We start from the raw sequence: 98,747 nt of genomic DNA on the forward strand, positions 1-98,747 counted from the left end.
AAAAGAAATTTTTAGTAAGAATTTAATTCCAATAAGACCGAATCGTAATTTTAATCGGCATAAAGATAAATACAGAAATAGAGTCAAACCAAAGGTTACTAAAAATCAGCGTGATGCTTTGTGAAATAACCTTAACTTAATGACATTGCGCTCGCGCCAGTAGTCGTTGCAAACTGGGACAATCGGGGACAATACACCTTTATTTCTTACTTCCTAACTTATGGGGGCAAGCAAATTATCATACTATAGTTAAAAGTTTGAGCCATTCTAAGCGAAAACCACTGATGACTAAAACAATTTAAAAGGATGCTAAATTTATTTCAAGTATTAAAGCCCGGCAAATAAAAATTGGGAATAGTCAATCATTCCGATATATTCACCATTTTCTTCTACTGGCGCAATTTTCACATCGTAATTATACATATACCTTGGTACATATTTAACGTTTAGGTGTGCCGGAATTGCAAATACGGGTTTGGTCATAATCTCGTATACACTCACTTCATCAAGTGTCTTTTTGGGTATGATTACACCTCTTATGATGTCATTTACCGTGATAATTCCATTGGCATCTGCACTATTTCTTTTTTTGATAATTAGTATCTGCACATCCTTTTCTTTCATGATCTCAATGGCCTTTCTCACACTTGAAAGACCATCAATGTAGAAAAGTTTATCGGATGCAATATCCTTTGCTTTTTTAAAAGTTTCCATGGTATAATATTATAGTTGTTCAGTATTCAAATTTTCTCTAATTTTTTTAATCTGCTGTGATAGTCCGGCCACCCTGTCAATTTTTAAAACCATTAATATTCCATTGCCTGGTTCCTCTAAATTACATTCTTCAGTAACAGCATTCATAATTTTTTGGGTATGATGTTCTTCTACGATAAAAATTACGATATCTGTTTTTTCTTGAATAGACATTCCTAAGAAGCTGGCTTGATCCAATCCACTGCCTTTGCCTTGTATGATTAGGTCGCCGGTGGCTCCTGATTTTTTAGCTGTCTTTACTACTTTTTCTGTATCCTTAGGGTTTATAAACCCTGCAATTAAGTCAAATCTCATTTTTTCACTTTTTTAAATTTACTGAAATACATTATTAAGTCGATAACCTGAGCGTAAGCTAATACCGTTATTATGGGAAAAACACTGGCAAAAGCAATTAATCCGAAGCCATCTAAGGCTGGTTTTCGCCCAGGAACCACAGATGCCAGCCCTAAGCCAAGTGCAGCAACAATGGGCACGGTTACAGTGGAGGTTGTAACTCCACCAGAATCGTAAGCCAGGGCTACAATATCTTTTTTTACAAATATGGTTTGAATAATTACTATTGAATAACTGATTGCAATATAAATTGTTAAGGAATGCCCTACAACAATTCGATAGGTTCCTACAGCAAGTGCAATAGCGACACCAATAGCTACTACTATTCGTAATAATAAGGTGCTAATTGTTCCCCCGGAAACATCGTTGGCTTTAATAGCTACTGCATATAATGAAGGTTCTGCAATGGTTGTTGCAAAGCCAATTAGGGCAGCAAGAATATACACCCAATAATAGGCTTGCCAATCTGTTATATCGCCCTTATATCGAGCGTTTATAAAATCTGAATTAGACAGCTGAGCTGCCATTAATTCCCCCAATGGGAATAATGCTTTTTCTAAGCCCATTAAAAAAAAAGTAAGTCCTAAAATTACCAATATTGCACCAAAGACAATGTTTTTTAATTTTGGTATCGATTTTTTTATAATGAAAACCTGAAAAACAGCAATCAATGTAACGATTGGAGCTACATCTCTGATTGTGTATAAAAAAGTTATTCCAAGTTCTTTTAGCATTTCTTATGTATTAAAACATTAACATCCCATAACACATCACAAAAATCATTGGAAAAAGAGAAGCAAAAGCAATTAATCCAAAGCCATCGGTTAGCGGGCTTCGTCCTTCAATTGCCGATGCCAAACCTACTCCGAGGGCAGTTACCAAGGGAACTGTTATGGTAGATGTGGTAACACCTCCTGCATCATAAGCGATACCAATTATTTCTTCAGGTGCGAAATAAGTGATGATGATTACCAGCACATAACCACCAATTATTAAATAATAAACAGGCCACCCTTTTATAATTCGCCATATGCCAACTAGTATGGCTAGTCCTACCGCAATGGCTACAGATAAACGCAAGCCAAAAGCATAGCTCGATTCAATATCGGCATGAATTAAATTGGATTGAACTGCAATTTCAGCAGCTTCTTTTGCCACTGCAATTAATGCAGGTTCGGCAATTGTAGTAGCAAATCCAAGTAAAAAGGAGAATAGCAAGAGCCAAAATAAACTGCCTTTTTTTACCAGGTCGAAGGATAAATTTTCACCAATTGGAAATAAACTAATTTCAAGTCCCTCAATAAATAGCATTAGTCCGAATACCACAAAAACCAAGCCGATAAGTACTTCCGTTAAATTGGGAAATGGTTTTTGTAAAATAACGATTTGAAAAAAAGATACAACAAGAATAATAGGTGTTAAATCTAAAATAGAATACTTTAGTTTTCTAACAACATGTCGTATTATTTTTAACATAGGCGAGCTGGTTTTATTGAACTAAAAGATAGTATTTTTTATAAAAATGAACTTGCTTTATTTGATTTAAATAAAAAAAATATGAGACCTTGGTGTTGGCACATTTCCAAAGCCTGATGGCGCGGCAGCGGAGGCAATGGGGCAAACAGGAACCTCTATAAATCCACTCCAAAACTTAAGCTTAGCTTTACCAACACGCACAAAAAGTATTTCCTGCAACGATTAAGCCTATTATTCGATGCATAATATGCAACGATTATTTTTGAAATGCGACGAATAAATCGTATTTTCGTTGCAAATAGTGCATCGAATGAAAGCTTTTATACATCAAAACGACCAATGGCCAGAGTTTACATGGAATAATAATGATTTCATAAACCTCTTGAGTGAAGTTAGAAACTTGCAAGGCAGACTTGTAGGAAAAATGGAAACACTCGGTTTTGAATTAAGAAATGAAGCATTACTTGATACTTTAACTCTTGATGTACTAAAATCTTCAGAAATAGAAGGTGAGATCTTAAATCCAGACCAGGTTCGATCTTCAATTGCGCGTAAATTGGGAATGGAAATAGCTGGTGCTGTTGATTCAGACAGGAATGTTGAAGGCGTAGTTGAAATGATGCTTGATGCAACTCAAAACTGCTTTAAACCATTAACAGCTGAACGATTATTTGATTGGCATGCAGCTTTGTTTCCAACAGGGAGAAGTGGAATGTACAAAATTACAGTTGCAGATTGGAGAAAAGATACCACGGGACCAATGCAGGTTGTTTCTGGTGCTATGGGAAAAGAGAAAGTGCATTTTCAGGCTCCTGATTCGGAATTGCTGGAAAAGGAAATGAACCAATTTTTAAATTGGTTCAATAATGATAAAAAAAACGATTTGGTTCTTAAGGCCGCAATTGCTCATCTGTGGTTTGTCACGATCCATCCATTTGACGATGGGAATGGTAGAATTACCAGGGCAATAACTGATATGCTTCTTGCTCAATCAGACATGAGTAATCAACGATTTTATAGTATGTCAGCACAAATTAGAGTAGAGAGAAAACAATATTATGAAATGCTCGAAAAAACACAAAAAGGCGATGTAAACATTACGGGTTGGATTGTGTGGTTTTTAACTTGCCTGTCAAATGCACTGAAATCTACAGAAACTGTATTGGAACGAGTACTTTTTAAGGCTGAATTTTGGAGAAAACATTCAGAAACAACTATGAATGAGAGACAAAAGAAAATATTAAATATGCTATTGGACGGATTTGATGGTAAATTAACATCTTCAAAATGGGCAAAAATTGCAAAGTGTTCAAAAGATTCTGCAGTTAGAGATATTAACGACCTGATATCAAAAGGCATTTTGCAGAAAGAAACAGCTGGAGGAAGAAGCACAAATTACGAATTAATAGGTTTACCAGCTGATAACTAAGCTTAATAGGATATAGTATCATTCGAGGTGCTTCATGCTGAAAGCATAAACAAAAGAGAGTAAAAGTTACACTTAAGACCTATACGAGAGTAATGTTTGCCATTTTTACTCTTGTAATAAATTACATTTTGGCCATCTGTTTTTTATTGCAGGATGATTTCGATTCTACAAAACAAGCAAAATCGACCAACGCAAATTGAGCTTCGACTTAAGTTTTTCAATATGAAAAATTGATCTTGAAATCGTATTTGGGAATTTTTTTGAAGCTTGATATAATCACAAACTCAGACATCCAACTTTAGGATAAAAACATTGGATGAATTCAATTCGATAAGAATCAAAGAATTGTGGCTTGGTACTTCCTTCTTTTTCATGTGTAAAGAAAAAGCTCTTTTCTTATCCTTAAAAAAGGAACATGTAAAGAAAAATGCATTTTCTTTACATGAGGCTTCAGAGCATTCAAGATTATTCCCCGCTACCGCACGAATCCTTTCGTGTGGTGAGACTACCAAATGTATCCAAAAGACTTGATGTTTTTTCAGAATTATAACTATAGAAATTAACTAAATATTTAATATTTTAGAATGATATTATTTGGTTAATCCAATTGTTTAGAAGCCACACCAAAGGATTCGTGCGGCAGCGGAGGGCTACAACGCCATTTGGCAACTGTTCGGATGCTTATAAGCTGATACACCAAAATAAAAAAACAATGATAAAAAGATTTACATTTTTACTGATTGTACTAGTTGGAGTATTGTTGTTCATTTTTGGATTTGTGCCTAGGGTGAAGAGGTTTTTTGAAATTGATAAATGCCTGGACAGAGGGGGAAGATGGAATTATGAGAAAAACATATGTGAATATTCCGACACCCTAACATTCGCAGAAGAATTAAAGCCCGACGGTGGAAAAAACAATGCAAAAATAGATTCTAATCATGTGAGAATTGAAAAGGCAAGACTTATTGACTTGAACACCGGCTACGAAGAAAGAATTCTTACCAATGAAGAATTTATGGATAATATGACAGATGGTGGAGGTGAGCTGATCGGATATTATTCGAATGGTCAAATAGAAAAAGTTTCCTTGTGGGTTGGTTTATCATATGGAATATCAACATATGATTATTATTTTGAGAATGAAACGTTGATATACGTGCATGAGACATTTAAACAATTTGAATATGTTGACAGCACCGGAAGTTTTAATTACTCTAAAACGGAACAAACTTATAGAGGAAAGTACTATTTCATGAACAAAGTGCTATACGACTACGAAACAACAGGACATAATAGGTTTGAGAGTGATGAGATTGATCCTGAAAAAGTCATCCTGGAAGAAGTGGATAGTTATATTGAAAAATTAATGAAAAGGTTGCCCTAACAAAGGCTGTACCCTATAAGGAAGTGACACGCTCCGAAAGTTTTCAATAGTTCTCAAACTGCGGTAAAACCTATATCAGTACGCACTAAAAGTATTTCCTGCAACGATTATTTTTGAAATACCCCAAAAAACAAAAAAAGCAAGCTCAAAATGAACTTGCTTTTCTTTTTAGGGTGAAAGACCGGAATCGAACCGGCGACCTCTGGAACCACAATCCAGCGCTCTAACCAACTGAGCTACATCCACCATGTAATAAAAAAAGTGGGGTGAAAGACCGGAATCGAACCGGCGACCTCTGGAACCACAATCCAGCGCTCTAACCAACTGAGCTACATCCACCATTTTCGCGTTAGCGGTGCAAATATAGAGAAAACCTGACAAATGATCCAAATAAAAATGAAAAAAATATTTCAGTAGGATTATAAAGTCTACCTTTGCAGGGAGTTAACAATTTTAAGGAAATGGAATTTTTTATCGACAACACAGAAACTGAAGCAATTTTTCAGGATATTTTTAAAAAAGTGCAGGTTTTGCGCAATGGTGAAACCCACCACGAGATGAAGAAATTTGGTTTGCACTACGAGAAAGCTTTGGGTGCAACCATAGTGAATTTGCGTGAGTTGGCCAGCGAATATTCAAAAAATCATTTGTTGGCTCACAAACTTTGGACAAAGGAGTTTCGTGAAACCAGGATTTTGGCGAGTTTGCTGGATGAGGCCGACCAGGTAAAGGAGGAACAGATCGATCGTTGGTTCGATGAAATGGATTCGAACGAATTGATTGAGCAGGTGAGTATGAATCTGTTTATGAACCTACCAAAAGTTTATGAGCTGATTCCTGAATGGCTGCAATCGGGAAATTACAGGAGAGTGGTGTGTGCCATTATTATTGCCGGCAGGTTGGCCATGAAAAAGGATGAGGTGAAAGCAGATGAACTGCCACAATTCATTGAAATGATCCCAACGAATATTGATGAATTCTACCTGAGAAATCAGTTGAAAAGAAGTTTGGGGAAAATGGTGAGATTGAACAAAGAGATTGCCGATATGATTTGTGAGAAGGTTCACCAGCTGCGAGCCAAAGATGAAAACTGGCAGGAAGTGTGGGACGACCTGCAATATGAACTTGAGCTCTAGAATTATTTTAAGAATATTTAAACCTGAGTTTGATAAAAAATATCCTTCACAGAAAGTCAGATTTATTTAAGATTTGCATTAAAAAATTTGAAAGAATATCGGGATATTTTAATGTAAAGATTGAATGAAGATGACTTTGTCATAGAATTTGATTGCTTTTTGAATCAATCCCCTTGAAATATCATGATATCCCTTTAAAAGTTTGAAGAAGTTTCTACTCAAAATCGATTCAAACTGTGACAATATTTTTTATCAAACTCAGGTTTTAAGATGCTTCTGCCTTAAATATCTAGGAAATCAGAATTAAACAAAGTAAATTTGAGGCTCAAAATAATATCATAACAAATACATTATTGTAGATTAACAACTTAGATATATGGCATTAACAAAAAGTTCCAATCCAGTATTAAGTGAAAGAATATTTCAGAAAGCGAGAACCGAGGCATATGGTGAAACAATGACCATTAACGGTACGGTAAATAAAATAGCAATGCTACTGCTTTTCGTGGTTGCAGCTGCAAGTTTTACCTGGGGAATGGTATCGGTTACCAGTACAGGCGAAATTACTTCATCGGTATATCCTTGGATGATTGGTGGAGCAATAGGCGGTTTTATTCTTGCCCTGATAACTGTATTCAAACCCAAAGCAGCTCCTTATACAGCACCTTTTTATGCTTTGTTCGAAGGTTTGTTTTTAGGAGGGATTTCAGCCTTAATGAATGCATCCTATCCAGGAATTGTAATGCAGGCGGTAGGATTAACATTCGGAACTTTGTTTGCATTGCTATTTGCCTACAAAGCAGGATGGATTAAGGTGACCCAAAAGTTCAGATCAGGAATGATTGCTGCTACCGGTGGTGTAATGTTATTCTATCTGGTAACCTGGATCATGAACCTGTTTGGAATCGGAAACGGATTTTATTACGGTTCAAGCTTAATGAGCATCGGAATCAGTTTGGTGATTGTAGTGATTGCCGCTTTAAACCTGGTTTTGGATTTTGATTTTATTGAAAGAGGAGCTCAATCGGGAGCACCAAAACATATGGAATGGTATGGAGCATTCGGATTAATGGTGACACTAATCTGGCTTTATATAGAACTACTTAGATTATTGGCAAAAATTGCCAGTCGCGATTAATTAATTTTCGGTATCCATTATTTAATAAGTTTCTTGTGAATATTATTGAAGTTACAAATCAGAAGCATCGAGCAGAATTTACAGATCTGGCTGGAAAGTTGTATCAAAACGATTCCAATTATGCTCGTCCCTTAGATGCCGAAATTGAAGGAATTTTTAATCCCAATGAAAACTCTTTCTTTACGCATGGGAAAGCCATTCGCTGGATTTTACAGGACGATAAAGGGGTTACCATTGGTCGGATTGCAGCTTTTATCAACGAAAAAAAAGCAAATAGTTTCGACCAACCAACCGGGGGATGTGGATTCTTTGAATGCATCAATGACAAAAAGGCAGCCTTCCTGCTTTTCGATACAGCTAAAAACTGGTTGAGCGAAAATGGCATGGAAGCCATGGATGGACCAATTAACTTTGGTGAAAACGACAATCATTGGGGATTATTGGTAGATGGTTATATGCCACAAGCCTATGGAATGCCTTATCACCAAAAATATTACAAAGCCTTTTTCGAGGAGTATGGTTTCCAGGTGTTCTTCGAACAGTACAGCTACCACCTCGACTTAAGAAAGAAATTTCCGGAGCGATTCTGGAAAATTGCAGAATGGGTAGCCAAAAAGCCTGGCTTCTCTTTCGAGCACTTTAGCTATAAAAACAGCGAGAAGTACATTCAGGATATCATTTCGGTGTACAACGAAGCCTGGAAATTTCATGATAATTTTTCTCCTATCGATCCTGAAGATTTGAGAAAAATTGCACGCGAAGGAAAAGGAGTGATCGAAGAGGAGTTCATTTGGTTCGCATACCATGAAGGCAAACCAATCGCATTTTTTGTGGCCATGCCCGATATCAACCAGATTCTGACCAAATTGAATGGGAAGTTCAACTTGTGGAACAAACTGAAGTTCTTGTACTACCTAAAGAAAAAGACAATTACCCGCGCTCGTATTTCGATTATGGGAGTTGTACCAAAATATCAGAGGTTTGGAGTAGAATCGGCCATTTTCTGGCATATGGATAGGGTGATGAAAGGCAAACCTCATTACAATGAAATGGAATTATCGTGGGTGGGAGATTTTAACCCCAAAATGGTTTCCATTTACGAATCGGTTGGTGGCGTAAGAATGAAGACACATTTTACTTACAGATACCTTTTCGATAGAAATAAACCCTTTAAAAGAACACCAATTATCCCTCTGGAAAACAGAGGAGATAAGGCAAAGGGGAAAAAAGCAAAGGAAAGTGCAGAATAATTAAATAATTCTTTGCAAAATAAATTACAATATCTACCTTTGCACTCCATTGGAAGAAGATTATAAGAAATTTAAAGGATATTTAAAATGAAAAAGGGAATACATCCGGAAAACTACCGTTTGGTAGCTTTTAAAGACATGTCTAACGAAACTGTTTTTTTAGCGAAGTCTACTGCTAACACTAAAGAAACGATCGAAGTTGAAGGCGTTGAGTACCCATTGGTAAAATTAGAGATTTCTAACACATCTCACCCATTCTATACTGGTAAGATGACTTTGGTAGATACTGCTGGACGTGTAGACAAGTTCATGAACCGTTACAAGAAGTTCAAGAAGTAAGATCAAAAAATTACTATAGAAGAAAAGCTCCGAAATTCGGGGCTTTTTTTTATTTTTGATCATACATAAAATCTGAAACACACGAATCCAATCAGATTGTAATACTACTGCAATGAATTATATTCTATTTGATGACGGAGCATGGAACGAATTGCTTCCTCTTACATTTACTCGTCCGGTTTCCGAAGTTCGCGTAGGTATTTTGACCATACGTGAGAAATGGGAGCAACTTTTAAAAGTCGATTTTAGCTTTCTAACGCAAGATTATTTAAGCGAAAAATATTCGCTTAAGAAGGAGGAGCTGAACATTTTAATCAATGGATCTGTTATCCCTAATGGAGAATTGATTGAAGCAATTCAAAAATTGAAGGATGGAGAATTGTTAATGGCAGACAAAACTGTTTTAGCTGCCCGTTTGCAAGCCGACGAGATTACTTTGGTACAAAAAGAGAAAATCGAGAGTGAGAAAATTGTAGCATTTAGCGGCGAATTTGACAGGGTATTGAAAAGCTACGACATCTTTTCTTTAAACGATAAAATTCTTCGCGAAGATTTTAAGCTATTAACCGAAGGGAAAGAGTCTCAGGCCATACCGGAATCAGTAAATGTTCAGGGCAAAGAGAATATCTTTATAGAAGAAGGAGCCAAAGTAGAATTTGCAAGTTTGAATGCAGAAAAAGGACCCATCTATATTGGCAAAGGTGCAGAAATTATGGAAGGCGTTTTGGTGCGCGGACCATTGGCCATGTGCGAGCATGCAGTTTTGAATATGGGCGCCAAAGTATATGGAGCAACAACACTTGGACCTTATTGTAAGGCTGGTGGCGAGCTGAACAATGTTGTCATGTTTGGTTATTCGAACAAAGCTCACGACGGATTCCTGGGCAATGCCGTATTGGGAGAATGGTGTAATATTGGTGCAGATACCAACAATTCGAACCTGAAGAACAATTATTCGCAGGTGAAATTGTGGAATTACGTAACACAGAATTTTGCCAGGACAGGACTTCAGTTTTGTGGAACCATTATGGGCGATCATTCCAAATTGGGCATTAATACCATGCTAAACACCGGAACAGTGATTGGTGTTAGCGCAAATGTGTTTGGCGCCGGATTTCCACGTAACTTTATTCCATCATTCTCGATGGGAGGAAATCATGGATTTAAAGAGTATCGCCTAAATGCAACATTCGAGGTTGCAGATTTGGTGATGCAACGACGAGGAAAGGCATTTGATGATACAGAAAAAAGGATTCTGACTCACATTTTTGAAATGACGAAAGAGTACAGAAAATCATTCTAAAAAAGAATAAAGCAAGAGTCCTTACAAAAAAATGTGAGGACTTTTTTGTTTGGCACAGGGATTGCCAAATACATATCGACTAAAATTTTTTAAGAGGAAGCGACATTTTGTCACATTAGTTTCATAAAAACTTACTTCCTTTATACATACAATGTAAGAAAGACTGAAGAGATAATGAGCAGTAAGATAGAATTCAATATTAGTGATATAGTTTTGTCGAATATGATGGATGAAGATTCGGATTTTATTCCAATTATAACCGATGAGGATGAAAGTACATTGGACGAGTTGCAGGTACCTGACACTTTGCCAATTCTCCCTCTTCGAAATACAGTATTATTCCCGGGAGTTGTAATTCCAATTTCGGTTGGTAGAGAAAAGTCGTTGAAGTTGGTTCGCGATGTGTACAACAACAAGGGAATGTTGGGAGCCGCCTCTCAAATTGATTTGAATGTGGAAGAACCACATTTCGAGGATATCAATAAAATTGGTACGGTGGCCCAAATTATTAAGATACTTGAAATGCCCGATGGAACCACAACAGTGATTCTTCAGGGGAAAAAGCGTTTCGAGTTAGAGGCAATTATTAACGAGGAGCCTTTCCATGTAGGTCGTATCAAAACCATCAAGGACAACCGTCCGGAGGTGGAAGATAACGAATACAAGGCATTGGTTTCATCGGTGAAAGATATTGCCATTAAGGTGATTAAATTATCGCCGCATATTCCAAATGAAGCTTCTTTTGCAATCAAAAACATCGAAGGATCTTCTTTTTTGATCAACTTTATTTCGAGTAATTCGGAAATTAAACATGACCAGAAACAAAGATTGTTGGAGTTTGATCACATTCGCGATCGTGCCTTAAAACTTTTGGAATACCTGGTGCGCGAAGTTCAGGTTTTAGAGTTGAAAGACGATATCCAGTCGAAGGTGAAGACTGATATGGATCAGCAGCAAAGAGAATACTTGTTGCACCAGCAGATGAAAACCATTCAGGATGAATTGGGCGGAAGTCCGAACGACCAGGATGTAAGCGAACTGGAAGAGAAAGCCAAGGAGAAGAAGTGGACAGAAGAGGTTGCCAATACTTTTGAGAAAGAGTTGAAGAAATTGCAGAGGTTGAACCCGGCTGCTGCAGAATATTCGGTACAACTGAATTATTTGCAGGAATTGTTGGATTTGCCTTGGAACGAATATACCGAAGACAATTTTGATTTGAAACACGCACAGAAGGTATTGGATAAAGATCATTTTGGCCTGGAAAAGGTGAAGGATCGTATCATCGAGCACCTTGCTGTTTTGAAACTAAAGGGTGACTTAAAATCTCCAATTCTTTGTTTGTACGGACCTCCGGGAGTTGGTAAAACCTCGTTGGGAAAATCAATTGCCGAGTCTCTGAACCGAAAGTATGTCAGAATGTCTTTGGGGGGATTGCATGATGAGTCGGAAATTCGCGGGCACAGAAAAACATATATTGGCGCCATGCCAGGTCGTATCATCCAGGGAATGAAAAAGGCTGGATCATCCAACCCGGTTTTTATTTTAGATGAGATCGATAAAGTAGGTAGCGATTTTAGGGGAGATCCTTCTTCGGCATTGCTTGAAGTATTGGATCCAGAGCAAAACAATGCTTTCCACGATAATTTCCTTGAGGTAGATTACGATCTGTCGAAAGTGATGTTTGTGGCAACAGCCAATAATGTTGGATCTATTTCGGCACCACTTCGCGACCGTATGGAGATGATTGATGTGAGCGGATACATCCAGGAAGAGAAAGTGGAAATTGCAAAACGCCACCTGATCCCAAAACAGATGGAGAATCACGGAATTACTTCAGATCACATTAAAGTTTCGAAAGAGGTAATTGCAGCGGTAATCGATAAATATACACGCGAGTCGGGTGTTCGTGCATTGGATCAGCGTATCGCTAAAATCATGCGTAGAGTAGCTCGTAAAGTGGCTATGGACGAAAAATACGATATCAATCTTAAAGTAGAAGATTTGAAGGAGTATTTGGGAGCCGAAATGTTCAATCGCGAGAAATACCAGGGCAACGATTATGCCGGTGTGGTAACAGGTTTGGCCTGGACATCGGTAGGTGGTGAGATTCTTTTTATTGAATCGAGTCTTTCTGCGGGCAGAGGCAAGCTTACTTTAACTGGTAATTTGGGTGATGTGATGAAAGAATCTGCTTTGTTGGCCCAGGAATACCTGCGTGCGCATTGTAAAGATTTAGACATTAAGAAAGAAGCATTCGATGAGTGGAACCTACACGTTCACGTTCCAGAAGGAGCCATTCCAAAAGATGGTCCTTCGGCAGGTGTAACCATGGTAACAGCAATGGCTTCGGTATTTACACAGCGTAAGGTGAAGAAGAATATTGCCATGACTGGTGAGATTACATTGAGAGGAAAAGTACTTCCTGTAGGTGGAATCAAAGAAAAAATTCTTGCCGCGAAACGTGCCGGTATCAAGGAAATTATTCTTTGTAACCAGAATAAGAAAGACATCGAAGAGATTAAAGATATCTATCTGAAAGGTTTAAAATTCCATTTTGTTGATGAAATTATGGAAGTTCTTGACATTGCTCTGATGAAGCAAAAAGTAAAGAACCCTCTAAAAATATAATGATAGAGATAAAACAGGCAGGAAAGGCTCTCAAATTGAGAGCCTTTTTTGGATTCTGGATATAGATCTCATAAAAATTCTTACATTTAACAAGACTTATCTTACACTGTTAATACACATTAAATTGCGTTTCAAAAATGAACGGAAAAGGAAAATATATTTTGGTAGCCATTGGTCTAATCATTTTAGGATTAATGGTTTGGTATTTTAGCAACATTGTTGCTTACATCTTAATTTCGGTGGTCCTTTCTTTTATTGGTCGACCTGTAGTCGATTTTCTGAACAAGGTAAAAATCAAGAGATGGACCTGCCCACCTGCTTTATCGGCAGGGATTACCTTAATATTACTTTGGTTTGTGATGGTAATGTTTTTCCGAACCTTTATACCAATGATTGCAGCTCAGGCCGAAGAATTATCTACCATCGATGTAAATGCAGCAGCTCAAAGTTTGGAAGAACCCATTAAAAATCTGGAAACATTAATCGCAAAATATTCGGCAGAAGGAGATGATTTTAACCTCAAAGCCGTTGTCATCGATAATCTCACCTCATTTGTAAAGATATCTGATGTATCATCCATATTTGGTTCTCTTGCAGGTACATTGGGCAATATATTTATTGCACTTTTCTCCATTTCCTTCATCACCTTTTTCTTTTTAAAGGATAGCAGTTTGTTTACCAGTGGTGTGGTGGTAATGGTGCCTTCGAAACACGAAGAGGGAGTTCGCCATGTATTGGATTCGATCAAGAATTTGCTAATGCGTTATTTCGTCGGACTGTTTTTCGAAGTGATTTTGGTTGGCTTCCTGGTAACGGTCGGTTTAAGCATTGTTGGTTTGCCATTTGGTACCGCCGTGGTAATTGGCTTGTTTGCAGGAATGATGAATGTAATTCCTTACATCGGCCCTATTATTGGTGCAACTTTCGGAATGATCATTGGAATTGCTACAAACATACATGCAGATTTTTATACGGAAATATTGCCACTATTGGGCTATATGGCATTGGTTTTTGCTTGTGTTCAAATTATCGATAACATCTTGTTCCAGCCACTAATTTACTCGAACAGTGTAAATGCACATCCGCTTGAAATTTTTATTGTAATTATTATGGCAGGAAGTTTAGCAGGAATCATTGGCATGATGTTGGCCATCCCATTCTACACCATACTGCGTGTTATCGCAAAAGAGTTTTTCAATCAGTATCGATTTGTGAAAAAGCTGACGCAGAATATTTGACAGAGATAAGATTGTGCAGTTAGCACATGCAAACAAATTTAAAAAGAACGCAAAGAATGAAATATCTCTTTGCGTTTTTTCTTTTAGATACTCGAAGTCTCAAAATGATTCTTCAGTTCAATCATCTCGTCCTCAAAACTCATTGGCCTGCCGTCGTAGAACTTCATAATGCGATCGTCTATCTTCACCATTTGCTTTGGCAATTCAAGGTGCTGATTGGTAAAAATCATTTCAATATCAGGATGATGCTTCTGAATACTCTCCACCAAATCCATAATCGATTTGTTATAGTCAACCAGGTTATACACACCTGAATCCAATTTGCCACCAATCATATTGGAAAGGATATTTGTGGTTTTTTCGAGCGAAATAAAAGGGTGTTTTTGCATTCCGGTTCCATGTATGGATATCTTACCTACAAAATGTGAATCGAAGAGCAGGTTATTCAATATGCCTTTCATTTTCATGCTAACACCATATCCAAAAACATTTCCCAAACGAATAATTTGGGTGTTGATTTTTGACATGATGCGCTCCACATGCTGTTCGCCACGCAATTTTGAGTTCCCAAGCGATGAGCTCGGTTCCAACATCGAATACACATCAAATTCCTCTTCGGAATATCCATATACCTCGGTCGAACTGAGATAAACAAATTGTTTCACATTGCTGTCTTCCACGGCATAAATCAGTTCGGCAGTTCCCCAGTTGTTTACCTGTTCGTGCAGGTGATGAAGTTTTTCATCATCGGTATTTTCGGCTGCCAAATGATAGACCACATCTACATTTTTTACAATGCTGTCGAGGGTTCGTGAATCCAGCAGCTCACCTTTTATAAATTTTACCTTACCCGGTTTTATTTGCGAATGCAGGAACAAGTTGTAGTTGTCCTGGCTGAGGTTATCCAATACGGTAATGTGGCTTACTTCAGGATTCTGATTGAGTTTTCTGCATAGTTCTGTGCCGATATATCCAGCTCCTCCGGTGATTAATACTTTCATGACAGTCTTTTTTATTTTTCAAGGGTCTAATAAAGTTACAGATTATCTTGCGATTCAAGCAAAAACCTGATTCTAAACTGCACATGGATATCGAAAATGTTGTGTTAAGCTTGAAATAATCTTTTACCTTTAAAAGAAAAATCAATATGAGATCACACGAAATTGACTATAAAATTAAAGGACACGATATTCAATTGGTAGAAATTGAGTTGGATCCGAACGAGACAGTAATAGCCGAAGCTGGTGCCATGCTATACATGAAAGAGGGTATCGATTTTGAAGCGAAAATGGGCGATGGCTCAGAACCCGATAAAGGTTTGTTCGGAAAATTAATAAGTGCAGCATCACGAAAAATCACTGGCGAATCCATTTTTATTACGCACTTTACCCATCATGGAGTGGGGAAAAGTCATGTTGCTTTTGCAGCACCATACCCGGGAACCATTGTTCCTTTGGATTTGCAGGAATTGGGTGGTTCGGTAATCGTTCAGCGCGATGCATTCCTGTGTGCTGCTTTGGGAACAAAAATCAGCATGCACTTTAATCGCAAACTGGGTTCAGGATTTTTTGGAGGAGAAGGTTTCATTCTTCAAAAGCTTCAAGGAGATGGAAAAGCCTTTATCCACGCAGGTGGAACCTTAATTGAACATGAGTTGAATGGGGAAACCCTGCGAGTTGATACCGGCTGCGTTGTTGGTTACCAGGAAGGTGTAAATTTCGACATACAACAATCGGGAGGATTAAAATCCATGCTCTTCGGTGGTGAAGGATTATTCCTTGCAACACTTAGCGGAAGAGGAAAAGTGTGGCTGCAATCAATGCCAATCCGTAAGTTGGTGAGTCAATTGAGCCCTGGTGGCCCAAATGCATCCAAAGAAAGCAGTGGTGGAATATTAGATTCATTACTGGAGTAGAACTTCAATTAAAGAATAAGATTAAAAAGGTGTTTCAAGGATTTGAGACACCTTTTCTTTTTTACACCCTGTAAGGCAGCAAAATTATTTAGAAAACCATTTTTTCATTTTTTTTTGAATTCCACGAATGAACAGGAAACACTAATAAAAGACAAGAAAGTCTTTTATTAGTATGCTAATTATTGCATTTTGTTATGTGAAAAGGCTGTGATTTAATAGTTTAAATTGTTATATTTGATAGAGAGCGAGTCATTTAGAAGAAAAGATTCGCTTCGATTGTTTCTTGAAATGCTGATGAATTGTAGGGAGAGAGAAGAGTAGAAACAATCATTTTTGACATTGCACGATTGCGAATTGCTATTATATAACCTTATCTGTATTAAATGCCTGACCTATGAGTAAACCCTACAGATTAACATGTGCCTTGTTCATATTTATTTTGCTGCTTGCCCCATTTCAAATTCTTGCTATTGAGGCAGATTCTACAGCAAAAGATGATCATTCTGGTCATTTCGATTACTTTTTAAACAGTAAAAAACGAGGAGAAAGATTGTTTAAAGGATTAACCAGGACTCCCGTGGAGTGGCAGTCTTGTGTTTCATGCCACAATATCGATTATATCGACACCTTAAACTGGAATCCTTCTGCCCAGGACATTGCTGGAACATTTGCCAATAAATCCATTGCCGAATTTCGTTCGGTTTTAATGTCACCATTGGGCAAAAAAATGGAAGAGTCGCATCAGAACTATGCCTTTTCGGATGAAGAGTTGGGATACATCAAAACCTACCTTCAGGAATTGAACAGTTCTGTACTCTACGAAACAAAACCAAAGGTGAACAACCTGATTGTCTTTTTCTTTTTGGGTGCATTAATCACCCTGGCTTTGGTAGATCTGGTCTTCACCAAGAAAATCAAGTATAAAATTATTCCGGTGCTAATATTTGTCTTTGCATTTGGCTATCAAATTCAGATGCTGGCCGAAGGTGCAATGGCTTTGGGCCGCAAGCAGAATTATGCGCCAATACAGCCTATCAAGTTCTCGCATAAAATACATGCCACCGATAACAAAATTGATTGTAGATATTGTCACACTACCGTGGATGACAGCAAATCGGCAGGAATTCCTCATGTAAACCTATGTCTGAACTGTCATGTGATTGTGCGAGAGGGAACGAACTCGGGCAAATTCGAAATCAATAAAATTCATGCGTCCATCGATAACAACACCCCGGTGGAGTGGATTCGTATTCACAAGCTTCCAGATCATGTTTTCTTTAGCCATGCGCAACATGCCAATGTTGGAAAAAGAGATTGCCAGGAATGTCATGGTTTGGTAGAAGAAATGCATGTGGTGAAACAGGTCGAAGATCTTTCGATGGGCTGGTGTTTGGATTGTCATGATAAAACAGCAGTAGATTTTCGCGAAAACGGATATTATTCTGAATCATTTAAAAAGCTACACGAGAAACTTACTTCGGGTGCAATAGATAGTGTGAGAGTAACGGATGTCGGAGGAAGGGAGTGTGCTCGTTGTCATTACTAGACTTCGGGTAGAACTCAACCATCTAATTAATATCACTTGATAATCGTTTACCTATGAAGAAATATTGGAAAAGCCTTACCGAACTTAAAAATGGAGAGAACTCTGTTCCTGATCAACCTATGCCTAAAGGGAACCTGGAACAGATCTTAGATATTTTCGACAAGAATGAAAATGATTCCAAAAGCAACCGACGGGATTTTTTGAAGCTCTGTGGTTTCAGTCTTGCCATTAGTACTGTTGTTGCCAGTTGCGAGAACTCTGTACAGAAAGCCATTCCCTACCTTATCAAACCCGAAGAGATAACTCCGGGCAAAGCAAACTACTATGCATCGAGTTTTGCAAAGGGGAGCGACTATTGCAGTGTCCTGATCAAAACCCGTGAGGGAAGACCAATTAAAATTGAAGGCAACGATTTATCGAGCGTAACCAATGGTGGAACCAGCTCGAGAGTACAGGCATCTGTTTTGGATTTGTACGATACAAGTCGATATAAGCACGCTAAGAAAGGAAATCAGAAGCTAAGCTGGGAAGAATTGGACAAGACCATTAAAGAGGAATTAACGCGTCTTAAAAATGCTAATGAGCCAGTGGTTTTACTTACTTCCAGTATTTACAGTCCGAGTACCGAAAGAATTATTCAAAAATTTATTGTCCAATATCCAAATGTAAAATGGGTGCAGTACGATAGCCAATCGGCTACAGCACTTATTGAAGCCAACCAAATGTGTTTTGGCAAAGCGGGTATTGCCGATTATCGATTCGACTATGCCGATAAGATCGTAAGTTTCGATGCCGATTTTCTGGGCACTTGGTTGATGCCTGTCGAACATATCAGGCAATATACCAAAAAGAGAAAACTGAGCGATGGCAATACTAGCATGTCGCATCATACGCAGGTAGAATCGAGATTATCGCTTACGGGAAGTAATGCCGATAAAAGAATTCCTGTAAAGCCATCGGAGCAGAAGTTTCTGATTGCACAGCTTTACAATGAAATTTTAAAACTGGCAGGAAAGGAGACTTATTCACTTCCTGCTAGCAATACAGATATTCAGGAAATTGCCAAAGATTTGTGGGCGCATAAAGGCAAATCATTGGTGATTTCAGGATCGAATGATGCCTATGTACAGGTTGTTGTAAACGCTATCAATTTCGAATTGGAGAATTATGGATCTACTTTAAGAGTAGACAAACAATTGCATACTTCCAAAGCCATTGCTTCTGAAATGGATCAAGTGCTGGCAGATATGAAATCCGGTAAGTTGAAAGGAATCATTAGCTATGGCGTGAACCCGGTTTTTGATTATCCGAAAGGAAAAGAATTTGCGGATGCCGTGAAAAAAGTTGCCTTTAGTGTTGCTATGGATGAGGTGCCAAACGAGACCACTGCATTGATGAGTTTTGTGGCTCCTGATAATCATTTCCTGGAAAGTTGGAACGATTTTGAACCCAAAACCAATCGTTACAGTCTGATGCAACCGGGTATTCGTCCACTTTTTGATACAAGGCAATTCCAGTCGAGTCTTTTGAGCTGGATGGGAGAAGATGTCAACTATCTTACTTTCATAAAGAATCATTGGGAGAAAAACATGTACCCAATGCAGACTGCATATCCAAACTTTACCACATTTTGGAAGCATACACTGCAGCAAGGTGTATTTGAACCGAGCATAAAATCAGTATTCGACACAAGATTTAATTTTGCCGGAATTAGCAATGTGGTAAATCAATTTTCAAAACCAAACGATAGCAAAGGTGTTGAATTACAATTGTATGAAAGCATAGCCATTGGCGATGGAAGAATGGCCAATAATCCATGGTTGCAGGAGATGCCAGATCCGGTAACGAAAATATGCTGGGACAATTATTTATGTGTTTCGCCGAAGCAAGCAGAAGAGATGATGCTGGAAACCGGTGATGTGGTCGACTTGAATTCAAAACTGAAACTTCCGGTTTATATTCTTCCTGGTCAGGCCTACAATACAGTTTCGATAGCTAAGGGTTACGGACGCCAGCTTTGCGGTGTTGTTGGTAAAAATGTTGGGGTAAACGTAAATGCCTTGCTAGCATCTAATGACGACTTTTTGGGCGATGTAAAACTGTCAAAAACGGGTGAAAAATACGATTTGGCGATGACACAAACCCATCATTCGATGGAGGGAAGAGCCATTGTTCGAGAAGCCGGACTGGAAGAGTACAAAAAGAATCCATCGGCAGGGAATGAGTCGCATCATGCTTACGAGAATGCTAACATATACGAAAAGCCAAAGTTCCCAAATCATCACTGGGGATTGGTGGTCGATCTGAATTCCTGTGTGGGCTGCGGGGCTTGTTCTATTGCCTGTCAGTCGGAAAATAATGTACCGGTAGTTGGAAAGAAAGAGGTGATTCGCGCACACGAAATGTCGTGGATCCGAATCGACAGGTATTTCTCGGGTGATGAAATCAATCCGGATGTATCATTCCAACCTGTGATGTGTCAGCATTGCGATAATGCACCATGCGAAAATGTTTGCCCGGTAGCTGCAACCAACCACAGTAGCGAAGGTTTAAACCAGATGGCATACAATCGATGTATCGGAACCAGGTATTGTGGAAACAACTGTCCGTATAAAGTGCGTCGTTTCAATTGGTTCGATTACACCAAAGCCGATTCCATACCAAACAACCTGCACGATGTGGCAGAAATGACCATCGATCTGAAACGTATGGTGTTAAATCCTGATGTAACTGTTCGAGCCAAAGGTGTGATTGAGAAATGTTCCCTATGTGTTCAAAGAATTCAGGAAGGGAAACTAAATGCCAAAATTGAAGGCCGAAAAGTGAAGGATGGCGAAATCAAAACAGCTTGTGAGCAAGCTTGTCCATCGGGAGCCATCATTTTCGGAGATTTAAACGACAAGGAAAGCAAGTTGGTAAAAGAGACTTCGAGCAAGCGAAATTACCACCTGCTTGAAGAGATTCACACCTTACCATCGGTAAGTTACCTGACGAAGATTAGAAATAAAAAAATGAACCACTCATAAATCCACGCTTATGTATGTGTCGCCTATTAGAGAACCCCTTGTAACGGGGAAGAAGACCTACAAGAAAATCACGGATGAAATATCCGCTCCTATCGAAGGCAAGCCTGGTAAAGCCTGGTATGCAGGGATCACCTTAACGGTTTCTGCTTTGCTGCTCGGACTGGCCATGATGGGATATACCATTTGGGAAGGAATCGGAACCTGGGGATTAAACAAAACCATTGGTTGGGGATGGGGAATCACCAACTTTGTGTGGTGGGTTGGTATCGGGCATGCCGGAACCTTTATTTCTGCCATCCTTTTGCTGTTTCGCCAAAAATGGAGAACCAGTATCAACCGTTCGGCCGAGGCAATGACCTTGTTCGCTGTATTGTGTGCAGGTTTGTTCCCTTTAATTCATATGGGCCGACCATTGCTGGGATTTTTCGTTTTCCCATACCCAAATACGCGTGAACTTTGGGTTAACTTTAACTCCCCATTGTTATGGGATGTTTTTGCCATTAGTACCTATTTCACGGTGTCTCTATTGTTCTGGTATGTTGGTTTAATTCCTGATATTGGAACCATAAGAGATCGAATGAAATCCAAATTTAAGAAGTGGATTTACGGATTGTTAAGCTTTGGATGGACCGGATCGGCAAAACACTGGCAGCGCCATGAATCCATCAGTTTGATTTTGGCCGGACTGGCAGCTCCCCTTGTACTATCGGTTCACAGTATTGTAAGTACCGACTTTGCCACTTCCGTGATTCCTGGTTGGCATACCACCATTTTCCCGCCCTATTTTGTTGCGGGGGCCATTTTCTCTGGTTTTGCCATGGTACTTACCTTGCTCATCATTACCAGGAAAGTATTACATCTTGAGAACTATATCACCATCGGTCATATCGAATCGATGAATAAAATTATTATAGCCACAGGTTCCATAGTTGGTATTGCCTACATTACCGAGCTGTTTATTGCCTGGTATTCGGGCGTAGAATACGAACAATATGCATTTTTGAATCGTGCCACAGGTCCATATTGGTGGGCTTACTGGATCATGATGACCTGTAATGTAATTTCACCTCAGTTGCTTTGGTTCAAGAAATTACGTCGAAACCTGGTATTTACTTTCATCCTGTCCATATTCATTAATATTGGAATGTGGTTCGAACGATTTGTAATTATCGTAACCTCTCTTCACCGCGATTATTTACCATCTAGCTGGTCGATGTATGAACCAACAATGGTAGAAGTTGGAATTTTTATAGGAACACTTGGCTTGTTCTTTACCTGTTTTCTTCTGTTTATTCGAGTATTCCCGGTAATTGCCATTGCCGAAGTAAAGAGTGTACTAAAGAGTTCGGGCGATCAAAAAAAGGATAAATCTGAAAAACACTAGAGACATGAGGAGATATATTTCGGCATATTTCGAGGATGAGGAGAATCTTTTAAGAGCAACAAAAGATTTACGAGACAAGCAATTTTCCATTCAGGATGTTCTGACTCCTTTCCCAATTCACGGTTTGGATCCAATTCTGGGATTTAAACGATCGAGGATTCCTACGGTTGGTTTTATTGCAGGAGCCATTGGTTGTATTCTTGCCTTCGGTTTTCAGACCTGGGTATTTACCATTGATTATCCTTTATTTATTGGCGGGAAACCACATTTTGCAATTCCTTCTTTTATTCCCATCACCTTTGAGCTAACAGTATTGTTTGCAGCCTTCGGAATGGTATTCGCTTTCCTGATTCGTTCGAAATTAGGACCTGGAGCCAATAACCCAATTCACGATGAAAGAATTACCGATGACCGCTTCATGATCATTGTTGATTTGGATGAGGCAGGAAATCAGGATGAATTGGTAAAAGAGATCCTTTTAAAGGAAGAGGCGCAGGAAATTAAAGTGAAAGAGATTGATAAATAAACTTCAAAATCACACAGAGATGGATCATAAATATACTTTAAAACGAAAAACACAATATGGAATTTTATCCATAGCGGGCTTTGGAATTCTCTTGCTGATTTTGGGCTATTTTATCGAATCGCCAAACAGGCAGGAATTGTGGGCCAATGTGCTGATCAATAACCTTTATTTCTTATTTATTGCCTTATTTGGAGGTGTTTTCCTGGCGCTTCATAAGATTTCTTACGCAGGATGGTATACAGCCTTAAAACGCATTCCAGAGGCATTAACTAATTTTTTGCCAATTGGGGCAGCTTTAATGTTCCTGATTTATTTTGGAATGCACGATTTGTATCATTGGTCGCACGAAGGACTGAATGATCCTATACTGGAAGGTAAGGCAGCTTACCTAAATGTGCCATTCTTTTTTGCTCGCATGGCGGTGTATTTCATAGGGTGGATTGGCCTGACTTATTTGCTGAAAAAGAACACACTCAACCAGGATGCCAATCCGGATTTGAAGTACCACAACCGGGGAAAAATTCTGGCTGCATTATTCATGGTATTTTTTGCAATTTCCAGTTCAACCATGAGTTGGGATTGGATCATGTCAATAGATGCCCATTGGTTTAGCACCTTGTTTGGCTGGTTTATTTTTATTGGAATGTTTGTTTGTGGCATCGCAACAATTATTTTAATCATTGCTTTCCTGAAATCACAGGGCTATCTCGAATACATCAACAAAGAACACATTCATGATATGGGCAAATACCTATTTGCTTTCAGTATTTTCTGGATGTATTTATGGTTCTCGCAATACCTATTGATTTGGTACAGCCATATCCCTGAGGAAACAGCATATTTTGCCCCACGCCTAAACGATCATACGGTACTGTTTTTTACGGTTCTTGTAATCAATTTCCTGTTCCCATTTCTTGCTCTTATGACAAGGGATTCGAAACGAAATTTAAAATGGTTAAGTTTTGTGGCCATCATCGTACTCATTGGTCACTGGCTGAATGTTTATATGCTGGTAATTCCGGGAACCATTGGAAAAACAGCACAAATTGGTTTAATAGAAATTGGTTTTATAGCACTGTACCTGGGAGGATTCCTGTATGTGGTATTTAGCTCGCTTACCAAAACACCATTGTTGGTGAAAAACGATCCTTTACTCGAAGAAAGTTTCCATTACGAAACCTGATTCATCACCTAAAAAGATTGAATATGAGAACAAACAGATACATATCGATTTTGGCACTCTTGCTGATAGGAGTAATGACTTCATGCGATAAGGATAACAATCATCCTGGCTATTCGTATTTTCCGGATATGCAGGATTCAAGGGCTTATGAAACTTATTCTTCCAATCCGAACTTTGCTGATGGAAAAACGCTTAGATTGCCTGTAGAAGGGACCATCCCACGGGAGATGATTCCTTATGATTTTGAGAAAACACCGGAAAACAGGACTTGGGCAGGACAAAATATCGTGAACATGACTGAAATGAGCATGAAAGATGTAGAGAGGGGAAAAGAGTTGTTTGCCATCTTTTGCATCAATTGTCATGGAGAAAAGGGCGATGGACAAGGGTTTTTATACACAAGTGGGAAATATCCTTATGAGCCCAAAAGTTTGGTTACTGATATCTTGAAAACGACACCAAGAGGTGAGTTTTTCCATGTAATTACTGCCGGATACGGTGTTATGGGTGCCCATGGAGCCCAAATAAAACCAGACGACAGATGGAAGATCATTGAGTACATCAAAGTGGAATTACAAGGAAAAAAAATAGGGCAGTAGAAGCCTAATGGCATAAAAAAAAGAGACATTTCTGGTGAGATGTCTCTTTTTTATATGGGATTACATCCTGTATCATTCATTTACAGTATAGCCTACTGTTTCAATTTTTTGCGCAATCTCCTCACGATTTACCTTGTCTTTTTCCACCATAATGGTAACACGATTATTTTTATGAGAAGCCTTTACTTCTTTTACACCTTTAATCTGTTTTAAACCATTCACCACCGTGTTTTCGCAGCCTGTACAAGTCATGCCAGTAACATTAAATTCCATTTCCTGGTAATCTACCACCTGCGATGATGTTGCTTTTTCAGACTCTCCTGATTTTTTCGTGCTCGATTGACAGGCTGCAAATAATCCAACAGCCAATATCAGAATTAATATTTTTTTCATCTTATTTTTGGTTTAGTTGATTTATAAATTTAGCTAGTATCGTTTTAAATGTCTAGTAAATAATCACTAATAACATTTTGGTAACAGATTCTAAAAGTATAATCGGTCGATACTGATCATGATCATCACCAATAAAAAGTACAGGTTTAGCCTTAGGAACAGCTTTCGAATGTTCATTCGTTCATCCTTTTTAAGCAGGATAAAACTGTTGGGAATGATCCATATGGAAAAAATTAACAAGGCCCAAATTAATATTTCGGATGATATTACTCTAAAAGTTGGTAGCAGCAAGGCTACTACGATGGTTGCCAGCATCCAAATCAAAGTTATTTTTCGAATCTGACTGCGTGTAAATACATCGGTCAAGACTTTGAATCCAGCCTGCTTGTAATCTTCTCCGTACAACATGAGTAAGAGCCAGAAATGGGGAATCTGACCAATAAAAAAGAAAAAGGAAAGGGCCAGTATTGGAGGAGCCAATATATCGCCTCCTGCAGCCACCCAACCAATCCAGGGAGGGAATGCACCGCTTAATGCACCCGGAACCACAGCAAAAGCTGTAAACTGCTTTAAAGGAGTATATACCAGGTTGTACCAGAAAATGGAGAGAATCGCAATCCATAAGCTGCTAATGTTTCCACCCCAGGCCAGGAATCCACAACCGGCTAGCAGAAATAAGGCACTCCACCTCACTGCTTCGGAAATACTAATTTTTCCCGATGGAATAGGCCTGAACTTAGTCCGGTTCATCAAAGCATCTTTTTTGTATTCCTGTACATGATTCAAAGCCGAAGCGCCCATTACAATCAAAAATATACCAAATACTACATGGAACATTTGCCAGGAAATTTCGGGCGTATGCAATATAAATCCAGTAAAACACGATATGGCGATTGGGACAGCAATTTTCACTTTCCCTAATTCTAATAAAACTGATATTTTATCTTGTATATTCATCTATTCCTGATCCTCACTTAAAGTTTTCATGAATTCAATAATTTCTCCAATGTCTTCCTCGGTAAGTTCGTTTTTATAGGAGAGCATTAATCCCTTCTGATATCCATCTACAATATCATCGTTAGGATTGTAAATTGAATTCAATACATATGCACTGTCAACAACAACTTCTCTTTTTTCTTTTCCTGTTTTTACCAGTTCTTTCGATCCGAAAAGGCCTTTCCATGTAGGACCTACCAGTTTCGATCCATCAATGGAGTGGCAAGCCAAACAACCATTCTTCTTTACGATTGCTAGGCCCAAAGCACCTGGTTTGTCCGATATCAGTTGAACGGTCTGGGTTGTATCAATATACCAGGAATCAAATTTTTCCTGCGGCATTACAATCACGGATGTTTGCATGTAGGAATGCCTCAACCCGCAATACTCGGTACAGAACAGGTCGAATTCTCCCTCTCTTCCTGGGATAAACCACATCATGTGTTCCTGTCCGGGAACCACATCCTGTTTCAGTCGAAAAGCAGGAATGTAAACACTATGCAAAACATCCAAAGCCACCAGGTCAAGCTTAATGGCTCTATCGATTGGTACGTATAATGTATCGGTAGTTTTACCGTTTTCGTACTCGAACTGCCAGTTCCACATTCTACCAATTGTTTTGATTTCAAATGCATCATCAGGAGCTTCTTTCATGGGTTTGTAGCCCATCCATCCATAGTAGAACATTACCATTACAAGGGCTGTAGGTATTACAGTCCACAATATTTCGAGGCTAACACTTCCGTGGATTTGTTCTGCTTTTGGGTGTTTCGATTTGCGATATCGAAACACAAAATAGATCATAACAACTGTGATGGCAACAAGGAAGAACATGATAATTCCTAAAATCACCACAAAAGAGGTGTCAACACCTTTTACAAAATTTGAAGCATCGGCTAATCCTTTCGAAAACATAAGCTATCGGTATAAGTAGTCCATGAATGTAATAACTATAACGCAGGCCAGTAGCAAGAACACGCTTGCCACCATGATACCATAAAATTTCTTGTCGAATTTTAAGTGCATGAATATCAGCAATACCAAAAGCGATTTGATACTTGCCAATAGCAATGCCATGGTAACTGTATATGGGCCCAAATCGATCTCAGTAACTATTACCGAAACAAATGTCATAAACAGCAATGCGATCAGGACATATACATATGTTTTGTATTTTACGATGTGTGTATGTTGGTCTTTTTCCATAGTGTTTTATTTAGGTAATGAGATAAAATAATGGGAAAAGGAAAATCCAGATTAAATCGACAAGATGCCAGTATAATCCACTGTTCTCGAGAATGACAAAATTATCGTGCTGCACTTCATTCTTAACAACAAGGTGCATCACATAACCAATAAAGGCCATACCTATCAGGATGTGAAGAGCATGTAATCCGGTCATAGCATAATACAGACCAAAAAACAGCAGTTCGCCACGACTAGCCTCCTGCAATGTCATACTGCCCGGATAAATACCATGTGATATTTTGCCGCTCCATTCAAAGTACTTGTTCACCATAAAGGCAAGTGCCAGGAGCATGGTAACCGCCATTAATATCAGCGTTAGCTTTTTGTTTTTATATTGAATAGCGCTAATCGACATGGCAATGGTCATACTACTTACCAGCAGAATAACGGTATTGATTGTACCCAGGGTTGTGTCTAGCTCTTCGGCAGCCAAATGAAAGGCCAAAGGGTTTAAATATCGATAAACCGAATAGGCAATGAAGAGTCCACCAAATAGGAGTAGTTCGGTGAAAATGAATATCCACATACCGGTTTTTGCACCTTCATCGTCTCTGTGTTCGTCTATGTGTACCTGATGATCATTCATATCCGTAAGGGTGTTTGGTTACAGTTGGAATTTCTTCAAAATTTTCAAGGCTTGGAGGACTTGCAACGGTCCATTCCAGGGTTTTGCCTTTCCAAGGATCAGCTTCGGCTGGTTCTCCATGCTTGGCCGATCGAACAAGGTTGGTGATGATGATAATTAAACCAGATATCATCAGTAAAGCACCCAGTGATGAGACAATGTTCGGACCATGGAATTCGTCAACATAGTCGTAATACCTGCGAGGCATACCTGTCATTCCCAAATAGAACATGGGCAGGTAAAGGATGTTGAATCCTGTAAAGAAAATAGCCAGGCCGATATTTGCCCATGATTTATCGTACATTCTTCCGAACATTTTAGGATACCAGTAATGAATGGCACCGAAGAATGCGTATCCGGTTCCACCAAATACAATAAAGTGGAAGTGAGCCACAACAAAGGCGGTATCATGTAAATGAACATTGGTTGATAATGCGCCGAGCACCATACCCGATAAACCACCTACCATAAAGACAAAGAGGAAAGAGAGTGCCCATAAAAATGGGGTTTGAATATCGATGGATGCTTTGTGCAGTGTTGCTACCCAGTTAAAGATTTTGATGGCACTAGGTATGGCAACAAAGAAGGTTAAAATGGAGAAGGTGTAGAGCGCCGTACCACTCATTCCCGAGGTAAACATGTGATGTCCCCAAACAAAATAGCCAACAAATGCAATGGCCAGGGTCGAAACTACAATGGCTTTGTATCCAAATATGGTTTTTCGGGCAAATGTTGGAATGATTTCAGAAATTACACCCATGGCAGGGAGAATCATGATGTATACTGCTGGATGAGAATAGATCCAGAACAGATGTTGATACAGGATTGGATCGCCCCCTAATGCAGGATCGAAGAATCCGATTTGCATGGTTCTTTCCAATACAATCATTAGTAAAGTAACACCTACAATTGGAGTAGCCAGTACTTGTATCCAGGACGTGCCGTAAAGTGCCCATGGGAACAATGGCATTTTCATCCATGTCATTCCGGGAGCACGCATTCTGTGCACGGTTACAATAAAATTAATACCTGTTGCAATGGATGAAAATCCTAATACAAATGCACCTGTTACAGCTGGAAGCATGTTGGTTCCCGTTCTAAAACTGTATGGCGCGTAAAATGTCCAACCTGTATCTGGTGGTCCGTCGCCTAAAAACTGGGCCGATAATGCAATGAAAGCCCCAATAATATAGATCCACCAGGATAGGAGGTTCAGTTTTGGAAAGGCCACATCTTTTGCACCAATCATGATGGGCAGAAAGAAATTCCCAAAAACCGCAGGCAAGCCTGGTACAACAATCAGGAATATCATGGTTATGCCATGTAAGGTGAAGAAACTGTTATAGGTTTGAGCATCCATTATGGTTTTGCCTGGAGCGATTAGCTCAATCTTCATGGCAAGTCCGAGCAAGGCTGCTACACTAAACAATACTAACATGCTGTACAAATAAAGCAGACCAATTCTTTTGTGGTCTGTCGAGAAAATCCAGGCAAACAGACCTTTGAATCGTCCTTTGTATTCAAGGTAACTCACCTCGGTGTGCTGATTTACGGTTTCTGACATATGTGTAGGTATTAATTTATTTCTGAACACAAAATACACGCATTACTTCCTGTTTGATGTAGTTGTGATCTGTGTGATTTCGTGCTTACGCTTTCTTTTTCTTAGGTCTTCTAATCACCAGTAAGAGGAATACAATAATTCCCATTGCAAGTATGATTGTACCCGTTATTTTTGTAATGTTTAAAACATAGGCCTGTCCGACAGGATCGTATGAATAACAGTACTGCAAAATTTTATTGATGGTTGGCCCGGTTTGCCCTTTGGAAGCCTCTATCATCGCCAACTTGAATTCGAATGGCAGAAAGTAGGTTCCATTTAAGTAGCGGGTAATTTTACCCTCAGGACTTAAAACAATTACAGTTGCTGCATGAGTGTAATCGTTTCCGGTCTTTTTGTAACGAAAACCCATGCTTTGCGTTGCTTTCGCGATATTAATACTATCGGCAGTAAAGAATTTCCAACCTTCTTCGGTGTTTTTGCCTTTCACCAACGACTTGTAATTGTTCTTCTTTTTAATGGCCAGATCTATGGTTTCGCTGGGATCGAAGCTTATGGTCAGCACCTGGTAATCTTCCGATAGGTTTAAATCGCTTTTTTCCACGACCTCGGCCAGTCCATCCATAAGCGGACTGCAAATCCCAGGACAACGGTAGTATACAAATATTAAAGCGGTTGGCTTATCAATCTGTTCTTTCAGATTTACAAGCTTTCCAGCTTCATTTGTTATCATTATGTCATCTGGAATGTATTCGTCAAGATGCTCAATTACACCAACTTCGAAATCGTAATATAATTCTTTGGCATCTTGGCTGAGCGAAATAAAAGATTGAAGAAGAAAGGCCAGGCAGAATGCAAGTTTTAACTTCATAGTTATTCCTCCAATTTTAGGGTTTAGGAGAGAAAAATGGGCAATGATACAATCAAATTATTCTCGTCCGGTTAAGTGGTTCTATATAAATATATAAAATAATTTTGTAGTTTTTTATGCTTAACTTTCTTTTTTTGCGACACTTAGCTATTTAGATTATAGTTTTATTTTGATATTATCACTTGTGTTAATTATTTTTATTGGGTCTAAACAAGAATTTAAAGCATGAAATTAATAAACCTAATATTTGTCTTTCTCGCTATCATTTCACTATCCTCGTGTGGAGGTTCCGATTCGAAAAAGAAATTGAAAACCGACACTGCCGTGACTCTTTCGGCAGAGGATTTGGAAAAAGGTGCGAGCCTGTATCGGGCCAAATGTATGAACTGCCATATGAAATCGGGAAAAGGGATTGAAAAGTTTTATCCTCCTCTGGCCGATTCCGATTACTTGAGGGAGAACCTGGAGGAGTCTATCTATATGGTGAAATTCGGAAGCAATAAGCCCATTAAAGTAAATGGTATAAAATACAATAGCTTAATGCCCGCATCGGGTTTAACCGATAAGGAACTGGTGCTGGTTTTCAACTACATTTTAAACTCCTGGGGGAACGATTATGGAAGCATTAGTCTCGAGCAGGTAGAGGCAGTTAAACGCAAATAAAAAAGAGATCATTCAATTTGAATGATCTCTTTTGCTATTGGTATATTGTGTTTAGCTTACACTTGATTTAACGCGGAAGTGTTCTTTTCTCAACTTTTTAATTGACATTATCTTGATTTCATGTTCTCCGGTTTTATCATCTACTTTTCGAACCGCAAGTTTACTTCTCTTTTGATGATCGGGATAGTGGCATGTTTTGTATTTTTTTCCACTATCGCAATAGCATTTTTCATTGCGTTCCATTTTAACGTAGTAAAATTCTTCCTCTTCAGTTGAATTGAAGAAGCTCAGAATATTGTCAAGTAAATTCTTCATTGTATAAGAGTTTTAGGGTTACACTTTGGGTTCCTTTAAGTTAGGATTTATCTTATTTGGAAGCAAATGAAATTTTCAATTTCCAGTGAAGTATGCTAGCTTTAGAACTTTAAATAAGCTTATGGTACTTAAACAAATGAAAAGTAGTTTCCTGGTTTCGCTCATAATACTGATGCTTGTTTGTTCTTGCAAACAGAAGAATTTGCATGTAGTAAAGTTTGAAATTGAGGTGAGTAATTTGCCCGAAAATAAAAGTGTATACATTACAGGAAATCATGAAAAATTAGGCAGTTGGAATCCTAAAGCTGTAAAGTTGGATCAAAGCGGACAAGATCGGTTCGAAAAAGAATTTGTTTTTGAAAAAGGCGATGAGCTGGAATTTAAATTCACTTTGGGTACATGGTCAGAAGAGGCATTGGATGATCAAGCTAAACCAAGAGAAAATCAGCTTCTCAATGTACAAAAGGATACTAGCATTCAAATCTCAATTCTTCAGTGGAAATCGGACACAATTCAATATACAGAAGGACAAGTTACCGGAAAAGTGGTATATCACAAACAGTTAGAATGGAAAGGTTTAGCCAGTAGAGATATTGTAGTTTGGTTGCCTCCCAATTACGAGAAAGAGAAAAACAGAAAATATTCGGTTTTGTATATGCAGGATGGACAAAATTGCTTCGATCCTAAAACAAGTTCTTTTGGTGTGGATTGGCAAATTGATGAAAGCTGTACCGATTTAATAGGCAGGAATACAATTGAACCGCTAATTGTGGTTGGAATTTACAATACTCCCAATCGATCGAAAGAATATGTTCCGGGATTGGATGGAGATCGATATATGGAACTGCTCACAAAAAAAATAAAACCTTTTATCGATAGTAATTATAGAACTTACGGTGATAGAGAGCACACTGCGGTGGGAGGATCATCGGCCGGAGGAACCATTTCTTTTATGCTGCTTTGGGAGTATCCCGAAATTTTTTCGAAAGCCATATGCATGTCACCAGCATTTAAAATTGAGGATATCGACTATGTAAAAGTAGTTCGGGGCGATGAGGATTGCAAACGAGACATTCGAATTTATATCGATAATGGAGGAATAGGTTTGGAAAAAAGACTACAAACAGGAATTGATGAGATGTTGGTTGAATTGCAGAAGAAAGGCTATGTTCTTGATCGTGATTTGTTTTGGCAATTAGATACCACTGCACAGCATAATGAAAAAGCCTGGGCAAAGAGAATGCCTCAGGCTTTAAAAATCTTATTTGCTGCGCCCTAAATTTTATCCGTGTACTCCTAAAATCTGACCACCATCAACACTAATGGTCTGACCCGAGATGTATCCCGAAGCAGGAGAGAGTAACCAAACTGCCAGCTGTCCTAAATCATCGGGATTTCCCATTTTTTTCATGCGAATGCCTGAAGCGATTTTGTCTTTGGCTTCCTGTGCCGTAATATTTTCCTGTTCTGCTTTTTTATCCAGCAATCGGTTAATGGCTGGTGTTTCATGATATCCCGGTCCAACAATATTTAGGGTAACACCCGAATCGGCAATTTCTTGCGACAGGGTTTTTACAAAACCAACCACCGATAGTCTCAAGGATGTACTCAACACCAAATTATCAATGGGTTGTTTAACCGATGAACTTTCCAGAAATACCATTCTTCCATACGATTCTTTCATCATTAGCGGAACCAATGCTTGAGTCAATTCAACTTTCCATCTCAGCAATTGCTGATAAGCATTATCCCAATCTTCAATTTTGGTTTCCAGTGTTTTCATGGCCGGAGGACCACCAGCATTAATAAATGCACCCGCAAGTTTTCTGCTCCCAATTTGATCGAGCAAGCGCTTAATGCTGGCAGGTTCAGTAATATCAGCACAAAGCGTTTCAACTAATGTTGGATATTGCTTTTGCAGTGCGTTTAGCTGTTCTTTGCCACGAGCAATGGCAATTACTTTGGCTTTATCTTCTACCAAGTACTTTAATACAGCAGCACCAAAGCCCGATGTTGCTCCACAAACAATAAACAGTTGATCTTTAATATGTAAATCCATAAAGAAATTATTTTTTTAGAATGAATAACTACTAAAAATAACTTTTTCTTTTCGGATTTTAGGGATGAGGCTGAATATTTAATACCAATAGGTATTTTATTTCTAAAATGGTACGGGAGTTTATTAACGGAAGAATTGGTTGATTACTTGTAGCAATACAAATATCATTGGCGAAACCAAAAGCAGGGCATCAAAGCGGTCCAGTAAACCACCATGTCCTGGAATAATAGTGCCCGAATCTTTAATGTTGATGCTTCGTTTTAACAGGGATTCCACCAAATCGCCCATCGATCCAAATACCACAACAATAACACCGGTGGCGATCCATTCAATGGTGTTTAAATCTTTTGTATATAAGGAAATTAGGTAGGCAATAACTAGCGTGATTACAGCACCTCCAATACTTCCTTCCCACGATTTTTTTGGCGAAATTCTTTCGAAAAGTCGATGTTTCCCAAAGTTTACTCCTACCAAATAAGCACCCGTATCATTTGCCCAGATCAAGACAAACACACCCATTAAAATCTCCCAGTGAAACTGATTATCACCAAAAGGGAATACCAGGAAATTTAATAGCGAAAAGGGCAGAGCAACATAAAGCAAACCCATAAAAGTGTAGGCTATGTTGCCAAAAGGATTTTCCTTCTTGCGGTACATTTCAATAATTGGAATGAGTACCAAAAGTGGCACAAATAGCGCAAATAAGGAGGCGTTATTATAGTAGGTATATGCAAAGCAGGAAGTAAACAGCAAACCTGCACCAATTAATCCTGTGGCAATTTGAGGAACACAATTGTTTTTTTGAATCAGTTTGTAGAATTCGTAACTCGCCAGAAGGGTAATGCCCAAAAATACAGCAAAAAATGCAATGGGATGAAAAATGATTCCTGCTACCAGTACAATTACGAAAATGGCTCCAAATAATGCCCTTGTTAAAAAGTTCCCCACGTGAAATGAATTAATAGTTCCTCTGATGCATGGCATCAAACTGCTGACTTAGTGCTTCAGCTTTCAAAAGTAGTGTTTTTTCACGACTTATTTTAGTAAGATCTTTTCAGATGTGAATTTTACATCATAGGCTTTGCTGTTTATCAGCAGATCACTTGAGTGTGTCAAAAACAAAAAGCTGAATCACCATAGGCAATTCAGCTTTTCAATATGCTAGATCTGCAGTTTATACTGCTTTACTTTCGTTGTCGTCTTTTGGCGTTTCTTCTGTTGTTGGAGGAACAATTTTCTTTTCCTCTTCAGTTGATTTTCCAAAATCTCTTTTCCCGAAAATCTCTTCCAAATCTTCGCTAAAGATCACCTCACGCTCCAAAAGAAGTTCAGCCAGTTTGTTGTGACCTTCCTCGTTATCGCGAAGTACTTGTTTCGCTCTTTCGTAGCTGTCCTCAATCAAAGTTTTCACTTCCTGATCGATCAATTCAGCCGTTTTTTCGCTATAAGGTTTTGAGAACGAATAATCAGACTGACCTGAAGAATCGTAATAGCTCACATTACCAACCTTATCGCTCATACCAAAGATGGAAACCATGGCAATTGCCTGTTTGGTTACCTTTTCCAGATCGTTCTGTGCACCAGTCGATACCTTACCAAAGGTAATCTCTTCGGCAGCTCTACCACCCAGGGTCGAACACATCTCATCCAGCATCTGTTCTTTGGTTGTAATGCTTCTCTCTTCTGGAAGATACCAGGCAGCACCAAGCGCTTTACCACGCGGTACAATGGTTACTTTCACCAAAGGATGGGCATGTTCGAGCAACCAAGAAATTGTTGCGTGACCCGCTTCATGAAAAGCAATTGTCTTTTTCTCTTCCAATGAGATGATTTTATTTTTCTTTTCTAAACCTCCAATAATACGGTCGATGGCATCAAGGAAGTCTTGTTTTTCGATAATGTCCTTTTTCTTTCTTGCAGCGATAAGAGCCGATTCGTTACAAACATTGGCAATATCGGCACCCGAGAATCCCGGAGTTTGTTTTGCTAAAAATTCCTGATCAATTTTCGGATCAAGTTTCAATGGTTTCAAGTGAACATTGAAAATTTCTCTACGTTCGTTCAAATCCGGCAATTCAACATGAATTTGTCGATCGAAACGTCCTGCACGCATTAAGGCGCGGTCAAGAATATCGGCACGGTTGGTTGCAGCAAGAATAATTACACCCGAGTTGGTATCGAAACCATCCATTTCTGTTAACAGCTGGTTCAAGGTATTCTCACGCTCATCGTTCGATCCCATATTCGGATTCTTACCACGGGCACGACCAATTGCATCAATCTCATCGATAAATACAATACAAGGTGCTTTCTCTTTGGCTTGCTTGAACAAATCGCGAACTCGGCTTGCTCCAACACCTACAAACATCTCAACAAAATCGGAACCCGACATGCTGAAGAATGGCACGTTTGCTTCTCCTGCAACAGCTTTTGCCAACAAGGTTTTACCTGTTCCCGGAGGTCCTACAAGTAATGCTCCTTTCGGAATTTTACCACCTAATTTTGTATAGCGTTGTGGATGTTTCAGGAATTCTACAATCTCTTCAACTTCCTGTTTAGCTTCGGCCAAACCGGCAACATCGTTAAAATTTACATTGATATTTGATTCCTTATCGAATACCTTGGCCTTCGATTTACCAACATTAAAGATGTTACCACCTCCGCCACCGCCACCGGCGCCACGGCTCATTCTACGGAATACATAGAACCAAATTCCGATAATCAGTGCAAAGGGAAGAATCCAACCAATGAAATCACCAAAGTAATTTTCATGCGTTGTATATTCAGGTTCAACCCTATCGTATTCAGATATTCTCTCCTGTGCTTTATCTAATTGTTCGGCAAACTGCTCAATAGAACCAATTGGGAATGTGTAATGAGGTCCCGCTTTAGAAGGGGAGTCAAAACTCGATTCGAAAAGATCAGGATACTTGTCTAAACTCTCTTCTCTCAGGTAAACATTTACCTCTAAAAGGTTTCTGATTACAACAATTCGATCAACATCCTGGTTGCGAATCATTTCATTTTTCACCTTCTGCCAACTGGTTTCTTTCGGACTTTGTCCTAAATCCAACAAATTAAGGGCAATAAAGGCTACAGCAATTAAACCATAAATCCAATAAGCATTGAATTTTGGAGGCTTAATCATATTGTTCCCATTTTTCCCTTTCGAAAATGGAGATTTATTTTGATTATTATTCTCTGTCATTCTTTTTAGTTAAAGGTTATTGATTTGGCTGAGGATCCTCAATTCGGGTTACCGGAGCATCGGCCCATAAACTTTCTAATTTATAAAAGTCTCTATATTCTTTTTGGAAAACATGAACAACTACATCTGCGTAATCCAACAAGATCCATTGTGCATTTTGCAATCCTTCTTTTTTCCACACTTTTTCGTTTACTTCTTCTCTTACGTAATCTTCAACAGAATCGGCCAAACCTGTTACGTGAGTAGTCGATGTTCCGTTGCAGACAACAAAATACTTACATACCGAGTTGTCAATATTTCTTAGGTCTATTTTTACGATATCTTCTGCCTTCTTCTCTTGCAACCCTTCAATAATAGCCTCAACAAGCTCTTCTGAGTTATACTCCTGCTTTTTTGTCATATTTTAATTTTACTTACAAAGATAATTTTTTTTTATTCTCAATAACTTCCTTTTGCACATTGCTTACAGAAAGGGTGATATTTTACATTTTGTCATTTTTTCAGTCCATAAAATTGAACTTTTACCCACTAGTAAAACAATTTAATCTTTCTTTTTATTTTTGTACCTGTAGATTCTACTATTAATAAAGATAGTAATTCCGTAATTTATAAACCAACAGGTAATTACATGCATCAAAAATTATTTTCTCCCCAATTAATTGTACGCAAAAACGAGATAAATTCCACAAATAATTTTGCTTTGGAATTGATAAAATCCGAAAATCCTGCAGCCGGAACTGTCGTTTTGACATTAAATCAGACAAAAGGCCGCGGACAGCAGACAAATTCATGGGAAAGTGAAAGTGGCAAAAACCTTACCATTAGTGTCATATTGCGACCAGAATTTCTACCCATACCTCAACAATTTCAAATTTCGATAGTGATTTCTCTTGGTGTATACGATTATTTAAGGCAGTATGTAAGCGGGGTGGCCATAAAATGGCCCAACGATATTTATGTGGGTACCAAAAAAATTGCGGGTATATTGATTGAACACTCCATAATGGGATCGGTCTTGAGTACATCGGTGTGTGGCATTGGTTTAAACATCAATCAAAGCAAGTTTGTTTCGGATGCGCCCAATCCAATCTCATTATCGAATTGTACGGGTAATGTTTACGATTTGGAGGATGAGTTGCAAAACTTACTTTCGTGCATTGAGAGAAGATACTTTCAGCTGGAAAATGGTTTTTCGCATCAATTGGAAAAGGATTACCTGGATACCATGTATTGGATAAATGAGGAACATTCTTTCGAAGATGAGAATGGGCGTTTTACAGGTAAGATTGTTGGCATTAGTGAAATGGGGCAGTTGCGAATCGAAGCCGAGGGTGAGGAGAGAATCTATAATTTTAAAGAGGTGAGTTTTATTTAACGTGAGTTCAATGTAAAATTCGACCACAGTTTGATCTGATTTTGAGTAGAAATTTTCACGAATTTGTGAAGAAATATCGGGATATTTTAAACGGATTTGGGGGAATTTATGCCAAAAGCAGGCAAACTAATATGGGAAAGCTCTCTTTATGACATCTGCACATTAAAAATTCCTTAAAATAGTCCATTATATTTTTAAAGTAAATATAACTTTCTGTGGATAGAATTTTACATTGAACTTACGTTATTTAGTAAGCATATCCACAATAAGATCAGCAAAAAATAAGGGCATAAAAAAACCGATGCATGATACATCGGTTTGCCTATATCTTACAGAGATCTATTCGATATTTTGAAGCATGTTGTAAGGGATCTGAGTCAATCCATCTGCCAATTGATCAACTCCTTTTTCCAATTTCTTTTTCAACATCATCTTCATCATGGCATTTAATTCGGCATGAACGGTTAGTCTGATTCTGGTATCGTAAGCATCCTTTTCAATCAACTGAATCCAAATGTAGAATTCGAAAGGACTTCTTCCATAACCTGTAAGCTTCAGTGTTTTGTTTTCTTCCTTTTCAACGAACTGCAATCCAGCTTCACCAAATCCTTTAATCACGAAAGTGCAATTGTCTTCGGTAGCTTCCCAATGTTCGATGTGCTCGCTAAAGTTTACCTTCTTTTTGGCCTGGGCTTCGATCTGCTCCTGAACCTGAGGGTTATTGGCAGCCAATTCAAATACTTTGGCAATTTTTCTAAAATCCGAAAAGAAGCCATACACATCGCCTACCATGTGTGGAATCTTTTTTACTTCACTAACAATTTTTGTTGTCGACATTATTCCGTTCTCCTTTAGAATACAAAAGAGGGTATCCACGAGTGAATACTCTCTTTTCAATTATTTTTTATTCGGTAAACCAGTGATTAAACACCCCAGCTTGCCGGATCTTTTCTCCATTCTTTCAATTGATCAACATCTTCAGCCTGCACGTAACCAATTTCCTGTGCACGATCAATCATTACATTGTAATCACTCAAGGTATCAAGCTTACAGTTTGCTTCGGTGAAGTTATCAACAGCTTTTTGGAAACCATAGGTAAAAATAGCTACCATACCTAATACTTCGCAACCTGCTTCTCTTAAAGCCTGTACTGCCTTTAAACTGCTGCCACCTGTCGAAATCAAATCTTCGATTACAACCACTTTTTGTCCGGCTTTAATTTCACCTTCAATCAGGTTGGTCATACCGTGTGCCTTCGCCGATGAACGAATGTAAACCATTGGTTTGTTCATTTCCTCGGCTACCAATGCGCCCTGTGCAATTGCTCCGGTTGCAACACCAGCAATTACTTCTACTTCCGGATATTTTTCCTTTACAACTTCGGCAAAAGCTTTCTTAATGTAGGTTCTCACCTCAGGAAAAGAAAGGGTTTTACGGTTGTCACAATAAATTGGAGATTTCCATCCCGAAGCCCAGGTAAATGGGTTTGTTGGTTCTAGTTTAATTGCCTTAATTTGTAGCAAATGTTCAGCGACTTGTTTAGCAGTATTTTGCATTCTTTCTCTGGATTTATGGATTACTAAGTGAATTCAATACACGGAAATTCAAAGCATTATGTTTTTCCTATGTGTGATTAAAATCTACCGCAAATGTATAAAGTATTTTTTAAAGATCGATTGATTTTTTTAGGCGATAAAAACGAAAGTTTAAATTTTGAGGGAATGGTTTATGCATGGACCGAAGGAGAATCGCTGGAAGGCCTAATTCACCAGTTTGATGCGGAGGAGCACAGGGAGCAAATTTTTGTTGTTGCCGAAGATGTTCAGGTTCTTTTCGATCACTTTCGATCATGTTTTAAATACATAGAGGCTGCCGGCGGAAAGGTATACAATTTGGAAAACCAGCTTTTGGCCATTTACCGACTCGAGAAGTGGGATTTACCAAAAGGAAAAGTGGAGAAAGAAGAAGAAATACCCGAAGCAGCCATTCGCGAAGTGGAAGAGGAGTGTGGAATTTCGGGCGTAAAAATCGTGAGTGAACTCAAGTCAACCTACCACACTTATTGGATGAAAGATAAGTTTGTATTGAAACGCACCTACTGGTACCGAATGAATTATTCGGGCAACGAAAAACTTGTTCCACAAACCGAGGAAGATATACAGGAAGTGAAATGGTTGGCAGAAGATCAGCTGCATGACTTTAAGGCGAATACTTATGCTTCGATATTGGAGGTGATTAAAGAGTAAATTTACCTCTGATAAGATTCTCTGGCAGCATCCCTGGCAATTTTAATAAACTCCAAATGGATATTTTCTTTTGGCCCCTGGGCTGCGGCTTTCACAATTTTTCCTTTCGGATCGATTAGAATATAGCTTGGGAAGGCCTTCACTTTGTATTCGTGAATTAAATGGTGCTGGTCGGCAATGGAAACAAATTTCCAACTGTACTTGTTGTTCTTTGAGAACTCCAGCCAGTTTTTCACATCCCAATCGCATACAATGCTTAAAAACTCGATGTGTTGACCGAATTGCTTCTTTAGTTTTTCTATTTCTTTAAAATCCTGCAAGCATGGGTACGATTGTGTATTGCAAAAATTCAGGTACAAATATTTCCCTTTGTAGTCGGCCAGCTGAACGCCGCCAAGTTGAAAATCGGGAGCAGGGTAGTTTTGCTGCAAATGCGTAATTTTTGCAATGTAATTGCGGCAAAGATCCTGGTTGTACTTGTTCTTCGATGCGTTAAGAATATCCTGAAAAATGGATAAGGATTTCTCCTTGCCAATAAATTTTCGGGTATAGGAATCGAAAGTAGCCGTGGCAATAATCATATCCAGAAGTTGAGTATCTGCATAGGCCGGATAGGCTTGCATCAGCTTTTTAATATCGGCATAGGTATTTTCCGATTTAAAAGCATTGCTTAAGGCCAGGCTCTCTTTCTGCTTAAAATATCCGTTAAGGAAATTGCCATACTGCTTTTTGTAAAGGCTCATGTAAGCCGGGTTGTTTAGCTGAATATTTTGATCTTTGAAAAACTCATTTTCGATTTTCTGAAAAGAATTTGGATGAGCCAGGAAGTTTAAAAATCCCAGTCGATAACGAAAATATTCGCTAAAAAACTCATTTTTTATGCCTGAAAACTCTTCTTTTAGCTGCTGAGCGAATTGAATTCCTGCCGATTTTTCTTTTTTGCGATAAATCTTGTGAAAGTTCTGATTGATAAAAGCATCGAGCTTGTCATCCAGCTTGCGAATGTTTCGGTTTAATTCGTTTGGCTTTGTGTTCGCAACACCAATCATTAATTCATCGGCTTCGAAAAATGGATTCAGCTTTTGTGCCGGGCTTAACTCCTGTTTTGGAGGAAATTTTAACTCATAAGATTGGCCAGGTTCAACATACAAAAAAGCTTTGTACACTTCAAGTGGCAGGTAAATGAGTTGGGTTTGGTCCACATCGAACTCAACACGGAACTCTCCATTCTCGTTTACGGTAAAATCTGTAATCTTATTGCTTGCATAGGTAAATGAATCGCTATGATACATGACACGAATTGTACTTCCCGAATAGCTTTTTGCACTTCCAAAAAGTACCACTTTTTCGGCTTTGCCAATAAAGGACAAAAGCAAGAATACAGTAAGAACAAACAGATTTTTCATGGCAAAGGATTCAAAAGTTTTCTATTCCAGAATTTTCAAGGCGATATCAACATACTTTGGAATATCCATGGTGATTTGCCCTTCTTTAATCTCATCTTTCATTTTGCCAAAACGCACCACTACGGCATTTTTTTCGGCTATGGAATAGATGTATTGTCCACGATGACCTCTCATGTAAGGGATATTCATGTCTTTGTATGGCAGTACCCAGTACTGATAGCCGTAATGATCGAGAGGAGCAGTTTTTTCTTCGTTTAAAATGTAAGCTGCTGGGGAAGTGGCATCTTTCAGGTATTGTTCCGAAATCAGCTGTTTGCCATTCCATGCTCCGTGGTTTAAAACCAACTGACCAAAGCGGGCAGCATCGCGAGCATTGGTGTTAAAACAGCAGAAAGATTTTTCGTCTCCATCTTTTTTATCCAGGCTCCAAAGTGCCGTATTCACCGCGTGCATTGGTTTCCACAAGGTACGTTCAGCGTATTTCGAAATGGTTTCGCCCGTAGCTTCTTCCACAATAAATGCTAGTAGCTGGGTGTTTCCACTCTGGTATCTGAAACGGATACCTGGTTCTTCGATCAATTGTTGATCGGTACTTACCATGCGTAATTTTTTGCCGTAATAGGCTTTGGTTGTTATGGAGGTCGGACTGCTATAGGCTTCGTCCCAATCCAAACCAGAACTCATGGTAAGCAGGTTTTTAATGCTTAGCTTGCCTCTTTCATCATTGGCAAATTCTTCGAGGTAATTGCCAATGGGCTCGTCTACCGATTTAATTTTTCCTTCATCAATGGCAATTCCAATTAGCAGGCTGACAATACTTTTAGTAGCCGAAAAAATATTGGAGTGCGAATCGGCATTGTAGCCATCCCAATATTCTTCGTACAATACTTTGCCATCCTGAATAATTAAATAAGCAACTGTTTCGTGATCTTCCAAATAGGTTCGATCCACACTTTCCAGCTCGTATTTATTGTACGAGTCAGCTTCCTTCCACTCTCTGCCATCGGCAACATTTACTTCGGTATTTTCGAAAATCTTGTAATCGTCGATATTGGCATACCAGTAGATTAGGCTGGTTCGTAAATAATTAGGAGCTAAAAGCATCCAAAGTGCTGTAAGTAAAGCTAGAATTAAAACAGTTTTGCTTATTCTTGACATGATTTACGGATTTAGTTTATAGGCATCAGGATCCATTACTTCTGGTAAAAATTGGGAAGCATCGCCTCCATGACGAATGATATCGCGCACAATGGTAGAAGTAATCATGGTGTGCTCAGGAGTGGTAAGCAAAAAGATGGATTCCAACTCGTAAGCCATTTTCTTATTGATTTGTGCAATGGCACGCTCGTACTCAAAATCGGCTGCAGTTCTTAGGCCTCTTAAAATGAAATTTGCATTTTTCGACTGGCAATATTCTACAGTAAGTCCTCCAAAAGTTTCCACCTCAATTTTCGGGTTGTTGTGAAAAGCTTCTTTAATCCACTGTATGCGTTTCTCAATCGGGAAAAACTGTCTTTTTTCAGCGTTATATCCTATTGCAATAATAATTTTATCGAATAGTGGTAAAGCCCGGCTAACAATAGATTCGTGTCCGATGGTAAAAGGATCGAACGATCCGGGAAAAATAGCAATGCGTTCCATTTAAAAGTAATTTTTAAAACAAAAGTAAAAAGAATTACTCTGTTTTAATTTTTTTAATCAAGTTAATAAAATAATTAGCTGCTTGCAGCATGTGTGATTCGTACCACGAAAACATTTCACCATCAACCAGTTCAATTTTGGCATCAGGCAGAATGGCTTCAATTTCTTTTTTGTTTGATTCCTCGAAAGGATAGGGTTCCGATGATAGCAATACCAGCTCGGGATTCAGTTCTTTCAACTGTTCTTCACTTAAATTCGGATATCTTCCATGTGGATCTGCTAAAACATTTTCGAAACCACACATTTCCAACATCGAGTTCACAAAGGAGTTCCTGCCTACTGCCATATATGGATTTCTCCACACCATGTAAAGCACTTTTACAGGCTTTTCCCCTTTCGGGATTTTGGCAAAGTTGGCTCGAATTTTATTGGTAATTTCGAAGGCTTTTGGTTCTGTTCCGGTTATTTTTCCGGTGTTAAGAATATTCTGCAAAGCCTCCTCGTAATTGCGAACCTTACTCACATAAACCGGGAAACTTTCCATTAGTGCTTCTACCTGCGCCTTGTTATTTTCTTCTTCGTTTACAAGAATCAAATCAGGATTCAACAGGTCAATTTTATCCACATATAAATTTTTAGGTCCGCCAATATTGGGCAGTCTTTCGATTTTACCTTTCGGATAACGGCAGAATTTGGTTCTCGAAATTACTTTGCCTTCCAATCCAAGATCGAATAAAAACTCGGTGGTCGATGGCACAGCTGGCACTATTCTTTTCGGTGGAAAAGGAATGTTAAGCTCTCGGCCCAAATCATCGGTAACTGTAATAAAATCAGCCATTACTTAATTTTAATTTCTTTGTATGAACTCACAAAAAGAATGTTCCCCATATCTTCAAAACCTGTAAACATGTCAACGCCTTCTTCAACCACTTCTTCATGGTTAAATCCAAGGATGCTTAAATCTGCATCCATAGAGTTTTGCATGATTACCTGCTTTTTATTGGCATAGTTGGCATTGATCAACTGAATATTGCTTGGCGATATTGGCAATCGTCCCGATTTAATCAGGGCCAGTAATTTCTCTTTCTGACTCTCTAATTGATCTCCAGGATAGATGGCAAAAATCTTAATGGTTCCTTTCTTCCAATCTGGATGACCTTGAATAATGTAGGCCAAAAGAATCATCAGATTCGCATTTTCCAGGTCGTTGGCACCAATCCATACATGAATTTCTTTCTTATACCCAAACCCTTTGTATGATGAATTAAGGATACAAACATCAAAATGGGTTGATTCCAACAAGCTGTAATTATCAATCACATAATTCAACCTTTCGGGTTCGGTTCTCGAAAATTCGAAAAGTATGGTGTTGTAACCGTGTCCGGATATTCCCGACAACTGCATTACCTGCGCAATTGCAGAGGTCATCGAAGGCGAAATAATCGTATCAAGATACACCCTGTTTTTACTTCCCGAAGCAAGGTTGATCAGTCTGTTCATTACCTTTTTCGATTCTTCGTTGGTTTGTTCGTTCAAAAATCCTTCAAGGAAATGGATGTAGGTTCCAAAACCATATTTGTACGAAATCCACCTTAAAAGATCGAAGGCCGATCGGCGCTTGAATGAATCCTGCGAAATACAAATTGCAAATGGCCTCCAGCTTAGCTCACGATCGCCTTTTTCGGCTCGCTGGGCAAAAATCTGAAGGTGACGACTCAACTGGAAAACTACTCCTCGGAATAGTTTTGCCAATCCTCGGTTGCCTTTGGTGGTTACATTAATACCATAGTAAATTCCACCCATAATCATTAATGACAAGATGGCATAGGTCATATTCATTTGGAACATGATCCAAACAGAAAGTAAGGCGCCCATTAGCGATAAATACCACTTTGAACGGAATGTTGGTCGGTATGAAGGATCGGCCGCAAAATGCTCCAGGAATGAGATGATACAAATTGCACCATAGGTTACCATGAAGAACATGGAAATGATTTGTGCTACAAAATCAACATCCCCAATAAACACGAAAACAAAAGCAATGGCAATTGAGATTGCCGAAGCATTAATTGGCTCATTGTTTTTCTTGCTTTCTGCTTTTAACCACTTGTTTAATCCTTTTTGAGGGAAGATATCATCCAGACCAATTGCCTGCAGCGTTCTTGGTGCAACCATAATAGAACCCAATGCCGATGAAAGCGAAGCCGCTGCCAGTCCGATTGGGATAATTGGACCCCAAATCGCAATTTTTCTCATGATCAGCTGATCGCTTGCCAGGTCTTCAGGACTTGCCGATACCGTAAACTTATAGGCTGCCCAGATGTAAATCACCAATCCACCAATGGTTGCCCAAATGGTTCCACGCGGAATGGATTTTCTGGGATTTTTCAAATCGCCGGATAGGCCTAAGCCTGCAGCCAAACCTGTAAATGCGGGGAAAACAATGGTAAACACATAGAAAAAGCTTTTTGGATTTTCTATGGTAGCATCCAAAACAATATCCTTTGGTGCATCTGCAGGTGTCCCGATAAAGAACATGAATAGCGAAAGCCCCAAAGTAGCCACCACAACATACAATGCCTTCATGCCCATATTCGCACCACGTGTAAGGAATAAACCAGCCAAAATGATCATGGTTGGAATACTAATGGCTCGTTTGTCGTAAACCAAAATGCCGTAGTTGTCGGCAACCCACTGTATTAAAGGATCGAATGCTTCGGCAAAGGCAATTACGTAAAATGCCACCGAAATGGCCTGCGAAAGATAGAGCGTGATACCAATTGCAGCACCAATATTTAAGCCGAAAGATCGGGAAATGATGTAGTAGGCACCTCCACCCAATACTTTTTGGTTGGTAGCAATTTCGGCAACCGCCATGGCTGTTGGAATGGTAATTAAATGACCTAACACAATGATTCCAATCACACCAATGAATCCAACATTTCCTACAGCCCAACCAAAACGAAGGAACAATATTGCACCCAAAATGGTTGAAATTGCTGTTAAGAAAACAGGCATGGTACCAAAGTTAGCTTTGGTTTTCAGTAATTTATCTGGCATAGTTAAATTTCTTTATAGGCTTTTATCAAAGTGATAAATATAGTTAATCGAAATTGATATTAAATACTACTGCTTTGAAAGATATGTGGAGACCTGGGATTTTAACATTTCCAAATTCATTTCATCCTGATAGTAAAGGATTTTGCCATTTTTATCCAGTAAATATGCATGAAAACCTCTATCCATGTATCGAACCACGTCTACGCTTTTATCTAAACTTTCAATTTCGATGCAATTGAGTTCGTGCCTTGCTTCTGGATGCCAGGCAATCAGCTTTTTGGTCCCCGGAATCCTCATCTTATTGTAAGATGAATTTCTAATAATGCTAACCACTTCCAGGGAAGGAAAGCTGCTGGTTACATTTTTAATTTCGTCGTAGAATTTCTGATTCTGATCTTGTCTCCAGGCTCTCCAAAAGTAAAGCAGTATTGGTTTACCTCTTTGTTTCGATAAGGTATACTTTTCACCAGTTAGAGTAGGAGCATCAATTTCGGGGAATTGTCCTTTGTTTTGAAGTGTTTCGATAACCTCTACGCGTTTTTGCAAATTATTCACATACATGCCATTTGGATTGGCCAGCTTTAAAATTTCCAATTGTTTCCTGACGTAATCAAGATTCCGCTTGGCGGCAAAATATTCCTGGTAAATCAGGTAAGGAATTACCGGCGACGAAGCATATTTGTAGTAGTAATCATCCTTAAATTTATTCAACCTTCGATATTCTTTCATGAACTGATCCTTTTTAACCGGATCAGACTGTACTTCAGGGATCTCCAGATTCTCAGCAACTTTTAGTTTTTGTTTGTTGTTTTCGGCAAGTTTTGCCTGGTAATCTTCATATCGGTCCTGGGCCGGCGAACCCTTAAGTTTCCCAATCAGGAATTTATAGTTCATATCTTTTTTGTGAACAAACAAGTTCATTGTTGTTGGAGAGATAAATATTTTCCCCGATTTTCGGCCAGCTACGCTAATTTGTGCTGCGAAAGCCTGGTCGCAAGCTGCTTCAAATTTGAACTCTCCGTTTTTTGTTTTTACAGAATCAATAAACTCCTGTGTTTCTCCATTGAGTTTGTATAGGTAAATATATTCTTCCTGCAGTCCACCAATCATCCCTTTCAGGGTGAAAGATTTTTGTGCATTCGAAGGAATTGCAAAAAGGATAGAAAGAAAGAGTGTCCAAATTACTTTATTCATTGTATAGGTGTTTAGAGTTTGAATTTCGAAAACTAAAGATAAGAATAATCATTTGTAATCATAACTATGGCTTGCACGATTAAAGTTGAAATTCCATCATACTATTCGTAAATTATATGATTTACAAGTACATTGTCTCCTGAATATTCTAGTCTGTCTTTACACTAAAATTTGAAATCATGAAAAAGCTAACTGTTTTGGGCGCTGGCCTGGTGGGTAAATTAATTGCTATCGATTTGAGCAAATCATATTCGGTAACTGCTATTGATAATGATGCAAATGCATTGGAAAAACTTGCCAGAAATACGAATATCAAAACCAAAAAAGCCGATTTATCGATTGAAGGAACAGTGCGTAAGTTGGTTGGTGACTCAGATTTGGTGATTGGTGCCGTTCCTGGAAACATGGGATTTGTTACAGTTCGTGAAGTGATAGAAGCTGGAAAAAATATGGTTGACATTTCATTTTTTCCGGAAGATCCTTTCGACTTGGATGATTTGGCCAAAAATAATGGATGCTGCATTATTACCGATTGCGGTGTTGCTCCTGGAATGGGAAATTTGATTTTAGGCTATCACAACGAGCAGATGAAGGTGAATAATTTTAGATGCCTGGTAGGAGGCTTGCCTTTTAAAAGGGAATGGCCCTGGGAATACAGTGCGGTTTTTTCGCCCATTGATGTAATAGAAGAATATACAAGGCCTGCCAGGTATGTGCAAAATGGTGACCTGGTTGTGCGCGAAGCTCTTTCTGATCCAGAACTCATACATTTCGAAAATGTTGGCACACTTGAGGCTTGGAATTCTGATGGTTTGAGAAGTTTGATCAAAACCATGAATGTGCCCAATATGATTGAGAAGACTTTGCGTTATCCTGGCACGATTGAATACCTGCGGGTATTGCGGGATACCGGGTATTTTTCGCATGAAACGATAGAGGTGAACGGACAAAATATCAAGCCAATTGATTTGACATCGAAGCTCCTGTTCTCGAAATGGAAATTAAAGCCAGGCGAAAAAGAGTTTACGGTCATGCGTGTGGAAGTTGTAGGACAGCAAAATGGCTTGCGCAAAAAGATCGTCTACGATTTATTCGATCAGTTCGATGATGAAACCGCTTTTACCTCGATGGCTCGAACCACAGGATACACCTGCACAGCTGTTGCCAATATTTTGCTGAAAGGAAAATACGCGAATAAAGGAATCAATCCTCCTGAATTTCTGGGGAAAGATCCGGCCTGTTTCGATTTTGTTTTCAACTATCTTAAAGAAAGAGGAGTAGATTATAAAATCAGAACAGAATCTTAACCTCTAAGTTCGTTTACAAGTAATCTAAAGAAGAATCTTCAATTTTAGCAAATGGAGCCACGGCCCTGTTGTAGATGCCTTGGACATATGCAATTGCCATTCCGTAATTGGTTACCGGAATGCCCGCATCAATAGCTGGTTGTAGTCGGTTGCCCAATTGTTTTGGCGTAATCATACAGCCGCCACATTGTATCAAGAGTGCATAATCCGACATGTTTCCCGGAATTTCGTCTAAACCTGCTATAACAACAAATTCCAGCTGTTTTCCGGTATAATTTGAAATCCAGCGCGGAATTTTAACTCTTCCAATATCATCGCAAGATGTATGGTGTGTACAGCTTTCGAGAAGCAAAATTTTATCGCCATCTTTTAGTTCTGATATTTTCGGCGTGCCATGGAGGTAAGCGCTAAAATTGCCTTTAAAATGAGCTAGCATAATGCTAAAACTTGTAAGGGCAACATCCGAAGGAATAGAAGCACCAGCCTTTAGGAAAACCTGACTATCAGTCACAACCAGTTTTGGTTTAATGCCTGTTTTGCGAAGGAATGCATCCACTTCGCGCTCTTTCAGAACAATACATACGGCATCATTATCAAGGATATCGCGAATGGCTTGTACCTGTGGGAGAATCAATCTACCCTCGGGGGCTTCAATGTCGATAGGGGTAATTAATAGAACAATGTCGCCATATGAAAGCAAATCGCCAAGAAGCGACGGAGTCGTGAAAGCCGATTCAGGAATGGTTTTCTTAATGCCCTTCACAATGGGTTCAATATCGCCATCTACAGCATTAAAGTGCAGAATCTCTTTTGCCCCTGCATCTTTCAGTTTAATTGAAGTCTCCTGCTGTAATAGCTCCAGATCTTCTTTGTTATGGATGGCAATAAAAGGAACGTCTTGTTTCCTGAATTTTTCAATCAACCCTTTTTCAAAATCGCCAAAGGTATTTTGGGTAATTACCAAAATGGCCAAATCGATGGTTTTAATGGCCTGGTTGGTTTTCAGAATTCTCTTTTTACCCAGTTCTCCAGTATCATCAATTCCAGCGGTATCGATAAGGATAACTGGTCCGAAACCTGTGATTTCAAACGATTTTTTAACCGGGTCGGTTGTTGTTCCTGCAACATCAGAAACAATGGCAATATCCTGACCAGCCAAAAAGTTGATCAATGTACTTTTCCCGTTATTTCTTCTGCCAAAAATTCCAATATGTGGTCGACGTTCTCTTCCCATCTTTTCAGTGATAACTGTTTACTGTTTATTTTCAATTGTTTCACTCAAAATAAAGCCAAGCTTCAACAATTCTTCAGGAGTAATTAGTTCTTTTAATTTTTCATGAGCCAGTAAGCCCAATTTGTTATTGGCTTCGATAATTGTGCACGAGTTTTCTTTCATCTGTTTCGCCAATTTTGCTGCCTGATGATATCCAATATATGGCGATAAAGCCGTTGCAACCGATGGATTATTCAATACACTCTCTTCGGTCAAATCTGATTCAATGCTCAATTCCTTGAATAGATTTTCGGCAAGTGTATGATTCGCTGCAATCAGCAATTTGATGCTATCCAGCAAAGCATGACCAATAGATGGCAGGTAAGCATTTAATTCAAGGCAACCCTGTCCCGATAAATTGCTAATCATCATATCGTTAGCATAAACTTTGTGTGCCGCACTAATTACAAATTCCGGTATCACCGGATTTACTTTTCCGGGCATAATGGAGCTTCCTACCTGTTTTTTAGGAAGTTGTAACTCTTTGTTTTGGAATAAATCGGAGGCCAGTAAACGCAAATCGGCCACCATTTTTTCCAGGTTAACGGCATGAGCTTTAAGGGTGGCATGGACTTCAACGAAGCCATCCTGATTAGCTGTTGCATCCGATAAGTTTTCTGAGCGTGTAATTGGCAAACCAGTTAGCTTTCGCAGATTTGGAACAACTTCCATGATAAAAAATCGAGGAATCGATAAGCCTGTACCAATGGCACCACCACCTAAATTTACCTCTTTAATTCGCTCAAAACATTTTGACACACGCCACCAATCTCTCGACAAAGCATTGTTATAAGTACTGAATAGTTTGTCGTATGAGGAAGGAACGGCAGCTTGCATTTGTGTGTATCCAACCCGCAAAACATTTCGGTATTTGCTTTCGGTATTTTCTACCTGTAACCTTAAATTATTAATCGACTCTTCTAACTCCTGAAGCAGGCGAATGGCTGCAACTTTCAGCGATGTTGGAATTACATCGTTGGTAGATTGAAATACATTGGCATGCTCAAAAGGATCGACCTTCGTGTATTCTCCACAGTTTTCTCCCTGAAGTTGAAGTGTTCTGTTCGAGATGATTTCGTTTATATTCATGTTAATGCTGGTGCCGGCTCCACCTTGCACTGCAGGAACAATGAAATGCTCGAAATGCTCTCCCAAATTCAGCTCGGACGCCACTTCCTTTAGTTTTTCAATCAGATTTTTATCAAGCAATTGAAATGGAAATTCCTGATTGGGAAACTTGCGATCTATCCCTTTTAAAAAATCAAGATAGGTTTTGTAGCAAGCTTCTTTTACCACTCCAACGGCCATGTACCACTCTTTGTGAAACTGGCTGTTATCAGGAAAATTTTCCCTTGCTCTAAGGGAGTGAATTCCCCAAAGGGCATTTTTAGGAATTTCTCTGCTACCGATAAAATCTGATTCGATTCTCATGACTAATTGGCTGATTTGGTGTAAGCTCTCACATCGTCAACGCTGATACTATCCTGGCCCAGAATAATTAAACGTTCAATAATATTTCTAAACTCACGGATATTTCCGGTATAATTGATTTTTTTCAACTCATCAATGGCGGCTTCATCAATTCCTTTGACTGGCAAGCCCATTTCTCCACAAATCATATCGATAAAATGATTGGCCAATAAAGGAACATCGTCGATTCTGTCGTTTAAAGAAGGAACTTCTATTAAAATAACGCTTAATCGATGGTATAAATCCTCGCGGAAATTGTTGTTTTCAATCTCTTCTTTTAGATTTTTATTGGTGGCTGCAATTACGCGAACATTCACTTTAATTTCCTTATCGCCCCCCACGCGTGTTATTCTGTTTTCCTGCAAGGCTCTCAATACTTTCGCTTGCGCTGATAAGCTCATGTCTCCAATTTCATCAAGGAACAAAGTACCACCATCGGCCAATTCGAACTTCCCTTTGCGCTGCTTATGTGCAGAAGTAAAGGATCCTTTTTCGTGTCCAAACAATTCACTTTCGATCAGTTCAGATGGAATGGCCGCACAGTTTACCTCAATAAAAGGACTCTTGCAACGATTACTTTGTTCGTGAATACGATGTGCAACCAGCTCTTTACCTGTTCCATTGGGTCCTGTGATTAAAACACGGGCATCCGTTGGTGCCACTTTGTCAATCATTTGGTTTACACCCTGAATGGCATCAGCCTCACCAATCATTTCGAATTTTTTACTGACTTTTCGTTTCAGAACTTTTGTTTCTGTTATCAGTTTCGATTTATCCATCGCATTGCGAATGGTAATCAGAATTCGATTAAGATCGAGAGGCTTTTCGATGAAATCAAAAGCTCCTTTTTTAATGGCTTCTACGGCAGTATCAATATTACCATGACCTGAAATCATGATCACTGGTGTGTCTATGCCCAATTCCTGAATTTTGTCAAGAACCTCGATACCATCCATTTGAGGCATTTTAATGTCGCAAAGAATTGCATCAAACTCTTCGTTTTGTGCCATTTCTAAACCAGCTATTCCATCTTCGGCCAGACTGATTTCATACTTTTCATAGCTCAAAATATCTTTTAAAGTATTGCGAATACTTCTTTCATCGTCGATGATTAGAATTTTAGACATACCTATTTTTTTGATTCTACAGCTACTGCTGCTTGATTAGTATTTTTTTCGATAAGCTCAAATAGAGCACCTTCCTTTAAAGCGTAAGATGATTGGTACAATTTACTAAATCCGGCCTCTTTCACCAGGTGATTGATAAAAATACTTGCAATCACCATCAATTCAACACGCACTGGATCCATGCCTTTCATTGCTTTGCGTTCCTCCAGGCTAGAAGCCAGGAAAATTTGATGCAAACGGAAGAAATCTTTCAGTTTAATTTCAAACTGAGACTCTGGCAAACCATTAACCTGCAATCCATCGGCTAGTAAAATTTGCTTAAATGTATCGAACGAACCCGATGATCCTATTAATGTTTTCACATTGTGCAGATCCAAAGCTTCAAACAAATCGACCAATTGTTCTTTTAAATAATCTTCAACTTGAGCAATGTCACTTTTACTCATCGGATCAGAAGGAGTAAATTTCTCCAGCAAACGAGTCATTCCAAGTGGATAACTCTTTTTCCAGAAAATCTTTTCATTGTTTGCTATGATGATTTCATTGCTTCCACCACCAATATCAAGAATTGCAACCGCTTCGTGCGATAGTTCAACAGCATTTTTTGTACCTGAATAAATCAATTCAGCTTCACGATCACCCGAAATAATCTCAACGCTCACATTGTATTTTTCTTCAATCAGTTGAACAAACTCATTGCCATTCGAAGCCGATCGTATTGCAGAAGTTGCAAATGCAATTTTCTCGCTTGTGTTGAATTCAGCAGAAATGCGATCCATTTCGTTAAATGCATCTATTGCTCTTTGAATAGCTTCTTCGGTGATTTTATTTTGATTAATGCCACCCTTGCCAATTTTTGTTGGATATTTAGAACGGTGTAGAATTGTCGGATGCTCCCCTTCGCTCCATTCTGCTACCAATAAATTGAATGTATTGGTTCCCAAATCAATTACAGAAATCCGTTTTTTATTCATGTTCTATGGTTAAAGGTTTAAGTGAAAGTGATCTATGCTAAATTTTAGGAATAGATTCAAAATCGAAGATAGTAAATTCTTTGTTTAAGAATAAGAACTTTTGTCAATGTATTGCTATTACTGCTGTAATACATGCATAGAGCTTACCAAAAACTATGCCTAATTTGAGTTTTATGACAACTAAGATTTACACGCATTCTAAAAGTTCATGCATGGATATGAAAAATGCCTCGTAGTGAGGCATTTTTACAAGTTGTTATTTTTAGTTGTGATATCTTAACCACTTCCAGATTTCTTTGTAGGAAACTTTCTTGCCATACATCAGGATACCGGTTCGGTATATTTTCGCCGCAATCCAGGTAATTAACAGGAAGGTTCCAATTAATATCGACATAGATACCAAAAGCTCCCAAATCGGAACACCAAATGGAATACGTACCAGCATTACAATTGGAGAAGTAAATGGTATGATTGAACCCCAAAAAGCCAAACTACTTTCCGGATTTCTTGCTACTGCAAAACCAATGTACAATGCAAGTATCAACGGAATGGTAATTGGTAACATAAATTGCTGGGTTTCTGTTTCGTTATCAACGGCACTACCTACAGCTGCAAAAAGTGCAGAGTACAATAAATATCCACCTAAAAAGAAGAAAATAAATGCACCAATAATTCCTGCTACATAGGCCAAATCAAAAGTGCCACCAATGTCTTGAATTAGTTTCAATTGACCAGCGTCTAAAGAAGATGCTCCTGCTGGCAATTCTGCAACACTTTTGGCTTGTTGTAGCGTTTCCATATCAACTCCAGGAAGAACAAGGGCAGATCCTACAGTGATAATGATTCCGGTAAGAACCACCCACATAATAAATTGGGTTAGTCCGACCATGGCAACACCAACAATTTTACCCATCATTAATTGGAAAGGCTTTACCGACGAAATGATTACTTCGACAATACGGTTGCTTTTTTCTTCGATTACACCACGCATTACTTGTACGCCATATAAGAAAATAAACATGTAAATAATAAAGCTGGCTGCAAAACCAATTCCCATTGCAATTTCGGTTGAGCTTTGTTTAATTTCTCCTCCTTCACCAAACTTAATGGTACGCATTGATATTGGTGTTTTGGTAGCCGCCAATTGCTCCTCTAAATCAGGCATGTTGGCTTCGGCAATAATCTTCGATCTCTTCAATTTTTCGATGTGTTGCCTAATTTGTCGGCCAACACTCGATTTAACCTCAATGGTAACCTGTTTGTGAGAAAATAGTTCGGCAGTTTTACTGCTGTGAATGTCCTCGGGAATTACAAGAATGGCATAATATCCATTTCGCTCCATGTTCTGCTTAACGTCGTCGAAAGTGGTATTGTTCAGGTATTCGTAAGTGGTGAATTCTGAACTTGTAACTGGATCAACCAACTCCGATTCATTTAATACTGCAATGGTTCTTTTTTCGGTGTCATCTTTCAACATCATCCATATCATGAAAGCATAAATTCCGGCAATCAATATTGGAGTCAGAAAGGTAAGAATCAGAAATGACCTTTTCTTTACGCGAGAAAGGTATTCTCTTTGTATAATGATAAATATCTTGTTCATTTTGCTATATCTTGCGGTTAGATGGTTTTGCTTTCTTTTACAACTCTAATGAAAATATCATTCATGTTAGGAATGATTTCACGGAAGGAAACAATATTAAGATAGGGCAGAAGTTGCTCTAACAATTCGTTGGAAGTAGATCCGTTATTCAGTTTGATGTGAAGTGTGTTATGTTCGATTCCTTTTTCCTGATCTACAATTTCAAAGTCAGTCTTTAGAACTTGTTCTAACTTGTCGAATTCACCTGTATAGTTGATTTCGTAAGTATTGGTTCTGTATTTTTTCTTGATTTGCTCAACTGGTCCGTCAAGAATCTTTTCCGATTTGTTGATTAGTGCAATGTGATCGCAAATTTCTTCTACCGAACCCATGTTGTGGGTAGAGAAAATAATTGTTGCTCCTTTATCGCGAAGCTCCAAAATCTCTTTCTTAAGCAGGTTTGCATTAATAGGATCAAATCCACTAAAAGGCTCATCGAAAATCAACAACTCAGGTTCATGAAGAATGGTAACAATGAACTGAACTTTTTGCTGCATCCCTTTCGATAATTCTTCTACCTTTTTATCCCACCAGGGTAAGATGTCGAATTTATCGAACCAGCTTTTTAGTTTCTTTGTTGCTTCCTTCTGGCTCATGCCTTTAAGCTGCGCAAGGTAAACAGCTTGTTCGCCAACTTTCATTTTTTTGTATAATCCTCTCTCTTCGGGAAGATAACCGATTCGTTTTACGTCTTCAGGTTTTAAAGGCTGTCCGTTAAAAAACACTTCACCGGCATCGGGACCAGTAATTTGGTTGATGATGCGAATCAGTGTGGTTTTACCAGCTCCATTTGGACCCAGTAGCCCAAAGATACTGCCTTTCGGAACAGATATGCTTACCTTGTTAAGTGCTTTGTGCCCTGCATATTGCTTAACAACGTTTTTTGCTTCGAAAAATGTCATGAATTATAGTTTTGGTTAGTGACACTCTATTGTGAACTGAAATCTAAAATACACAAATTCTAATGATGTCAACATAAAAAATCGATGTAAAGAAGTTGATACAAGTTTTAACTTGTTTTTTTATCGATATAATATTGGGAAAACCCGGGTTGGATTCAAAAACAAACCCCGACATATCTGCCGGGGTTCACTTTTTTTCTTTTAGATCTATTCGAAGAAATTTCTTACTTTTTTAAAGAAGCTTTTTTCCTGCGATGATGGTTTGGGTTGAAATGATTCTGATGATTGCATTTTCTCAAGAATCTTTCTCTCTTCTTTGCTCACATTATTTGGAACCCAAACATTAATTTTAACCATTAAATCGCCTCTGCCATACCCATTTACATCAGGAAGTCCTTTTCCTCTTAAGCGTAAAATTTTACCTGGCTGAGTTCCTCCATCAATTTTCACCTTTACTTTGTTCTCGATGGTTGGAATCTCAACAGCTGTTCCCAAAATCGAATCGGGGATACTAATGAAAAGGTTGTATAGCAAATCGTTTTCGTCGCGTACCAATTCCGGATGTTCTTCTTCCTGAATTAAAATTAGCAAATCGCCATTTACGCCACCACGACGGGCTGCATTTCCTTTGCCGCTAACCGATAGTTGCATTCCTTCTGCAACACCTGCAGGGATATTGATTGAGATTACTTCTTCGTCGCGAACAATTCCTTCACCGGCACAACTTGTACATTTGTTGGTAATCATTTTACCTTCGCCATTACAAGACGGACAGGTTGATGAAGTTTGCATTTGTCCTAAAATGGTATTCTGAACCCTGGTTACATGTCCCGATCCATTACAGGTAGAACAGGTTGAAAAAGAAGAACCATCTTTTGCTCCTGAGCCATTACAGGAGTTACACTCAACGTATTTCTTTACTTTGATTTTCTTCTCAACACCTTCGGCAATTTCCTTCAAAGTCAGTTTTACTTTTACACGAAGGTTGCTACCGCGATTTACTCTGCGCGAACTGCGGCCACCGCCACCAAATCCACCGCCAAAGAAAGATCCGCCACCGAAAATATCTCCAAAATGAGAGAAAATATCTTCCATGTTCATTCCACCACCGAATCCACCTCCGGCAGCTCCGCTCATTCCGGCATGACCAAATTGATCGTAACGCTGGCGCTTTTCAGGATTGCTTAATACTTCGTAAGCTTCAGCAGCTTCCTTGAAATTTTCTTCAGCTTCCTTATTTCCCGGATTTTTATCAGGGTGAAACTGAATTGCTTTTTTACGATATGCTTTCTTTAATTCGGTTTCCGAGGCAGATTTTGAAACCCCTAATACCTCATAATAATCTCTTTTCGACATCTTTTTTCAACTTAGAATTAGGAATCAGAAAATTATTCTCCTACAACAACTTTTGAGAAACGAATCACTTTTTCATTTAAAGTGTATCCTTTTTCAACGCAATCAACCACTTTACCTTTCAGGTCATCCGATGGAGCCGGAATTTTGGTAATTGCTTCGTGAATGTCGGTATCAAATTCTTTGTTTATCGCTTCAATTTCTTTCACTCCATTTTGAGAAATGAATTCTTTGAAATTGTTGTAAATCAAATGAACTCCTTCTTTTAAAGCTTCAACGTCTTTTGCATCATCGATAGACTGTAGTGCTCTTTCGAAGTTGTCCATAACAGGAAGAACATTAACAAGAATTTTTTCTCCCGCCGATTTGGTAAGATCCATCTTCTCTTTTAAAGTTCTTTTTCTATAGTTATCAAACTCAGCTGAAAGGCGCATGTACTTATCGTTGATGTCTTGCAGTTTCAAGCCTAGTTCTTCAAGTTCGTCAGCCTTTTTTTCTTTAGCCGATTTCTTTTTCTCTTTCTTTTTTTCAGCCTTTGCTTCTTCTTTCATCTCTTTTTCCTCAACAGGCTGTTCTACATTCGTTTCCAAATCCTTTTCTTCCAATTCTTCTTTTTTTGATTTGCTTGTATCTTTTGTCATTTTTCAATGATTTTTTGCGTTCTAAAATTACTTGGCAGTAGTAAACAAATAACCTGCCAATTTGTGCCTTTACGACAAATTGGCACAAAGATAGAATTTGAAACTGTAAATATTTCCTTTTTTGTCTCTTTTCGCGCAGATTATTACACTTTTAGATTTTTTTTTTGCTCTGTGCAAATCGCCGAATCTCTTATTGTTAATTTACTGATAGTTAGTTGTGTGGTAGCTAATAATTTGATTATCTTTAATAGAATAGATGGGAAATTATGAAGTTGGAAATAGATAACAAGGATTTTTGCATACGCTTATACGGCAATGTTGCTTATTTAAAGGTTCGTGGTATGCAGGACCAGGAAGCCATCGATTTTTTTAAAGCCACCATTGATCAAATGCTCGAATTATATCCGCATAGGAAATTTGCTTCGGTATGTGACCTTAGTGAATTAATTTTGTCGAGCCCTAAACTTGCCTTACAGGTGAATTCGGCCATTAAGAAAATTTGTGATCGTTTGGATTATGAGCACAATGCTGTGATTATTGAACCCAGGTTTATGCAAATTGTAAAAGCTTTTATATTTTCTTTTTACATGAGAAACACCACTGTGAAAACGCAAATTTTCAGAGATTCAAGAAAGGCATTTTCCTGGTTGGACGAGGCAGGATATCAAACCGAAAGGCTTAAAGAGTTTTTAGAATTGAAAGATTAAAATTTCAGGCATAAAAAAACTGGTAATTACATCGTAGTTACCAGTTTTTTTGATCTATTTCGTTCAAATTATTTCTTGAGATAATTTTGAAGTGCATGCTCCAAACTTGCACCACGCAAATCTTTGGCAATAATAATACCATCACCATCAATTAGAAAGTTAGCAGGGATAGAATTGATTCCAAACTTCTTTGAAGTAGGCGAGTGCCAGCCCTTAAGTTCACTTACGTGATATTTCCAATCTACCTCATCTTTTACGATGGCTGCCTTCCAGCTTGCCAGTTTTTTATCCAGCGAAAAGCTGTAAATCTCGAAACCTTTTCCGTTTTTAAATTCAGATTTTTTAAATCTGTTGTAGGCTGCTAAAATTTTCGGATTTTCGGCTCTACAAGGAGGACACCACGATGCCCAAAAATCTACCAAAACCACTTTTCCTTTTAGTTCGCTAAGCTTTAGCTCTTTTCCATCTACCGATTTAGCGGCAATTTCTGGAAGTTTATCGCCAACATTAAAACCTTCTTTGGCTGTTTTAGATTTATCAGCTGCAAAAGCTGTAACTGAACAAAGTAGTGCAAAAATCAGAAATGTATATTTGAATTGTTTCATATCTGTTTGTAATTAACTATTAATAATCCATCTAATTGTAAAACTAAAATAGATATTACTCTTTGTTTAAACTGTTAAAGAATAGTTAATTAACAATTCGTTTGATGTTTGCACCAATGGCATTCAGCCTCAGATCAATGTTCTCATAACCTCTGTCAATCTGATCGATGTTGTGAATAATACTCTTGCCTTCGGCTGATAATGCAGCAATTAGCAAAGCAACACCGGCACGTATATCTGGAGAAACCATAGTTGTTGGTCTCAATTGGTTTTCCTGGTTTAAACCAATTACGGTTGCACGATGCGGATCGCACAGAATAATTTGCGCTCCCATATCTATCAATTTATCGGTAAAGAACAAACGGCTTTCGAACATTTTCTGATGAATCAGAACGCTTCCTTTGGCTTGTGTGGCTACAACAAGGAATACACTTAATAAATCTGGCGTTAATCCTGGCCATGGTGCATCAGCAACCGTTAAGATCGATCCGTCAATAAAGGTTTCAATTTCGTAATTTTCCTGTTTAGGGATATAGATATCATCACCTCTTAGTTCCATTTTAATCCCCAGGCGGCGAAACGCATCGGGAATCATTCCCAATTCCTTGTAGGCAACGTTTTTAATCGTGATTTCAGATTTTGTCATGGCAGCCAAACCTATGAAACTACCAATTTCGATCATATCGGGAAGAATTTTATGCTCGCAACCACCTAATTTGTTTACTCCTTCAATTTCAAGTAGATTAGAACCCACTCCGGTAATTTTTGCTCCCATCGAAATTAACATCTTGCAAAGTTGCTGAATGTAAGGCTCGCAGGCGGCATTGTAAATTGTGGTTTTACCCTCGGCCAAAACAGCGGCCATAATAATATTGGCAGTACCGGTTACCGATGCTTCATCAAGAAGCATGTAGGTACCCTTAAGCTTTTTGGCTTCTACCCGGTAGAAATTTTCACCTTTGTTAAAATTGAATTCTGCGCCCAATTTTTGAAATCCGATAAAGTGAGTGTCCAATCTTCTGCGACCAATTTTATCGCCTCCCGGGCGAGGGATGTAGCCTTTCCCAAATCGCGCCAGTAATGGACCAATAATCATAATGGATCCGCGTAGGGAAGAGCCTTTTTTAACAAATTCGGGTGAATTCAGGTATTCTAAATTCACATTTTCGGCTTTGAAAGTATAACTGTTTTTCGATTCCTGGGAAACCTGAACGCCCAGATCCGATAATAATTCAATCAGTTTATTAACATCTAAAATGTTGGGGATGTTATGAATGCTTACTTTTTCATCGGTTAGTAATGTTGCACAAAGAATTTGTAATGCTTCATTCTTTGCTCCTTGTGGAGTTAGCTCACCTTTAAGAGGCTGACCTCCTATTATTTCGAAAGTACTCATTTGGTCTGTGTTTTGGTGTGAACGATAGGATAAAGATAATCATAAAAGTGATCGAAAAAACGAAAAATGATATGCGCGAGAATAAAAAAAGCCGGCTTTTAAACCGGCTTCAGAAATTATCTGTTCTTGTTGTGTTTACGATTATCATTTCTGTGACCACTATGCTTTTTGCGTGGTTTATTTTTCTGTGAAAAATCCTTTTCTCTGGCTTCACGTAACTTCAATTCTTCCGGAATCACCAATTTGCCATCAGAAAGCTCTACGATATCCTGAAAAATCTTATCATCAGGTACACTGTCCTTGTTCCAGTTGATGAATGATTTTTTCATGTGATTGGCAATCATTAAAATCAGGGCATCTTTTTCTTTCTGATCTTCAAGTTCGATTGCCTTGGTAATTAACGATTCAATGGTTTTGCCGTAGTGACGGTATTTGATTCGTTCATTTTTATATGGAACCTTTTCTGGTTTTTCAGAAAGTTTTTCTTTGGTTGGACGTTCAAATGGTGAATCGATATCCAATTGAAAATCTGACATTAATGCAAGATGATCCCACAGTTTATGTCTGAAATCGCTAACATCTCTAAGGTGTGGATACATGTTACCCATAACAGCGATGATGCTTTTAGCTACTCTATTTCTTTCGTCTCTGTCTTCCACAGTTAGAGCAAAGTCAACCATTTTCTGAACGTTTCGTCCATATTCAGGAAGTACAAGGTGTTTCCTGTTTGAATTGTAATCCATTTATTCAGTTGTGTTAATTACGGTAATCAATTTCTAATATATAAAAGGTAAATACGTTGTTGTAACGCAATAAGTACCCTAAAAAAATTGACGTCTGTTTCTTGTTAATTCGTAGTGACTTTTTCTGTTTTGTCGCTTATTTTATTGAAGTAAATAAGAATTTTAAACGTATAGTTTTTGGTAATCGACAATATCAGAAAGCCTTAGAACTCATTGCAAATGTAAATGTTTTCTTTAATCATTACAAATTGTATGTGTATTATCCTACAATTTTAAGTTTGGCAAATTTAAGTAAAAGCTGTTTTTGGCCCACTGTTTTAAAAAATACAGTTGCCTTGATATTTGGTTTGTTTCCTTCCATTTGCAGCACTTTACCTTTTCCAAATCTTTGGTGTTCAACTACCATTCCGGGTTGAATCAACTCAGGATCGGAAGGTGTAAAGTTAGGGTCAACATTTTCGTTCGTACTTTTTTTAATACGCGAAACTTGCTGATTTAGTTTGGGTTTGGATGAAAAACTTCTTTTTTGCTGAAACCTGGATGGAGAGTTTGGAACTTCAAATTCGGTTTCGCTCTGGTAATTGTCGCGCCCATTTCCAGAGAATTCTGGTTCTTGTTCGTAGGCAAATTCCAAAAATCTTTCATCTATTTCGCGAATAAAACGACTTGGTCGTGGGTAACTCATGTTTCCCCATTTGTATCTCGATTTTGCAAAAGACAAAGTTGCTTTTTTCTCAGCACGAGTTAAAGCAACATAAAACAATCTTCGCTCTTCTTCCAGTTCCTGCTGTGTGCTGGTTGCCATTTGTGAAGGGAACAGCTCCTCTTCCAAACCAACAATGTACAGGTATGGAAATTCCAATCCTTTGGCCGAGTGAATGGTCATTAAAGTTACCTTATCGCGATCTTCATCCTTTTCGTTATCCTGGTCGGTTAACAAAGCCACGTCTTCCAGGAAGTTTGGCAGGTGCAATTCACGTCCTTCTTCAAGGGCATTTTGTGTAAACTCCTGAATCCCGTTCAGCAATTCCTGTATGTTTTCGTGTCTCGATACTCCTTCCGGAGATCTGTCGTTATACAGTTCTTTGATAATTCCGGTAGAATTGGCAATATTATTTGCCAGGTCGAAAGCTGTTTCACTTTCAAGCTGAGCCTGAAACCCTTTAATTAAGTCGGCAAACTTTGTGATTTTGCTAATTGTACCTGCATTTAAACCATAAGGGCGCTGATGCAAATCGCAAATAATATCCCACATGCTTAGCATGTTTTGGGTGGCAGCATCTTGCAATTTGGCAATGGTTGTTGCCCCAATTCCTCGTTTTGGATAATTAATTACTCTTTTAATGGCCTCCTCGTCGTGCGGATTCACCGTCATTCTGCAATAAGCCAACAGGTCTTTAATTTCCTTTCGTTGATAGAAGGAAAGGCCCCCATATATTTTATATGGCAGGTTGAGCTTTCGTAATGATTCCTCGAAAATTCTCGACTGCGCATTGGTTCTGTAAAGTATGGCAAAATCCTGATAGGCATTATGGGAACGCATGCGTGTTTCGAAAATATCATTTGAAATCAGATAGCCTTCCTCATGATCGGTCAATGCTTTTATTACTTTAATTTTATCACCTATTTCATTGTCGGAGAAAGACTCTTTTTGAATTTGACCTTTGTTTTTGTGGATAATACTATTGGCAGCATTCACAATATTTTGTGTAGAACGATAGTTTTGCTCCAGCTTATAAAGTTGGTAGTTTGGATAATCGTTTCTAAAATTCAGGATATTTTCAATTTTTGCACCACGGAATGAGTAGATACTTTGGGCATCATCACCTACAACACAGATGTTTTTGTGTTGCTCTACCAGTTTTTTCACAATTAAATACTGTGCATAGTTGGTATCCTGGTACTCATCTACCAAAAGGTATTTAAACTTGTCCTGGTATTTGGTTAAAATCTCGGGAAAAGATTTGAAAAGGATATTGGTTTGTAATAACAGGTCGTCGAAATCCATCGCATTGGCCTGTCTGCAACGCTGAGTGTAAATCCTGTAAATCTCCGAAATTAATGGTCGGCGTGCACTGGCATCAATTTTTTGGATATTGGCATTTTGAGCATAAGCCGCTGCTGTTACCAAATTATTTTTTGCCGATGAGATCCTGTTTTGCACCTCGTTTGGTTTATATACCTTATCGTCGAGTTGCATTTCTTTGATGATTGCACGATAAAGATTACGGGAATCTTGTGTATCGTATATCGTAAAGTTTGAGTCGAAACCCAGGTGTTCGGCCTCATACCTTAAAATTTTAGAGAAAATAGAGTGGAAAGTTCCCATCCATAAACTTTGAGCTTGTTGCGGACCAACAACATTGGCAATTCGATCTTTCATTTCACGAGCTGCTTTGTTGGTAAATGTCAAGGCCAAAACTGAATAGGGGCGAACGCCTTGATTCAATAAATGAGCGATTCGATAGGTAAGTACCCTGGTTTTTCCCGATCCGGCACCGGCTATCACAAGCGATGGTCCGGTATAATTTTCAACAGCTTCTCTCTGAACAGGGTTTAACTCATTCAAATATTCCATTCTAACAATTGCTTTATCTGTAAATTTTGAGTGTCAAAAATAACACTTGTAGATTAAATTTGGATTCTTTTTGAGACTTAAGGCAAAAGATATCCTATTTTCAATGATATCATGTAATAGGATAATGCCGATAGGTATTTAAAAATCAAGATTAAACCTAGTGAAAAAATTGAGAATTTTAAATACTTAATGGGTTTAATTCATTAAAATGAAAAAAACGGCTTTATTTTTTTTAATATTGTAAATTAAGATATGCAAATTAAATGTCCCGAATTAAGATGATAATCAAATCCTGTTTTAGATATTCCGTTAAATTTCTAGCTCTTGTAATTGTTGTTTTTACAAGCTCATTATTTACAAAAGTTTTTGCACAAATATCTGCCAGCAATGCAGTTTACCAAACTGTAACAGAATATACCAGTACTACCAATGATCCTATTTTTGTGTTTTGCGACCAGATTGGAACTGGTGTTGGTGAATTGCGAGCGGATTCTCCGGATGGAACATCGGGTTGGACATTTGTATGGACCAAATGGGAAAGTGGAACAGGTGATTTTACACAGGCGGTATTAACTGAAGCAAACCAAAGTTTTTCGATGACTGCAAACCTAACTGATGGTAGATATCGTGTGGTAATATCGAAGAGTGGAGAAACGGATGTAAGCAGTATTGCCTGGGTATTAAATAATGCCAATGCAAATCCAGTTTTAAGTCTGAACAGGATGGATTGTGTTGGTGTTCATTTTTTGGGATCATTTACGAAGAATAATTTGCAATACCAGGATGTTCCCAATGCCAACCAGTTAAATGTGCAGGTTGACGACAGAGTCATTTTCTCTCTTCAGAGAAACGGGGAAGAGACTGTTAGAACGCCCTTTCCGAATTACGATGGAACGGATAAGAGTTTTATTGATCAGGATGCTTATGAAGGAGAAGAGTCTTATGAGTTGGTAGTTACTGATCAGTATGGATGTGAATTTACTTCCGATGTTCTTTTGTCGGAAACATATGTGGTAAAAGCTGATTTTTCTGTAAATCCGGAAAGGGGAGAAGCACCTTTAGATGTAACGATTAACAATTTGTCTGTTAATGCCAACGATTTTCAATGGTTTTTATATCAGGATTACGATAAAATCTTAGAAGATGCAACCAGTGTTGAAGATAGTTTGTTAACAGGAGCCATCATTACTGATGAAGATCCAGCAATTTATACTTACCAGAACTCTGGCGAGTATTTTATCAAATTAATTGTAAAATCGGATAAAGGACCTGATGTATGCATGGATGAAATGATTCTAACAACTCCAATTGTTGTAGATACTTCTTTGGTTCAGGTGCCGAATGTATTTACACCGAATGGCGATGGTCGCAATGATGTTTGGAGAATTAAGACTCAATCCTTGTTTTTGGAAAGTTTTCATGCCATTGTTTTTAACCGATGGGGAAGAGTGGTGTACGAATGGAAAAATCCTGAAGATGGTTGGAATGGAAAGGTAAATGGAAAAATGGCTACACCAGGTACTTATTTTTACGTAATTACAGCCGTAGGAAGGGATGAGCCAGAGAAAAAGTACACGAAGAAAGGTTCGTTTATGCTGATTAGGAAATAACTTTATTAGAACAAATATACGAAGCAGTATCAATTCATTGGTACTGCTTTTTTGTGCTGTAAATTAAACGCATCATCGAATGTGACTGAATAAAAAAAACCGCCTCATTTGAGACGGTTTTAACTTTTAAATAAATATACAATTATGCTTCTGCAGTTTCTTCTTCGTAAGCTGCTAATAGTTCTTCCTGAACATCTCCAGGTACTTTTTCGTAGCCGTCAAATTTCATAGAGAATTGTGCACGTCCACCAGTCAGCGAACTTAAAGAAGTTGAGTAGCGGTTCATTTCCTTTAATGGAACCTTAGCAATAATCTTCTGGAATCCTTTTTCAGCTTCCATACCCATAATCATAGCTCTACGAGTTTGAAGATCACTCATTACGTCACCCATTCTGTCTTCAGGAACCAATACTTCTACATCGTAAATTGGTTCAAGAATTTTAGGACCAGCATTCTTAAATGCAGTACTAAATGCGTGGCGACCTGCCAACTTAAATGAAATTTCATTCGAGTCTACCGCGTGCATCTTACCATCGTACACCACAACCCGGATATCACGAGCGTAAGAACCGGTTAATGGACCTTCATCCATTTTTTCCATCACACCTTTTAAAATAGCAGGAAGGAATCTGGTATCAATAGCACCACCAACAATACAGTTGCAGAAAACCAATTTTCCACCCCAGTCTAGTTCGTGCTCTTCCGTACCTCTTAAATTCACTTTTAGCTCTTTACCATTCACATTATACATCACAGGATCTGGCATGCCTTCTGTGTATGGTTCAATAATAATATGAACTTCACCAAACTGTCCTGAACCACCCGATTGTTTCTTGTGGCGATAATCAGCCTGGGCTAATTTGGTAATGGTTTCACGATATGGAATCTTAGGATCAAGGAATTCAATTTCCATCTTATCATTGTTCAGCAATCTCCACTTTAATGTGTTCATGTGGAATTCACCTTGTCCATGAAGAATAATCTGTTTCAATTCCTTAGAATATTCAATGAGAATAGTCGGATCTTCTTCGTGAATACGATGTAGTAATTCACCTAATCTTTCTTCATCACCATCTTCGGCAGCTTTAACAGCTGTTCTGTATTTTGGTTCTGGGAATTCAATTTCTTTGTATGTGAAATCACAATCTTTACCATTTAAGGTATGATTGTTCTTCGTGTTTTTAAGTTTAACTGTAGCTCCAATATCACCTGCTACAAGTTCAGAAACTCTCTCTCTGTTTCTTCCTGCCACAAGGTACAATTGCGATAATCTTTCCTTGGTACTATTGTTGATATTGGTTAAGTCATCACCTTCTTTTACACTTCCGGAAATTACTTTAAAATAACTTACCTCACCAATGTGTGGTTCCATTGAAGTCTTAAATACGAAAAGTGATGTAGGAGCATTAACGTCACATTTAGCTTCTCTGCCACTTACTGTTGGAATAGCAGGCATCTCTGTAACGAAAGGAACGATATTGCCGATAAATTCCATTAAACGGCGAACGCCCATATCTTTTTTAGCTGAAATACAGAATACAGGGAACAGATCACCAGCGATCATTCCTTTTTTCATTCCTTCACGCATTTCATCTTCTGTAAGACTTCCCTTATCGAAATACAATTCCATAAGAGCTTCATCATTCTCTGCAGCCGATTCTACCAATTCATTATGTAGTTCGTCAGCTTTTTCTTTTTCCGAATCAGGAATGTCCAAAATCTGTGGCTCACCACCTTCTGGTCCCCACTGGTACATTTTCATTTTTAGTACATCCACAACAGCGTTAAAATCTACGCCAACGTTTACGGGATACTGTACAATTGAAACTTTATTCCCAAAATTGGTCTTTGCTGATTCTATTGATTGATCAAAATTTGCTTTGTCGTGATCCAATTGATTCACCACAAAAATAAGAGGAGTGTTTAATGCAGCTGCTCTTCGTCCAATGATTTCAGTACCTACCTCAACACCATGTTGAGCGTTGATAAGCATTAAACCAGTATCGGTTACATTTAAGGCTGAAATTACACCACCCGAAAAGTCGTCAGCACCAGGAGTATCAATAAAGTTGATTTTCTTTCCTAACCATTCCGTATACAATACCGTTGAAAACACAGAGTTCCCATATTCGTGTTCTACAGGATTGTAATCAGAAACGGTGTTATTATCTTCCACGTTTCCGCGTCTTGTAATAACACCGCCTTCAAACAACATAGACTCGGCAAGGGTAGTTTTACCCGAGCCGGCGTTGCCAATGAGGGCGATGTTCTTCACTTCATTTGATTGATACACTTTCATAATCGTATTTTTTTGGGTTTATATAAAATAAGTATCAAAAACCGGGTTTTAGGTTAGTGCCCGGCTTTTTCGGTTTTAAGGCTTACCAAATTAATTAACTTTTTAATAAGATACAATATACATTAGAGCTATTTGTGGAAAATAATTGACTTGCAGGAATTTTGGTTGTATTTTTGTCTTTATCCCGCTATTTTTCTGAGGTGAGCGCAGGTGAAGTGGAACTAATTTAAAATCAGGCATTTTTTTTATTTGATCACTGTTTGACTTTTAAAAGGCTTTTAGTACCTTTGTGCGCTGATTTCAAGGGGATTTTTGCAAAAATCAACATAACAAGTGTTGTTTTTAGTAAATAAATAATACCTTTGCAAACCAATTTGTTAAAATATATTTAATTAAAAAGTAATTGTTAATATGCCTACAATTCAACAGTTAGTTCGAAAAGGAAGAACCAAGCTTCAAGAGAAGAGCAAGGCTCCAGCGTTGGATTCTTGTCCTCAAAGAAGAGGGGTTTGCGTGCGTGTGTATACCACTACACCTAAGAAGCCTAACTCAGCAATGCGTAAAGTTGCTCGTGTTAGATTGACTAACGGAAAAGAAGTGAATGCTTACATTCCGGGTGAAGGACACAATTTGCAGGAACACTCGATCGTATTGATCAGAGGTGGTCGTGTAAAAGACCTTCCAGGGGTAAGATATCACCTTGTTCGTGGTGCTCTTGATGCTTCAGGGGTAGAAGGTCGTATGCAACGTCGTTCTAAGTATGGTACTAAGAGACCAAAGAAAAAGTAAAAACCTAGTTTGTAACTGTAGGAGTTATAGTTTATGTGTTGTTCCCACTGGGTTGAGTAAATAGTCGTGAGACTGTTGAAGACGATTTTGGGCAGCTAACATACGAATAGCTCGTAAACTAAAAGAGATGAGAAAATCAAGACCTAAAAAAAGAATCTTGTTGCCAGATCCAAAATTTAATGATGTTTTGGTTACAAGATTTGTAAATGACTTGATGATGGACGGTAAGAAGAATCTTGCGTTCAAAATTTTCTATGATGCATTGGAAATTGTTAAGTCAAAAACTGAAAAGTTAGAAAAGTCTCCATTAGAGATTTGGAAAAAGTCTTTGGAGAATATTACTCCAGCTGTAGAGGTTAAGTCTCGCCGTGTTGGTGGTGCTACCTTCCAGGTTCCAATGGAAATTCGTCCTGAAAGAAAAGTTTCTATTTCTATTAAGAATATGATTCTTTTTGCTCGTAAGAGATCAGGTAAGTCTATGGCGGAAAAATTATCTGCAGAGATTATTGCTGCTTTCAATGAAGAAGGTGGAGCTTTCAAGAAGAAAGAAGATACTCACAGAATGGCTGAAGCTAACCGTGCTTTCGCTCACTTTAGATTTTAATAGAATTGTTTAAGCAATTTGTAGAGGACAAAGAAAATGGCTAAGAGAGATTTAAAATTTACCAGAAACATTGGTATCATGGCACACATCGACGCCGGTAAGACAACTACTACCGAGCGTATTTTGTATTATACAGGTGTGTCTCACAAAATTGGTGAGGTTCACGATGGTGCAGCTACAATGGACTGGATGGAGCAAGAGCAGGAAAGAGGTATTACTATTACTTCTGCAGCAACTACTTGTTTTTGGAACTACGATAGCAAGAAGTATCAAATCAACATTATTGATACTCCGGGTCACGTTGATTTTACCGTAGAGGTAGAGCGTTCGTTACGTGTTCTTGATGGTGCTGTTGCATGTTTTTGTGCAGTAGGTGGCGTTGAAGCACAGTCTGAGACAGTTTGGAGACAAGCTGATAAATATAGAGTGCCTCGTATGGGTTTTGTAAACAAGATGGACCGTTCTGGTGCTGACTTTTTCAAAGCTGTACGTGAGGTAAAAGAAAAATTAGGAGCAAATCCTATTCCAATTCAGATTCCTATCGGATCAGAAGAGAGCTTTAGAGGTGTGATCGATTTGATTACCATGAAAGCGATTATTTGGTACGATGATGAGAATGGTACAAATTACACTTTGGAAGATATTCCAGATCATTTGGTAGCTGATGCTAATGAGTGGAGAGAGAAGTTGGTAGAAGCAGTAGCTGAGAATGATGAAGAGTTGTTGGAAAGATTCTTTGAGGATCCAGATTCAATTACCGAAGAAGAGATGTACGCGGTTATCCGTAAAGCTACAATCTCTATGGATATTGTTCCTATGCTTTGTGGTTCTGCATTTAAGAATAAAGGTGTTCAGCGTTTGTTGGATGCTATTATTACTTACATGCCTTCACCACTTGACGTAGAAGCAATTGTTGGTACTGTTCCTGGTACTGACGAAGAAGTAACACGTCAGCCTGATGTTGATGAGCCATTGGCTGCTTTAGCATTTAAAATTGCTACTGACCCATTCGTAGGTCGTTTGGCATTTACACGTGTTTATTCAGGATCTATCGAAGCTGGATCATATGTTTATAATACCAGATCAGGCAATAAAGAGCGTATCTCTCGTTTGTATCAAATGCACTCGAACAAGCAGAACGCTATCGAGAGTGTAGAAGCTGGTGATATTTGTGCTTGTGTTGGTTTTAAAGATATTCGTACAGGTGATACTCTTTGTCAAAAAGAAAACCCAATCGAATTAGAATCAATGGATTTCCCAGATCCAGTAATCGGTATCGCTGTTGAGCCATTGACTCAGAAGGATGTTGATAAGTTGGGTATGGCTTTAGGTAAACTAGCTGAAGAGGATCCAACATTCCAGGTTAAGACTGACGAAGATTCAGGTCAGACTGTAATTTCTGGTATGGGTGAACTTCACTTGGATATTATTATCGACCGTTTGAAGCGTGAGTTTAAAGTAGAATGTAACCAAGGTGCACCTCAGGTTGCTTACAAAGAAGCTATTAAAGGTTCTGTTGAACACCGTCAGGTATTCAAGAAGCAGTCTGGTGGACGTGGTAAGTTTGCTGATATTCAATTCCGTTTGATGCCAGTTGATGCTGATTTTGAAGGAGAAGGATTACAGTTTGTTGATCAGATTAAAGGTGGTAACATTCCTAAGGAATTTGTTCCTTCTGTTCAGAAAGGTTTCACTGATGCAATGAAAAATGGTGTGTTGGCAGGTTATACTGTAGATACATTAAAAGTTGAGTTGTTTGATGGATCTTTCCACCCGGTTGACTCGGATCAATTGTCATTTGAGATGGCTGCTAAGCAAGGTTTCAAAGAAGCTTGTGCTAAAGCAAATCCAGTTCTTCTTGAGCCTATCATGAAGATGGAAGTAATTACTCCAGAAGAATACATGGGTGATATCATCGGTGACTTGAACAAGCGTCGTGGTCAGGTTGAAGGAATGGAATCGAAGCACGGTGCTCGTGTTGTAAATGCTAAAGTACCTTTGGCAGAGCAATTCGGTTATGTAACTGTGTTGAGAACCTTGTCTTCAGGTCGTGCAAACTCTTCAATGGAATTCTCTCACTTCGAGGAAGTACCTAAAGGTATCGCTAAAGAGGTTGTTGAGAACGCCAAGGGTAAAGTTGAATTATTATAATTATATCATCGTATAATATCTAAATAAGATGAGCCAAAAAATTAGAATTAAACTGAAATCTTACGATCACAACTTGGTTGACAAGTCGGCTGAGAAAATCGTTAAGACAGTTAAGGCTACAGGTGCAGTTGTTAGCGGTCCAATTCCACTTCCAACTCACAAAAGAATTTTTACTGTTCTTCGTTCTACTTTCGTGAACAAGAAATCAAGAGAACAGTTTCAACTTTCTTCTTTCAAGCGTTTAATTGATATTTACAGTTCTACTGCAAATACAATTGATGCTTTGATGAAGCTAGAGTTGCCTAGCGGTGTAGAAGTTGAAATTAAAGTTTGATAATCTAGTAAGATTTATTTTTAAAAAAGTAAAGAGAAATGCCAGGATTAATTGGAAAAAAAATCGGAATGACTTCCGTTTACAGTGCCGAGGGAAAAAATATTCCATGCACTGTCATTGAGGCAGGTCCATGTGTTGTAACCCAGATCAAAACTGTTGAGACTGATGGTTACGAAGCACTTCAGTTGGCTTTTGATGAAAAGAAAGAAAAGCGAACAACTAAGGCGCTAGATGGGCACTTTAAAAAGGCAAACACAACTCCTAAGAAAAAACTAGTTGAGTTTTCAGATTTTGAAAATGAATACCAGTTAGGAGACGTTATCGACGTTGAAATATTCGAAGATACTCCATATGTGGATATCTCTGGTGTTTCAAAAGGTAAAGGTTTCCAAGGGGTAGTAAAACGTCATGGTTTTGGCGGAGTAGGTGGACAAACACACGGTCAGCATAACCGTTTACGTGCGCCTGGTTCTATTGGTGCTGCATCTTACCCAGCACGTGTATTTAAAGGCATGAGAATGGCCGGACGTACAGGTGGGGAAAACGTGAAGGTTCAAAACCTTCAGGTACTTAAGGTTATCAAAGAAAATAACCTATTGTTAGTTAAAGGATCTCTTCCAGGGTCTAAAGGTTCATACGTAATTATTGAGAAGTAATGGAATTAGCGATTTTAAACACAGCTGGAGAAGATACTGGTAGAAAAATTGAATTAAATGATTCAGTTTTTGGCATCGAACCAAATGAGCATGCTATTTACCTAGACGTTAAACAATTTTTGGCAAACCAACGCCAGGGAACTCACAAAGCAAAAGAAAGAGCTGAGATTTCTGGTAGTACTGCTAAAATCAAGAAACAAAAAGGTACTGGTACAGCACGTGCTGGTAGCATTAAGTCACCTATCTTCAGAGGAGGTGGTCGAATTTTCGGTCCACGTCCAAGAAACTACGGTTTCAAATTGAATAAAAAACTGAAGCAGTTGGCTCGTAAATCTGCTTTAACGATCAAAGCTCAAAACGATGCTTTAATGGTAGTTGAAGACTTCAATTTCGAAGCTCCTAAGACAAAGAATTTTGTTGAGATTCAGAATAGCTTGAAAGTAGCTGATAAAAAAGTGCTTTTAGTTTTATCTGAAGATAATAAAAACATATATTTGTCTTCTCGTAATTTGAAGAATGTTAACGTTGTTCGTGTTTCTGACCTTGCAACTTATGACATTATGAAAGCTTCAACTTTGGTGTTTGTAGAAAGTTCTGTAAAAGGACTTGATGAAATGTTTAAACTAAACTAAGTTTAAAAAAATGGATATTTTAATTAAGCCAATCGTTACTGAGAAAATGACTGATCAAAGCGAAAAATTCAATCGCTTTGGTTTTGTTGTGGATCGTAGAGCGACAAAGATCGAAATTAAGGCAGCAGTAGAATCAATGTACAATGTTAAAGTTGCGGCTGTAAATACCATGAATTATCAAGGTAAAAAGAAAAGCCGTTACACTAAAGCAGGTGTAATTGAGGGAAGAACAGCGTCTTTTAAAAAGGCGATCGTTACTTTAGTTGAAGGTGATAATATAGATTTTTATAGCAATATTTAATTAGAAAATGGCTGTACGTAAATTAAAACCTGTAACTCCTGGTCAAAGAAATAAGATTCTAAATACCTTTGAGCAGGTAACTACAGACAAACCTGAGAAATCATTGTTAAGACCAATGAAGAAAACCGGTGGTAGAAATAACACTGGTAAGATGACAATGAGATATATAGGTGGTGGTCACAAGAGAAGATATCGAGTTATTGATTTCAAAAGAGACAAGGACAATGTTCCAGCAAAAGTTGTTTCGATTGAGTACGATCCAAACCGTACTGCACGCATCGCATTACTTGTGTATGCTGACGGTGAGAAACGTTACATCATCGCTCCAAACGGACTTGAAGTTGGACAAACTTTGCTTTCTGGCGAAAAAGTAGCTCCGGAAATCGGAAACTCAATGCCATTATCTGATATCCCATTAGGTACAATAATTCATAATATTGAATTAAGACCCTCTCAAGGTGCTGTGATGGCTCGTAGCGCTGGTGCATATGCTCAACTTGTTTCAAGAGAAGGCAAATATGCAATGATCAAATTACCTTCTGGAGAAGTTAGAATGATCCTAGTAACTTGTAAAGCAACTATCGGTACTGTTTCTAATACTGACCATGCGTTGGAAAGAAGCGGTAAAGCTGGTCGTACTCGTTGGTTAGGTAGAAGACCTCGTGTTCGTGGTGTGGTAATGAATCCAGTTGATCACCCAATGGGTGGTGGTGAAGGTAAATCTTCAGGTGGACATCCACGTTCTAGAACCGGTGTATTAGCGAAAGGATTCAAAACTCGCGCTAAGAAAAACGCTTCTAATAAGTATATTGTAGAAAGAAGGAAAAAGTAATTTGATTAATTAGATTGTTATGAGTCGTTCATTAAAAAAAGGCCCTTTTATCGATTTCAAATTGGAGAAACGAGTATTGGAGCAAAATGAATCAGGTAAAAAATCAGTGATTAAAACCTGGTCAAGACGTTCTATGATCTCTCCGGATTTCGTAGGTCACACAGTTGCCGTTCACAACGGAAACAAATTCATTCCGGTTTATGTAACTGAAAATATGGTAGGACATAAATTAGGTGAATTTGCGCCAACTCGTACATTTAGAGGTCACGCTGACAAGAAGAAAAAATAGCGTGAAGCGTTTTAATTAACATTTTGAATTTGTAAAAATGGGTGCAAGAAAAAGAATAAGAGCAAACCAAATAAAGGAGGAAAAAAAGAGCAAAGCATTTGCTAGCTTGAAAAATGTTCCTACTTCGCCTCGCAAAATGAGACTTGTTGCCGATATGGTAAGAGGTATGGAGGTGAACCGTGCTTTAGATGTACTTCGTTTCAGTCCGAAAGAAGCATCAATTCGCGTAGAAAAACTATTGCTTTCTGCGATTGCCAACTGGCAAGCAAAGAACGAAGGTCAAAGAATTGAGGAGAGTGAATTATACATCAAAGAAATTTGTGTAGATTCAGCTAGAATCCTTAAGCGTCTAAGACCAGCTCCACAAGGGAGAGCACATAGAATTAGAAAAAGATCAAATCATGTAACTATATTATTGGGTAGCAAAACTGCCGATAATACTAAAGAATAGTTAGAATGGGACAAAAAGTAAATCCAATTGGAAATAGACTAGGAATCATCAGAGGATGGGATTCTAACTGGTTTGGCGGAAAAAACTACGGCGATAAGCTTGTTGAAGATACCAAAATTAGAAAGTACCTGAATGCTCGTTTAGCGAAAGCAAGTATTTCTAAAATCATTATCGAAAGAACTCTTAAATTAATTACGATCACTATCAACACTGCTCGTCCTGGTATCATTATCGGGAAAGGTGGTCAAGAAGTTGACAAATTGAAAGAAGAGTTGAAGAAGATTACAGACAAAGAAGTACAAATTAATATCTTCGAAATTAAACGTCCAGAAATGGATGCTGTAATCGTTGCTAATAACATTGCTCGTCAGATTGAAGGCCGTATTGCCTACAGAAGAGCAATTAAAATGGCTATTGCTTCTACTATGAGAATGGGTGCTGAAGGAATCAAAATTCAGATTTCCGGCCGTTTGAATGGAGCGGAGATGGCACGTTCTGAAATGTATAAAGAAGGACGTACTCCACTTCATACCTTAAGAGCTGATATCGATTACTGTCAAGCTGAAGCTTTGACTACTTACGGTTTGATCGGTATCAAAGTTTGGATCTGTAAAGGTGAAGTTTACGGTAAACGTGATCTTACTCCTAACGCTGGCATGAAAGACAGCCGTGGTCCAAAAGGAAAAGGTGGTTTTAATAGAAGAAAAAAGAAGTAGTCTTTAAATTTTAAAGAATTAGTACGATGTTACAACCAAAAAGGACAAAATTTAGAAGACAACAAAAGGGAAGAATGAAAGGTAACGCAGGTCGCGGTACTGAATTAGCATTCGGATCTTTTGGGATCAAGTCACTTGAAGAAAAGTGGATTACTGGTCGTCAAATTGAAGCTGCTCGTGTGGCAGTAACCCGATATATGCAGAGACAAGGTCAAATCTGGATTCGTATTTTCCCAGATAAGCCAATCACTAAGAAGCCTGCAGAGGTACGTATGGGTAAGGGTAAGGGTTCTCCAGAAGGATTCGTTGCTCCTGTTTCACCAGGAAGAATGTTATTCGAATGTGAGGGTGTTCCTTACGAAGTAGCAAAAGAGGCATTGCGTCTTGCTGCTCAGAAATTACCTGTTACTACAAAGTTTGTCGTAAGACGTGATTATGTTGAAAGTTCAAATGATTAATCATGAAGAATTCAGAAATTAAAGAGTTAACAACACAGGAAATAGTAGAAAAGTTGGATGCTGAGAGAGCATCATTAACTCGCTTCAGACTAAATCACGCTATTTCACCTTTGGAAAATCCTTTGCAAATTAAGGAAACGAGACGCAACATTGCCAAATTAATGACAGAGTTACGTCAGAGACAATTAACTGAAAAGTAAAAAAGTGATGGAAAGAAATCTTAGAAAAGAGCGTATCGGGGTTGTGGTTAGCAACAAAATGGAAAAATCCATTACTGTTGCAGTTCACACAAAGGAAAAACACCCGATTTACGGTAAATTTGTGAACAAAACCAAAAAATTCACTGCTCACGATGAGGAAAACACCTGTAATGAAGGTGATACCGTAAAAATCATGGAAACCCGACCTTTAAGTAAAAATAAGAGTTGGAGATTAGTGGAAATTATTGAAAGAGCTAAGTAATCATGATACAAACAGAAAGTAGACTATTAGTAGCTGATAACAGTGGAGCAAAGGAAGTACTTTGTATCCGCGTGTTAGGCGGTACCAAAAAACGTTATGCTTCAATTGGAGATAAAATTGTGGTTACCGTGAAGAACGCTATCGCCGGTTCCGATATGAAAAAAGGAACAGTAACAAAAGCAGTTGTTGTTCGCACCAAAAAAGAGATTAGAAGACAAGACGGATCTTATATTCGCTTCGACGATAACGCATGTGTTTTGTTAAACACTGCTGGTGAAATGAGAGGAACCCGTATTTTTGGACCTGTTGCAAGAGAGTTACGTGACACTGATATGAAGATCGTTTCTTTAGCACCAGAAGTTTTATAATCTTTGTAAACCTAGAACAATGAAGTTACATATTAAAAAGGGTGATACCGTTATTGTAAACGCTGGGGAATCAAAAGGACAGGAAGGTAAAGTATTAGAGGTTCTTGTTGACAAGCAACGCGCGATCGTTGAAGGTGTAAACATGATCTCTAAACATACCAAGCCAAACGCTGAGAATCCTCAAGGTGGTATCGTTAAAAAAGAAGCCTCAATTCACATTTCAAACTTGAATGTGAAAGATCCTTCAACAGGAAAAGCTACCCGTATCGGTAGAAAAATGGGCGACAACAATAAATTAGTTAGATACTCTAAAAAGTCAGGGGAGGAGATTAAGTAATGAGCTATACACCGACTCTTAAAAAACAGTATGCAGAAGAAATCGTTCCTGCTTTAATGAAGGAATTCGATTACAAAACTGTCATGCAAGCACCTAAGTTAACGAAGATAGTACTTAACCAAGGTGTTGGTCAGGCAATCGCTGATAAAAAAATACTTGAATTCTCTGTAAACGAATTGACTGCCATTACAGGTCAGAAAGCAGTTCAAACTATCTCTTCAAAGGATATTTCGAACTTTAAGCTTCGTAAAGGTATGCCAATTGGTACAACAGTAACTTTACGTCGTGAGCGTATGTACGAATTTCTTGAGAAATTAGTTCGTGTTGCTTTACCACGTATCCGTGACTTTAAAGGTATTAAGAGTAAGTTAGACGGTAGAGGTAACTATACTTTAGGTATCGAAGAACAGATCATTTTCCCAGAGATTGTTTTGGACAACGTAAACAAGATCATGGGTATGAACATTACCTTCGTTACTACTGCTAATACCGACGAAGAAGCTTATGCTCTATTGAGAGAATTTGGATTACCATTTAAAAATCTAAAAAAATAAGACGATGGCTAAAGAATCAATGAAAGCTCGCGAAGTTAAGCGTCAGAAATTAGTTGAAAAATACGCAGCTAAAAGAGCTAAACTTAAAGAGGAAGGCGATTACATCGCTCTTAGTCGTTTGCCTAAAAACTCTTCACCTGTTCGTTTGCACAACAGATGTAAGATCACTGGACGTCCGAAAGGTTATATGAGACAATTCGGCGTGAGTCGTATCACTTTCCGTGAAATGGCATCAGCAGGTTTAATCCCAGGAGTAAAGAAGGCAAGTTGGTAATCAAAAATTGCTTATCAGAATTTTGTTAAATATTGTCCCGAGCAATCGGGATCAATTTAATTTTTTATTATAATGACAGATCCAATAGCAGATTTTCTTACACGTTTAAGAAATGCGATCATGGCAAATCACAAAGTAGTTGAGGTGCCAGCATCGAACGTGAAAAAAGAAATGACAAAGATTCTTAAGGATAAAGGTTATATCCTTAACTACAAATTTGTAGACGATGGACTTCAAGGAGTAATTAAAATTGCTTTGAAATACCATCCTGAAACCAAGATTCCAGCAATTAAAGATCTTAAACGTGTGTCAAAACCAGGTTTGAGAAAATATTGCGGAGCTTTAGAATTACCTCGCGTACTTAACGGTTTAGGAATTGCGATTCTTTCTACTTCTCAGGGAGTTATGACTGACAAAGAAGCTCGTCAGAAGCATGTTGGTGGTGAAATATTGTGTTACGTTTATTAATTAAGGAGGATTAGAAATGTCACGAATTGGAAAATTACCTATCAATTTGCCTGCCGGAGTAAGCGTAACGGTAAATAAAGATAATTCAGTAGTTGTTAAAGGGCCTAAAGGTGAATTAACACAACAAATTGATGCCGAAATCAAAGTTTCTGTTGAAGAAAATAAGATTGTTCTTGAACGTCCTTCTGATCAGAAAAGACACAAAGCAATGCACGGTTTATACCGTTCATTGATGAATAACATGGTTATCGGTGTATCTGAAGGTTATAAAATTGAGCAAGAATTAGTAGGTGTTGGTTACCGTGCTACTTCAAAAGGTCAACTTTTGGAATTAGCTTTAGGTTACTCTCACTTGATCCACTTGGAAATTGCTCCTGAGGTTAAAGTAACTGCTGTAACTGAAAAGCGTGCTAACCCAATTATCACTCTTGAGAGTTGCGATAAGCACCTAGTAGGACAAGTAGCTGCTAAAATCAGATCATTCAGAAAACCTGAGCCATATAAAGGTAAAGGTATTAAATTTGTTGGAGAACAGCTTAGAAGAAAAGCTGGTAAATCTGCAGGTAAATAATTTCTAAAACAGTAAATTATGGCTTTAACTAAGCAAGAAAGAAGACTAAGAATTAAAAGAAGAATTCGTAAGTCTGTTTCTGGAACTGCTGAAAGACCAAGAATGTCAGTTTTTCGTTCTAATAAGCAGATTTCAGTACAATTGATCGACGATCTTTCAGGTAAAACTTTAATGGCGACTAGCTCGTTAATTAAAGAAATTGCTGAAAAATCAGTAAATAAAATTGAACAAGCTGAACTAGTAGGACAAGCAATTGCTGAAAAAGCAAGCGCTGCAGGTATCACTAGTGTTGTATTCGATAGAAATGGTTATCTATACCATGGTAGAGTTAAATCATTAGCGGACGCTGCTCGTAAAGGTGGCCTTAAATTTTAATAATTATGGCAGATATCAAAAACGTTAAGACCAGCGACGCAGAATTGAAAGACAGACTGGTTGCTATTAATCGTGTTACTAAAGTAACAAAAGGTGGTAGAACTTTTAGTTTCTCTGCAATTGTTGTGGTAGGAAACGAGAATGGATTAGTAGGATGGGGACTTGGTAAAGCAAACGAGGTAACCACTGCTATTGCAAAAGGAGTAGAAGCTGCTAAGAAAAATTTGATTAAAGTACCTGTTTACAAAGGAACTATTCCTCACGAACAACTATCAAGATATGGTGGAGCACAGGTTTTCATTAAGCCTGCTTCTCACGGTACCGGGGTTAAAGCCGGTGGTGCGATGCGTGCCGTATTGGAGAGTGTTGGTGTAACCGATGTACTTGCTAAATCAAAAGGTTCATCAAACCCTCATAACCTTGTGAAAGCAACATTTAACGCTCTTGCTGAATTGAGAGATGCGCATGCTATTGCTGAACAAAGAGGTGTTTCATTAGATAAAGTGTTTAACGGATAATTTTAAGGAAAATGGCTAAGATTAAAATCACTCAAATCAAGAGCAAAATCGGTAGTACCGAGCGCCAGAAAAAAACCTTGGAAGCATTAGGTTTGAACAAAATCAATGCTGTAGTTGAACACGAAGCTACACCTCAAATTAAAGGGATGGTAGCTAAAGTGCAACACTTGGTTTCCGTAGAAGAATAAATCATTGTAAATATTTAGTAATAAATAGATATGGACTTAAGTAACTTAAAACCCGCTGAAGGATCGACTAAAACTAGAAAGAGAATCGGTCGCGGTCAAGGATCAGGAAGAGGCGGTACCTCTACAAGAGGACATAAAGGTGCGAAGTCAAGATCTGGATACTCTAAAAAAGTTGGTTTCGAAGGGGGTCAAATGCCTTTGCAACGTAGAGTTCCTAAGTTTGGATTTAAGAACATCAACAGAAAAGAATACAAAGCGATTAATGTTGAAGTTTTACAAGCATTAGCAGAAAAGAACAACATTACTGTTATTGACGTTGACGTTTTAGTAAATGCTGGTTTAGCATCGAAGAACGATAACGTTAAGATTCTAGGTAATGGTACGATTACTGCTAAATTGGAAGTAAAAGCTCATGCATTCTCAAAGTCTGCTCAATCAGCGATTGAAGCAGTAGAAGGAACAGTTGTTAAATTGTAAGATTAAATAATGAAAGGTTTAATAGAAACATTGAAGAACATCTGGAAGATTGAAGATTTAAGATCACGTATCTTAACTACAATTGGTCTTCTATTAGTGTACCGTTTAGGTGCTAAGGTGGTTTTGCCAGGTATCGACCCGGCTCATTTGGACGCGTTAAAATCTCAAACAGCGGATGGGGTTTTAGGATTGTTGAACATGTTTTCGGGAGGTGCGTTTGCTAACGCCTCGATTTTCGCTCTCGGTATCATGCCATACATTTCTGCCTCTATTGTAATCCAGTTAATGGGAATTGCGGTTCCTTATTTCCAAAGATTACAACGTGAAGGTGAGAGCGGACGTAGAAAAATCAATCAGATCACTCGTTACCTAACAGTTATCATCCTTGTTCTTCAAGCACCGGGATATTTATTAAACTTACATTCAACTTTACCAGAAGCTGCCTTTATTTTAAAAGGTACATTCTTTACGGTATCTTCTGTGGTAATTCTTGCAGCAGGATCGATGTTCATTATGTGGTTGGGTGAGAAAATTACTGATAAAGGAATCGGTAATGGTATTTCAATCATCATCATGATCGGTATTATTGCAAACTTACCATTCGCGTTCATTGCTGAATTAGGATCACGAATTGAAGGACACGGCGGTGGTTTGATCGTTTTGGTTCTTGAAATTGTAGTTCTGTTCATCATTTTTGCACTAACAATTTTGTTGGTACAAGGAACAAGAAAGATACCTGTACAATATGCTAAAAGAATCGTAGGTAACAAACAATATGGTGGTGTACGTCAGTACATTCCTTTAAAAGTGAATGCTGCTGGTGTAATGCCAATCATTTTTGCTCAGGCAATTATGTTCTTGCCAATGGCCTTTGTTAACTATGCTAGTTCCGACGCATTAACAGGAGTAGCTGCAGCCTTATCTAACTTTACCGGATTTTGGTACAACGCACTGTTCTTTGTAATGATTGTATTGTTCACATATTTCTATACTGCGATTACAGTAAATCCAACGCAAATGGCTGAGGATATGAAGAAAAACGGTGGATTCATCCCAGGTATTAAACCAGGAAAGAAAACCATTGATTTCCTTGACACTGTAATGTCACGTATTACTTTACCAGGATCTATCTTCCTTGGTTTGGTAGCAATCTTACCAGCTTTTGCTATGATTGCAGGTGTGAATAATGAATTTGCACAATTTTATGGTGGTACTTCATTGTTGATTCTTGTTGGTGTAGTGCTTGATACATTACAGCAAATTGAGTCTCACTTATTAATGCGTCACTACGACGGATTAATGAAGTCTGGTAGAATAAAAGGCAAATCTCCGGGAGGAGCTGCTGCTTATTAAAATATTTTTGCTTTCTTTGCAGTGATTTTTTATAAGACAGAGGAAGAAATAGACTTACTAATAGAAAGTAATAAACTGGTAGCTAGGACTTTAGGTGAAATATCTAAGGTCATAGCTCCAGGTATTTCAACCATAAGCTTAGATAAAATTGCAGAGGAGTACATAAGAGACAATGGTGCAAAGCCTGCGTTTCTTGGTTACGATGGATTCCCAAACACCCTGTGTATTTCTGTAAATAACCAGGTGGTTCATGGAGTTCCATCTTCCTATGAGTTGAAAGAAGGCGATATTGTATCCTGTGATTGCGGTGTTTTGTTGAATGGCTTCTATGGCGATTCGGCATACACTTTTTCTGTTGGAACAGTAAAACCGGAAATTCGACGATTATTGAAGGTTACCAAAGAAGCTCTTTATAAAGGAATAGAAAAAGCTATCGAAGGTAATCATCTAAGAGATATCGGTTTTGCCATTCAAAAGCATGCTGAGAAGAATGATTACTCGGTTGTTCGAGAAATGGTGGGGCACGGAATAGGAAAAAGTCTTCATGAAGATCCTCAGGTTCCAAATTATGGACAAAAAGGCCGGGGATTAAAATTGAGAGACGGGTTAGTACTAGCAATTGAACCAATGATCAATCTAGGTAAAAGAGATATTTACCAGGAAAACGATGGTTGGACAATTGTAACGGCCGATGGACAAGCATCCGCACATTTCGAACATACTATAGTTGTTCGTAAGGGAAAGGCTCAAATCCTGTCCGGTTTTGAATTTATTGAAGAATAAACAAATAAAATATAAAGAGCTTATGGCTAAACAGCCTTCAATAGAACAAGACGGTACTATTACCGAAGCATTATCGAATGCTATGTTTCGTGTAGAACTTGAAAACGGTCATGTGATTACAGCGCACATTTCCGGTAAAATGAGAATGCACTACATTAAGATCTTACCAGGTGATAAGGTTAAAGTAGAAATGTCACCATACGATCTTACTAAAGGGCGCATTACTTTTAGATACAAAAATTAAACTCGATAAAAATGAAAGTAAGAGCATCTGTAAAGAAACGTTCTGAAGATTGTAAAATCGTAAGAAGAAAAGGACGTTTGTATGTGATTAATAAAAAGAATCCTAAGTTCAAGCAACGTCAAGGATAATTTGATTAATTTTGTAAATAAGATAAATATTTAATTTATGGCTAGAATTGTTGGAGTTGATCTGCCTCAAAACAAGAGAGGTGTAATTAGCTTGACTTATATCTTCGGTATCGGTCGTAGCGCTGCTCGTCAGATTTTGGACGAAGCTGGTGTAGCGTATGATACTAAGGTAAAAGACTGGACAGATGATGAATCTGCTAAGATTCGTCAGGCGATTAATGCAAACTTTAAAGTTGAAGGGGAGTTGCGTTCTTTAACACAATTGAATATTAAGCGTTTGATGGATATTGGTTGTTATCGTGGTGTTCGTCACCGTATTGGTTTACCATTGCGTGGACAAAAAACGAAAAACAACTCACGTACCAGAAAAGGTAAAAGAAAAACAGTTGCAAACAAAAAGAAAGCGACTAAATAATTGTTAAGTTATGGCAAAGAAGTCAACATCAGTAAAGAAAAAAGTTGTGAAGATTGAGGCTGTAGGACAGGCTCATATCCATTCATCGTTTAACAATATTATTATCTCTTTAACCAATAATAACGGACAAGTTATTTCATGGTCATCAGCTGGTAAAATGGGCTTTAGAGGTTCTAAAAAGAACACTCCTTACGCTGCTCAGCAAGCTGCTACAGACTGTGGTAAAGTAGCTCACGATTTAGGGTTGAGAAAAGTAAAAGTATTTGTTAAAGGTCCAGGTAACGGACGTGAATCTGCAATTCGTGCAATCAATGCATGTGGAATCGATATTTCAGAAATTGTAGATGTTACTCCACTTCCACACAACGGATGTCGTCCTCCTAAGAGACGTAGAGTTTAATAAGTATAAGGTTTAATAAAAAATGCAAGCTTAGGCTTTGAATTATTTTTTTTGAATCCTCTCAAAAAAAACGCGGCACTTTTGTAATTCAAAAACCGGGTGAGCAAAGTTTCTATTATTAGAAAAATTTAAATTTTAAAATAACATGGCTAGATATATAGGACCAAAGTCAAAAATTGCTAGAAAATTTGGTGAGCCAATTTTTGGACCTGATAAAGCATTTGAAAATAAAAATTACCCTCCAGGACAGCACGGTAACAGCCGTCGTAGAAAAAAAATGTCTGAGTACGGGGTACAATTGAAAGAAAAGCAAAAAGCGAAATACACTTACGGTGTATTGGAGAAACAATTCTCGAACTTATTTAAAAAGGCCGCAAGAAGTAAGGGTATTACCGGTGAAGTTTTGTTACAACTTCTTGAATGTCGTTTAGATAACGTTATTTACAGATTAGGTGTTGCTCCAACAAGATCAGCTGCTCGTCAGTTGGTTAGCCATAAACACGTAACTGTGAATGGACAGATCTGTAACATTCCTTCGTACTCGGTAAAATCCGGAGATATTATTGGAATTCGTGAAAAATCGAAATCTCTAGAAGTTATTACCGATTCTTTATCAACTGCCAGATATAACCAAGCATCTTGGTTGGAATGGGATCAAACCTCTCTTAGCGGTAAGTTTCTTAACGTACCTGAAAGAACAGAAATTCCTGAAAATATCAAGGAACAGTTAATCGTTGAATTGTATTCTAAGTAATAAATAGTTAATAAGTAATTTATGGCAATTTTAGCTTTCCAAAAACCGGACAAAGTTATCATGCTCGACGCAGACGATAAATTCGGAAAATTCGAATTTCGTCCATTAGAGCCTGGATATGGTATTACAATAGGTAACGCTTTAAGAAGAATTTTACTTTCTTCTCTTGAAGGTTTCGCTATTACAACCATCAAGATTCAGGGAGTTGACCATGAGTTTTCAACTATTCCAGGAGTAATCGAAGATGTAACTGAGATGATCCTGAACTTGAAGCAGGTACGGTTTAAACAAAGAGTTGAGGAAGTGGACAATGAATTGGTAACTGTTACCATTTCTGATCAGGAAACTTTTACAGCGGGCGATATTAACAAGTTCCTTACCGGTTTCGAAGTGTTAAATCCGGAGCTTGTAATTTGCAGAATGGATAGCTCTGCTAAATTGCAGTTAGATTTAACTATTAATAAAGGTCGCGGTTATGTACCTTCTGTTGAAAATAAACCAGTAGACGCTGAGTTTGGTGTAATTCCAATCGACTCTATTTACACTCCAATTAAGAATGTAAAATACGAAGTTGAAAACTATCGTGTAGAACAGAAAACTGACTATGAAAAGTTAATTTTCGAAATTACTACTGATGGTTCTATTCACCCAAAGGATGCATTGAAAGAAGCTGCTAAAATTCTTATTTATCACTTCATGCTATTCTCTGATGAAAAGATTACTCTTGATTCTGATGAGAAATTTGCAAACGAAGAATTCGATGAAGAAGTATTGCACATGCGCCAGCTATTGAAGACCAAATTGGTTGACATGGATCTTTCAGTTCGTGCATTGAACTGTTTGAAAGCTGCCGACGTTGATACTTTAGGAGACTTAGTACAGTACAACAGAAACGATCTTCTTAAATTTAGAAACTTTGGTAAGAAATCTCTAACCGAGTTAGATGACCTATTGGTATCATTAAATCTAACTTTCGGGATGGATATTTCGAAGTACAAATTAGATAAGGAATAAGGTAAAATGAGACATAGAAAGAAATTTAATCACTTAGGAAGAAAGACAGCTCATAGAAAAGCTATGCTTGCAAATATGGCTTCTTCCTTGATTTTGCATAAAAGAATCTCAACTACTACTGCTAAAGCAAAAGCTTTAAAAATGTATGTTGAGCCATTAATCACCAAAAGTAAGAACGATACTACTCACTCAAGACGTGTTGTATTTAGCTACTTGAAACAAAAAGAAGCTGTTACTGAATTGTTCAGAGAAGTATCACCAAAAATTACAAACAGAAACGGTGGTTATACCAGAATTTTAAAAACTGGTAACCGTTTAGGTGATAACGCTGAGATGTGTATTGTAGAGTTAGTTGATTTCAACGAAACTTACACAACTGAGAAGAAAGCAGAAGCTAAGAAGTCTACCAGAAGAAGACGTGGAGGTAAATCAGCTGCTAAAGCTGAAGGAACTGAAGCTGTTGAAGCTAAAGCAGAAGAAGCTGCTGAAGCAAAAGCTGAAGAGGCTAACGAAGCTGCTGAAGAAACAGATAAGAAGGAAGAATAGTCTTCCTTTTAAGAATATTAAAAGGGGTAAAGTTAATCTTTATCCCTTTTTTAATGCCCTAAAGATTTTTGAAACGTTTGCGTAAAAAGTTTGATATGTTTTACATGCAAACTGCATTATAAATTGCTTGAAAATGACGAAATTTAGGGTTGAAAATTAAGAAGTTAAATTATTTGCTATTATAATTATTTAATACGTAAGTTATGTCTGAAATTGTAAAGATTCACGGTCGTGAGATTCTTGACTCACGTGGAAACCCAACTATCGAAGTTGAAGTAACATTAGCAAGCGGTGTAATGGGACGCGCTGCAGTTCCATCGGGAGCTTCTACTGGTGAAAATGAAGCATTAGAGCTTCGTGATGGTGATAAAGCTCGTTACCTTGGAAAAGGTGTGTTAAAAGCTGTAGAAAACGTAAATACAGTTATCGCAGAAGCTTTAGTTGGTATGGACGCTACTGATCAGGTTGCTGTTGATACTGCTATGTTAGAGCTTGATGGTACTAAAACGAAGTCGAAGTTAGGTGCTAACGCTATGTTAGGTGTTTCTTTGGCAACTGCAAAAGCTGCTGCTGATTACTCAGGTATGCCATTGTATCGTTACATTGGTGGTACTAACGCAACAGTACTTCCAGTACCAATGATGAACATCATCAACGGTGGTTCTCACTCTGATGCAACAATCGCATTCCAGGAGTTCATGATTCGTCCTGTAGGTGCTCCTTCTTTCCGCGAAGCATTAAGAATGGGTGCTGAAGTATTCCACGCTCTTGCTAAAGTATTGAAAGGTAAAAATCTTTCTACTGCTGTAGGTGATGAAGGTGGTTTCGCTCCAATGTTAGGTGGTACTGAAGAAGCTATCGAGTGCATTTTAACTGCTATTACGAACGCTGGTTACAAGCCAGGTCGTAAAGAAGATGGTGGTGATGTTTCTATCGCTATGGACTGTGCTGCTTCTGAGTTCTTCAAAGATGGTGTATATGACTACAGCATTTTTGAGCCAAACGGAGTAAAAAGAAACTCTGAAGAGCAAGCTGCTTATTTAGCTGAATTGATCGAGAAATACCCAATCGATTCTATCGAGGATGGTATGGACGAAGGCGATTGGGACGGATGGGTAGCCCTTAACGCTAAAGTTGGTGATAAGTGTCAGTTAGTAGGTGACGATTTATTCGTAACTAACGTTGAGTACTTGTCAAAAGGTATCGAGTTAAAAGCTGCTAACTCAATCTTGATTAAAGTAAACCAAATTGGTACTTTAACTGAAACAATGAACGCTATTGAAATGGCTCACCGTGCAGGTTATACTTCAGTAACTTCTCACCGTTCAGGTGAAACTGAAGATGCTACTATTGCTGATATCGCAGTAGCAACTAACTCAGGTCAGATCAAAACTGGTTCATTAAGCCGTTCAGATCGTATGGCTAAATACAACCAATTACTTCGTATCGAAGAAGAATTGGGAGCTAACGCTAAATTCGGATGCTAATCATCCAATTAAGTATATAAAAAAAGGGATCCATACGGATCCCTTTTTTTATATCAATATATTTGCTTTTAAACGTATTCTTGTATTAGCTCATAGATGGTTTTGCACTGGAATGGTTTCGATAAATAAACATCCATACCGATTTCTACAGATATGTCCTTATCGTCGGAATAATAATTGGCAGTAAAAGCAATAATAGGAGTTGGTCTTTTAACCTGGCGCTCCTCCTCAATTTTTCGAATTCGCAGAGATGCTTCAATTCCACCCATAATTGGCATTTGCAAATCCATCAGAATAATATCGTATTCTTCTTTTGCGTATTTTTCAACAGCTTGCTTGCCGTTTTCAGCAATATCAACCTTGCCAACTTTGTGCTTTAAGTATACCTCAAGTGTTTTTCTGTTGCTTGGTTGATCTTCCACCAGCAACACTCTAACATCTTCAATCTTTTTATCAGTCTTATTTGGATGAGTTTTTACGATCTGAATCGATTCAATACTCTCTTCCCAATATATCTTTTTTTTCGTCTCAATGCCTATTTCATCAAGCAATGCAGCTAATCTCTCGTTTACCATTTTTTGCATACCTATAACCCCAATGATTAATATTTAAAAATAGAAAAATTAAAGTACAATAAAAAGCTACAGGCAGTAATTTAATCAACATAAAACAAAACACTTATTCACAAATTTTCTTAATGTATTGCATTCTAATCAATTTAATTCGTAAAGAACTACCCGCAATTTTTCTATTTTTGCAGTAATTAAATCAGATAATTTAAAATCTTATAATAATGTCAGACGATAAGAAGATTATTTTTTCGATGATGGGGGTGAGTAAAATTTTCCCTCCTCAGAAAAAAGTATTGAATAATATCAACCTTTCTTTTTTCTATGGTGCTAAAATTGGGATCATTGGTTTAAATGGTTCTGGTAAATCTACATTGCTAAAAATTATTGCCGGGCTCGAAAAATCATTCGATGGACATGTGGTTTGGCCCAAAGAGCATAGCATAGGTTACCTTGAACAGGAACCGCAATTGGATGATACAAAAACCGTGAAGGAAATTGTTCAGGAAGGAGTTCAGGAAATTGTGCAGGTTTTGGCTGATTACGAAGCTGTAAATTTAAAATTTGCCGACCCAGAGGTATTGGAAGATCCTGACAAAATGCAGGCCGTAATGGACGAGCAGGCAGTTCTTCAGGAAAAAATCGACCGCTTCGATGCATGGAACCTGGATACAAAACTGGAAAGAGCAATGGATGCACTTCGTTGCCCGGATGGAGAAGCTTTGGTGAAGCATCTTTCGGGTGGTGAGCGTCGTCGTGTTGCATTGTGTCGTTTATTGCTTCAGGAACCGGATATTCTTCTTCTGGATGAGCCTACCAACCACCTCGATGCTGAATCGGTTCAGTGGTTAGAGCAACACCTTCACCAATACAGGGGAACTGTTATTTGTATTACTCACGACCGTTACTTCCTGGATAATGTTGCTGGCTGGATTCTTGAGCTTGATAGAGGAGAAGGAATTCCTTGGAAAGGGAATTACACTTCGTGGCTGGATCAGAAATCGAAGAGATTGGCCCAGGAAGAAAAAGTGGCCAGCAAAAGAAGAAAAACCCTTGAGCGAGAGTTGGAATGGGTTAACATGGCTCCTAAGGCTCGTCAGGCGAAAAATAAGGCCCGTTTGAAGGCATACGATACCTTGATGAACCAGGATGTAAAACAGAAGGAAGAGAAATTGGAAATTTTTATTCCTAACGGACCTCGCTTGGGGAACAAAGTGATACATGCCAATGAGGTTGCCAAAGGTTTTGAAAACAAATTGTTATTTGAAAACCTGGAGTTCGAGCTTCCGCCAGCAGGTATTGTTGGTGTTATTGGGCCTAATGGTGCTGGTAAAACAACCCTATTCCGTATGATTATGGGATTGGAACAGCCCAACAAAGGAACTTTCGAAGTAGGTGATACGGTAAAAGTTGGATATGTAGACCAGCAGCATGCAGATATCGATCCTGAAAAAACAGTTTATGAAGTAATTTCGGGAGGTGGAGATTTGATTAGTGTTGGAGGCAGACAAATAAATGCCCGTGCTTATGTAAGTCGTTTTAACTTCTCTGGTGCCGACCAGGAGAAAAAATGTGGTGTGCTGTCGGGTGGTGAAAGAAACCGTCTGCACCTGGCCTTAACTTTGAAAGAGGAAGCCAATGTTCTATTGCTGGATGAGCCTACCAATGATATTGATGTAAATACCCTTCGAGCTCTTGAGGAAGGTTTGGAGAGTTTTGCTGGTTGTGCAGTTGTGATTTCACACGACCGTTGGTTCCTGGATCGTGTTGCGACTCATATTTTGGCATTCGAAGGCAATTCTGAAGTCTACTATTTTGAAGGCAGTTATTCCGATTACGAAATCAACCGCAAGAAACGTTTGGGCGATGAAGGTCCGAAACGAATCAGATACAAGAAACTAATTGCAGATTAAGACAAAAGGGGGAGATTTTGAAAAGGAATCTTCCCTTATTTTTTGTAACTTAAGCTAATATTATTCTTAATTCAAAAATATCATGAGCGAATTTGCAACACCTAGCGAAGAAAGAAATTGGGCAATGTTTTGTCACCTGTCGGCTTTTTCAGGATTAATTATTCCATTTGGTAATATCATTGGGCCATTAATTTTATGGTCGATGAAAAAAGACCAATCTGAATTGGTAAACAGGGAAGGGAAAAAAGCATTGAATTTTCAGATTTCGATGAGCATTTACCTGTTTATTTCAGCATTCCTAATTATTATTGGTATTGGGATTTTGTTGCTAATCGCATTAGGTTTGGTGAATCTTATTTTTATTGTAATGGCAGTGGTAAAAACGCTTAACGGTGAAGATTATCAATACCCGCTCAGTATTAAAATTATCAATTAACGAATGAAATCTTTCTCATTATACAAGACAATCTACTTTTTAGGGGTTGTCTTAATTTTTGTTGGTGGTTACCGACTATTTAAACAGTTATCTTATGGCGACATCCTATTTTCAATAGGAATTATTTGCTACTCGGGTGTTCAAATTTTCTTGTTGTTCTACAAAGCAATATCAGATTGGAAAATATTTGAATACCTGAAAATGGTAGTGAATGTACTATTCCTGTTATCAATTATACTCTTAATGATTTTGAACCTGCAAGAATGGTATTATCCTTTCATACTTGGATTATTAATTGATTTCTTTACCAATATCCTGAAAAGGATAAAGAGTTAAACCCAATTTTTCACCCATTTTAATGGCTCATTTTTCCAGATTTGAATTCTGTCAGGGAAGATGACAGGCTTTACTGTGCTACTATCGAAATATTTAATATTTTTGTAGTTCTGATAAAAAACCAAAATAAAGAATAAGCAATGGCTCAAAAACCGTCTATTCCTAAAGGAACGAGAGATTTTTCACCAGTAGAAATGGTGAAGAGAAATTATATTTTCGATACCATTAAAGAGGTTTTTCAATTGTATGGTTTCATGCCTATTGAAACTCCATCGATGGAAAATCTTTCTACTCTAATGGGAAAATATGGAGAAGAAGGGGATAAACTACTGTTTAAAGTGTTGAATTCGGGAGATTTTATCTCGAAAGTGCGCGATGAACAATTGCAGGAACGCAATTCAGCAAAGTTAACAACAAAGATTAGTGAAAAAGGTTTACGTTACGACCTAACCGTTCCTTTTGCACGATACGTTGTTCAGCATCGCAACGATATTAGTTTCCCTTTTAAGAGATACCAGATTCAGCCGGTATGGAGAGCCGATCGTCCACAAAAAGGACGTTACCGCGAGTTTTATCAGTGCGATGTAGATGTAATTGGCAGCAATTCATTACTAAACGAAGTGGAGTTAATTCAGATTGTTGATGAAGTTTACCGCCGATTACAACTTAATGTAGTTGTGAAACTGAACAATCGAAAGATTCTTGCTGGTATTGCCGAAATTATTGGTGAAGCTGAAAAAATTATTGACATCACTGTTGCCATTGATAAGCTGGATAAGATTGGTTTGGAAAATGTGAACAAAGAGTTGGCAGAAAAAGGTGTATCTGCGAAAGCAATTGAAACCCTTCAACCAATTATTCTACTTTCTGGTACCAATGCCGAAAAAGCTGCCAAGCTAAAAGACTTATTGGCCGATTCGGAAGTAGGTATGAAAGGAATTGAGGAATTGGAAACTGTTTTCAATTATCTTGAAAAACTAGATGTACAAACCGAAGTTGAATTGGATTTGACTCTTGCAAGAGGCTTGAATTATTATACCGGAGCCATTTTCGAAGTAAAATCGAAAGATATGGAGTTTGGTAGCATTACAGGTGGTGGTCGTTACGACGATTTAACTGGTATTTTTGGTTTAAAAGATGTTTCTGGTGTAGGGATTTCGTTTGGTGCCGACCGTATTTACGATGTACTGGAGCAAATGGATAAATTCCCTGAAGAAACAGCAGCTACTACCAAGGTATTATTCATAAATTTTGGAGAGAAAGAAGAGCTTTTCTGTTTACCGATATTGGCAAAACTACGTGCCAATGGAGTAAATGCAGAAATTTACCCTGCTTCTCAAAAAATGAAGAAACAGATGACTTATGCCAACAACAAAAATATTCCTTTCGTGATTATGGTTGGTGAAAGCGAAATGGAAGAAGGATTGGTAAGTTTGAAGAATATGGAAACCGGAGATCAGGAAAAATTAAGTCCTGAGCAATTGATTGAAAAACTGGCCTAGAAGTAAATAGGAACCAAATAAAAAGGGCTGTCAACCGACAGCCCTTTTCTATTACGTGTATATTAATTTCGTTCCTTGCGTCCCATATGACGGCCTTTTTCTTTAATTTTTCTGAGCAGCATACTTTGAAATTGCTTTTCGGTATGATATAGCTCAAGTACCTTCTTAATGGGAAGAATCTTTTTAAATTTTTCATGATACTCCTTGTTCAGCTGGGCATCTTTGATTCGATAGGCAATCATGTCATCACTAATTTGCACCAATTCGCTCTCAGGAATGCTATCTAAACCATTACGGATTTTGTGAAACAAAACACGACCTTCTTTTCTTAGGGCATCTTTTTTCTTTTCCAATTCGTTGTATACAGGCCAGAACAATTGAGCTTCTTCAGGCGTTAATTCTAACTTCTGGGTAATGTACGATATCTTTTGAGCCTTAATTTCCTTGTGCATTCTGCCACGACCTTCGCCTTTGCCATGCTGGGCCATTGCCGAAAAACAAAACACCATTAGTATTGATATGGATAGGATTATTCTGTTCATAGTTCAATTGTTATAAGTTCGCCAATAATTCATCGGTTGCAATATCGTAATCCGAAAGATACTCAATAATTTCATCAGTACTCGTTTCAGACATGCTGTCGAAGAATATTTCTGAATCTGTATTTTCTGTACTTACAGTACTTGTATCTTCTATCTGTGTAATCTGCTGATTTTGAAAATCTGTAGGAACAGATGTGGTCAAAATAAGCTTGGCTACGAAAACAAATCCAATAATACTTGCAGCCATCCACATATATGGCTTCAAGACTTGAACCAAATTTTTCTCTTTTGGATTTTCTTCTTGCTCTATTCTTTCACTGATTCGATCACTTAGGTTCTCAAAGTAATCTTCAGGAACTTTAAATGGTTGATCTTTTTTCATATCCGACAGATTATTCATGATTCGTATATTTTTTAGACTGTCAAAATTCAATTTGGTTTAATCTGTTACTAACTAGATTGTTTTTCTAACACTCCAGCTTTAAAAGAGATTCGATTTTCTTTACTGCATGATGGTAGGAAGCTTTTAAAGCTCCAACCGATGTTTCCAGTATTTCTGATATTTCTTCATATTTCAACTCATCAAAATACTTCATATTAAATACCAGGCGTTGTTTTTCCGGCAACTGTAAAATTGCTTTTTGAAATTCGATTTGCGCCTGATCTCCATCGAAGTATTCATCAGCTTCTAAATTTGCCATCAGCATTTCCTCAACATCTTTATTGGCAAAAGCGATATTACGCCTCTGTTTGTCCTTTAAAAATGTTAACGATTCGTTGGTTGCGATCCTGTACATCCAGGTAAAAAGCTTAGCGTCGTACCTAAAGTTAAGCAAGCCTTTCCAAATTTTCACGAAAGTATTCTGCAAAACATCATCTGCATCATCATGCGATAATACAATTTTCCTGATTTGCCAATACAGTCTTTCCTGGTATTTTTTCACCAGCAAGGAAAAAGCCTGACTTTGGGTTTTCTTATCCTGGAAAAGGTGTAATATTTCTTCGTCAGATATATTATTCATCAATATCTAATCTATTATTGAAATTTATTCTATTCTTCAAATTTACTAAGAATAATGCCAATTGTTTTTGCCTTCTTTATCTTGCTTTCGCTGAGAAGGGATCAGTACAAAATCAATTGGGACTAAAAGTAGCCATTTGCAATTGCATCTCGAAGGGTAAGACTCAAATCTTTTGAAAAGGTTTAATTGAAGTGTGAAAATTTAGTTCGTTTACTGAACAACCTTTACAGCAGGGCAAAAAAAATCCGGAATCAAATTGACTCCGGATTCATATTTTGAATTGCGAATTACTTTTGAAGCAATGCTTCAACTTCTATCACAACATTTTCAGCAGTATAACCAAACTTCTGATCAAGAACACCAGCAGGAGCTGAATATCCAAAATGATCTAAACCTACAGATTTTCCGTTAGGTCCAACCAATCCTTGAAGTGTTACAGGTAAACCAGCAGTTAAACCAAGAACAGGAATTCCAGCAGGAATTACCTCGTTTTGGTACTCAGCCGATTGTTGTCTGAACAATCCTTCAGAAGGAACCGATACGATCTGAACTTTCAAACCTTTTTCAGCCTTAAGAATTTCGGCACCAGCAACAAGAGTTGATACTTCAGAACCACTAGCCAATAAAATAACATCAGGAGTAGATTCAGGTTTTTCAACAATGTATGCACCTTTTTCAGCAGCCAAAGCTTCTTCGTATCTGCTACCATTAGCCGAAGGAAGGTTTTTAATATTCTGGCGAGATAAAATTAGCGCAGTTGGAGTTTTTGTGTTCTCCATAGCCATTTTCCAGGCTACTGTTGTTTCGTCAACATCAGCCGGACGAAGAGCCAATAAACTCATTTCTCCAGAGTGATTTTTCAATTGCTCTAACAAACGAATCTGAGCTTCTTGTTCAATTGGCTGGTGAGTTGGTCCATCTTCACCTACACGGAAAGCATCGTGAGTCCAAATGTACTTCACAGGAACTTCCATTAGTGCCGATAAACGAACAGCTGGTTTCATGTAATCAGAGAATACGAAGAAAGTACCACAGGCTGCAAAAACACCACCGTGAAGAGCAATACCATTACAAATTGATGCCATGGTTAACTCTGCTACACCTGCTTGCAAGAAAGCACCAGAGAAATCACCTTTAACCAATGCTTTTGTGTTTTTCAGGAATCCATCTGTCTTATCTGAGTTACTCAAATCAGCCGATGAAACGATCATATTGTCTACCTTGTTTGCCAATTCAGCCAATACAGCTGATGAAGCAGCACGTGTTGCAGCATCTGCTTTCTGTGCAATCGAAGCGTAATCAATTTCTGGAGCTTCGCCGCTGAAGAATTTCTCCAATTTAGCAGCCAATTCCGGATTTGCTTTTGCCCATTCAGCTTGTTCAGCTTTCTTGGCAGCAGCATATTCTTGTTTCTTTTTAAGAACTTCTTTGTAGTAAGCCTCAACTTCAGGGAAAATCTGGAAAGGATTCTTTGGATCACCACCAAGGTTTTCGATGGTTTTATCAAGAGAAGCACCAGCAGCACCCAATGGCTGACCGTGAGTTGAAACCATATTTTCGAAGCTTCCACCTTCAGCATCAACAGCACCTTTACCCATTACTGTTTCACCAATAATTAAGGTAGGACGTTCTGTTTCGTTGTTAGCAGCAAGCAATGCAACACGAATTTCCGATGCATTGTTACCATCAATCGTGATTACATTCCATCCCCACGCTTCGTATTTTTTTGCTGTATCTTCAGTAGTAACTTCATCAACTTTTGTTGAAAGCTGAATGTTGTTAGAATCGTAGAACATGATAAGGTTACTCAAACCTAAAGTTCCGGCAATTCTACCAGCACCTTGAGCAATTTCTTCCTGAATACCACCATCAGAAATAAAAGCATAAGTTTTGTGAGACATCCAGTCGCCAAAACGTGCGGCTAAGAAACGCTCAGCAATGGCAGCACCAACAGCCATTGTATGACCTTGTCCTAGTGGACCAGAAGTGTTTTCAACACCTCTTTCAAAATCAACCTCAGGGTGACCAGGAGTTGGAGAACCCCATTGTCTGAAGTTTGCAAGTTCCTCCATGCTGTAGTTGCCTGTTAAAGCAAGAATTGAATAAAGCATAGGAGACATATGACCCGGATCCAGGAAAAATCGATCACGATTAATCCATAAATTATCACTTGGGTCGAAGTTTAAAAATTCGGAGTAAAGTACGTTTACAAAATCAGCACCACCCATAGCACCACCAGGATGACCAGATTTTGCTTTTTCTACCATAGCAGCTGCAAGAATACGAATGTTATCCGAAGCCTTGTCAGTTACCGTAAGATCCACTTGGTTGTTCATTTCTTTTAGATCCATTTGTAATTAAATGAGATTTTAATGATAAAAACTTGGTAAGGTTTTATTTAATGGATGCAAAGATATACAAAAATGTCATCCTACATGAGCGAATCTCATCTAAATAATAGATACTTAGAGAAAAGTTCAACTTTTTATAAATCTGTAAATCAATATGTTTAGAATCGTACCGGAACCGACTTGCCCGAATGAATTTCAAAACTTCTCTTTCTTGAGTTTTGAGATAGGCTGGCATTTTTATTTCTAAAGATTACATGATAAACCCCAGGCTGCAGTGTTAAGGTTTCCCGAAGTTTTTTCTCTTCGATATCGTAGATCCACTCCAATTGCCCATTTCGTTGTACAAATAAACTGCATGGGCCACTCGATGGTTTAAAAATGGTAGCCAAACCAGGTTGTGGTAAAGCAATTCTAGTTGTTTTACTCTGATCAATTTTTACGTTTGGGATCGAGATTCTGGGAAGTGTTAATATTTCCAGATTGTATTTCCCAACAAGGTATTTAATGTTTTGATTTAATTTTTGGGTGTTAATAATCTGGGTGTCGATTTTTACGATAGTCTGCAAATCTTTATACATATTCATGCGGGTCGATTCAATTTTTAGAAATCCCTGTGGAGCATCAAATCCTATTTTGGTATGCTTTCCTGCCTGAATCATTACACTATCCTTACGCAGTTCGGGAATGGTATGAATCGTGATATCGTAGGTTAATAATGGATCGATATAAAGAGTATCGGGATTACCTTTTGCATTAAGAGTATGCATAAACTGGTAGCGAACTTTCCCCGATACTTTATTGTAAAAGGTCATTGCCACATCTGTTTCGCTAGGATATCCATTTGCATCGATAAGGTTGACCTGCGCCGAAGTTTTATTCAATACCTGAGACATGACATATTCTAAAGTACCACCAAATTTTTCTTCATGGTCCACTTGTAAATAGTTCCCTATGCACTCAAAACTACTTTTGAAATTTACATCCAGGCCAATTCCTATAATAAATGGTTTGAGAATAATTCCGGCTTTCTGCAGCTTCTCCGATACTTCACACGGATCTCCATCACAGGCTTCCACTCCATCGGTAATTAGAATCACTACATTTCGGACTCCTGGCTTTGAAGCAGGAAAATCGTTGGCAGCCATTTCTAAGGAGTGAGCGATTGGAGTTGTACCTTTTGGAATTAAATAGCGCAGAGTTTGCCTTATTTTTCCAGTATTATTCGGTCTAAAAGGAACTTCAAGTTTGGTGTCACTGCAATCTTGCGGTGGAACCGGACTTTGGTGCCCATAAACCCGCAGTGCCATTTCAACATTGTTTTCACACTCCAGGCTGTCTATCATTCGAATCAGGAATTTTCTGGCAATATCTATTTTTTTAGATTTCTCCCAATATCCATTCATGCTTTGTGATGCATCGAAAATGAACAGAATTCTTGTTTTCTCTTCGGCTTGGATCGAATTGTTTTGTGCGAGTGATGTACTGGCTAATAAAAGCGCAAACAGGGCTATAATAAACGATTGTGACTTCAAAACGAAATTTTAAGTATTAGTCTGACAAAAATACGAAATGATTATTTCATTTAAATTTTAAGAAGTATTATTTATCAAAACTTATTTTTAAATTTGATATACTAAAATAACACTTGGGTTTTTGAAATAATATGAGTAAATCGCTTTTGTATACTTTATTTTTCCTTTTTTGTTTGGTTGGACTGGTAATTTTCTTTTCCGGAAATGACGGTCTGATTGTAAAAATGAGGATTCACAAGAACGAAAAGGAATTTCGAAATGTCTACTATCTGCAAAAGGAAAAATTTAAGGTGGTTACGGAAAGTAGATCAATCATTTTTTGCGAAGGAGAACTGAGTTTACTCGATACCCGAAAAAAGACCTACTGGAAGGGTGAACTGCACCCCAAAAGTTGGACACAACATTTGGGGTGTTTTTATGACTAAAAAAAAGAGAAACAAATTTAGTATTGAGGATAGAGAACAAGCAGTTCTAAAAATACAGAACGAAGGAAGATCTTGCCTATCTGTTGCACGAGAAT

The 98,747-nt window shown here is 38.2% G+C and carries 105 protein-coding genes and 2 tRNA genes; 61 read left to right on the forward strand and 46 right to left on the reverse strand.

Features of this window, described 5'->3' with window-relative positions; translation table 11 throughout:
• Positions 1–327: 327 nt before the first annotated feature.
• The 4 genes from ELS83_RS11460 to ELS83_RS11475 are packed head-to-tail and all read right to left on the reverse strand — an operon-like array spanning position 328 to position 2,583.
• Positions 328–714, reverse strand: coding sequence for a CBS domain-containing protein (locus tag ELS83_RS11460; protein ID WP_171595711.1), 387 nt, complete (start codon positions 712–714; stop codon positions 328–330).
• Positions 715–723: 9 nt separating this feature from the next.
• The gene (locus ELS83_RS11465) at positions 724–1,068 is read right to left on the reverse strand and encodes a P-II family nitrogen regulator (protein WP_171595712.1); all 345 of its coding nucleotides are present in this window, start codon (positions 1,066–1,068) and stop codon (positions 724–726) included.
• Positions 1,065–1,841, reverse strand: coding sequence for a DUF1538 domain-containing protein (locus ELS83_RS11470; protein WP_171595713.1), 777 nt, complete (start codon positions 1,839–1,841; stop codon positions 1,065–1,067). The genes ELS83_RS11465 and ELS83_RS11470 overlap by 4 nt, the downstream gene beginning before the upstream one ends.
• 10 nt (positions 1,842–1,851) lie before the next feature.
• Positions 1,852–2,583, reverse strand: coding sequence for a DUF1538 domain-containing protein (locus ELS83_RS11475; RefSeq protein ID WP_171595714.1), 732 nt, complete (start codon positions 2,581–2,583; stop codon positions 1,852–1,854).
• Between the two features lie 310 nt (positions 2,584–2,893).
• Between ELS83_RS11475 and ELS83_RS11480 the strand changes: the two genes are divergently transcribed.
• Positions 2,894–4,012, forward strand: a complete 1,119-nt coding sequence (locus ELS83_RS11480) for a Fic family protein (RefSeq protein ID WP_171595715.1) — start codon at positions 2,894–2,896, stop codon at positions 4,010–4,012.
• A 712-nt stretch (positions 4,013–4,724) separates the two neighbouring features.
• Positions 4,725–5,396: a hypothetical protein gene (locus ELS83_RS11485; RefSeq protein ID WP_171595716.1), complete on the forward strand. Its 672-nt coding sequence runs from the start codon at positions 4,725–4,727 to the stop codon at positions 5,394–5,396.
• Positions 5,397–5,567: 171 nt separating this feature from the next.
• Here ELS83_RS11485 and ELS83_RS11490 read toward each other — a convergent pair.
• Together ELS83_RS11490 and ELS83_RS11495 are read right to left on the reverse strand one after the other, a co-directional pair.
• Positions 5,568–5,643, reverse strand: a tRNA-His gene (locus tag ELS83_RS11490).
• Positions 5,644–5,658: 15 nt separating this feature from the next.
• Positions 5,659–5,735, reverse strand: a tRNA-His gene (locus tag ELS83_RS11495).
• Positions 5,736–5,857: 122 nt separating this feature from the next.
• On the opposite strand from ELS83_RS11495, the gene ELS83_RS11500 reads away from it, so the two are divergent.
• From ELS83_RS11500 to ELS83_RS11530, 7 genes are all read left to right on the forward strand, one after another.
• On the forward strand, positions 5,858–6,532 hold the full coding sequence (locus ELS83_RS11500) for a DNA alkylation repair protein (RefSeq protein WP_171595717.1): 675 nt from the start codon (positions 5,858–5,860) through the stop codon (positions 6,530–6,532).
• 376 nt (positions 6,533–6,908) lie between these two features.
• Entirely contained in the window at positions 6,909–7,670 is a 762-nt protein-coding gene (locus ELS83_RS11505) for a Bax inhibitor-1/YccA family protein (protein ID WP_171595718.1), read from the forward strand.
• Between the two features lie 35 nt (positions 7,671–7,705).
• The gene (locus ELS83_RS11510) at positions 7,706–8,920 is read left to right on the forward strand and encodes a GNAT family N-acetyltransferase (RefSeq protein WP_171595719.1); all 1,215 of its coding nucleotides are present in this window, start codon (positions 7,706–7,708) and stop codon (positions 8,918–8,920) included.
• 87 nt (positions 8,921–9,007) lie between these two features.
• Positions 9,008–9,259 carry a type B 50S ribosomal protein L31 gene (locus tag ELS83_RS11515; RefSeq protein WP_171595720.1) on the forward strand — a complete coding sequence of 84 codons (252 nt, stop codon included), beginning with the start codon at positions 9,008–9,010 and terminating at the stop codon, positions 9,257–9,259.
• Between the two features lie 112 nt (positions 9,260–9,371).
• Entirely contained in the window at positions 9,372–10,562 is a 1,191-nt protein-coding gene (locus ELS83_RS11520; RefSeq protein ID WP_171595721.1) for a GlmU family protein, read from the forward strand.
• Positions 10,563–10,736: 174 nt separating this feature from the next.
• Positions 10,737–13,190, forward strand: a complete 2,454-nt coding sequence (gene lon / locus ELS83_RS11525) for an endopeptidase La (RefSeq protein ID WP_171595722.1) — start codon at positions 10,737–10,739, stop codon at positions 13,188–13,190.
• A gap of 137 nt (positions 13,191–13,327) precedes the next feature.
• Positions 13,328–14,428, forward strand: a complete 1,101-nt coding sequence (locus ELS83_RS11530; protein WP_171595723.1) for an AI-2E family transporter — start codon at positions 13,328–13,330, stop codon at positions 14,426–14,428.
• A gap of 83 nt (positions 14,429–14,511) precedes the next feature.
• Here ELS83_RS11530 and ELS83_RS11535 read toward each other — a convergent pair whose 3' ends face one another.
• Positions 14,512–15,429, reverse strand: a complete 918-nt coding sequence (locus ELS83_RS11535) for an NAD-dependent epimerase/dehydratase family protein (protein ID WP_171595724.1) — start codon at positions 15,427–15,429, stop codon at positions 14,512–14,514.
• A 146-nt stretch (positions 15,430–15,575) separates the two neighbouring features.
• Here ELS83_RS11535 and ELS83_RS11540 point away from each other — a divergent pair, with 146 nt between their 5' ends.
• The 7 genes from ELS83_RS11540 to ELS83_RS11570 all read left to right on the forward strand — a co-directional run bounded on the left by ELS83_RS11540 (position 15,576) and on the right by ELS83_RS11570 (position 24,607).
• Positions 15,576–16,343, forward strand: a complete 768-nt coding sequence (locus ELS83_RS11540) for a TIGR00266 family protein (protein ID WP_171595725.1) — start codon at positions 15,576–15,578, stop codon at positions 16,341–16,343.
• Between the two features lie 394 nt (positions 16,344–16,737).
• Positions 16,738–17,889 (forward strand): cytochrome c3 family protein, encoded by a 1,152-nt coding sequence (locus ELS83_RS11545; RefSeq protein ID WP_171595726.1) that lies wholly within the window; start codon positions 16,738–16,740, stop codon positions 17,887–17,889.
• A gap of 53 nt (positions 17,890–17,942) precedes the next feature.
• The gene (locus tag ELS83_RS11550) at positions 17,943–20,915 is read left to right on the forward strand and encodes a Fe-S-cluster-containing hydrogenase (RefSeq protein ID WP_171595727.1); all 2,973 of its coding nucleotides are present in this window, start codon (positions 17,943–17,945) and stop codon (positions 20,913–20,915) included.
• A gap of 10 nt (positions 20,916–20,925) precedes the next feature.
• A complete protein-coding gene (gene nrfD, locus ELS83_RS11555) occupies positions 20,926–22,299 on the forward strand; it encodes an NrfD/PsrC family molybdoenzyme membrane anchor subunit (protein WP_171595728.1) in 1,374 nt (457 codons plus the stop codon).
• 4 nt (positions 22,300–22,303) lie between these two features.
• Positions 22,304–22,825 (forward strand): DUF3341 domain-containing protein, encoded by a 522-nt coding sequence (locus tag ELS83_RS11560; RefSeq protein ID WP_171595729.1) that lies wholly within the window; start codon positions 22,304–22,306, stop codon positions 22,823–22,825.
• A gap of 19 nt (positions 22,826–22,844) precedes the next feature.
• On the forward strand, positions 22,845–24,008 hold the full coding sequence (locus tag ELS83_RS11565; protein WP_171595730.1) for a quinol:cytochrome C oxidoreductase: 1,164 nt from the start codon (positions 22,845–22,847) through the stop codon (positions 24,006–24,008).
• Between the two features lie 23 nt (positions 24,009–24,031).
• The gene (locus tag ELS83_RS11570; protein WP_171595731.1) at positions 24,032–24,607 is read left to right on the forward strand and encodes a c-type cytochrome; all 576 of its coding nucleotides are present in this window, start codon (positions 24,032–24,034) and stop codon (positions 24,605–24,607) included.
• 72 nt (positions 24,608–24,679) lie between these two features.
• On the opposite strand, the gene ELS83_RS11575 is transcribed toward ELS83_RS11570, so the two are convergent.
• The 7 genes from ELS83_RS11575 to ELS83_RS11605 all read right to left on the reverse strand — a co-directional run bounded on the left by ELS83_RS11575 (position 24,680) and on the right by ELS83_RS11605 (position 30,301).
• On the reverse strand, positions 24,680–25,000 hold the full coding sequence (locus tag ELS83_RS11575) for a cation transporter (RefSeq protein WP_171595732.1): 321 nt from the start codon (positions 24,998–25,000) through the stop codon (positions 24,680–24,682).
• A 90-nt stretch (positions 25,001–25,090) separates the two neighbouring features.
• On the reverse strand, positions 25,091–25,957 hold the full coding sequence (locus ELS83_RS11580; RefSeq protein WP_171595733.1) for a protoheme IX farnesyltransferase: 867 nt from the start codon (positions 25,955–25,957) through the stop codon (positions 25,091–25,093).
• Positions 25,958–26,911: a cytochrome c oxidase subunit II gene (gene coxB / locus ELS83_RS11585; RefSeq protein ID WP_171595734.1), complete on the reverse strand. Its 954-nt coding sequence runs from the start codon at positions 26,909–26,911 to the stop codon at positions 25,958–25,960.
• A 3-nt stretch (positions 26,912–26,914) separates the two neighbouring features.
• The gene (locus ELS83_RS11590; protein WP_171595735.1) at positions 26,915–27,202 is read right to left on the reverse strand and encodes a cytochrome C oxidase subunit IV family protein; all 288 of its coding nucleotides are present in this window, start codon (positions 27,200–27,202) and stop codon (positions 26,915–26,917) included.
• 10 nt (positions 27,203–27,212) lie between these two features.
• Positions 27,213–27,830, reverse strand: coding sequence for a cytochrome c oxidase subunit 3 family protein (locus tag ELS83_RS11595; protein ID WP_171595736.1), 618 nt, complete (start codon positions 27,828–27,830; stop codon positions 27,213–27,215).
• On the reverse strand, positions 27,823–29,433 hold the full coding sequence (locus ELS83_RS11600; RefSeq protein ID WP_171595737.1) for a cytochrome c oxidase subunit I: 1,611 nt from the start codon (positions 29,431–29,433) through the stop codon (positions 27,823–27,825). Before ELS83_RS11600 ends, ELS83_RS11595 begins: the two co-directional genes overlap by 8 nt.
• A gap of 85 nt (positions 29,434–29,518) precedes the next feature.
• Positions 29,519–30,301: an SCO family protein gene (locus ELS83_RS11605; protein ID WP_171595738.1), complete on the reverse strand. Its 783-nt coding sequence runs from the start codon at positions 30,299–30,301 to the stop codon at positions 29,519–29,521.
• A 225-nt stretch (positions 30,302–30,526) separates the two neighbouring features.
• On the opposite strand from ELS83_RS11605, the gene ELS83_RS11610 reads away from it, so the two are divergent.
• Positions 30,527–30,964, forward strand: coding sequence for a c-type cytochrome (locus tag ELS83_RS11610; protein WP_171595739.1), 438 nt, complete (start codon positions 30,527–30,529; stop codon positions 30,962–30,964).
• 51 nt (positions 30,965–31,015) lie between these two features.
• On the opposite strand, the gene ELS83_RS11615 is transcribed toward ELS83_RS11610, so the two are convergent.
• A complete protein-coding gene (locus ELS83_RS11615) occupies positions 31,016–31,279 on the reverse strand; it encodes an SEC-C metal-binding domain-containing protein (protein ID WP_171595740.1) in 264 nt (87 codons plus the stop codon).
• 121 nt (positions 31,280–31,400) lie between these two features.
• On the opposite strand from ELS83_RS11615, the gene ELS83_RS11620 reads away from it, so the two are divergent.
• Positions 31,401–32,558: an alpha/beta hydrolase-fold protein gene (locus tag ELS83_RS11620; RefSeq protein WP_171595741.1), complete on the forward strand. Its 1,158-nt coding sequence runs from the start codon at positions 31,401–31,403 to the stop codon at positions 32,556–32,558.
• A 3-nt stretch (positions 32,559–32,561) separates the two neighbouring features.
• Here the strand turns inward: ELS83_RS11620 and ELS83_RS11625 are convergent, their stop codons facing one another.
• The 4 genes from ELS83_RS11625 to rsfS all read right to left on the reverse strand — a co-directional run bounded on the left by ELS83_RS11625 (position 32,562) and on the right by rsfS (position 36,946).
• Entirely contained in the window at positions 32,562–33,338 is a 777-nt protein-coding gene (locus ELS83_RS11625) for an SDR family oxidoreductase (protein WP_171595742.1), read from the reverse strand.
• A 123-nt stretch (positions 33,339–33,461) separates the two neighbouring features.
• Positions 33,462–34,286, reverse strand: a complete 825-nt coding sequence (locus ELS83_RS11630) for a phosphatidate cytidylyltransferase (RefSeq protein ID WP_171595743.1) — start codon at positions 34,284–34,286, stop codon at positions 33,462–33,464.
• Positions 34,287–34,512: 226 nt separating this feature from the next.
• The gene (gene ftsH / locus ELS83_RS11635; protein WP_171595744.1) at positions 34,513–36,546 is read right to left on the reverse strand and encodes an ATP-dependent zinc metalloprotease FtsH; all 2,034 of its coding nucleotides are present in this window, start codon (positions 36,544–36,546) and stop codon (positions 34,513–34,515) included.
• 16 nt (positions 36,547–36,562) lie between these two features.
• Complete coding sequence (gene rsfS / locus ELS83_RS11640; RefSeq protein ID WP_171595745.1) at positions 36,563–36,946, reverse strand: ribosome silencing factor; 384 nt, start codon at positions 36,944–36,946, stop codon at positions 36,563–36,565.
• 228 nt (positions 36,947–37,174) lie between these two features.
• Here rsfS and ELS83_RS11645 point away from each other — a divergent pair, with 228 nt between their 5' ends.
• Positions 37,175–37,921 (forward strand): biotin--[acetyl-CoA-carboxylase] ligase, encoded by a 747-nt coding sequence (locus ELS83_RS11645; RefSeq protein WP_171595746.1) that lies wholly within the window; start codon positions 37,175–37,177, stop codon positions 37,919–37,921.
• Positions 37,922–38,260: 339 nt separating this feature from the next.
• Here ELS83_RS11645 and ELS83_RS11650 read toward each other — a convergent pair whose 3' ends face one another.
• The gene (locus ELS83_RS11650; protein WP_171595747.1) at positions 38,261–38,758 is read right to left on the reverse strand and encodes a hypothetical protein; all 498 of its coding nucleotides are present in this window, start codon (positions 38,756–38,758) and stop codon (positions 38,261–38,263) included.
• 86 nt (positions 38,759–38,844) lie between these two features.
• The gene (pyrE, locus tag ELS83_RS11655) at positions 38,845–39,477 is read right to left on the reverse strand and encodes an orotate phosphoribosyltransferase (RefSeq protein ID WP_171595748.1); all 633 of its coding nucleotides are present in this window, start codon (positions 39,475–39,477) and stop codon (positions 38,845–38,847) included.
• Between the two features lie 93 nt (positions 39,478–39,570).
• On the opposite strand from pyrE, the gene ELS83_RS11660 reads away from it, so the two are divergent.
• Complete coding sequence (locus ELS83_RS11660) at positions 39,571–40,167, forward strand: NUDIX hydrolase (protein ID WP_171595749.1); 597 nt, start codon at positions 39,571–39,573, stop codon at positions 40,165–40,167.
• Positions 40,168–40,169: 2 nt separating this feature from the next.
• On the opposite strand, the gene ELS83_RS11665 is transcribed toward ELS83_RS11660, so the two are convergent.
• The 6 genes from ELS83_RS11665 to ELS83_RS11690 all read right to left on the reverse strand — a co-directional run bounded on the left by ELS83_RS11665 (position 40,170) and on the right by ELS83_RS11690 (position 47,468).
• The gene (locus ELS83_RS11665; protein ID WP_171595750.1) at positions 40,170–41,573 is read right to left on the reverse strand and encodes a peroxiredoxin family protein; all 1,404 of its coding nucleotides are present in this window, start codon (positions 41,571–41,573) and stop codon (positions 40,170–40,172) included.
• A 21-nt stretch (positions 41,574–41,594) separates the two neighbouring features.
• Positions 41,595–42,731 carry a serine hydrolase domain-containing protein gene (locus ELS83_RS11670; protein WP_171595751.1) on the reverse strand — a complete coding sequence of 379 codons (1,137 nt, stop codon included), beginning with the start codon at positions 42,729–42,731 and terminating at the stop codon, positions 41,595–41,597.
• Between the two features lie 3 nt (positions 42,732–42,734).
• On the reverse strand, positions 42,735–43,214 hold the full coding sequence (gene coaD / locus ELS83_RS11675) for a pantetheine-phosphate adenylyltransferase (RefSeq protein WP_171595752.1): 480 nt from the start codon (positions 43,212–43,214) through the stop codon (positions 42,735–42,737).
• 34 nt (positions 43,215–43,248) lie between these two features.
• Positions 43,249–44,052: an ABC transporter substrate-binding protein gene (locus tag ELS83_RS11680; protein ID WP_171595753.1), complete on the reverse strand. Its 804-nt coding sequence runs from the start codon at positions 44,050–44,052 to the stop codon at positions 43,249–43,251.
• Positions 44,052–46,274: an APC family permease gene (locus tag ELS83_RS11685; protein ID WP_171595754.1), complete on the reverse strand. Its 2,223-nt coding sequence runs from the start codon at positions 46,272–46,274 to the stop codon at positions 44,052–44,054. The genes ELS83_RS11680 and ELS83_RS11685 overlap by 1 nt, the downstream gene beginning before the upstream one ends.
• Before the next feature lie 66 nt (positions 46,275–46,340).
• Complete coding sequence (locus ELS83_RS11690) at positions 46,341–47,468, reverse strand: DUF4369 domain-containing protein (protein ID WP_171595755.1); 1,128 nt, start codon at positions 47,466–47,468, stop codon at positions 46,341–46,343.
• A 179-nt stretch (positions 47,469–47,647) separates the two neighbouring features.
• On the opposite strand from ELS83_RS11690, the gene ELS83_RS11695 reads away from it, so the two are divergent.
• Positions 47,648–48,775 carry a saccharopine dehydrogenase family protein gene (locus ELS83_RS11695; protein WP_171595756.1) on the forward strand — a complete coding sequence of 376 codons (1,128 nt, stop codon included), beginning with the start codon at positions 47,648–47,650 and terminating at the stop codon, positions 48,773–48,775.
• 13 nt (positions 48,776–48,788) lie between these two features.
• Here the strand turns inward: ELS83_RS11695 and hydF are convergent, their stop codons facing one another.
• The 8 genes from hydF to ELS83_RS11735 form a co-directional block, all read right to left on the reverse strand.
• Positions 48,789–50,009, reverse strand: coding sequence for a [FeFe] hydrogenase H-cluster maturation GTPase HydF (hydF, locus tag ELS83_RS11700; protein WP_171595757.1), 1,221 nt, complete (start codon positions 50,007–50,009; stop codon positions 48,789–48,791).
• An 18-nt stretch (positions 50,010–50,027) separates the two neighbouring features.
• Positions 50,028–51,479: a lyase family protein gene (locus tag ELS83_RS11705; protein ID WP_171595758.1), complete on the reverse strand. Its 1,452-nt coding sequence runs from the start codon at positions 51,477–51,479 to the stop codon at positions 50,028–50,030.
• Between the two features lie 2 nt (positions 51,480–51,481).
• Entirely contained in the window at positions 51,482–52,645 is a 1,164-nt protein-coding gene (locus ELS83_RS11710; protein ID WP_171595759.1) for a sigma-54-dependent transcriptional regulator, read from the reverse strand.
• Between the two features lie 2 nt (positions 52,646–52,647).
• Positions 52,648–53,619, reverse strand: coding sequence for a Ppx/GppA phosphatase family protein (locus tag ELS83_RS11715; RefSeq protein ID WP_171595760.1), 972 nt, complete (start codon positions 53,617–53,619; stop codon positions 52,648–52,650).
• Positions 53,620–53,881: 262 nt separating this feature from the next.
• On the reverse strand, positions 53,882–55,222 hold the full coding sequence (locus ELS83_RS11720) for an ABC transporter permease (protein WP_171595761.1): 1,341 nt from the start codon (positions 55,220–55,222) through the stop codon (positions 53,882–53,884).
• A gap of 17 nt (positions 55,223–55,239) precedes the next feature.
• A complete protein-coding gene (locus ELS83_RS11725; protein ID WP_171595762.1) occupies positions 55,240–56,163 on the reverse strand; it encodes an ABC transporter ATP-binding protein in 924 nt (307 codons plus the stop codon).
• A 207-nt stretch (positions 56,164–56,370) separates the two neighbouring features.
• Positions 56,371–57,519, reverse strand: coding sequence for a molecular chaperone DnaJ (gene dnaJ, locus ELS83_RS11730; RefSeq protein WP_171595763.1), 1,149 nt, complete (start codon positions 57,517–57,519; stop codon positions 56,371–56,373).
• Positions 57,520–57,551: 32 nt separating this feature from the next.
• Positions 57,552–58,157: a nucleotide exchange factor GrpE gene (locus ELS83_RS11735; RefSeq protein ID WP_171595764.1), complete on the reverse strand. Its 606-nt coding sequence runs from the start codon at positions 58,155–58,157 to the stop codon at positions 57,552–57,554.
• A 266-nt stretch (positions 58,158–58,423) separates the two neighbouring features.
• Between ELS83_RS11735 and ELS83_RS11740 the strand changes: the two genes are divergently transcribed.
• On the forward strand, positions 58,424–58,864 hold the full coding sequence (locus tag ELS83_RS11740; protein ID WP_171595765.1) for a hypothetical protein: 441 nt from the start codon (positions 58,424–58,426) through the stop codon (positions 58,862–58,864).
• A gap of 68 nt (positions 58,865–58,932) precedes the next feature.
• Here the strand turns inward: ELS83_RS11740 and ELS83_RS11745 are convergent, their stop codons facing one another.
• From ELS83_RS11745 to ELS83_RS11760, 4 genes are all read right to left on the reverse strand, one after another.
• Complete coding sequence (locus ELS83_RS11745) at positions 58,933–59,469, reverse strand: TlpA family protein disulfide reductase (RefSeq protein ID WP_171595766.1); 537 nt, start codon at positions 59,467–59,469, stop codon at positions 58,933–58,935.
• Positions 59,470–59,554: 85 nt separating this feature from the next.
• Entirely contained in the window at positions 59,555–60,865 is a 1,311-nt protein-coding gene (gene murA, locus ELS83_RS11750) for a UDP-N-acetylglucosamine 1-carboxyvinyltransferase (RefSeq protein ID WP_171595767.1), read from the reverse strand.
• A gap of 116 nt (positions 60,866–60,981) precedes the next feature.
• Positions 60,982–61,608, reverse strand: a complete 627-nt coding sequence (locus ELS83_RS11755; protein ID WP_171595768.1) for a DUF4290 domain-containing protein — start codon at positions 61,606–61,608, stop codon at positions 60,982–60,984.
• Between the two features lie 259 nt (positions 61,609–61,867).
• Positions 61,868–64,186, reverse strand: a complete 2,319-nt coding sequence (locus ELS83_RS11760) for an ATP-dependent helicase (protein ID WP_171595769.1) — start codon at positions 64,184–64,186, stop codon at positions 61,868–61,870.
• 278 nt (positions 64,187–64,464) lie between these two features.
• Between ELS83_RS11760 and ELS83_RS11765 the strand changes: the two genes are divergently transcribed.
• A complete protein-coding gene (locus ELS83_RS11765; protein ID WP_171595770.1) occupies positions 64,465–65,796 on the forward strand; it encodes a T9SS type B sorting domain-containing protein in 1,332 nt (443 codons plus the stop codon).
• 142 nt (positions 65,797–65,938) lie between these two features.
• Here ELS83_RS11765 and ELS83_RS11770 read toward each other — a convergent pair whose 3' ends face one another.
• A complete protein-coding gene (locus ELS83_RS11770) occupies positions 65,939–68,095 on the reverse strand; it encodes an elongation factor G (protein ID WP_171595771.1) in 2,157 nt (718 codons plus the stop codon).
• Between the two features lie 411 nt (positions 68,096–68,506).
• Here ELS83_RS11770 and rpsL point away from each other — a divergent pair, with 411 nt between their 5' ends.
• The 34 genes from rpsL (at position 68,507) to eno (ending at position 88,024) form a co-directional block, all read left to right on the forward strand.
• Positions 68,507–68,884 (forward strand): 30S ribosomal protein S12, encoded by a 378-nt coding sequence (gene rpsL / locus ELS83_RS11775; RefSeq protein WP_054714004.1) that lies wholly within the window; start codon positions 68,507–68,509, stop codon positions 68,882–68,884.
• Positions 68,885–69,011: 127 nt separating this feature from the next.
• Positions 69,012–69,488, forward strand: coding sequence for a 30S ribosomal protein S7 (gene rpsG, locus ELS83_RS11780; protein WP_171595772.1), 477 nt, complete (start codon positions 69,012–69,014; stop codon positions 69,486–69,488).
• 36 nt (positions 69,489–69,524) lie between these two features.
• On the forward strand, positions 69,525–71,639 hold the full coding sequence (gene fusA, locus ELS83_RS11785; protein WP_171595773.1) for an elongation factor G: 2,115 nt from the start codon (positions 69,525–69,527) through the stop codon (positions 71,637–71,639).
• Positions 71,640–71,667: 28 nt separating this feature from the next.
• Complete coding sequence (gene rpsJ / locus ELS83_RS11790) at positions 71,668–71,973, forward strand: 30S ribosomal protein S10 (protein ID WP_110361030.1); 306 nt, start codon at positions 71,668–71,670, stop codon at positions 71,971–71,973.
• Positions 71,974–72,011: 38 nt separating this feature from the next.
• Positions 72,012–72,629 (forward strand): 50S ribosomal protein L3, encoded by a 618-nt coding sequence (gene rplC / locus ELS83_RS11795; protein ID WP_171595774.1) that lies wholly within the window; start codon positions 72,012–72,014, stop codon positions 72,627–72,629.
• Entirely contained in the window at positions 72,629–73,261 is a 633-nt protein-coding gene (gene rplD, locus ELS83_RS11800) for a 50S ribosomal protein L4 (RefSeq protein WP_171595775.1), read from the forward strand. The genes rplC and rplD overlap by 1 nt, the downstream gene beginning before the upstream one ends.
• 10 nt (positions 73,262–73,271) lie before the next feature.
• On the forward strand, positions 73,272–73,562 hold the full coding sequence (gene rplW, locus ELS83_RS11805; RefSeq protein WP_171595776.1) for a 50S ribosomal protein L23: 291 nt from the start codon (positions 73,272–73,274) through the stop codon (positions 73,560–73,562).
• Between the two features lie 7 nt (positions 73,563–73,569).
• Positions 73,570–74,394: a 50S ribosomal protein L2 gene (gene rplB / locus ELS83_RS11810; protein ID WP_110361026.1), complete on the forward strand. Its 825-nt coding sequence runs from the start codon at positions 73,570–73,572 to the stop codon at positions 74,392–74,394.
• A 19-nt stretch (positions 74,395–74,413) separates the two neighbouring features.
• Positions 74,414–74,683, forward strand: coding sequence for a 30S ribosomal protein S19 (gene rpsS / locus ELS83_RS11815; RefSeq protein ID WP_110361025.1), 270 nt, complete (start codon positions 74,414–74,416; stop codon positions 74,681–74,683).
• A gap of 37 nt (positions 74,684–74,720) precedes the next feature.
• Positions 74,721–75,134 carry a 50S ribosomal protein L22 gene (gene rplV / locus ELS83_RS11820; RefSeq protein ID WP_171595777.1) on the forward strand — a complete coding sequence of 138 codons (414 nt, stop codon included), beginning with the start codon at positions 74,721–74,723 and terminating at the stop codon, positions 75,132–75,134.
• A 5-nt stretch (positions 75,135–75,139) separates the two neighbouring features.
• On the forward strand, positions 75,140–75,850 hold the full coding sequence (gene rpsC / locus ELS83_RS11825; protein WP_110361023.1) for a 30S ribosomal protein S3: 711 nt from the start codon (positions 75,140–75,142) through the stop codon (positions 75,848–75,850).
• 26 nt (positions 75,851–75,876) lie between these two features.
• Positions 75,877–76,308 (forward strand): 50S ribosomal protein L16, encoded by a 432-nt coding sequence (gene rplP, locus ELS83_RS11830; RefSeq protein WP_110361022.1) that lies wholly within the window; start codon positions 75,877–75,879, stop codon positions 76,306–76,308.
• Between the two features lie 2 nt (positions 76,309–76,310).
• Positions 76,311–76,508, forward strand: a complete 198-nt coding sequence (gene rpmC / locus ELS83_RS11835) for a 50S ribosomal protein L29 (RefSeq protein WP_054714037.1) — start codon at positions 76,311–76,313, stop codon at positions 76,506–76,508.
• Between the two features lie 7 nt (positions 76,509–76,515).
• Complete coding sequence (rpsQ, locus tag ELS83_RS11840) at positions 76,516–76,770, forward strand: 30S ribosomal protein S17 (protein WP_054714042.1); 255 nt, start codon at positions 76,516–76,518, stop codon at positions 76,768–76,770.
• Positions 76,771–76,772: 2 nt separating this feature from the next.
• Positions 76,773–77,138: a 50S ribosomal protein L14 gene (gene rplN, locus ELS83_RS11845; RefSeq protein ID WP_110361021.1), complete on the forward strand. Its 366-nt coding sequence runs from the start codon at positions 76,773–76,775 to the stop codon at positions 77,136–77,138.
• Between the two features lie 19 nt (positions 77,139–77,157).
• Complete coding sequence (gene rplX / locus ELS83_RS11850; RefSeq protein ID WP_171595778.1) at positions 77,158–77,475, forward strand: 50S ribosomal protein L24; 318 nt, start codon at positions 77,158–77,160, stop codon at positions 77,473–77,475.
• Positions 77,475–78,029, forward strand: coding sequence for a 50S ribosomal protein L5 (gene rplE, locus ELS83_RS11855; protein ID WP_171595779.1), 555 nt, complete (start codon positions 77,475–77,477; stop codon positions 78,027–78,029). The genes rplX and rplE overlap by 1 nt, the downstream gene beginning before the upstream one ends.
• A gap of 4 nt (positions 78,030–78,033) precedes the next feature.
• On the forward strand, positions 78,034–78,303 hold the full coding sequence (gene rpsN, locus ELS83_RS11860) for a 30S ribosomal protein S14 (RefSeq protein WP_171595780.1): 270 nt from the start codon (positions 78,034–78,036) through the stop codon (positions 78,301–78,303).
• Between the two features lie 72 nt (positions 78,304–78,375).
• Positions 78,376–78,771, forward strand: coding sequence for a 30S ribosomal protein S8 (rpsH, locus tag ELS83_RS11865; RefSeq protein ID WP_054714057.1), 396 nt, complete (start codon positions 78,376–78,378; stop codon positions 78,769–78,771).
• A gap of 16 nt (positions 78,772–78,787) precedes the next feature.
• Positions 78,788–79,342: a 50S ribosomal protein L6 gene (gene rplF, locus ELS83_RS11870; RefSeq protein WP_171595781.1), complete on the forward strand. Its 555-nt coding sequence runs from the start codon at positions 78,788–78,790 to the stop codon at positions 79,340–79,342.
• 18 nt (positions 79,343–79,360) lie between these two features.
• Positions 79,361–79,717, forward strand: a complete 357-nt coding sequence (rplR, locus tag ELS83_RS11875; RefSeq protein WP_171595782.1) for a 50S ribosomal protein L18 — start codon at positions 79,361–79,363, stop codon at positions 79,715–79,717.
• Between the two features lie 5 nt (positions 79,718–79,722).
• The gene (rpsE, locus tag ELS83_RS11880) at positions 79,723–80,235 is read left to right on the forward strand and encodes a 30S ribosomal protein S5 (RefSeq protein ID WP_171595783.1); all 513 of its coding nucleotides are present in this window, start codon (positions 79,723–79,725) and stop codon (positions 80,233–80,235) included.
• Positions 80,236–80,246: 11 nt separating this feature from the next.
• A complete protein-coding gene (gene rpmD / locus ELS83_RS11885; protein ID WP_171595784.1) occupies positions 80,247–80,423 on the forward strand; it encodes a 50S ribosomal protein L30 in 177 nt (58 codons plus the stop codon).
• Positions 80,424–80,453: 30 nt separating this feature from the next.
• Complete coding sequence (rplO, locus tag ELS83_RS11890; RefSeq protein ID WP_171595785.1) at positions 80,454–80,900, forward strand: 50S ribosomal protein L15; 447 nt, start codon at positions 80,454–80,456, stop codon at positions 80,898–80,900.
• 9 nt (positions 80,901–80,909) lie between these two features.
• Positions 80,910–82,253 carry a preprotein translocase subunit SecY gene (gene secY / locus ELS83_RS11895; protein ID WP_171595786.1) on the forward strand — a complete coding sequence of 448 codons (1,344 nt, stop codon included), beginning with the start codon at positions 80,910–80,912 and terminating at the stop codon, positions 82,251–82,253.
• A gap of 21 nt (positions 82,254–82,274) precedes the next feature.
• Positions 82,275–83,036, forward strand: a complete 762-nt coding sequence (map, locus tag ELS83_RS11900) for a type I methionyl aminopeptidase (RefSeq protein ID WP_171595787.1) — start codon at positions 82,275–82,277, stop codon at positions 83,034–83,036.
• A 22-nt stretch (positions 83,037–83,058) separates the two neighbouring features.
• Complete coding sequence (gene infA / locus ELS83_RS11905) at positions 83,059–83,280, forward strand: translation initiation factor IF-1 (protein WP_054714084.1); 222 nt, start codon at positions 83,059–83,061, stop codon at positions 83,278–83,280.
• An 11-nt stretch (positions 83,281–83,291) separates the two neighbouring features.
• The gene (ykgO, locus tag ELS83_RS11910) at positions 83,292–83,408 is read left to right on the forward strand and encodes a type B 50S ribosomal protein L36 (protein WP_054714088.1); all 117 of its coding nucleotides are present in this window, start codon (positions 83,292–83,294) and stop codon (positions 83,406–83,408) included.
• A 37-nt stretch (positions 83,409–83,445) separates the two neighbouring features.
• The gene (rpsM, locus tag ELS83_RS11915) at positions 83,446–83,823 is read left to right on the forward strand and encodes a 30S ribosomal protein S13 (RefSeq protein WP_171595788.1); all 378 of its coding nucleotides are present in this window, start codon (positions 83,446–83,448) and stop codon (positions 83,821–83,823) included.
• A 10-nt stretch (positions 83,824–83,833) separates the two neighbouring features.
• Positions 83,834–84,223, forward strand: coding sequence for a 30S ribosomal protein S11 (gene rpsK / locus ELS83_RS11920; RefSeq protein WP_110361010.1), 390 nt, complete (start codon positions 83,834–83,836; stop codon positions 84,221–84,223).
• A 145-nt stretch (positions 84,224–84,368) separates the two neighbouring features.
• Positions 84,369–84,977 carry a 30S ribosomal protein S4 gene (gene rpsD, locus ELS83_RS11925; protein WP_171595789.1) on the forward strand — a complete coding sequence of 203 codons (609 nt, stop codon included), beginning with the start codon at positions 84,369–84,371 and terminating at the stop codon, positions 84,975–84,977.
• 21 nt (positions 84,978–84,998) lie between these two features.
• Positions 84,999–85,991 (forward strand): DNA-directed RNA polymerase subunit alpha, encoded by a 993-nt coding sequence (locus ELS83_RS11930; RefSeq protein ID WP_054714099.1) that lies wholly within the window; start codon positions 84,999–85,001, stop codon positions 85,989–85,991.
• A gap of 6 nt (positions 85,992–85,997) precedes the next feature.
• Positions 85,998–86,537, forward strand: a complete 540-nt coding sequence (rplQ, locus tag ELS83_RS11935; RefSeq protein WP_171595790.1) for a 50S ribosomal protein L17 — start codon at positions 85,998–86,000, stop codon at positions 86,535–86,537.
• Positions 86,538–86,740: 203 nt separating this feature from the next.
• Entirely contained in the window at positions 86,741–88,024 is a 1,284-nt protein-coding gene (eno, locus tag ELS83_RS11940) for a phosphopyruvate hydratase (protein WP_171595791.1), read from the forward strand.
• 68 nt (positions 88,025–88,092) lie between these two features.
• On the opposite strand, the gene ELS83_RS11945 is transcribed toward eno, so the two are convergent.
• On the reverse strand, positions 88,093–88,599 hold the full coding sequence (locus ELS83_RS11945; protein ID WP_171595792.1) for a response regulator: 507 nt from the start codon (positions 88,597–88,599) through the stop codon (positions 88,093–88,095).
• 218 nt (positions 88,600–88,817) lie between these two features.
• On the opposite strand from ELS83_RS11945, the gene ettA reads away from it, so the two are divergent.
• The 4 genes from ettA (at position 88,818) to hisS (ending at position 92,780) form a co-directional block, all read left to right on the forward strand.
• The gene (gene ettA / locus ELS83_RS11950; protein ID WP_171595793.1) at positions 88,818–90,506 is read left to right on the forward strand and encodes an energy-dependent translational throttle protein EttA; all 1,689 of its coding nucleotides are present in this window, start codon (positions 88,818–88,820) and stop codon (positions 90,504–90,506) included.
• Positions 90,507–90,588: 82 nt separating this feature from the next.
• Positions 90,589–90,942 carry a DUF4870 domain-containing protein gene (locus tag ELS83_RS11955; protein WP_171595794.1) on the forward strand — a complete coding sequence of 118 codons (354 nt, stop codon included), beginning with the start codon at positions 90,589–90,591 and terminating at the stop codon, positions 90,940–90,942.
• 3 nt (positions 90,943–90,945) lie between these two features.
• On the forward strand, positions 90,946–91,278 hold the full coding sequence (locus tag ELS83_RS11960; RefSeq protein ID WP_171595795.1) for a hypothetical protein: 333 nt from the start codon (positions 90,946–90,948) through the stop codon (positions 91,276–91,278).
• Positions 91,279–91,418: 140 nt separating this feature from the next.
• On the forward strand, positions 91,419–92,780 hold the full coding sequence (gene hisS, locus ELS83_RS11965) for a histidine--tRNA ligase (RefSeq protein ID WP_171595796.1): 1,362 nt from the start codon (positions 91,419–91,421) through the stop codon (positions 92,778–92,780).
• A 62-nt stretch (positions 92,781–92,842) separates the two neighbouring features.
• Here the strand turns inward: hisS and ELS83_RS11970 are convergent, their stop codons facing one another.
• The 5 genes from ELS83_RS11970 to ELS83_RS11990 all read right to left on the reverse strand — a co-directional run bounded on the left by ELS83_RS11970 (position 92,843) and on the right by ELS83_RS11990 (position 98,227).
• Positions 92,843–93,322, reverse strand: coding sequence for a hypothetical protein (locus ELS83_RS11970; RefSeq protein WP_171595797.1), 480 nt, complete (start codon positions 93,320–93,322; stop codon positions 92,843–92,845).
• A 10-nt stretch (positions 93,323–93,332) separates the two neighbouring features.
• Complete coding sequence (locus ELS83_RS11975) at positions 93,333–93,722, reverse strand: hypothetical protein (protein WP_171595798.1); 390 nt, start codon at positions 93,720–93,722, stop codon at positions 93,333–93,335.
• Between the two features lie 67 nt (positions 93,723–93,789).
• Entirely contained in the window at positions 93,790–94,344 is a 555-nt protein-coding gene (locus ELS83_RS11980) for an RNA polymerase sigma factor (RefSeq protein WP_171595799.1), read from the reverse strand.
• 287 nt (positions 94,345–94,631) lie between these two features.
• On the reverse strand, positions 94,632–96,695 hold the full coding sequence (locus tag ELS83_RS11985) for a transketolase family protein (protein WP_249414447.1): 2,064 nt from the start codon (positions 96,693–96,695) through the stop codon (positions 94,632–94,634).
• Positions 96,696–96,853: 158 nt separating this feature from the next.
• A complete protein-coding gene (locus ELS83_RS11990) occupies positions 96,854–98,227 on the reverse strand; it encodes a vWA domain-containing protein (RefSeq protein ID WP_171595800.1) in 1,374 nt (457 codons plus the stop codon).
• Positions 98,228–98,747: the final 520 nt, after the last annotated feature.

Source organism: Marinifilum caeruleilacunae (assembly GCF_013141825.1).
Classification (GTDB): Bacteria; Bacteroidota; Bacteroidia; order Bacteroidales; family Marinifilaceae; genus Marinifilum; species Marinifilum caeruleilacunae.

Coding starts and splice junctions, on each gene's coding strand:
- ELS83_RS11970 (WP_171595797.1), bottom strand. CDS start 93,322: ATGAACAGAATAATCCTATCCATATCAATACTAATGGTGTTTTGTTTT.
- ELS83_RS11470 (WP_171595713.1), bottom strand. CDS start 1,841: ATGCTAAAAGAACTTGGAATAACTTTTTTATACACAATCAGAGATGTA.
- rplV (WP_171595777.1), top strand. CDS start 74,721: ATGGGTGCAAGAAAAAGAATAAGAGCAAACCAAATAAAGGAGGAAAAA.
- ELS83_RS11670 (WP_171595751.1), bottom strand. CDS start 42,731: ATGTCAAGAATAAGCAAAACTGTTTTAATTCTAGCTTTACTTACAGCA.
- rpsQ (WP_054714042.1), top strand. CDS start 76,516: ATGGAAAGAAATCTTAGAAAAGAGCGTATCGGGGTTGTGGTTAGCAAC.
- lon (WP_171595722.1), top strand. CDS start 10,737: ATGAGCAGTAAGATAGAATTCAATATTAGTGATATAGTTTTGTCGAAT.
- ELS83_RS11645 (WP_171595746.1), top strand. CDS start 37,175: ATGCATCAAAAATTATTTTCTCCCCAATTAATTGTACGCAAAAACGAG.
- rsfS (WP_171595745.1), bottom strand. CDS start 36,946: ATGACAAAAAAGCAGGAGTATAACTCAGAAGAGCTTGTTGAGGCTATT.
- ELS83_RS11615 (WP_171595740.1), bottom strand. CDS start 31,279: ATGAAGAATTTACTTGACAATATTCTGAGCTTCTTCAATTCAACTGAA.
- rpsJ (WP_110361030.1), top strand. CDS start 71,668: ATGAGCCAAAAAATTAGAATTAAACTGAAATCTTACGATCACAACTTG.
- rpsE (WP_171595783.1), top strand. CDS start 79,723: ATGGCAGATATCAAAAACGTTAAGACCAGCGACGCAGAATTGAAAGAC.
- ELS83_RS11485 (WP_171595716.1), top strand. CDS start 4,725: ATGATAAAAAGATTTACATTTTTACTGATTGTACTAGTTGGAGTATTG.
- infA (WP_054714084.1), top strand. CDS start 83,059: ATGGCTAAACAGCCTTCAATAGAACAAGACGGTACTATTACCGAAGCA.
- rplO (WP_171595785.1), top strand. CDS start 80,454: ATGGACTTAAGTAACTTAAAACCCGCTGAAGGATCGACTAAAACTAGA.
- ELS83_RS11960 (WP_171595795.1), top strand. CDS start 90,946: ATGAAATCTTTCTCATTATACAAGACAATCTACTTTTTAGGGGTTGTC.
- ELS83_RS11980 (WP_171595799.1), bottom strand. CDS start 94,344: ATGAATAATATATCTGACGAAGAAATATTACACCTTTTCCAGGATAAG.
- ELS83_RS11550 (WP_171595727.1), top strand. CDS start 17,943: ATGAAGAAATATTGGAAAAGCCTTACCGAACTTAAAAATGGAGAGAAC.
- ELS83_RS11985 (WP_249414447.1), bottom strand. CDS start 96,695: ATGGATCTAAAAGAAATGAACAACCAAGTGGATCTTACGGTAACTGAC.
- rpsD (WP_171595789.1), top strand. CDS start 84,369: ATGGCTAGATATATAGGACCAAAGTCAAAAATTGCTAGAAAATTTGGT.
- nrfD (WP_171595728.1), top strand. CDS start 20,926: ATGTATGTGTCGCCTATTAGAGAACCCCTTGTAACGGGGAAGAAGACC.
- fusA (WP_171595773.1), top strand. CDS start 69,525: ATGGCTAAGAGAGATTTAAAATTTACCAGAAACATTGGTATCATGGCA.
- ELS83_RS11765 (WP_171595770.1), top strand. CDS start 64,465: ATGATAATCAAATCCTGTTTTAGATATTCCGTTAAATTTCTAGCTCTT.
- rplE (WP_171595779.1), top strand. CDS start 77,475: ATGAGCTATACACCGACTCTTAAAAAACAGTATGCAGAAGAAATCGTT.
- ELS83_RS11480 (WP_171595715.1), top strand. CDS start 2,894: ATGAAAGCTTTTATACATCAAAACGACCAATGGCCAGAGTTTACATGG.
- rpmD (WP_171595784.1), top strand. CDS start 80,247: ATGGCTAAGATTAAAATCACTCAAATCAAGAGCAAAATCGGTAGTACC.
- rpsN (WP_171595780.1), top strand. CDS start 78,034: ATGGCTAAAGAATCAATGAAAGCTCGCGAAGTTAAGCGTCAGAAATTA.
- rplR (WP_171595782.1), top strand. CDS start 79,361: ATGGCTTTAACTAAGCAAGAAAGAAGACTAAGAATTAAAAGAAGAATT.
- ftsH (WP_171595744.1), bottom strand. CDS start 36,546: ATGACAGAGAATAATAATCAAAATAAATCTCCATTTTCGAAAGGGAAA.
- rplX (WP_171595778.1), top strand. CDS start 77,158: ATGAAGTTACATATTAAAAAGGGTGATACCGTTATTGTAAACGCTGGG.
- coxB (WP_171595734.1), bottom strand. CDS start 26,911: ATGTTTTCGAAAGGATTAGCCGATGCTTCAAATTTTGTAAAAGGTGTT.
- ELS83_RS11465 (WP_171595712.1), bottom strand. CDS start 1,068: ATGAGATTTGACTTAATTGCAGGGTTTATAAACCCTAAGGATACAGAA.
- murA (WP_171595767.1), bottom strand. CDS start 60,865: ATGAGTACTTTCGAAATAATAGGAGGTCAGCCTCTTAAAGGTGAGCTA.
- ELS83_RS11625 (WP_171595742.1), bottom strand. CDS start 33,338: ATGGATTTACATATTAAAGATCAACTGTTTATTGTTTGTGGAGCAACA.
- ELS83_RS11685 (WP_171595754.1), bottom strand. CDS start 46,274: ATGCCAGATAAATTACTGAAAACCAAAGCTAACTTTGGTACCATGCCT.
- ELS83_RS11610 (WP_171595739.1), top strand. CDS start 30,527: ATGAAATTAATAAACCTAATATTTGTCTTTCTCGCTATCATTTCACTA.
- coaD (WP_171595752.1), bottom strand. CDS start 43,214: ATGGAACGCATTGCTATTTTTCCCGGATCGTTCGATCCTTTTACCATC.
- ELS83_RS11530 (WP_171595723.1), top strand. CDS start 13,328: ATGAACGGAAAAGGAAAATATATTTTGGTAGCCATTGGTCTAATCATT.
- ELS83_RS11660 (WP_171595749.1), top strand. CDS start 39,571: ATGTATAAAGTATTTTTTAAAGATCGATTGATTTTTTTAGGCGATAAA.
- ELS83_RS11735 (WP_171595764.1), bottom strand. CDS start 58,157: ATGACAAAAGATACAAGCAAATCAAAAAAAGAAGAATTGGAAGAAAAG.
- rpsG (WP_171595772.1), top strand. CDS start 69,012: ATGAGAAAATCAAGACCTAAAAAAAGAATCTTGTTGCCAGATCCAAAA.
- ELS83_RS11710 (WP_171595759.1), bottom strand. CDS start 52,645: ATGTCTAAAATTCTAATCATCGACGATGAAAGAAGTATTCGCAATACT.
- ELS83_RS11665 (WP_171595750.1), bottom strand. CDS start 41,573: ATGAAAAATCTGTTTGTTCTTACTGTATTCTTGCTTTTGTCCTTTATT.
- rplD (WP_171595775.1), top strand. CDS start 72,629: ATGGAATTAGCGATTTTAAACACAGCTGGAGAAGATACTGGTAGAAAA.
- ELS83_RS11705 (WP_171595758.1), bottom strand. CDS start 51,479: ATGAGAATCGAATCAGATTTTATCGGTAGCAGAGAAATTCCTAAAAAT.
- dnaJ (WP_171595763.1), bottom strand. CDS start 57,519: ATGTCGAAAAGAGATTATTATGAGGTATTAGGGGTTTCAAAATCTGCC.
- ELS83_RS11560 (WP_171595729.1), top strand. CDS start 22,304: ATGAGGAGATATATTTCGGCATATTTCGAGGATGAGGAGAATCTTTTA.
- rpsC (WP_110361023.1), top strand. CDS start 75,140: ATGGGACAAAAAGTAAATCCAATTGGAAATAGACTAGGAATCATCAGA.
- ELS83_RS11680 (WP_171595753.1), bottom strand. CDS start 44,052: ATGGCTGATTTTATTACAGTTACCGATGATTTGGGCCGAGAGCTTAAC.
- rplQ (WP_171595790.1), top strand. CDS start 85,998: ATGAGACATAGAAAGAAATTTAATCACTTAGGAAGAAAGACAGCTCAT.
- ELS83_RS11600 (WP_171595737.1), bottom strand. CDS start 29,433: ATGTCAGAAACCGTAAATCAGCACACCGAGGTGAGTTACCTTGAATAC.
- ELS83_RS11475 (WP_171595714.1), bottom strand. CDS start 2,583: ATGTTAAAAATAATACGACATGTTGTTAGAAAACTAAAGTATTCTATT.
- hisS (WP_171595796.1), top strand. CDS start 91,419: ATGGCTCAAAAACCGTCTATTCCTAAAGGAACGAGAGATTTTTCACCA.
- ELS83_RS11930 (WP_054714099.1), top strand. CDS start 84,999: ATGGCAATTTTAGCTTTCCAAAAACCGGACAAAGTTATCATGCTCGAC.
- ELS83_RS11535 (WP_171595724.1), bottom strand. CDS start 15,429: ATGAAAGTATTAATCACCGGAGGAGCTGGATATATCGGCACAGAACTA.
- ELS83_RS11725 (WP_171595762.1), bottom strand. CDS start 56,163: ATGACATTTTTCGAAGCAAAAAACGTTGTTAAGCAATATGCAGGGCAC.
- rplF (WP_171595781.1), top strand. CDS start 78,788: ATGTCACGAATTGGAAAATTACCTATCAATTTGCCTGCCGGAGTAAGC.
- ELS83_RS11620 (WP_171595741.1), top strand. CDS start 31,401: ATGGTACTTAAACAAATGAAAAGTAGTTTCCTGGTTTCGCTCATAATA.
- pyrE (WP_171595748.1), bottom strand. CDS start 39,477: ATGCAAAATACTGCTAAACAAGTCGCTGAACATTTGCTACAAATTAAG.
- ELS83_RS11565 (WP_171595730.1), top strand. CDS start 22,845: ATGGATCATAAATATACTTTAAAACGAAAAACACAATATGGAATTTTA.
- ELS83_RS11770 (WP_171595771.1), bottom strand. CDS start 68,095: ATGAAAGTGTATCAATCAAATGAAGTGAAGAACATCGCCCTCATTGGC.
- ELS83_RS11945 (WP_171595792.1), bottom strand. CDS start 88,599: ATGGTAAACGAGAGATTAGCTGCATTGCTTGATGAAATAGGCATTGAG.
- ELS83_RS11595 (WP_171595736.1), bottom strand. CDS start 27,830: ATGAATGATCATCAGGTACACATAGACGAACACAGAGACGATGAAGGT.
- ELS83_RS11575 (WP_171595732.1), bottom strand. CDS start 25,000: ATGAAAAAAATATTAATTCTGATATTGGCTGTTGGATTATTTGCAGCC.
- ELS83_RS11650 (WP_171595747.1), bottom strand. CDS start 38,758: ATGTCGACAACAAAAATTGTTAGTGAAGTAAAAAAGATTCCACACATG.
- ELS83_RS11500 (WP_171595717.1), top strand. CDS start 5,858: ATGGAATTTTTTATCGACAACACAGAAACTGAAGCAATTTTTCAGGAT.
- ELS83_RS11605 (WP_171595738.1), bottom strand. CDS start 30,301: ATGAAGTTAAAACTTGCATTCTGCCTGGCCTTTCTTCTTCAATCTTTT.
- ELS83_RS11505 (WP_171595718.1), top strand. CDS start 6,909: ATGGCATTAACAAAAAGTTCCAATCCAGTATTAAGTGAAAGAATATTT.
- ELS83_RS11740 (WP_171595765.1), top strand. CDS start 58,424: ATGAAGTTGGAAATAGATAACAAGGATTTTTGCATACGCTTATACGGC.
- ELS83_RS11545 (WP_171595726.1), top strand. CDS start 16,738: ATGAGTAAACCCTACAGATTAACATGTGCCTTGTTCATATTTATTTTG.
- rplN (WP_110361021.1), top strand. CDS start 76,773: ATGATACAAACAGAAAGTAGACTATTAGTAGCTGATAACAGTGGAGCA.
- ettA (WP_171595793.1), top strand. CDS start 88,818: ATGTCAGACGATAAGAAGATTATTTTTTCGATGATGGGGGTGAGTAAA.
- rplB (WP_110361026.1), top strand. CDS start 73,570: ATGGCTGTACGTAAATTAAAACCTGTAACTCCTGGTCAAAGAAATAAG.
- rpsM (WP_171595788.1), top strand. CDS start 83,446: ATGGCTAGAATTGTTGGAGTTGATCTGCCTCAAAACAAGAGAGGTGTA.
- ELS83_RS11580 (WP_171595733.1), bottom strand. CDS start 25,957: ATGAATATACAAGATAAAATATCAGTTTTATTAGAATTAGGGAAAGTG.
- rplP (WP_110361022.1), top strand. CDS start 75,877: ATGTTACAACCAAAAAGGACAAAATTTAGAAGACAACAAAAGGGAAGA.
- ELS83_RS11515 (WP_171595720.1), top strand. CDS start 9,008: ATGAAAAAGGGAATACATCCGGAAAACTACCGTTTGGTAGCTTTTAAA.
- ELS83_RS11690 (WP_171595755.1), bottom strand. CDS start 47,468: ATGAATAAAGTAATTTGGACACTCTTTCTTTCTATCCTTTTTGCAATT.
- rpmC (WP_054714037.1), top strand. CDS start 76,311: ATGAAGAATTCAGAAATTAAAGAGTTAACAACACAGGAAATAGTAGAA.
- ELS83_RS11955 (WP_171595794.1), top strand. CDS start 90,589: ATGAGCGAATTTGCAACACCTAGCGAAGAAAGAAATTGGGCAATGTTT.
- ELS83_RS11520 (WP_171595721.1), top strand. CDS start 9,372: ATGAATTATATTCTATTTGATGACGGAGCATGGAACGAATTGCTTCCT.
- rpsH (WP_054714057.1), top strand. CDS start 78,376: ATGACAGATCCAATAGCAGATTTTCTTACACGTTTAAGAAATGCGATC.
- ELS83_RS11975 (WP_171595798.1), bottom strand. CDS start 93,722: ATGAATAATCTGTCGGATATGAAAAAAGATCAACCATTTAAAGTTCCT.
- rpsK (WP_110361010.1), top strand. CDS start 83,834: ATGGCAAAGAAGTCAACATCAGTAAAGAAAAAAGTTGTGAAGATTGAG.
- ELS83_RS11760 (WP_171595769.1), bottom strand. CDS start 64,186: ATGGAATATTTGAATGAGTTAAACCCTGTTCAGAGAGAAGCTGTTGAA.
- hydF (WP_171595757.1), bottom strand. CDS start 50,009: ATGGGAAGAGAACGTCGACCACATATTGGAATTTTTGGCAGAAGAAAT.
- ELS83_RS11570 (WP_171595731.1), top strand. CDS start 24,032: ATGAGAACAAACAGATACATATCGATTTTGGCACTCTTGCTGATAGGA.
- ykgO (WP_054714088.1), top strand. CDS start 83,292: ATGAAAGTAAGAGCATCTGTAAAGAAACGTTCTGAAGATTGTAAAATC.
- ELS83_RS11590 (WP_171595735.1), bottom strand. CDS start 27,202: ATGGAAAAAGACCAACATACACACATCGTAAAATACAAAACATATGTA.
- rpsL (WP_054714004.1), top strand. CDS start 68,507: ATGCCTACAATTCAACAGTTAGTTCGAAAAGGAAGAACCAAGCTTCAA.
- rplC (WP_171595774.1), top strand. CDS start 72,012: ATGCCAGGATTAATTGGAAAAAAAATCGGAATGACTTCCGTTTACAGT.
- ELS83_RS11715 (WP_171595760.1), bottom strand. CDS start 53,619: ATGAATAAAAAACGGATTTCTGTAATTGATTTGGGAACCAATACATTC.
- ELS83_RS11695 (WP_171595756.1), top strand. CDS start 47,648: ATGAAAAAGCTAACTGTTTTGGGCGCTGGCCTGGTGGGTAAATTAATT.
- eno (WP_171595791.1), top strand. CDS start 86,741: ATGTCTGAAATTGTAAAGATTCACGGTCGTGAGATTCTTGACTCACGT.
- ELS83_RS11755 (WP_171595768.1), bottom strand. CDS start 61,608: ATGGATTACAATTCAAACAGGAAACACCTTGTACTTCCTGAATATGGA.
- ELS83_RS11540 (WP_171595725.1), top strand. CDS start 15,576: ATGAGATCACACGAAATTGACTATAAAATTAAAGGACACGATATTCAA.
- rpsS (WP_110361025.1), top strand. CDS start 74,414: ATGAGTCGTTCATTAAAAAAAGGCCCTTTTATCGATTTCAAATTGGAG.
- ELS83_RS11720 (WP_171595761.1), bottom strand. CDS start 55,222: ATGAACAAGATATTTATCATTATACAAAGAGAATACCTTTCTCGCGTA.
- ELS83_RS11745 (WP_171595766.1), bottom strand. CDS start 59,469: ATGAAACAATTCAAATATACATTTCTGATTTTTGCACTACTTTGTTCA.
- secY (WP_171595786.1), top strand. CDS start 80,910: ATGAAAGGTTTAATAGAAACATTGAAGAACATCTGGAAGATTGAAGAT.
- rplW (WP_171595776.1), top strand. CDS start 73,272: ATGGATATTTTAATTAAGCCAATCGTTACTGAGAAAATGACTGATCAA.
- ELS83_RS11460 (WP_171595711.1), bottom strand. CDS start 714: ATGGAAACTTTTAAAAAAGCAAAGGATATTGCATCCGATAAACTTTTC.